Source organism: Microbacterium sp. P26 (assembly GCF_023712585.1).
Classification (GTDB): domain Bacteria; phylum Actinomycetota; class Actinomycetes; order Actinomycetales; family Microbacteriaceae; genus Microbacterium; species Microbacterium algihabitans_A.
Genome location: NZ_JAMAXZ010000003.1, coordinates 225,113 through 340,455, shown reverse-complemented (window position 1 = coordinate 340,455; position 115,343 = coordinate 225,113). Strand labels below are relative to the sequence as shown.

Below are 115,343 nucleotides of genomic sequence, written 5' to 3'. Positions count from 1 at the left end.
CGTCGTCGACTTCATCCCGAACTACGACGGTCAGTTCCAGCAGCCCGAGGTGCTCCCGGCCGCCTTCCCCAACCTGCTGGTCAACGGTGCGACGGGCATCGCGGTCGGTATGGCGACGAACATGGCGCCGCACAACCTCATCGAGGTCGTCGCCGCCGCGATCCACCTGCTGCAGCATCCGGATGCCACCGTCGAAGAGCTCATGGAGCTCGTGCCCGGCCCCGACCTGCCCTCGGGCGGCATCATCGTGGGTCTCGACGGCATCAAAGACGCGTACACGAACGGTCGCGGCACGTTCCGCACCCGCGCGAAGGCCTCGATCGAGTCGCTCGGTCCGCGCCGCACCGGCATCGTCATCACCGAACTGCCCTACCTCGTCGGCCCCGAGCGCGTGATCGAGAAGATCAAAGACGCCGTGCAGGCGAAGAAGCTGACCGGCATCGCCGACGTCACCGACCTCACCGACCGCAACAACGGCCTGCGCCTGGTGATCGGCATCAAGACCGGCTTCGACCCCAAGGCCGTGCTCGAGCAGCTCTACCGCCTCACGCCGCTCGAGGACTCCTTCGGCATCAACAACGTCGCCCTCGTCGACGGTCAGCCGCAGACCCTGGGCCTGCGCGAGATGCTGCAGGTCTACATCGATCACCGCATCCGCGTGGTCACCCGCCGAAGCGAGTACCGCCTCGCCCGCAAGCGCGAGCGACTTCACCTCGTCGAGGGCCTGCTCATCGCGATCCTCGACATCGACGAGGTCATCCAGGTCATCCGTTCGTCCGATGACAGCGAAGAAGCGCGCACGCGCCTGCAGGAGGTCTTCGACCTCTCGCACCCGCAGGCCGAGTACATCCTCGAGCTGCGGCTGCGCCGCCTCACGAAGTTCTCGCGCATCGAACTCGAGGCCGAGCGCGACCAGTTGAACGCCGAGATCGCGCAGCTGGTCGAGTTGCTGGGCAGCGAGACGCTGCTGCGCCAGCAGGTGGCGAAAGAACTGGATGCCGCGGCCGAGGCCTACGGCACCCCGCGCCGCACGATGCTGCTCAACGGCGGACCCGTGCAGCCCCGTTCGGCGAGGGCCGCGGCCGCCGCCGCCGACCTGCAGATCGCCGACGCCCCGTGCCGCGTCTACCTCTCGGCCACCGGCCGCATGGTGCGCGCCGAGCTCGTCGCCGACGCCCCCGCCGGCGGTGTGGTGCCGCCCGCGCGCCGGTCGAAGCACGACGCGATACGCTCGTCGGTCGACACGACCACGCGCGGCGACATCGGGGCGGTGACCTCCGCCGGGCGTCTGGTGCGCTTCTCGCCGGTCGATCTGCCGTCCGTCCCCGCCAACTCGGTGCAGGTCGCCGCGGGCACGAAGGTCGAGCAGTACCTCGCGCTCGCGAAGGGAGAGAAGGTCGTAGCCCTCGTGCCCCTGGTCGACTCCCCCACGATCGCGCTCGGCACGGAGCAGGGCGTCGTCAAGCGGGTCGCGGCGACCGAGCTCGGCACGAAGGACGAGATCGAGATCATCTCGCTGCGTGACGGCGACCGGGTCGTGGGCGCCGCTCCCGCCGGCGACAACGCCGAGCTCGTGTTCATCGCGAGCGATGCGCAGCTGCTGCGCTTCGAGGCCTCCTCCGTGCGACCCCAAGGACGATCGGCGGGCGGCATGGCCGGCATCCGCCTCTCCGACGGCGCGCGGGTGATCGACTTCGCCGTCGTCGGGGCCTCGGCCTTCGACGCGGTGGTGGTGACCGTCGCCGGCTCGTCGGCCGCGCTGCCGGGCACCGATGCCGGAAGCGCCAAGGTGTCCGCCTTCACGGAGTTCCCCGCCAAGGGGCGCGCCACCGGCGGAGTGCGCGCTCAGCGCCTCCTGCGCGGCGAAGACGCCCTCGTGCTGGCGTGGGTCGGAACCGACCCGCGCGCGGTCGGCCCCGACGGCTCCGTGCGAGCGCTGCCGGATGCCGGCGCCAAGCGCGACGCCTCAGGTCAGCCCCTCGACGCCGTCGTCGGCGCGATCGGCACCGTCGTCCGCTGACCTGCCGTCGCCGGTGTGCGCCCTGGGGCGTGCGCAACGGCGGGAGTTTCGGACGGCGCGCCGGCGGGGCCGAGCCGCGCGCGGCGTGTCGGCCGAAACTCCCGCGGGTTGTGCACGGATGGGGCGGCGAGGCCCCGGTGTGCGCAACGGCGGGAGGTTCGGGCGGCGCGCCGGCGGGGCCGGGCGGCGCGCGGCGTGTCGGCCGCGGCATCCGCGGTTGTGCAGGGGTGGGCCGTGATGGCCCCACCGGCCGTTCGGCTCAGACGTCGATGCGCTCGCGCGCCAGGCGGTCGCTGGAGTCGATGATGAACTCGCGGCGCGGGGCGACGTCGCTGCCCATGAGCAGATCGAACACGGATGCCGCGGCCTCCATGTCCTGCACGCGCACGCGGCGCAACATGCGGCCGGCGCGGTCCATGGTCGTGGTCGCGAGCTGGTCGGCATCCATCTCGCCCAGACCCTTGTATCGCTGGATCGGCTCCTGCCAGCGCTTGTTGCCGCGCTTGAGCTTGGCGAGCAGGGCGTGCAGCTCCTGCTCGCTGTAGGTGTAGATCGTCTCGTTGGGCTTGGAGCCCGGGTTCATGACGATCACGCGGTGCAGGGGCGGCACGGCGGCGAAGACGCGCCCCTCTTCGACCAGCGGCCGCATGTACCGGAAGAACAGCGTCAGCAGCAGCGTGCGGATGTGCGCACCGTCGACGTCGGCGTCGCTCATCAGGATGATCTTGCCGTAGCGGGCGGCGTCGAGATCGAACGAGCGGCCGGAGCCGGCACCGATCACCTGGATGATCGAGGCGCACTCGGCGTTCGACAGCATGTCGCTGATCGAGGCCTTCTGCGTGTTGAGGATCTTGCCGCGGATGGGCAGCAGCGCCTGGTACTCGCTGTTGCGCGCGAGCTTGGCCGTTCCGAGGGCGGAGTCGCCCTCGACGATGAACAGCTCGGAGTCGTTGACGTCGTTGGAGCGGCAGTCGACGAGCTTGGCCGGCAGCGACGACGACTCGAGGGCGTTCTTGCGCCGCTGCGTCTCTTTGTGGGTGCGCGCCGAGATGCGGGCCTTCATTTCGGAGACGATCTTCTCGAGCAGCTGCGCGGTCTGCGCCTTGTCGTCGCGCTTGGGCGAGGCGAAGCGCGCCGCGAGCTCCTTCTGCACGACGGATGCCACGATCTGTCGCACCGCGGGCGTGCCGAGGATCTCTTTGGTCTGACCCTCGAACTGCGGCTCCGGCAGGCGCACGGTCATGACGGCCGTGAGGCCGGCCATCAGATCGTCTTTCTCGATCTTGTCGTTGCCGACCTTGAGCTTGCGGGCGTTCTGCTCGACCTGCGCGCGCAGCACCTTCATGAGCCCCTGCTCGAAGCCCTGCTGGTGCGTGCCGCCCTTGGGCGTGGCGATGATGTTCACGAACGAGCGGGTCGTGGTGTCGTAGCCGGTGCCCCAGCGCACCGCGATGTCGACCTCGCACTCGCGCTCGACCTCGGTGGGGATCATCGATCCGCCGGGCTGCAGCACCGGCACGGTCTCGGTGAACGTGCCGGTACCGCTGAGCCGCCAGGTGTCGGTGACCGCGGCGTCGGGCGCGAGGAACTCCGCGAACTCCGAGATGCCGCCGTCGAAGCGATAGCTCGTCTCGACGCGCTCCTCGGTGCGCTCGTCTTGCACGACGATCTCGAGGCCCGGCACGAGGAACGCCGTCTGGCGCACGCGCTGCACGAGCTCGTCGAGGCCGAAGGCGGCGTCTTTCGTGAAGATCTGCCGGTCGGCCCAGTAGCGGATGCGCGTGCCGGTGACCCCGCGGGGCGCCTTGCCGATCACGCGCAGCTCACTGCTGCGCTCGAAGGGCGTGAAGGTCGAGTCGGGGGTGTCACCCGCGAACTGTCCGGGCTCGCCGCGGTGGAACGACATCGCGTAGGTCTTGCCGCCGCGGTCGACCTCGACGTCGAGGCGCTCCGACAGCGCGTTGACGACGGAGGCGCCGACGCCGTGCAGACCACCGGATGCCGCGTACGAGCCGCCGCCGAACTTGCCGCCGGCGTGCAGCTTGGTGAAGACGACCTCGACACCCGTGAGGCCGGTGCGGGGCTCGACGTCGACCGGGATGCCGCGGGCGCGGTCGCGCACCTCGACACTGCCGTCGGCGTGAAGCACGATGTCGATGCGGGACCCGTGGCCGCCGAGGGCTTCGTCGACGGAGTTGTCGATGATCTCCCAGAGGCAGTGCATGAGACCACGCGAGTCGGTGGACCCGATGTACATGCCCGGGCGCTTGCGCACGGCTTCGAGGCCCTCGAGGACCTGCAGATGATGGGCGGAGTACTCGGACGTCACGATCTCCCAGCGTAATCGGGGGTACCGACATCGCCTGCCAGACACACAGCGAGGTCGGGTCACCGTACGCGCACAGCGAAATGTGATCAAGCCGCGGCATAAGGGAAACATCCGCGTGGTTGTATATGGAGACTCGCCCACGACCACCTGAGGAGGGCACCCGACATGACCACCACGACTGCACCCGAAGCGTCAGCCGTCCTCGATCACCGCCTGACGGCGGCGGATCGCTGCGACTCCTGCGGCGCGCAGGCCTACATCGCCGCCGAGGTGAACGGCAGCGAGCTGCTGTTCTGCGCACACCACGGCCGCAAGTACGAAGAGAAGCTCCGTAGCATCGCCACCTCGTGGCACGACGAGACGGCTCGTCTCAACGCCGCCGACTGAGACCATCACGTCGGAACGGGCCCCGTGCACTCGATCGAGTGCTTCGGGGCCCGTTCCGCGTTTCAGGCAGCGTTCGAGACGTAGGTGCGCGCAACGGTCGGCGATACGCGGAGCGCGATCTCCTCACCGATGGTGTCGATGAGTTCGGCGAGGTCGGTCGCGCTCTGCAGGGCCGCGGGGCCGAACACAGCGATCTCGTCTCCCGGCTGAGCGCCGGTCCACGGTGCGAGTACGGTCTCGGTCGGTGCGATCGCCTCGACCCGTCGCGGTCCCTCGGGGGTGAGCACGTCGAAGCGCGCGCCCAGGGCGCTGGGCAGCCCGTGCAGGCTCCCCACGTCGAGGTGCACGCCCGCGGCGTCCACCGAGGTCACGGTGGCCGACAGCGTGGCGATCGGCTCGATGCCGAGCTCCTGCTCCCCCGGGCCTCCGGCGGGACGGATGCCGTACGAGAACGCGCCGACGCGCACGAGGTCTTCGCGGAACTCGCCTCTCGCGAAACCGGCCGCGCTGGCGGCCAGGTGCGAGAAACGCGGATCGAGCCCGGCCGCGCGGGCCGTCTCGCGCGCCGCCAGGAACAGCGCCCGGGCGTCGTCGTCATCGGCATCCGAGGCCTCGGAGATGTGCGACCAGATGCCCTCGAACGCGACGCGCCCCGCCGTGACCAGCTCCGCGGTCCGCGCGAGAGCGGCCTCCCACCGTTCCGGACGGATGCCGTTGCGGTGCAGGCCCGTGTCGATCTTGAGGTGCACGCGGGCAGGCCGATCGGCCTCGAGCCGGGACAGGTCGTCGAGGAGCGCTTCGTCGCCGATGCCGAGATCGAGGTCGGCCGCGATGCCCGCCGCGAGATCGTCGGCTCCGCCGATCAGCCACACGAAGATCCGCACGTCGGGCCCGGCGATGCGCCGGACAGCGGCCCCCGTGACCACGTCGAAGGCGCCGATCCAGCGGACGCCCTCCGCGACGGCGCGCGTCACGATCGGCTCCAGCCCATGCGCGTAGGCGTCGTCTTTCACGACGAGCATGTGCGCCGCGGGTGCCACGGCCTCGCGCACGCGACGGAGGTTGCGGGCGAAGGCGTCGAGGTCGACGCGGTAGACGGCGCTCACGCGGTCACCCGCCGATCAGCGCGGACGCCGACGACGGCGACGATCTCCGCGGCGCCCAGGCCCGTGGCATCCGTCCACTCCTCGAGCGAAGGATGCCCGTCGGCCGGGTCGCCGAAGAAGACGACCTCGGCCCCGCGCTCGACCGTCGCCTCCTCGACGTCGACCACGCAGACGTCCATCGCGACGCGCCCGACGATGCGGTGCCGACGCCCGCCGATCGCGACGGTGGCGGCGTTGCCGAGAGAGCGCACCACGCCCTGGGCGTAGCCGCCGGTGACGAGGGCCACGGTGGTGTCGTGGGGCGCGCGATGCGTGTAGCCGTACGAGACGCCCTCTCCGCGCAGCAGCGGCTTGGTGCCCAGCGCGCGCCCGCGCAGCGACAGAACGGGCTGCGCGTGCGAGCCGGGCATGCCGAACAGGACCGCGGCGTCGAGAGGGGCGGCATCCATTCCGAGATCCTCCAGCACCGAACGCACCCACTCGGCGCCGTGCCCCCACGCGTCGGCGGCGAGCACGTCGTCGCCGCCGGTCGCGATGCCGGCGGCGAGGGCGAGGGGCGCGTTGCGGCGCAGGGCGGACTCGGAGACGAGGGCCACGGGTGCCACTCCCCCGGCCTCGGGCAAGCGGGCAGGGAGCGTGGAGGTCACCCCTCTAGACTAACGAGGTCCGTGATCCCCGACCCCGGAGCCTCATGCCTCACAAGGGTTTCTCCCCCGTCACGCGCCTCCGCTACCTCGCCGGACGCGCCCGCCGCATCGATGTCGGCTCGGTCGTCGAACGAGCCAAAGAGGCCTCGAGCCAGCACGGCAAGGCCCTGCCGCTCGTCGTCGCCGACATGCTCTACCAGGCCGGTGTGAAGAACGTCGGCTTCCAGGACTACATCGACTACGACTTCGCGATCCTCACCCCCGCCGAGCGCTCCACGTACATGACGCACCCGGTGTCGAACCAGATCTCGCAGAAGTACGACCACCCCGACTACCGCGGCCTGTTCCAGGACAAGGTCGAGTTCGACCGGAAGTTCAGCGAGTTCCTGCGCCGCGAGTGGATGGTGGTGGATGCCGGCAACGCCGACGACCTGCGCGCCTTCACCGAGCGCCTCGGCACCATCGTCACGAAGGAGCCGGTCGGTCAGGCCGGCACCGGCGTGCACCGCTACCACGCGACCGAGGTCGAGGACTGGAGCGCCTTCCACCGCGGACTGCTCGAGCGCGGCGAGATCCTCGTCGAAGAGGTCATCCGCCAGCACGACGATCTCGCGGCCGTCTGCCCCGGAACCGTCAACACCACTCGCGTCACCGCGTTCTTCGACGGACAGAAGACCCACATCCTCGCCATGGCGCAGAAGTTCGGCCGCGGCGCGGTCAGCGACCAGATGACCTTCGGCGGCTTCTACACGATGCTCGACGAGAACGGCCACGCCCTCGGCGCCGGCTACGACTCGCACGGCCACGTGCACGAGCTGCACCCCGACTCGGGCGCGCGCATCGCCGACTTCCAGCTGCCGATGATCGACGAGGTCAAGGCGTTCGTCGACGAGGTCGCGCGCATCGTTCCGCAGGTGCAGTACGTCGGCTGGGACATCGTCGTCGGCCCCGACGGCCCCGTGCTCGTGGAGGGCAACTGGGGCGCCGGCGTGTACGAGAACAAGCCGAGCGTGACCGGCATCCGCACCGGACACAAGCCGCGCTACCAGGCCGCCATCGGGTTCTGATCCCGGATGCCGAGAGGCCCGTCCCCCGCGTGGGGGCGGGCCTCTTCTGCGTAGCGCGGGAGGGTCCCTGAGCTTGTCGAAGGGTCCGGGGTGCGGCGTGGGGTGCGGTGGTTTCGACGGGCTCAGCCACCTCGGTTGGGGGCTCTGCGGATTGCGGTGGCTTCGACAGGCTCAGCCACCTGGGTCGGAGAGTTGCCGGCATCCGGGAACGCGAAAGGCCCGCCCCGAGAACGGGACGGGCCTTTCGACGAGTTCTGTCAGTTGTGGCGCACGATGCCGAGCGGCGTCGACTCGTGACCCTGACCGAGCGGGTTGTCCTTGAGGATCGCGACGAGGCGCTTCTCGCCGGCCTTGTCCATCGTGGAGCCGAGGATGTTGCCACCCAGGTCGTTGATGTCGACCACGGCCACCTGCAGGTCGCCGCCGAGCAGCGACTTGAGGCGGGCGGCCACCTCGCGGGGGCGCTCGGGTCCGAGCACGACGGCCTGGTTGTACGGCGGGATCGTGCCCTTGGTCGGACCGTCGATCGCACGCGCCTTGTCGCCGGCGATGCGGTAGAAGTCACCCTTGCGTCCGAACGCCTTGGTCACGGCCGAGACGGCCGCGGCGAACAGGATGCGGGGCGTTCCGCACTCGCGCAACGCCATCTCCATCGTCTCGGGCATGCCCAGGCCGATGCCGTAGGGCGTGCGGGTGACGTACTTCGACAGGAAGAGTGCGAGCTTGCGGGGCTTGATCGTGTCGAGCTTGAACGACCGGCCCTGCGTGATCGCGACGATCTTCTCGGTGACGAACAGCAGGTCGCCCGGCTGCACGGCATCCTTCGCGTACTCGAGGATGAACGCGTCGAGGTCGTCGCCCGGCATGACGACCCGCGTGCGGATCGGAATGCGGGCGTACGAGGTGCCCTCGACGGTGACGGTGAGCGCCTTGCCGGCGTTGGCCTCCGCGCTCATTCGAGGTAGTCCCGCAGCGACTGCGAGCGGCTGGGGTGACGCAGCTTCGCCATGGTCTTCGACTCGATCTGGCGGATGCGCTCGCGCGTGACGCCGAACGTGTCGCCGATCTGGTCGAGCGTCTTGGGCTGACCGTCGCCGAGGCCGAAGCGCATGCGGATCACGCCGGCCTCGCGCTCGCTGAGCGAGTCGAGGAGCGACTCGAGCTGGCGCTGCAGCATGGTGAAGCCCACCGCGTCGGCGGGGACCACGGCCTCGGTGTCCTCGATGAGGTCACCGAACTCGCTGTCTCCGTCTTCACCGAGGGGCGTGTGCAGCGAGATGGGCTCGCGGCCGTACTTCTGCACCTCGATGACCTTCTCGGGGGTCATGTCGAGCTCGCGGCTGAGTTCTTCGGGCGTGGGTTCGCGACCGAGGTCCTGCAGCATCTGACGCTGGACGCGCGCGAGCTTGTTGATGACCTCGACCATGTGCACCGGGATGCGGATGGTGCGGGCCTGGTCGGCCATGGCGCGGGTGATGGCCTGTCGGATCCACCAGGTGGCGTAGGTCGAGAACTTGAAGCCCTTGGTGTAGTCGAACTTCTCGACCGCACGGATCAGGCCCAGGTTGCCCTCCTGGATGAGGTCGAGGAACTGCATGCCGCGACCGGTGTAGCGCTTGGCGAGCGAGACCACGAGGCGGAGGTTGGCGCCGAGCAGGTGGCTCTTGGCGCGCTGACCGTCGCGGGCGACCCACTGCAGGTCGAGTCCGAGCTGGCCCGTCTTCTCGGCCGCCGACATGTTCGACAGCTTCTCTTCGGCGAACAGACCGGCCTCGATGCGCATCGCGAGCTCGACCTCTTCGGCCGCGTTCAGGAGCGGGACCTTGCCGATCTGCTTCAGGTAGTCCTTGACCGGGTCGGCGGTGGCGCCGGTGATCTGCGCGGAGTAGACGGGGACGTCGTCTTCGTCGCTCGAGGAGATGACGATCGCGCCGGTGGGAAGAGCCTCGGCGGGCGCCGCCGGGGTCTCGTCGTCATCGTCGTCGTCGGTCTTCTTCGCGTCGGTCTTGGCCGCGTCGTCGGAATCGTCGGCGTCCGTGGTGTCGTCGGCTTCGAGGTCGACGTCGGCTTCGACTTCGGCGTCCTCTTCGTCTTCGAGGTCGTCGTCCTTCTTGGCCTTCGTCTTCGCCTTCGCGGGCGCAGCCTTGGCCTTGGCGGGGGCCTTCTTCGCGGGAGCCTTCTTCGCGGTCGTCGTCGTCGACGCCGTCACGGTCTCCTCGGAGTTCTCGAGCTCGGTGTCCTTCGCACTCCGGGAGCGGGTCTTGGTTGTCGTGCCTGCCACGTTTCGCCTTTCACCGGGAACGTACGTTGCACGGCCGCCGGTCGTTCTCGGACACTAGTAAGACCCTTGTCAAGTCCCGAGCCGAGGAGCGGGGCTCCTGGACCGGGTGACAACGGGTCAGGTTCTTCATTGTCTCACATCCCCAGACCGGGACTTGACGTGGACCGGGGATCTATGCGTAGACAACGTCTCCGCGCCCCCGCGCATTCCCGTCGGCCCGGTCAAGCCGGGAACACCGCCGAGCGCTGCGGGAGAAGAGCGAGCCGGATGCCGAGTCCTGCGGCATCCGGGATTTCCGAACACCGCGCGCGGAGAGCGGTGCGGGCGGATGCCGAGTCCCCCGGCATCCGAGATCGTCGCGGCCGGGATCAGCCGAGCTTGCCGCGGCGGTCGTCGTCGCCGGGGCGCGAGGCGAGGAAGCGCTCGAGCTCCGCGGCCAGTTCGTCTGCGCTGGGCAGGTCGCCCGTGTGGATGATCGGGGTGGCCGAGGTGGAGCCGGCCATGTAGGCGTCGTAGCGCTCCTCGAGTCCCTCGAGCATGCGGGTCAGCTCGTCGCTGCCCTCGACCTGCTCGGTCACCTTGGCGATGAACTCGCGGTTCTCTTCGCGCAGCACTTCTCCGGAGAAGACGAGGCCGGTCGCCACGGTGAGGCTGTCGAGACCAGCCAGGGCGGCGGCGGGGTATTCGGTGTCGCCGAGGTAGTGCGGAACGAGAAGAGCGAAGCCGGCGACCTTGGCGCCCGCCTCGGCGAAGCGGTACTCGAGCAGGTGTCCGGCGGTGGAGGGCACCTGCGTGTGCGGACGCCAGACGGAGTGAGCCTCGGCGAGGTCGGGGCGCGTGCCGCTGACGGTGGTGCCGATGGGGCGCGTGTGCGGAACGGGCATGGGGATCGCGTGCACCCAGCTGACCGACGACACCTGCAGGCCCGCCGACAGCTCGAGGACCGTCTCGGCGAAGGCCTCCCACAGGAAGTCCGGCTCGTAGCCGGCGAGCAAGAGGAAGGGATGCCCCAACGAGTCGTGCGCGAGCGACAGCTCGAGGCGCGCGGGGCGGTAGTCGGTCAGGTGGTCTTCGACGAAGGTGATGACCGGCCGACGCGCCCGGTAGTCGAGGAGCGCGTCGTTGTCGAAGACGAACACGGGGTTCGGCTGGAGGTCGTCGCGGAAGTACTCCACGAGACGAGACACGGCTCCGCCTGCATCGGTGAACCCGGTGAGAGCGATCACGAGCGGCAGGCCCGACGGCACGGGCGGCGCCGCGGGGGCGCGGTCGTACAGCGGGACGGATGAGGGCATGCTTCCACTCTACGAGCGGTCGCGAATGCGTCGGCGGCGGTGCGTCCCGCTGCTAGCGAACACGGGCGAACCTAGGATGGATCCCATGCCGTTCCCCTCCGTGGCGTACACCTCCGCCCCCTCCCTCGAATCCGACGCCGACGCGATCCTCCTGATCGTCCCGACCGTTTCGGAAGGAGCACCCGATCCGGACGGCTGGTCCGGACTGTTCGCCGCGCTGTCGGCGGTGGGCTTCACGGGGGCCGCCGGCTCGTTCCAGCGCGTGCACGTTCCGGGTGTGTCGACCCCGGTCGCCGTCGCGGGCGCCGGCACCGACCCGGGCGAGTCCGCCCTGCGCGATGCCGCGGGAACGGGGCTGCGACAGCTCACCGGTTTCGCGCACGTCGCCGTGCAGTCGCTGGTCGCCTCGGCCTGGAGGCCGCTCGCCGAAGGAGCCGCTCTGGGCGGCTACCGGTTCGCCGACTACAAGAAGAAGTCCGCCAAGCCCCGCGCCACCCAGGTGACGGTCACGGGCACTGACGCCCCGTCCGACGCCGACGTCGCGGCCGTTGCCGCCGTCTCGGGCGCCGTGGCCTTGGTGAAGGACCTCGTGACGACCCCCGCCGAGTGGCTCGGACCCGCCGACTTCGCCGACGCCGCCGTCGCGGCCGTGAAGGGACTGCCGGTCGAGGTCGAGGTGCTCGACGAGAACGCCCTCCGCGAGGGCGGCTACGGCGGCATCCTCGGCGTCGGGCAGGGATCCGACCGCCCGCCGCGCATGGTGCGCCTCGACTACGCGCCGGCCGGCGCCGAGCGTCACGTCGCCCTCGTCGGCAAGGGCATCACGTTCGACACCGGTGGGCTGTCACTGAAGCCGCCGGCATCCATGGTCGGCATGAAGTACGACATGTGCGGAGCCGCCACGGTCCTCGCCGTGCTGAAGGCCGCCGCCGAGATGGAGCTGCCGGTCAAGGTCAGCGCCTGGCTGTGCATCGCCGACAACATGCCGTCGGGTCGCGCGACGCGCCCGGGTGACGTGCTGCGCACCCTCGACGGCACCACGGTCGAAGTGCTCAACACCGACGCCGAGGGGCGCCTCGTGCTCGCCGACGGTCTCGCCGCGGCCAGCCGTGAGAACCCCGACCTCATCGTCGACGTGGCGACTCTCACGGGCGCCATCACCGTCGCCCTCGGCAACCGCCACACCGGCGTCATGGGAGAGGAAGCGGCCGTGGCCGAGTACCTCGCGGCGTCGGCGCGCACCGCCGAGCTCGCGTGGCAGCTGCCGCTGCCCGACCACATGGTCGACGACCTCGACTCCCCCATCGCCGACCTGCAGAACGCGAAGATCGGCGACCCCGCCGGTGGATCGCTGTTCGCGGGGCTCTTCCTCCGCCACTTCGTCGGCCGGGTTTCCGATGCGGCCGACGCGCCTCGCATCCCGTGGGTGCACCTCGACATCGCCGGCGTCGGCATGAACAAGGCGGCGCCCTTCGGGTACACCGACAAGGGCGTCACCGGCGCGACCGTGCGTTCGCTGGTGGAGATGATCTCCGCGGGCGGCGAGCGATGACCGATCACACCGCCGACGTCGTCATCCTGGGCGGCGGCAGCGGCGGCTACGCGGCGGCCCTGCGTCTCGCCGAACTCGGCAAAGACGTCGTGCTGGTCGAGAAGGACAAGCTCGGCGGCACGTGCCTGCACCGTGGGTGCATTCCGACCAAGGCGCTGCTGCACGCCGGCGAGGTGGCCGACGCCGCCCGCGGCGCGGCGGACATCGGCGTCGACGTGACCTTCGGCGGTATCGACCCCGCGCGCGTGCGGTCGTACCGCGAAGGGATCGTCGCGAAGAAGTTCAAGGGCCTCGAAGGATTGATCTCCGCCCGCGGCATCCGTGTCGTGTCGGGGGAGGGCTCGCTCGAGGCCGGACCCGCCGTCCGTGTCGGCGACGACGTGTACCGCGGCACCGACGTGATCCTCGCGACGGGCTCGTACAGCCGCAGCCTTCCGGGCCTCGAGATCGGCGGACGCGTGCTCACCAGCGAGCAGGCCCTCGACCTCGACGTGATCCCCGACCGCGTGGTGGTGCTCGGCGGCGGCGTGATCGGCGTGGAGTTCGCGAGCGTCTGGCGTTCGTTCGGCGTCGACGTCACGATCGTCGAAGCTCTCCCCCACCTGCTCCCGGCCGAGGACGTCTCGTCGAGCAAGGCCCTCGAGCGCGCGTTCCGCAAGCGCGGCATCGCGTTCCAGCTCGGTCGTCGATACGACACGCTCACTCAGACGGCGGACGCCGTGACGGTGACGCTCGACGACGGCAGCGAACTCGTCGCCGATTACGTGCTCGTCGCGGTCGGTCGCGGTCCGGTCACCGCCGGTCTCGGTTACGAGGAGGCAGGCGTCGTGCTCGACCGCGGCTTCGTGCAGACCGATGAGCGCCTGCGCACCGCCGCCCCGCACGTCTGGGCCGTCGGCGACATCGTCCCCGGACTCCAGCTGGCCCACCGCGGGTTCCAGCAGGGCATCTTCGTCGCGGAGGAGATCGCGGGGCTCTCCCCCGTGCTGGTCTCCGACATCGACGTTCCGCGCGTCGCCTATTCGCACCCCGAGGTGGCCTCCGTCGGCCTCACCGAGGCGCAGGCTCAGGATCGTTACGGATCCGAGGCCGTGAAGGCGTACGAGTACAACCTCGCGGGCAACGGCCGCAGCGAGATCATCGGCACCTCGGGCATCGTCAAGATCGTCCGCCGCGTCGATGGGCCCGTCGTGGGCGCCCATCTCGTGGGCGACCGCGTGGGCGAGCTCATCTCGGAGGCCCAGCTCGCCGTGGGCTGGGAAGCGCATCCGGAAGACATCGCCCCGTTCATCCACGCACACCCCACGCAGAGCGAGGCGCTCGGCGAGGCCTTCCTGGCACTCGCGGGCAAGCCGCTGCACGCACTCTGACCACAAACCGGTCACTAAGCTAGATACCGCATCCGGTACGAAGGAGACATATTCATGAGCACTTCCGTCGTCCTCCCCGCTCTCGGGGAGAGCGTCACCGAGGGAACGGTCACCCGCTGGCTCAAGCAGGTCGGTGACACCGTCCAGGAGGACGAGGGTCTGCTGGAGATCTCGACCGACAAGGTCGACACCGAGATCCCCTCGCCCGTCTCGGGCGTGATCGAAGAGATCCTCGTGCAGGAAGACGAGACCGTCGAGGTCGGCGCCGTCCTGGCGAAGATCGGTGACGGCTCCGGCGCCGCCTCGTCCGACGACGCCCCTCAGGAGGCCCCGGCCGAGGAGCAGTCCGCTCCCGCCGAAGAGGCGGCCGCCGCCGAGGCCGCTGCCGAGCAGCCCGCCGCCGAGCAGCCCGCTGCCGAGTCCGCGCCCGCCGCGAGCGGCGACTCGACCGAGGTCAAGCTCCCCGAGCTCGGCGAGAGCGTGACCGAGGGCACCGTCACCCGCTGGCTGAAGGCCGTCGGCGACGACGTCGCGGTCGATGAGCCGCTGCTCGAGATCTCGACCGACAAGGTCGACACCGAGATCCCGTCGCCGGTCGCCGGCACGCTGCAGGAGATCCTGGTCCAGGAAGACGAGACCGTGAACGTCGGTGCCGCTCTGGCCCGCATCGGCAGCGGTGCCGCTCCGGCCGCGCAGCCCGAGGCGCCCGCCGCCCCGGCCGCCGAGGAGAAGCCGGCCGAGCAGCCCGCGCCCGCCGCGGAGGAGAAGCCGGCCGAGCAGCCCGCCCCCGCCGCCGAGGCGAAGCCCGCCGAGCAGAAGCCCGCTGAGCAGCCCGCCCCGGCTGCGTCCGCTCCGGCATCGGCTCCGGCCGCGTCGTCCAACGACGATGTGACCTACGTCACCCCGCTCGTGCGCCGCCTCGCGCAGCAGCAGGGCGTCGACCTGGCTTCGGTCAAGGGAAGCGGCGTCGGTGGACGTATCCGCAAGGAAGACGTGCTCAAGGCCGCCGAAGCCGCGAAGTCGGCTCCCGCCGCTGCGGCTCCCGCCGCGTCGGCCCCGGCCGCGGCCCCCGCTCCCGTGGAGGTCTCGCCCCTGCGCGGAACGACGCAGAAGATGTCGCGTCTGCGCAAGGTCATCGCCGAGCGCGCCGTCGCGTCGATGCAGGCCACGGCCCAGCTGACGACCGTCGTCGAGGTCGACGTGACCAGGCTGTCGGCGCTGCGCGACCGCATGAAGGGCGAGTTCCAGCAGAAGACGGGCGACAAGCTCTCGTTCCTGCCGTTCTTCGCGATCGCCGCGATCGAGGGCCTCAAGGCGTACCCGATCATCAACTCGACGGTCGAGGGCGACGAGATCGTCTACCCCGCCCACGAGAACGTGTCGATCGCCGTCGACACCGAGCGCGGCCTGCTGACGCCGGTCGTCAAGGACGCCGGCGACAAGAACATCGCCCAGCTGGCTCGCGAGATCGCCGATCTCGCCGCCCGCACGCGCGACAACAAGCTGAAGCCCGACGAGCTCGCCGGTGGCACCTTCACGCTGACCAACACCGGTTCGCGCGGCGCGCTGTTCGACACGCCCATCGTGTTCCTGCCGCAGTCGGCGATCCTCGGCCTCGGTGCGGTCGTGAAGAAGCCCGGTGTGGTCTCGGTCGACGGCAAGGACGCGATCTCGGTCCGTTCGTACGTCTACCTCGCCCTGTCGTACGACCACCGCATCATCGACGGTGCCGACGCCGCCCGCTTCCTGGGCACGGTCAAGGCTCGTCTCGAGGCGGCGCAGTTCGAGGGCGACCTCGGCATCTGATCCCACCGAGCGCCGGCTCATGATGGCTGGTCCGCGACCGTTCTGACGGCGCGGACCAGCCATCGGTCTCTCTGGCGCACGAGCGTGACGTACTGCGTGACGTCGGCGCTCTTGAGCGAGACGACGGCCACTCCCCCGAAGTCGTCGATCAACGAGACCTGCCCGCCCGCGGCCATCGGCAGCAGCGGTTCGCGCGGGAACGCCGAGTCCTCCTCGTGAGCCGCTACGCAGGCCGGTTCGTCTTGGCAGGCGTCGATCTCGCCGAACAGCGCGCGAGCGCCCTCGACCACGTCGTCGATCAGGGGAAGGCGTTCGTCGGCGGGCTCGGCCGTAGACAGGACGACGGTCGGCGTGGGCGTCGACGCTGAATCTGCGACGATCGTCGTCGCAGTGGTCGCGGCGGGGTCGTGCTGGCCTGCCGGGAGCAGCAGCGCCAGCGCGACCGCGAGGACGGCCGCCGTCGCCGTACCGATCAGCGCCACGCGCATCCGTGGCGAAGACCGCCACCGCGTGCGGAACTCGGCGAAGCTCTCACGGACGGCCTCGGCCAGATCAGCGTCGACGAGCCGCAGCGCCAGAGGCGACTCCCCCTCATCCGGGCGAACACCCGGAGACGGCGAACTGACGTGTGCGGGAGTCAACGGCCCCAGCACGAGCGGCTCGGGTGCGGCATGCGCGAACAGCCGCCGTTCGAGGGCGTCCCACTCGCGCGGGGGTCTCGTCAGCACCGTCTCGTGCGCGCGGGACAGCAGACCTCGCGTGTCGTCGTCTGCAGCGGCATCCGTCAATCGCTCCAGACACGACGCCGTCTCCTCGATGGGGTCGCCTCCGGCCGCGTCGGGGATGGCGACGGGGCGCCCCTCCGCCGTGAGCCACCACGTCGTGCGCGCGATCCTCCCGACGACGGAGCGGCACCCTCGCAGCAACCCCACGGCGGCGGTCACGGCCTCGCCGGGGACGAGTGCGACGGCGCTGAGGGCGCGCCGCCGGAGGTAGGCGTCGAAGGATTCGACGAGGACGGATGCCGTGGCGGTGCTCATGCGCCGATCGTCGCCGACCTCCCCTCGGCCGCGTGGAGCCGCCCCCTCGATCCGTGGACGATTCGGCCGATTCACGCACTGGGGAGGAGGAGTCCGCGTCGAAGATAGAATCGTCACCATGGCCGCTCGCACCACCACGCCCGAGAAGCGTCCGGGCTTCTTCTCGCAGATCAAAACCCTGTACACCTTCACCCAGAAGGAGTACAAGTGGCTGCCGTTCCTGCTCGCCGGCATCGTGCTGGTGGGCATCGCCCTCGGCGTGCTCGTCGGTTTCCTGATCCCGCCGCTGGCGGTGTGGAGCGTCATCCTGTGGGCCGTCACCGGTCTGCTCGCCGGCATCCTGGCCGGCATGATCACGATGACCCGCCTGTCGACGACGGCCATGTACAAGAAGATCGACGGCATGCCCGGCGCGACCGGTCACGTGCTGTCGTCGTCGCTCGGCCGCAACTGGCAGGCCTCCGAGGCGCCCGTCGGCGTCAACCCGCGCACGCAGGAGGCGCTCTACCGCGCCATCGGCCGCGGTGGTGTCGTGCTGATCGGCGAGGGCAACCGCAGCCGCCTGACCCGCCTGGTCGGCGAAGAGCGCTCGCGCGTGCTGCGCGTCGCCGCCGGTGTGCCGGTCACGGTGCTCTACGTCGGACACGGCGACGACGAGGTGCCGATCGCCAAGCTCGCCTCGACCATCAAGGCGTTGCCCAAGAAGGTCGACCGCTCCACGATGGCCGCCGTCATCAAGCGCGTGTCGTCGGTGTCTCAGGGCCTGTCGTCGCTGCCGATCCCCAAGGGCGTCGACCCGACCAAGATGCGCGCTCCGCGCCCGCGCTGACCCCCATACGACGACAGCCCCCGCTCAGGCGGGGGCCGTTTCGTGTCAGCTGCGGACGAGGATCGTTCCGACGGCCTTGTCGTGCAGGCCGCGCTGGTCGGAGTCGAAGACGACCGCGGGGATGATCAGGGCCAGAAGGATCGTGCGGACGATCGGGCGCCATAGGCCGACCCAGCCTCCGGATGCCAGCTCGAGGCGCATCCCCATGATCCGGTGCCCGGGGCTTCCGCCGATGAGCGGGATGAACAGGATCTGCACGGCGAAGAAGATGAGGTTGGTCGCGACGGGGTTCGCGAACGGCACTCCCGTCACCGGGTCGGGGGTGGAGAAGAAGGCGAACCCGATGAGTCCCGCGCTCGCGACGTCGATCAGGAGGGCGGCGATCCTCCGGCCCGGACGGGCGATCGAGCCGCGTCCTTCGCGGGGAAGGCCGAGCCGTTGGCCCGGGTAGTCGTTCTCTGCGGGGAGGGTCACGGCATCCAGCGTAATCGGGCCGACGTAACATCCCGGAAACACGCGAGATATGACCGGGACACCGGTTCTGGGTAGGGTCGAGGAGGCTGGCCGAGGCCGGCATGATCCCGAATGTTCTACCTCTGGAGTCTTCATGTTCAAAGATTCGTCCGAGGTGCTCAAGTTCATCCAGGACGAGGACGTCAAGTTCCTCGACATCCGTTTCACGGATCTTCCTGGTGTGCAGCAGCACTTCAACATCCCCGCCTCGACCGTCGACGAGGAGTTCTTCACCGTCGGACAGCTGTTCGATGGCTCGTCGATCCGCGGGTTCGCGAACATCCACGAGTCGGACATGCAGCTGATCCCCGACGTGACGACCGCGTACGTCGATCAGTTCCGCGAGGCCAAGACCCTCGTCATGATCTTCGACATCTACAACCCCCGCAACGGTGAGATCTACGGCAAGGACCCGCGCCAGGTCGCCAAGAAGGCCGAGAAGTACCTCGCCTCCACCGGCATCGCCGACACCGCGTTCTTCGCCCCCGAGGCCGAGTTCTACATCTTCGACGATGTCCGCTACGAGGTGAAGCAGAACTCGAGCTTCTACTCGGTCGACTCCGAAGAGGGCGCCTGGAACACCGGTCGCGAAGAAGAAGGCGGAAACCTCGCCAACAAGACCCCCTACAAGGGCGGCTACTTCCCCGTCTCGCCGGTCGACAAGACGGCCGACCTGCGCGACGACATCACCCTCAAGCTGATCGAGGCGGGCTTCGCGCTCGAGCGTTCGCACCACGAGGTCGGTACCGGTGGTCAGCAGGAGATCAACTACCGCTTCGACACGATGCTGCACGCGGCCGACGACATCCTGAAGTTCAAGTACATCGTCAAGAACACCTGCGAGCAGTGGGGCAAGGTCGCGACCTTCATGCCCAAGCCGCTCTTCGGTGACAACGGCTCCGGCATGCACACGCACCAGTCGCTGTGGAACGACGGCAAGCCGCTGTTCTACGACGAGACCGGCTACGGCGGACTCTCCGACGTCGCCCGCTGGTACATCGGTGGTCTGCTGGCGCACGCGCCCGCCGTCCTCGCCTTCACCAACCCGACCCTCAACAGCTACCACCGCCTGGTGAAGGGCTTCGAGGCGCCGGTCAACCTGGTGTACTCGGCCGGTAACCGCTCCGCGGCCATCCGCATCCCGATCACGGGTACCAACCCCAAGGCCAAGCGCATCGAGTTCCGCGCTCCCGACGCCTCGGGCAACCCGTACCTCGCGTTCGCGGCGCAGCTGATGGCCGGCATCGACGGCATCAAGAACCGCATCGAGCCGCACGAGCCCGTCGACAAGGACCTCTACGAGCTCCCCGCCGAAGAGGCCAAGAACATCCCGCAGGTTCCGAACTCGCTTCTCGACTCGCTCGAGGCTCTGCGCGCCGACCACGAGTTCCTGCTCGCCGGTGGCGTCTTCACGCAGGAGCTCATCGACACCTGGATCGAGTACAAGATCGAGAACGAGATCCAGCCGATCGCCCAGCGCCCGCACCCCTTCGAGTACGAGCTGTACTTCGGGGTCTGATCGCCCGATCGTCCACGTCGACGCCCGTCCCCGCCGTTTCGCGGGGGCGGGCGTCGCCGCGTTCGGCGGGGGCGGTCGGACCTCCCGACGTCGCTCTCGGGGCGTTCATTCGTCCGTCCCCGTGCGGACGGTCGCACAGGCGCACAGGGGATAGCTCGTCGCTGGGAGTCAGCGACGCGGCGACTTGTCCGACCGGTGCATCACAATGCCGCGCCAGATGAGGACGACACCGAAAGCGATACAGAGTGGGGCAAGCAACCAGACCGGGATGCCGCGACGAGTGATCTCACCCAACGCGCCGGACGCTGCGGCGCCCCAAAACAGTGCGATCCCTACGACGGACACCATCCCTCCGAAGCAGATGATGATCTGCGCCGTTGCGCGGTCCTGCGGAGCGCGGTCGTTCCAAGCCATGAGCACGAACGTAGCGGACCTCGAGGACCGGAGGTACGCCCACGATGTCAGGCGCTCACAGAGTCGAAGTGGCGGCAGGCAACGCTCCCCCCATCGCGACATTCACGAGGGGCAGAGCATCGCCATCGGTGGTGACCGTCAGAGGGCGATCGCGGCTATTCGACGAGAGCGTGGACGCCCCGACTTCTCCGCCATAGCCGAGCGTGAAGCCGGGTTCGAGACCCTCCCCCAGGTGGAGGGCACCAAGCCCGTCGACGAGGGTCGCGGCGTCGGCAGTGTGGCGAGCGTCCCGGCCCGGTTGCGGCACTGAGAGCCGGTGTTCAGCCGTAGCTGAAGCACGCGTCTCTCTTCGGCTCACGTGGGCTCTCAATCCCCCAGAGCGGGGGTTCTCCGGATGAGCGCACCCGCAGTGAGCACGACCAACCCGGTGACGAAGATGAGCATTGCGACGAGCATCACGGTGGCGTCGTGGGGCAGCATCGCGCACCCGGTGGAGGTGTCCTCGTAGTCGCAGCTGCGCCAGGGCTGGAAGAAGTAGAGGATCACCAGGGCGCCGCTCAAGATCGCGACGGCCGCGCCCGTCCCGAGCAGACGCGTTCTGGTGGTCATGGGCCTATCGTATTCACGCCCCACCGCACCGCAGCTCCCGCTCGGAAAGCGGTTTCAGGAGCAGGCGTGCTTCGACCAGATCTCTATGGAGCGGTCGCTGTCCGGGTACCCGGCTGCCTCGAGCTCGCCCTTCACGTGCAGGCTGACCGCGAGCAGGTATGCTTCCCCCTCCACCTCGGCTGGCGCATGCTCACGACGCTCCTGGTCGTTCATCGACAAGTCGAGCAGACTGCTCGCCGCGGCCAGGGAGTCGACGGTCACTGGCGCCGTGGCGAGTGCCTTTTCAGCGATCCGGAGTATCTGGTCGGGGGCGTCACCGCGCGGTACGCCCAGCCACCAGGAGCCGACGCAGTCCTGGCCGGCGGCGGTGAACTCATCTACCCGGTCCGCGGGGCCGAGCGCGGCAGCGCACCCGGTCGCGAGAACCATCGCCCCGGCCATGGTGGTTCCGAAGGTCACCATAGACCAGAGTCGTGATCGCATGCCGCCAGCGTACGGGGTCATGCCGCCTCGCATCTCCCCCGTCGGGTGGATGCGATCGCCGACCGGCGCTCGTAGCGTGGCGGGATGAGCGACGAGAAGGACACCGAACCGGAGGAGCGCCGGCAGCGCCTCGTTGCACTGGGACTCAGCCTGGGGCTGTGTTTCGGCGCCGCGGTCGGGGCTCTCGTCTTCGACAACGTCGGCCTCGGCATGGGGCTCGGTCTGGCCATTGGCCTCGGGATCGCCGCCACCGTCAGCAAACGCCGCTGACCGCCCTCGACCTCCGCCAGGGAGACGTCGGTGGGTGCTGCCGTCGCCGTCCCATTCGGGTGAACGCCGCTGCGAGCACGTGCAGATTCTCAGCCCGCGCGCGCCGCGCGCTTCTGTTCCTGGAACACCCGGATCGCCTCGTATCGTTCCGCCGACCGGGCCTGTCGCTTCGCGGCCTCCTCTTCGCGCACCTTCGGAGGGGCGGCGGTGACGAGGTCGTCGAGCAGATGTCGGACGGATGCCGAGATCTCGGCGACGGCGCGATCGAAGACCTCTTGATTGGCCGTGACGGTTTCGTCGTGCCCACGATCTTGCGCACGAACTGGAGCGCGGCGTCGTGGCACTCGGCATCCGTCGCCGGAGGCTCGAAGTTGTGCAGGGGGACGATGTTGCGGCACATGCCCGCCAGGGTAGGCCCGTCCGCGCCGGAGGGCGAGTGCGTCAGCGGGCGCGGACTGCGCGAACGCGCGGTAGCGCCCGCCTCAGATCGGGATCTCGACGAGCCGGAACCAGCGTCCGCTCGGCTGCAGGCGCGACAGGACGGGGAGGAAGTGGGGGTCGCTGACGTGTCCGTCGAAGTCGACGCTCGCATGCCCGCGATCGGCGAGACGGTCGAGCGAGCGGCGGAGGCAGCCCTCGACCAGCTGCTCGCCGTCGGGCTGGTCGCGCGAAGTCGCCTCGGTCACGATCAGGTGCGGGTCGCTGTCCTGATAGCAGAGCGAGATCGCGAGCACGTCGCCGGTGGCACTGACCGCGACCGATGAGGCGTCGATGTCGAGCGCGTCCCAGAGGTCCTCGTTGAGGGCGTCGGCGAACACCTCGCGCACCGGGCTCCACGTCTCGTGCGTCCAGCGGTACATGTCGGCGTGGGCGGCCTCGATCCGCGCACGGTCGACGCCGGCAAGGGGCTGCACCCGGGGGTCCGGGCGGAGCACCGCGCGGGCGTCGAGCGCGACGCGCACCGGCGGCACGACCTGGATCGTCACGGCGCCGAGCGCATCGGCGAACAGCAGTGCAGGGTCGTCGACGTAGCCGCGGGCGACGAAGGGGACATCGTCAGAGCGCAGCGTCGCGAGGTGGTGCACGAGCGCGGTGCCGATCCCCTGCCGGCGCCGCTCGGGATGCACGACCACCTCGAGCCAGAAGTGCGTGTCGTGCACGCGCGAGAGCCAGATCGCGCCGGCGGCGACGATCTCACCGCGCTCGATCGCCACCGCCGACCGCGTCTCATCGTCGCGCCAACGGTCGCGGGCGAGGGTGCGACCCTCCCACCACCACGGCGAGCCGGAGAGGTCGTCGTCTGTCAGCGCGCGAAAGTCCACGCCCCCACCCTCGCAGACCGCTCGGGTTCCCGGCATCCGCACAGGCGCCCCTCCGCCGCGATGTCGGAGGTCCACGCAAGGATGGAGTCATGCAGGACTCCCCCTACGCCTCGCGTCCGTGGTCGACCTCCTACGCCGAGGGGGTGCCGCTCGACATCGACGCGCCGTCGCAGACGCTGCCCGAGATGCTCGCCGCGAGCGTCGCCGCCTACGGCAAGAAGACTGCGCTCGAGTTCTTCGGCGCGACGACGACCTATCGCGAACTGGGCGACCAGGTGTCGCGCGCGGCCGAGGGGCTGCGCCGGCTCGGCGTGCGCTCAGGCGACCGGGTGGCCCTCATCCTGCCGAACAGCCCGCAGCACGTCGTGGCGTTCTACGCGGCGCTGCGGCTCGGCGCGATCGTGATCGAACACAACCCGCTCTACACCCCGCGCGAGCTGCGCCACCAGTTCGAAGACCACGGCGCGCGGTTCGCGATCGTGTGGGACAAGATCGCCGACACCGTTGCGGAGTTCCCCTCCGATCTCGCGCTCGAGCACATCGTCAGCGTCGACATCACCGCCGCGCTGCCGCTCGGCAAGCGCCTCGCGCTGCGCCTGCCGGTCGCCAAGGCGCGCGCCGCGCGTGCGCAGCTCACGACCGAGCCCACCTCGAAGCGACCGACGGCGTGGGCGAAGCTGCTCACGCGAGGCACGCTCTCGCGCAAGCATCGCGGTCCGCAGCTCGACGACATCGCCCTGCTGCAGTACACCAGCGGCACCACGGGCACGCCGAAGGGCGCGGTGCTCACCCACGCCAACCTGCGCGCGAACGCGATGCAGGGGCGCGCCTGGGTTCCGGGTCTGCACGACGGCGAAGAGACCTTCTACGGCGTGCTGCCGCTGTTCCACGCCTACGGGCTCACCCTGTGCCTGACCTTCGCGATGAGCATCGGCGCGAAGCTCGTGCTGTTCCCGAAGTACGACCTCGAGCTGGTGGCCGCCGCGGCGAAGGAGAGCCCGCCGACGTTCCTGCCGGCCGTTCCGCCGATCTACGACCAGCTGGCCCGCGCCGCCGCCCGCGGCACGATCGACCTCACCAGCGTGCGCTTCGCCATCTCGGGGGCGATGAGCCTTCCGGTCGCGACCGTCGACCGGTGGGAGGCCGCTACCGGCGGCCTGCTCGTCGAGGGGTACGGCATGACCGAGTCGTCTCCGGTGGCGCTGGGCAACCCCATCGGGCCGTCACGTCGTCCCGGCACCGTGGGTGTGCCGTTCCCGAGCACCGACATCCGCGTGGTCGACCCCGACGACCCGTCCGTCGACCGACCGCTCGGCGAGGCCGGCGAGCTTCTTCTGCGCGGACCCCAGGTCTTCCAGGGGTATTGGAACCGACCCGGCGACACCGCCGAGACCCTGTTGCGGGGCGGCTGGCTGCGCACGGGCGACATCGCGACGGTCTCGACCGACGGCTTCGTCACCATCGTCGACCGCTTGAAAGAGATCATCATCACGGGTGGCTTCAACGTCTCGCCGAGCGAGGTCGAAGACGTGCTCACCTCGCACCCCGACATCGCCGGGGCTGCTGTGGTCGCGCTGCCGAAGTCGCAGGGCGGAGAAGACGTCGCAGCCGCTATCGTGCTGCGCGACGGCGTCGAGCTCGAGCCCGAAGCGATCCGCGACTTCTGCAAGACGCGCCTGGCCGCCTACAAGGTGCCGCGCCGGGTCATCGTGGTCGACGACCTGCCCCGTTCGTTGATCGGCAAGGTGCTGCGGCGCGAGGTGCGCGAGCGTCTGATGAAGTGAGTTCGAGGTCGGCGGATGCCACGCATGCGGCATCCGCCGACCTCACCCGTAAAAGAGTTTGTCGAAGACGCGCCGCGCGCGGCGAGTGGCGCCGAGGTAGTCCTCTTCGACCTGCGTCGCCGAGCGCGGCGCGTACTCCAGAATGCGGCCGATGCCGTCGAGCTTTCCGCGGTCGACCGGCAGTACGTCGCTCGTCTGGCCCGACAGGAGCGTGTTCGCCGAGCGCAGGCGACTGGCCAGGTGCCAGGCCGCGGCGAGCTTGTCGGCGGCGTCGTGCTCGATGATGCCCGCGTCGGCCGCCGCGCTCAGCGCATCGAGCGTCGAGGTCGTGCGCATGCCCGGAACCGCGCGCGCGTGCTGCAGCTGCAACAACTGCACGAGCCACTCGACGTCGCTGAGGGACCCCGGGCCGAGCTTCAGGTGACGCGCGGGATCGGCGCCCTGCGGCAGTCGTTCGTTCTCGACCCGTGCCTTGATACGGCGGATCTCGCGTAATCCGTTCTGGTCGGCGGTGACCGGGTAGCGCACCTCGTCGGCCAGCTCCATGAACGCGGCGATCAGCTTCACGCTTCCGGCGACGCCGCGCGCCCGCAGCAGTGCCTGGGCCTCCCACGACAGCGACCAGCGCCGGTAGTACTCGGCGTATGCGTCGAGCGAGCGCGCCAGGGGGCCGCTGCGACCCTCGGGCCGGAGCTCGGCATCGAGATCGAGCGGCAGACGGTGGTCTTCCGAGTGCTCGCGCACGCCCGCGACGATCTTGAGGGCCAACTGGCTCGCGCGCTGCGGGTCGACGCCGTTCGCCCGGTAGACGTACATCACATCGGCATCCGACCCGAAACCGAGCTCGCGACCGCCGAAGCGCCCCATCGCGATGATCGCGAAGTCGAGGTCGTCGTCTTCCGGGGGCACCACCACGCGCCGGACGGCCCGCAGGGTCGCCTGGATCGTGACCTCGGTAATGGTGCTGAGCGCATCCGACAGCTCTTCGAGCGACACCGTGCCCAGCACCGCCGCCATCGCGACGCGCAGCATCTCGCGCCGTCGCAGCGCACGCACCGAGCGCATCGCGTCGTCGATGTTCTGCCAGCGCGTCTGGATCGCGCGCGCCTCTTCTTCGAGTGCCTTGCCCGAACGGGGGCGCAACAGCGCGTCGTCGTCGAGCCACGCGACCGACTCGGGGATCCACTCCATCAGCTCGCCGATGTAGCGCGAGCCCGAGAGCACCCGCGTGAGGCTCTCGGCTGCGCCGGCGGAATCGCGCAGCATCCGCAGGAACCACGGGGTGTTGCCGAGGCGTTCACTGATGCGACGGAAGACCAGCAACCCATAGTCGGGATCGACCCCGTCGGCGAACCACCGGATCATGATCGGCATGAGGTGCCGCTGGATGGTCGACTTGCGGCTCAGTCCGCTGGTGAGGGCGGCGATGTGGCGCAGAGCGCCGGCCGGGTCGCGGAAGCCGATCGCGGCGAGGCGATCGCGGGCTTGCGCGGTCGACAGCGTGCGCTCGCCCTCGGGAAGGGCGGCCACCGCCGACAGCAGCGGGCGGTAGAACAGGCGCACGTGGATGTCGCGCACCTCGCGCTTGATGCCCTCCCAGACGGCCTGCACCCCGGATGCCGAGTCGGCAAGCCGCGACGCGCGTGCGAGCACCCGCAGGTCGTCGTCCTTCTCGGGCAGCAGGGCCGTGCGGCGTAGGCCGCGCAGCTGCAGACGGTGCTCGAGCAGTCGGAGCAGACGGTAGTCACGGCCGAAGGCCTCGGCCTCGGTGCGGCCGATGTACCCCTCGGCGACGAGCGCGTCGAGGGCTTCGAGCGTGCCGCGCTGGCGGATGCGCTCGTCGGTCAGGCCGTGCACGAGCTGCAGCAGCTGCACGGTGAACTCGACGTCGCGGATGCCGCCGGGCCCGAGCTTCAACTGACGGTTGACCTCGGCCGCGGGGATGTTGTCGGTGACGCGCTCGCGCATGCGCTGGACACCCTCGACGAAGTTCTCGCGCTCCGCGCTGTGCCAGACCAGGGGCTGCATCGCGGATACGTACTCGGCGCCGAGCGTCGCATCGCCCGCGATCGCGCGGGCCTTCAGCAGGGCCTGGAACTCCCAGCTCTTCGCCCAGCGCGCGTAGTACTGCTCGTGCGAGGCGAGGCTGCGCACCAGCGCGCCCTGCTTCCCCTCGGGGCGCAGGTTCGCGTCGACCTCCCAGAGCGGAGGCTCGATCTCGGCGCCCGAGATGCCGCGCATCGTCTGCACGGCCAAGCGTGTGCCGATGTCGATCGCGCGGGCTTCGGACACCACCTCTTCATCGGCCGAACCGCCGACGAAGATCACGTCGACGTCGCTGACGTAGTTGAGCTCGCGCGCGCCGGTCTTGCCCATCGCGATGATCGCGAAACGGGTGGCTTCGACCTGTTCGCGAGGGAACGCGCCGGGCCCCGCGCCGCTCACCCGCGCACGCGCGACACTGAGCGACGCCTCCAGGGCCGCCCCCGCGAGGTCGGCGAGGGCCGACGACACGACGCCGATCGCGCCGGCCGGGTCGTCTTGGCTGAGGTCGTACGCCGCGATGCGGGCCAGCAGACGCCGGTAGCGCACGCGCAGCGCCACCCACGCGGCATCCGTCGCATCTCCCGCGAACCCGTCGACATCGTGCACGGATGCCAGGAGCTCGGCGCGCATCGTGTGCTCGTCGGGAACGGTGAGCCCCGCACCCGAAAGGTGCACCAGCTCGTCGGGGTGGCGCAGGTAGAACTCCGCGAACCCGTCGGACGCGCCCACCAGATCCCACAGGGCACGCCACGCGCCGGCGTCGGTCGAGACGGTGCGAACGGCCTCCCTGTCACGCCGGGCGACCTGCAGGATCGCCAGCACCGCCCGATCGGGGTCGGCCACGCGCTGCGCGAGCGCCATGGCATCCGCCCGCTCCACACCGAGTTGCTCCTCGAGCTCGCCGAGCAGGGAGTCTGCTTCGGCGAGCCGCGAGAAGCCGGTGCGAGCGAGCGCGGTGAGCGCGGTCGACCGATCGCCCGAGGTCATGGACCCTCCGTCAGAGCGCCTCGAGGTTGCTGGCGAGTTCGAACGGCGTCACCTGAGCGCGGTACTGCTGCCACTCGCGACGCTTGTTCAGTAGCACGTACTTGAAGACCGTCTCGCCGAGCGTCTCGGCGACCAGCTCCGACTCCTCGAGGTACTCGAGGGCGTGGTCGAGGCTCGCCGGCAGGGGCGCGTAGCCGAGGGCGCGGCGCTCCGAGTCGCTCAGCGACCACACGTTGTCTTCGGCCTCGGCGGGGAGCTCGTACTCTTCTTCGATGCCCTTGAGGCCCGCCGCGAGCATGAGCGCGTACGACAGGTAGGGGTTGGCGGCGGAGTCGAGCGCGCGGTACTCGACCCGCGTCGACTGCCCCTTGTTCGGCTTGTACAGCGGCACGCGCACGAGGGCCGAGCGGTTGTTGTGGCCCCAGCAGATGAAGCTCGGAGCCTCGTCGCCGCCCCACAGTCGCTTGTAGGAATTCACGAACTGGTTGGTCACGGCCGAGATCTCGTTGGCGTGACGCAGCAGGCCCGCGATGAAGTGACGGCCGACCTTCGACAGCTGGTACTGGCCACCCTCTTCGTAGAAGGCGTTCATGTCGCCCTCGAAGAGCGACAGGTGCGTGTGCATGCCGCTGCCGGGCTGGCCGCTGATCGGCTTCGGCATGAACGTCGCGTAGACGCCCTGCTCGATCGCGACCTCTTTCACGACGGTGCGGAAGGTCATGATGTTGTCGGCCGTGGTCAGCGCGTCGGCGTACCGCAGGTCGATCTCGTTCTGGCCCGGGCCGCCCTCGTGGTGGCTGAATTCGACCGAGATGCCGAGGTCTTCGAGCATGCGCACCGACCGGCGACGGAAGTCGTGCGCCGTTCCGCCGGGGACGTTGTCGAAGTAGCCCGCGGAGTCGACGGGCTGCGGGCGTCCGTCGGGACCCAGCTGCGACGACTTCAGCAGGTAGAACTCGATCTCGGGGTGCGTGTAGAACGTGAACCCGGCGTCGGCGGCCTTGGCGAGCGTGCGCTTGAGCACGTGCCGCGGATCGGCGACCGCCGGCTGCCCGTCGGGCGTCGTGATGTCGCAGAACATGCGCGCGGTCGGGTCGATCTCACCGCGCCACGGCAGGATCTGGAAGGTCGTGGGGTCGGGGTGCGCGAGCAGGTCGGACTCGTACGACCGCGTCAGCCCCTCGATCGCCGAGCCGTCGAAGCCCAGTCCCTCGGTGAAGGCACCCTCGACCTCGGCCGGGGCGATCGCCACCGACTTGAGCGTGCCGACCACGTCGGTGAACCACAGGCGCACGAACTTGACGCCGCGCTCCTCGATCGTGCGCAAGACGAAATCGCGCTGCTTGTCCATCGTCATCCCTCGTTTCGGTGGGCGTTCAGCGGGCGGAGCCGGAGCCCCAGTCGTCACGGGCCTCTTCTTCGGCCCACTGCTGCGAACGCTTCTTCAGCAGCTCCGGAGCCTGCGCGGCCTCTTCGGCGGTGGCGAAGGGGCCGGCACGATCGACCGCCGGAGACTCGAACCCCTGCTCGACCTCGCCGGTCTCGAGGTTGTACCAGTACTGCTTGTTCTCGTCGCTCACGATGGCTCCTCACATGGGTCGCGCCCCTCGGCGCGAACCGCCGGTGCTCCCCCGATCCTACTGATCCCGACCGTCCGGCTGGCTAGGCTGAGGGGTATGGCAACGAATGCATCTCGCGCGGTCGGAGTGGACATCGGCGGAACCGGCATCAAGGCCGGAATCGTGGATTTGGATGCCGGGGAGCTCGTCAGCGACCGGGTGAAGGTCGCGACGCCGGAAGGTGCGGAGCCGGCCGACGTGCTGGCGGCGGTGAAGCAGGTGCTGGAGACCCTCGAAGCCCCCGACGACCTGCCCCTGGGCGTGGCGTTCCCCGCGATCGTGAAGAACGGCCAGACGCTCTCGGCCGCGAACGTGTCGAAGTCGTGGATCGGCTTCGAGGCCGAGAAGTTCTTCGAGCACGGCCTGTCGCGCGACATCCACTTCGCCAACGACGCCGACGTCGCCGGTATCGCCGAGGTGCGCTACGGCGCGGCAAAGGGCGTGGAGGGCCTCGTGATCCTCACGACGCTCGGCACGGGCATCGGCTCGGCCATGATCTACGACGGCGTCCTCGTGCCCAACAGCGAGCTCGGTCACCTGCAGCGCGCCGGCCACAAGAGAGACGCCGAGCACTTCGCCGCATACTCGGCGCTGGAGCGCGAAGAGCTGTCGTGGGAGAAGTGGGCGAAGCGCCTGCAGTGGTACTACGACTACGTCGAGTTCCTCTTCAGCCCCGACCTCATCGTCGTCGGCGGCGGCGTGTCGAAGCACTCGGAGCACTTCCTGCCTTTGCTGAAGCTGCGCGCGCCGATCCTGCCGGCGAAGCACCGCAACAACGCGGGCATCATCGGCGCGGCCTCGCTCGCCGTGCCGGTGCCCGAGGCGCTGCCGGCGGTGGCCCCGAAGGCCGACCCGAGCTGAGGACACGGCATCCGGAGCTCCCTCAGGCCGCGGCTATCTGACGCACGCTGACGGCGTTGCGCCAGACGACCGGCGCCCAGTGCCCGCCCTCGCACGGCACCTCGAGCATGACGACGCGGTCGTTGCCGCCCGTCGCCCACGCGGGTTCGCGGGTGGCGGCGCGGTTCGGCCACGTGACCCACGCCCACACCGGGCGCTTGTCGGCGTACCACTCGATGGGGCGCGCGCCCCAGGTCTCGGGCTGCAGCGTGCAGGGGGCGATGGATGCCAGTACCCGAGCGACCATCTCGTCGCTGACCCTCGTCGATCCCATGCACCGGACCCCTTCTCCGGCCGAGTTCGAGTGTAGAACATATGTCCGACACTCGATGGGTGGTGGACGGTGCGCGCACCCGTACCGAACCGCGCTGCGCGGGTCAAACCGATGCGCTCCTCCCCCGCCGCCCCCTAGTGTCAGCGTCATCCACGCACACGACACAGAGGGGGAATCATCGTGAGCAATGACTACAGCGGCGCGGCCGCAGGACTCGGCATCGGGGTTCTGATCATCGGGTTTATCGTCTACATCGCGATCCTCGCGCTCGCGATCTGGGTCTCGTACCTGATCATGCGGACCGCGGTGAAGAACGGCATCCTGCGCGCCGACGAAGAGCGCGCGCGTCGCGGCATTCCGGGTGGGGGCATGGCGCCGCCGGCAGGTGGATACAACTCGGGTCCCGGCGCGTAACCCGCCGATCGCCACGACGGCCCCGCATCGCTCGAGGGAGCGGGCGGGGCCGTCGTCGTGTGCGGGGGCGCCACGCGTTCGCAATAGCAGAGAGCGCTTGCGTCGACCGAGGATTGCGGCCCCCTGACGCGGCTGACACGATCCGAGGTATGGCATCCGGACCGCAGCGCCCCACCGTTTTGATCGGCCTAGGAGTGGCATTCGTGCTCATCGGGTTGCTCGGCCTTCCCCTTTTTCTCGGCGACCCGTTGGGAACGACCGGTCGCGGGATCCCGATGTGGCTCGCGCTCCCCGTCGTCTGGGTGGGCGGCGTCGCGTTCATCGCGTACGGCTGGTACTGGCGAGTGCGGGGCCAACGCAGCCGATGAGCGTCGTGTGGGAGTTCGTCGCGTCGGTCATCGACTCGATCGGTGCCGTGATCGCTCGTCTGATCGATCGGCGGAAGGGCGACCAGAACAACGACCCTCGCTGACGTGAGACCGTCGGCGGGCGGTGAGTGCGAATGGGCCGGCCTGTACGCCGGGTTCTGTCCGGGGGTTCCGTCGACAAGCTCAGGAACCCCGTGGACGGTCATCTCTCTCGGCGACACGTTGCCGTGTCGCTCCAGCGGCCTACCCGGGGACTCGGCGAGCCGCGTTGTCATCCCCTGTCTGGCCTTGCTCCGGACGAGGTTTACCTCGCGGGTCGTGTCACCACGACCCCGGTGGTCTCTTACACCACCCTTTCACCCTTACCCCGCGGCCCGAGGGACGCGAGGCGGTCTGCTCTCTGTGGCACTGTCTCGCGGATTGCTCCGGGTGGGCGTTACCCACCGTCCTGCCCTGTGGAGCCCGGACGTTCCTCGGCACGGGCGAACCCGTGACGCGACCGTCCAGCCGACCCATTCGCATCGGCCAGTCTACCGGTGGGCGTCCTCAGCCCTTCTCCGCGGTCGCCCCGATGCGCAGGTCGAGCGGGAAGTCGATGGGGAACGTGCCGAAGAGCAGACGCCCGGCGGCGGCTGCGGCTTCGCGCACCGCCTCGGCGACGGCATCCGCGTGCTCGATCGGGGTATGCACGACGATCTCGTCGTGCAGGAAGAACGCCAGGTGCGGTCGTCGCGCGAACACCGCACCGGATGCCGCGGCCGGGGCATCGGCATCCGTCACCGGAAACGCCGCCAGGCGCCCCCGAAGGTCGGCGAGCCACGCGAGCGCCCACTCGGCCGCGGTGCCCTGCACGACGAAGTTGCGGGTGAAGCGTCCGCGGTCGCGCGCGGAACGGCGGGCGCGGTTCTCGTCGATCCCGGATGCCGCCGACTCGCTCGCCAGCGACTGCAGGGCACGCCACGACTCCCCCGCCGCGGGCGAGGTGCGGCCGAGCCACGTGTGCACGACGCCGCCCTCTTCGCCGGTGCGTGCGGCGTCGTCGACGAGTTGCATCGCGCGCGGGAAGGTCCGGCGCAGCCGCGGGAGCAGTCGGCCGCTCTCGCCGGTGGTGGCGCCGTACATCGCCCCGAGCATCGCGAGCTTCGCCTCGGCCCGGCTCGCCACGGCTCCGCGCTCGACGATGCCGGCGTACAGGTCGCGTCCGGCGGCCGCCTCGGCCAGAGCGGTATCGCGCGCCATCGCGGCGAGCACGCGAGGTTCCAGCTGGGCCACGTCGGCGGTCACGAGCGTCCAGCCGGGGTCGGCGCGCACCGCGGTGCGCAGCGCGCGCGGGATCTGCAGGGCTCCCCCGCCGGATGACGCCCACCGCCCGGTGACGACTCCGGCCGGCACGTAGACGGGACGGAAACGACCGTCGCGCACCCATTCGGCCAGCCACGCCCAGCCGTTCGCGGTATACAGGCGCATCTGCTTCTTGTAGGCGATGAGCGGGGCGACGGCCGGGTGGTCGTGCTCCGACAGCTCCCACCGACTCGTCGACTGCACGAGCAGACCGGCGCGGTGCAGGGAGCGCAGCAGACGAGGCTGCGAGTCGAGAGAGGCCCGCGGGTCGCCCAGGGCGTCGCGGACGACGGCGGCCGTTTGCTCGATGCGTTCCGGGAGCCCGCCGCCGCGCCGCGGCCCGAGCTCGGCCTCGAGCAGGCGTTCGTGCGCCTCGATGCTCCACGGCACGCCCGCGGTGTGCAGTTCGACGGCGATGAGCGCACCGGCCGACTCGGCCGCGGCCAGCAGCCGCAGCGCGCCGGGAGTCGCTGAGGCGGCAAGGGCGGAGTGCTGACGTCGGTATTCGGCGACGGCCTCTTCGGCGGACCCGGGGACCCCGGATGCCGACTCCCCGAGGTCGAACAGGGCGTCGCCCGCGTCGGGTTCGCTGGAGGCCGCGTCCCAGGCGGTCGCGCGGCGGAGGCCGGCGTCGTCGGTGACCGCGACGGCGTCGCGCAGGATCGCGTGCACGAGCCGCAGGTCCCACGCGCGTGCGACGCGCACGGCGGCATCGAGCAGAGGCGGGTAGGCGGCGGCGGTGTCGGACCAGACCCAGCGGACGTCGCCCGCCTGCTCGCGCTCGTGGACTGCCACGACGAGGTCGTCGACTTCGGTCGAGCGCGCCGGGTTCGCGTCGGCGTCGAGGTCGATCAGGACGAAGGAACCGGATGCCGCGCGGGCGACGACGACCGTGTCAGAGGCCACGGCCGTCTCGGGTCATCGGGACTCTTCAGTGCGGACGAGGATCGCGCCGCACTCGGGGCAGAACACGACCTCGTCGGTCTGCGCGCGGCGGACGACGGCGAGATCGCTCGGCGGGAGCACCATGCGGCACGCTTCGCATGCGCCGGCGAGAAGGAGTCCGGCGCCGTTTCCACGCGACGCGAGACGCTCGTAGAGCCCGAGCAGATCGGCGGGGATGGAGGCGGCTACGGCGTCACGGTCACGGCGCGCGCCGTCGAGGCGTGTGTTCGCGTCGGTGACGGTGGTCTTCGCCTCGGCGCTGAGCTGAGCGCCCTGCGCGTTGGTGTCGGCGATCACGGCTTCTTGCTCGGCGACAGCGGCATCCGCTGCCTCGAGACGCTCCATGAGCGCGATCTCCATGTCTTCGAGGTCGCCCTTGCGGCGCTTGAGCGAGGTCAGCTCGCTCTCGAAGCCCTGAGCCTGCTTGGGGTTCGACGACGCGGCGAGCCGCTCGGTGTCGCGCGCGATGCGGGCATCGACCACGGCGACGTCGGACTCGAGGCGCTTCAGCTCGGCGTTGATGTCGTCGCGGGCGTTGGCACGCGTCGTCAGCTCTTGGGTGAGGGTCGCCCGCTGCGCGATCAACTCGCGTACGCGCTCGGCCTGCGGCGGGTTGCCGGCGACCTTCTCGTCACGGCGGATACGCGCGTCGAGGTCGGCGAGGTCGAGCAGTTTGCGCTGGTCGGCGGGATCGGCATTCACGTCCCCCACGCTACCCCGGGCCTCCGACATCCGCGGCACGCGAGCGCCGACGCCCGCATCGCTCCGCGGCGGGTCGGTGGGGTCGCGGCATCCGAACACCACGCCCCAGGAGTGGGGCGTCTACCGGGCTAGACTCGAGGCACCAGGGCCTTTAGCTCAGCTGGTAGAGCGCCACGTTTACACCGTGGATGTCGTCGGTTCGATCCCGGCAGGGCCCACCCCTTCGAGCCGCGCCCTCCGTCCCATCCTGGAATCATGGGCGGATGGACCAGCTCATCCCGATCGACCTCGAGACGTGGCCCCGGCGTCAGCACTTCGAGCACTACCTGCGGACGTCGCCGTGCACCTACGCGCTGACCGTCGAGATCGACGTCACCGACTTCGTGGCGGCGGTGCGCGCGTCGGGTCGTCGCACCTACATCGCGCAGATCTGGGCCATCTCGTCCATCGTGAACCGGCGGGACGAGTTCCGCATGCGGCTCGACGAAGTGGGCGCGCCTGCCGTCTGGGATCGCGTGCACCCTGTCTTCACCGTCTTCCACCGCGCCCGGGAGACCTTCGCGTGTCTGTGGGTTCCGTATCTTTCCGATTTCGCCGCATTTCACGAGAGCGCGGAGCAGACGATCGCCGAGTACGCCGACAGCCTCGACTTCTTCCCGCAGGGTGAGCCGCCCCTCAACACCTTCGACGTCTCGAGCGTCCCGTGGACGAGCTTCACCGGCTTCACTCTGAACATCGAGAGCGGGTCGTCGCACCTGTCGCCGATCTTCACTCTCGGCAGATACGTCGAGCGCGGCGACCGCGTGCTGATGCCGCTCGCCTTGCAGGTGCACCACGCCGTGGCCGACGGCTTCCACGCAGCGCGCCTCGTCAACGAGGTGGAGGAATTGCTGTCAGACGGTGCCTGGCTGACGGCGTCGCGCTAGTTCAGGATGTTCACGCTGCGCGCGATCACCAGCGCCAGCAGGATGAAGCCCGACACCGCCTGCACCATCATGAACAGCTTCGCCCTGCTCGACAGCGGCATGACGTCGGTGGGGCTGAAGGCCATGGCGTTGGATGCCGAGAAGTAGAGGTAATCGACGTAGCCGGGCGCCCAGTCTTCGGTGTCGGACGAGCGGCGCGCCACCTCGCTCACCGCGTCGCGGTCGGAGTCCTGGGGGAACTGGAAGTCGGCGGCCGGCAGCTCGTCGCGCGCGTCGCGGCGGCGGGCGATGGGGCCGCCGCGGTCCATCTCCCAATAGACGACGGCGTAGCCGATGACGTTGATCGCCCACACCTGCGCCGCCCCGAGCAGCGTCGAGGCGCCGCTCCCCTGCCCCTGCAGCAGCTGGTTCACCAGCAGGAAGAACGCGATCTGATTGGCGACCAGCAGGATCACCGTGAACGCGATCGCGAACACGCGGCCGATGCGCGAGTCGCGGGTCAGACGCGAAGGGTTCGTCACGACCATCGGAATCGCGCACAGGATGCCGACGACCACCACGACGTAGCGCAGGACGCCGCTGGCCTCGCTCGGCAGCACGGCGTAGAGCCCCGTGCCGACGGCCAGGGCGATCAGGACCGGCCAGCGGTGTTCGGGCCTCGTGCGGAAGCCTTCGTGCGTGCTCACGCGCTCAGGCTAGACCGGTCGGACGTCCGCACCGGGCGGGCGCGTCGGCACACGGCATCCGTCGCTCTTCGTCTTCGTGAAGGGCGCGTCGTCTCGACATCGAACCGTCACGGTGACCCGGGGCGGGCCCGCGAGCGCCGCGCGCAGCCGATGTCGTCGCGACTCGCTAGGCTGGACGCTGGTTGATTGTGCGGAGCGAACAAGGGTTGCCGCACTTGTATGGCGATTCTCTGGCATGACCTGCCAGACGACGAAAGGTCTTCCGTGACTGTTCACGACCAGGATCCGTATTCGCAGGGGCCGCAGGACAGCGACCCGGAAGAGACCGGCGAGTGGCAGGAATCCCTGCGCCAGCTGGTCCAGGCGAAGGGTCCGGCTCGCGCTCGCGAGATCATGCTGAGCCTGTTGAAGGGCTCGAAAGAACTGCACCTGAACGTGCCGATGGTTCCGACCACCGACTACATCAACACGATCTCGCAGAAGAACGAGCCCGAGTTCCCCGGTGACGAGGAGCTCGAGCGCCGCTACCGCAAGTGGATCCGCTGGAACGCCGCGGTCACCGTGCATCGCGCCCAGCGCCCCGGCATCGGTGTCGGCGGCCACATCTCCACCTACGCCTCGTCGGCGGCGCTGTACGAAGTGGGCTTCAACCACTTCTTCCGCGGCCTCGACGACCCGTCGGGTGGAGACCAGATCTTCATCCAGGGCCACGCCTCCCCCGGTGCCTACGCCCGCGCCTACCTCGAGGGTCGCCTCACCGAGGCGCAGCTCGACGGTTTCCGTCAGGAGAAGTCGCAGGCGCCCAACGGCATCCCTTCGTACCCGCACCCGCGCCTCATGCCGGAGTTCTGGCAGTTCCCGACCGTGTCGATGGGCCTCGGCCCGATCAACGCGATCTACCAGGCGATGTCGAACAAGTACCTGTCGAACCGCGGCATCAAGGACGTCAGCGATTCGCACGTCTGGGCCTACCTCGGCGACGGCGAGATGGACGAGGTCGAGAGCCGCGGACAGCTGCAGGTCGCGGCGAACGAGGGCCTCGACAACCTGACCTTCATCGTCAACTGCAACCTCCAGCGCCTCGACGGCCCGGTCCGCGGTAACGGCAAGATCATCCAGGAGCTCGAGAGCTTCTTCCGCGGTGCCGGTTGGAATGTCATCAAGGTCGTCTGGGGCCGCGAGTGGGACGACCTGCTCGCCCGCGACACCGAGGGCGCGCTGCTCAACCTCATGAACAGCACCCCCGACGGCGACTACCAGACCTACAAGGCCGAGAACGGCGCCTACGTCCGCGAGAACTTCTTCGGTCGCGACCCCCGCGCCCTCGAGCTCGTGAAGGACTACACCGACGAGCAGGTCTGGGGCCTCAAGCGCGGTGGCCACGACTACCGCAAGGTGTTCGCGGCGTTCAAGGCGGCCAAGGAGCACAAGGGCCAGCCCACCGTCATCCTGGCGAAGACGATCAAGGGCTACGGCCTCGGACCGCACTTCGAGGGCCGCAACGCGACCCACCAGATGAAGAAGCTGACGCTCGACGACCTCAAGGCCTTCCGCGACGCGATGGACATCCCCGTCACCGACGCGCAGCTCGACGAGAACCCGTACCAGCCGCCGTACTACAACCCCGGCGAGCAGGACGAGACGATCAAGTACATGCTCGAGCGTCGTCGCTCGCTCGGCGGGTTCCTGCCCGAGCGTCGCACCACGCACGTCGGCCTCGAGCTGCCGGGCGACGCCGCCTACGCGCTGCCCAAGAAGGGCTCTGGCACGCAGGAGATCGCCACCACCATGGCGTTCGTGCGTCTGCTGAAAGACCTGCTGCGGGTCAAGGACTTCGGTCACCGCATCGTGCCGATCATCCCCGACGAGGCGCGCACGTTCGGTATGGACGCGTACTTCCCGACGGCGAAGATCTACAACCCCAAGGGTCAGCACTACACCTCCGTCGACCGCGAGCTGCTGCTGGCGTACAAGGAGAGCCCGCAGGGCCAGATCATCCACGTCGGCATCAACGAGGCGGGCGCCCTCGCGGCGTTCACCGCGGCGGGCACGGCGTACTCGACCCACGGCGAGCCGCTGATCCCGGTCTACGTCTTCTACTCGATGTTCGGCTTCCAGCGCACGGGCGACGCCCAGTGGGCGGCCGGCGACCAGATGGCGCGCGGCTTCATCATCGGCGCCACGGCCGGTCGCACCACCCTGACCGGTGAGGGCCTGCAGCACGCCGACGGTCATTCGCAGCTGCTCGCCTCGACGAACCCGGCGACGGTGTCGTACGACCCGGCCTACGGCTACGAGATCTCGCACATCGTCCGCTCGGGCATCGAGCGCATGTACGGCGGCAACCACCCCGACCCCAACGTCATGTATTACATGACGGTCTACAACGAGCCGTACGTGCAGCCGGCCGAGCCCGAAGGGGTCGACGTCGACGGCATCGTCCGCGGCATCCACCACATCTCGGCGGGCGAGGGCGATGGGCCCCGCACGCAGCTGCTCGCCTCGGGCGTCGGTGTGCCGTGGGCCTTCGAGGCCCAGCGCCTGCTGAAGGACGACTGGGGCGTGACCGCCGACGTCTGGTCGGTCACCTCGTGGAGCGAGCTGCGCCGCGACGGTCTCGCCGCCGACGAGCACAACTTCCTGCACCCCGAGGAAGAGCCCCGCGTGGCCTACCTCACCGACAAGCTGAAGGAAGCCGACGGCCCCGTCGTCGCCGTCAGCGACTGGATGCACGCGGTGCAGGACCAGATCCGCCAGTGGGTTCCGCAGAACTACTGGACCCTCGGCGCCGACGGCTTCGGCTTCTCGGACACCCGTGCCGCGGCCCGTCGCTTCTTCAAGATCGACGGTCCCTCGCTCGCCGTTCGCGCCCTGCAGGCGCTGGCCGAAGAGGGCAAGGTCGACCGCGCGGTCGTGGGGCAGGCCATCGAGAAGTACCGCCTGCACGACGTCAACGCCGGCACCAGCGGCAACGCGGGTGGCGAGGCCTGAGCGCGTGACGAGCACCACCGACGGGTCCGGTTCCGCCTCCACGGGCGGGGCCGGGCCCGACCGGTCTGCGGGCGCGATCGCGGCCGCCGCACAGGAGAAGGCCGACACCCTCACCTGGCTCCGCCGCATCTCGGGCGACCTCGCGACGGCGACCATCCAGCGCCTCGAAGAGACGCTGCCCTGGTACGCCGAGATGCCCCCGGCCCGGCGTTCGGCGGTCGGGCTCGTCGCCCAGGCGGGCATCACCTCGTTCCTGCAGTGGTTCGAGGAGCCGGCATCCACTCCGGCGATCGCCGCCGACATCTTCGCCGCGGCCCCTCGTGAGCTGCTGCGCAGCGTCAGCCTCACGCAGACCCTGCAGCTCGTGCGCGTCACCGTCGAGGTGATGGAGGAGCGCGTCGCCGGGCGCAGCGAGAAGGTGCGCGAGGCGATGCTGTCGTATTCGCGCGAAGTCGCCTTCGCCGCCGCCGACGTCTACGCACGCGCCGCCGAGGCCCGCGGCCTGTGGGACGCCCGGCTGGAAGCGCTGGTGGTCGACTCGATCCTCACCGGCGAGGCCGACGACGAGCTCCCCAGCCGCATCGCCGCGCTCGGCTGGCACGGGCACGGAGAGGTCGCGGTGCTGGTGGGAACCACTCCCCCGCAACTCGACGTCGACCAGGTGCGCCGCACGGCGCGCAAGCTCGGCGTCGACGTGCTCATCGGGGTGCAGGGCTCGCGTCTCGTGCTCGTGGTCGGCCGTGCCGATCTCCCCGCTCGCAGCAGTGGCGAGGACGGCGTCGAACTCCCCTTCCCCGAGATCGCCAAGCGTCTCGAACCCGGGTTCGGCTCGGGTCATCTGGTGCTGGGCCCGCCGGTGCCGGCCCTCGTCGACGCGGGCCAGAGCGCCCGCGCGGCCCTCGCCGGATTCGCCGTGGCCCGCGCCTGGAGACACGCCCCGCGCCCGGTCGAGGCCGACGATCTGCTGCCCGAGCGTGCCCTCGCCGGCGACGCCGTCGCAAAGCAGACCCTCGTCGATCGCGTGTACCGACCGCTGCAGGCACACAGCGCCGATCTGGTGGCGACGCTGTGGAGCTACCTCGACAACGGGCGCTCGCTCGAAGCGACCGCGCGTGAGCTGTATGTGCACCCGAACACGGTGCGGTACCGCCTCAAGCGCGTGTCGGAGGTCATCGGGTGGGATGCCACGGGGCCGCGCGAAGCGCTCATTCTGCAGACCGCGCTGATCCTCGGCTCGATCGGCACCGACGCCACACGGCGTCGCGGCCTCGCCAGTCGGCGACCGTCCGCTTCGCGCTGAGGCGTGTCGCCCCGGGGTCGAGCGGGAGCCGACGGCTGTCCGCCGGCGACGAGAACAGGAAGATGCGGCCGGAACAGGTCGTATCGGCTCGGATCGGCCTGTCCTCGATGCGCAAGCCTGTCCTCGTGACACCGAGCTGGTCGAGCGACGACCGGGGTCACCGTCGTTTCGGCCGGGTTTCGACCCCGTTCGACGCGAAACACGCCCGCTGATGCACGGCGCGCACAAAGACACGCCGCATATCTGTGTCGATATCTCCATAAGCGCGGGCCCGATCGTTGGCAGGATGGAAACGTGATCATCGCCGTCTTCCCGGGACAGGGCTCGCAGACCCCCGGATTCCTGACCCCGTGGCTCGAACTCGACGGAGCGCGCGAGCGCCTCGAGGCCTTCTCGGAGCAGGCGGGCGTCGACCTGGTCGCCGCCGGCACCGAATGGGATGCCGATCAGATCCGCGACACCGCCGTCGCCCAGCCGCTGATCGTCGCGGCGAGCCTGCTGTCGTGGTCTGCGCTGAATGACCGCTCCACGATCGCCGTCGCCGGCGTCGCGGGGCACTCGGTGGGCGAGATCGCCGCGCTGGCGGCATCCGGCGTGCTCTCCGACGAGGACGCGCTGCGTCTGGTCGGACTCCGCGGCCGCGCCATGGCCGAGGCCGCCGCCACCGTCGAGACCGGCATGAGCGCGGTGGTCGGCGGAGACGAGATCGCCGTGCTCGAGCGCCTCGAGGCGCTCGGACTGACCCCCGCCAACTACAACGGCGGCGGACAGATCGTGGCCGCGGGCGAGCTGCCCGCCCTCGCGGAGCTCGCCGCCGAGGCGCCGCGCGGAACCCGTGTGATCCCCCTGCAGGTCGCGGGCGCCTTCCACACCCGCTTCATGGAGCCCGCCGTCGAGACGCTGCGCGCCGCCGCGGCCGAGGTGCAGGTGTCCGACCCCGCAACGACGCTGTGGACCAACTCCGACGGCTCCGTCGTGGCCGAGGGCCGTCGCGCGCTCGACCTCGTGGTCGCCCAGGTCTCGTCTCCCGTGCGCTGGGACCGCTGCATGGCCTCGTTCGCCGAGCAGGGCGTTACCGGCATCATCGAACTCTCGCCCGCCGGCGCCCTCACGGGCCTCGCGAAGCGAGCACTGCGCGGCACCCCCACCGTGGCAGTCAAGTCCCCCGACGACCTCGACGCGGCCGTCTCACTCCTGAAAGAAGACCAGGCATGAGCACCCCCACCCTCCGTCAGCTGCAGGGAGCCGCCCACACGCGCATCTACGCCTACGGCGCCGCGCGCGGTGAGAACTTCGTGCCCAACGACGACCTCGTGGGGCCCATCGACTCCAGCGACGAGTGGATCCGCCAGCGCACCGGCATCGTCACGCGCGTGCGCGCGAACAAAGACACGGATGCCATCGACCTCGCGACCGAGGCCGCGCGCGAAGCCGTCGAGAAGTCGGGCATCGCCCCCGACCAGATCGACGCCGTGATCGTGGCGACCATCAGCAACCCCAAGCAGACGCCCTCGGCCTCGGCGATCGTCGCCGACCGCATCGGGGCGAACCCGGCCGCGGCCTACGACCTCAACGCCGCGTGCGCGGGCTTCGCCTACGGCGTGGGCCAGGCCGATGCCCTCGTGCGGGCGGGCCTGGCGACGCACGTGGTCGTCGTCGGCGCCGAGAAGCTCAGCGACGTCGTCGACCCCACCGACCGCAGCATCTCGTTCCTGCTCGGCGACGGCGCGGGCGCGGTCGTCGTGGGCCCGAGCGACACCCCGGGCATCGGCCCCACCATCTGGGGTTCCGACGGATCGAAGGCGGATGCCGTGGGCATGAACGCCACGCTCACCGACTTCCGCGACGGCCTCGCCCCGTGGCCGACCCTGCGCCAGGAGGGCCCCACGGTCTTCCGCTGGGCCGTCTGGGAGATGGTCAAGGTCGCGCGTCAGGCGATCGAGGCCGCCGGCATCGAACCCGCCGACCTCGCCGCCTTCGTCCCGCACCAGGCGAACATGCGCATCATCGACGAGTTCGCCAAGCAGCTGGGCCTGCCAGAGACCGTCGTGATCGGTCGCGACATCGAGACCACGGGCAACACCTCGGCGGCATCCATCCCGCTCGCCACCCACCGCCTGCTCGAGGAGCACCCCGAGCTCAGCGGCGGCCTCGCGCTGCAGATCGGCTTCGGCGCCGGACTCGTGTTCGGCGCGCAGGTCGTCGTCCTCCCCTGACGCGTCGGCGTCGAACCCTAGACTGATCGGGGCCTGACAGGCCCGCCCCCAAGAAACAGGAGACATCATGGCATTCACCAACGACGAGGTTCTCGCGGGCCTTGCCGAGCTCATCACCGACGAGACCGGTATCTCGGCCGACGAGGTCGCCCTCGAGAAGTCGTTCACCGACGACCTCGACATCGACTCCATCTCGATGATGACGATCGTCGTCAACGCCGAGGAGAAGTTCGGCGTCACCATTCCCGACGACGAGGTCAAGAACCTCAAGACCGTCGGCGACGCCGTGACCTTCATCACGTCGAACCAGTCCTGACACCTCCCGGTGGGGGCTCCGGCCCCCACCGGTCACGACCTGTCGGCCGCACCAAGGATTCTTCGCTCATGAGCACACCCCGCATCGTCGTCACCGGCATCGGAGCCACCTCGCCCATCGGCGGAACGGCACCCGAGAGCTGGTCCGCCCTGCTCGCCGGAACCTCCGGCGCCCGTTCCCTCGAGCACGAGTGGGTCGAGCAGTACAACCTGCCCGTCACCTTCGCCGCCGAGGCGCTCGTGCGTCCCGAGACCGTGCTCGAGCGACCCGTCGCCAAGCGGCTCGACCCCTCGTCGCAGCTCGCCATGGTCGCGGCCAAAGAAGCGTGGGAAGACGCCGGCTCCCCCGACATCGACCCCGACCGCCTCGGCGTCGACTTCGCCACCGGCATCGGCGGGGTCTGGACGCTCCTCGACGCGTGGGACACCCTGCGCGAGAAGGGCCCGCGCCGGGTCATGCCGATGACGGTGCCCATGCTCATGCCGAATGCGGCGGCCGGAAACCTCTCGCTGCACTTCAACGCCCGCGCCTTCGCGCGCACCGTGGCGTCGGCGTGCGCGTCGAGCACCGAGTCGATCGTCAACGCCGTGCAGCACATCCGCGATGGTCTCGCCGACGTGGTCATCGCCGGTGGCACCGAATCGGCCATCCACCCGATCACCATCGCCTCGTTCGCGTCGATGCAGGCACTGTCGAAGCGCAACGACTCGCCCGAGACCGCGTCGCGTCCCGCCAGCGTCGACCGGGACGGCTTCGTCATGGGCGAAGGCGCGGGCGTACTGATCCTCGAGACCGAGGAGCACGCCAAGGCCCGCGGTGCCAAGATCTACGCCTCGATCGTGGGCGGCGGCGTCACCGCCGACTCGTACCACATCACCGCGAACGACCCCGAGGGGCACGGCGCCGCGCGCGCCGTCCACCTGGCGCTCGAGATGGCGGGCGCGTCGGTCGACGACGTCACCCACATCAACGCCCACGCCACGTCGACCCCCGTCGGCGACCCGAACGAATACAAGGCCTTGCGCGCCGTGTTCGGCGACCGCGTCGACGAGATCCCTGTCTCGGCGACCAAGGCGTCGACCGGTCACCTTCTGGGTGGCACGGGCGCGCTCGAGGCCATCTTCACGGTGCTCGCCCTGCAGAACCGCGTCGCGCCCCCCACGATCAACCTGACCGAACAGGACCCCGACGTTCCGTTCGCGCTCTCGGGCTCGCCCGTGGAGCTCGGTGCCGGCGACCAGCTGGCCATCAGCAACTCGTTCGGCTTCGGCGGTCACAACGCCGTCGTCGCGATCGCCTCGGTCTGACCGTACGAGAACGCCCCCTGGCATCCCCCCGACTGCGATCGGGGATGCCAGGGGGCGTTCTGCATGTCAGGCGAGGGATACGCGGTCCCGGTGCCGGGTGTGAACACCGGCCTCCGGTAGTGGCGCCTCCCCCGTCCGACGCATGAGGCAGACGCGCTCAGCCCACTTTGTGGAGCCAGACGATCTGCTGGTCGTCGCCGGCGTGCCGGAAAGGTTCGAGTTCTTCGTCCCAGGCCGAGCCGAGCGCGACGTCGAGCTCGCGCTGCAGCTCGAACGCATCGCCGGCGGCGACCTCCATGGCGTAGCGCACCCGGTCTTCACCGATGACGACGTTGCCGGCCGCATCGGTCTGAGCGAAGTGGATGCCGAGGCCCGGGGTGTGCATCCAGCGTCCGCCGTCGCTGCGGGGCGTGGGGTCTTCACTCACCTCGAAACGCAGATGCTCCCAGCCGCGGATGGCACTGGCGAGAGCCGCACCGGAACCCACCGGGCCCTCCCAGTAGAACTCCGCGCGGCGGCTGCCCGTCAGCACGGGCTGCTCGGCCCAGTCGAAGTTGACGGCACGGCCGAGGGCGCGTCCTACCGCCCACTCGAGGTGGGGGCACAACGCGCGGGGCGCGGAGTGAATCAAGATCACTCCGCGCGAAGACGTGATCGCCATGGTCTCTCCTTCGTCAGGTACGTCTTCCCCTACGACCTGTGATGGAGTGTGGCGATTGTTCGGTTGTCCCGGCCATTATCGCCCGCTCATAACGAAATCACAACACTGTGATTCCGATGTGCGTCTGGCGCGGGTTCCGGGCCCTCCGACAGGCACAGGGACCGGGGGCTCAACTGAACCAGAGGGCCCAGTAGAGCGCGAAGTTGCGGTTGCCGTACGACGAGCACTCGTCGCCGGTGCCCCAGCGCGCCGCGATGGCCGCGGAGTTCGGCTGGTAGGGCGTGTAGTTGTACAGCGCCGCCGTGGCCTCATTGGTGATCGCGACGTCGGAGCCCCCGCACGCGGGATCGGGCGAATACGCGAGGTAATGGGTGCCGGGCTGACGCATGAAGTCCGAGGCGCTGTACGTCTTGAGGTCGGTGGTGCCCTGCGCGACCTGCTGGGCGAAGCCCGCGATGCCCGGGTCGCACGCCGCGTCGTCGGGGCAGCGGGCTCCCATCGCGGCGCCGAGCTGCTCGGCAGAAGGCGAGCGCGCGACGCGTCCGGCGACGAGACTCTGCTCCTTCTGCAACGTGACGAGGATCACCTTCGCCGAGATCCCGCACGCGCGCTGGACGCGGTCGATGATCTCGGCCGCCGTGAGCGAGCCGCCGTCGTAGCCGTCGCAGACGGTCTGACCCGTGGCATCCGACACGACCGGACCTCGCGCGGGAAGATCCGTGCGCAGCACCGACAGGCAGGAGTCGTTGCGGCACTCCCCCACCTGGTCGTCGAGGAAGCTCTGGATCTCGTCGGCGGTCATGGCGTTGCCGTCGTAGAAGGCGTCGTCGCTGATGAGGGTCCCCGGATCGAAGCTCGACAGGTCGATCGTCTCTCGACGCTGCTCGGTGTTCCACGCCGTCGTCCATGCGCTGGTGAGGGAGACCAGCGGAATGACGGCCAGCACGACGAGAGAGACCAGAACGGCCGCGACGACGCCGAAGGCGATGCGCCGACGACGAAGCTGCCGGGCACGGGCGGTGGGGCGGCGACGCCGGACGGGCCGAGGACGAGCTCGGCTCGGCCGGGTTCGAGTGTTCGCCACCCCCTGATCGTGCCGCACCGCGCTGACCGCGCGCTGCACGCGAGGTGCGGCGCGTCGGCCAGCGCGGTGTCTTTCACCTCTGGGGCTGACCGGGCGGTGCACATGACGTGCGGCGCGTCGGCCAGCGCGGTGTCTTTCACCTCCGGGGCTGACCGCGCGCTGCACATGACGTGCGGCGCGTCGGCCAGCGCGGGGGCGCTCAGCTGCCGGGCTGGGCGGGGGCGGTGCCGTCGGCCGGGGGCGTGGGCGCGGAGCCGTCCGCGGGCGGGGTGGGTGCCGTGCCGTCTGCCGGCGGGGCGGGAGGCGTCGGCTTCTCTCCGTCGGCGGGAGGCGTCGGCTTCTCGCCCTCGGCGGGCGGGGTCGGAGCCGTACCGTCGGCCGGCGGGGTCGGCTTTTCGGTGCCGGGCGCACCGGGGCCGTGGCCGGGACCCGCGGGGCCGCCAGGCCCGCACTCGCCCGGGCCGGAGCCGTCGGCGGGGGCTCCGGTGGGTGCGTCGCTGGGCGTGGCGCCGGAGGTCGCGCTCGAGCCGGGCGTGGGGGTGCCCGGGGTCGCGGCGCCGGGTCCGGTGGATCCGCCGTCGGCGCTCGGTGCCGAGGTCGCCAGCGTCAGCGGGGTGGTCGTCTGCGCGGCGAGGGCGGCCGAGCCGCCCGTCAGGCCCGCGGCGACGATGACCGCTCCCGCGATCAGCGCGGGGCGACGCCACGAGCGGCGACGGGGCTCGGGGGCCTCGTCGAACCGCGGCAACGGCTGGGTGGGGTTGTCGTCGTTCATGGTTCTCGCTCTCCGCCGGTGGCGTTCACCGGCTCGAGTTCCACATTTCGCGGCGGGACTGAAGCGAACCTGAAGTCGGTGAGGGTCGGGGCATCGCATACGCAAGCCATAACGCCCGTTCAGCGCCGGGCCGTAGCGTCGGGCGGATGTCTGCTCCTGCCCGCGTGCTCGTCCTCGACGACGACGAGACGATCCGCACCGCCGTCACGGTCGCCCTCCGCGCCGACGGCTACGTCGTCGACGCCGCACCCGACGGCCTCGATCTCTCGGAGCGGCTGGCCGCCTTCCGCCCCGATCTCGTGGTGCTCGACTGGATGATGCCCGGGCCCAGCGGCATCCGGCTGCTGCCCGTCATCCACACCGCGGGCGACACCGCCGTCATCATGCTGACGGCGCGCGACGAGGTCGACGATCGCCTGCGCGGATTCGCCGAGGGGGTCGACGACTACGTGGTCAAGCCCTTCACCATGGCCGAGCTGGTCGCGCGGACGGGGGCGGTGCTGCGCCGTCGCGGGCGCCTGCCCCAGACGATCGCAGTGGGCGATCTGGTCGTCGATCCGGATGCCGCCACGGCCCATCGAGCGGGAGCGTTGCTCGATCTGACGGCCACGGAGTTCCGTCTGCTTCACTTGTTCGCCGACAGTCGGGGCCGCACGTTGTCGAAGGCGCAGATCCTCACGCAGGTGTGGGGATTCGACGACTACGACCCCAACCTCGTCGAGGTGCACCTGAGCGCTCTGCGCCGCAAGATGGAGCAGCACGGTCCGCGCCTCATCCACACCGTGCGCGGCCTCGGCTATCGGTTGAGTGCCGCGTGAGCGCCGCCGTCGCCCGTGAGGGCGCTCCCCTGCGCACCGGATCGCTGCGCCGCCGCACGATCGTCGCGGTGCTCGCGCTGGTGGCCGTGCTGCTGGTCGTGCTCGCTGTGGTCGTCGACGTGGCCCTCGGAGCGCGCCTGCGCGGTCAGATCGAAGACCGCCTGCGCGACCGGGCGGCCGCGGCCGCCTCTCTCGTGGGCGTCGTCGACGACACCGACCTCGCCGAGCGGTTGTCGGATCAGGGACTCGCGGTGCGCATCGACAGTGCAGGCGGCGACTCGGTCGTGGCGGGACCCAGCCCCGAGCAGTTGCGCGACGCTCCTCCGGGCCCGGGCGGCGGACCCGGAGGGAGTCCGGGGCAACGGTCGCAACCGCAGCCGAGCGCCTCGAGCGACGTGACCGTCACCGCTTCGGCGCTCTCGGGCGACGACCAGCTGGTGACGCTGCAGTCGACGTTGAGCGATGGCTCGACCCTCACGCTCACGGCGTCGGCGGTCGGTGTCGGTGACACGCTCGCGCAGGTGCGCTGGATCCTCGCGATCGCCTCGGTGGGCGTTCTCGTGATCGCTGCGGGTGCCGTCACGATCGTGGTGCGCCGGAGTCTGCGACCTCTCGACCGCGTGTCCGACGTCGCGCGGGCGATCGGTGCGGGCGAGCGCGAGCGGCGTCTGCGGCCGACGCGCCCCGACACTGAGATCGGACGCGTGGCGACGGCCCTCGACGACATGCTCGACGACGTCGTGGGAGCCGAGCAGACCGCGCGCGAGGCCGAGGCGCGTTTGCGGGCCTTCCTCTCCGACGCGGCGCACGAGCTGCGCACGCCGGTCGCCGGCATCCGGGCCGCTGCCGACACTCTCGTGCGCGCCGATCTCGACGGGCCCGAGCGCGAGGTGCTCGCGACACAGGTGGCGCGCGAGGCGGCGCGTGCGTCGCGCCTCGTCGACGACCTGCTCACGATGGCCCGCGTCGACCGCGGGCTCGAACTCGAACGGGTCGACGTCGACCTACAGGAGGTCGTGCGCACCGAAGCCGAACGGATCCCCCTCGTGCATCCCTCGATGCGCGTGGAGGAGAAGCTTCCGGATGCCGCGGTCCCCGCCCGCATCGACGTGGGCCGTATCGGCCAGGTGCTGTCGAACCTCGTCGAGAACGCCGCGCGGGCGACGGGCGGAACGGGTGCGGTGACGCTGGAGCTCGGCATCCGGAACCACGTCGCCGTGGTCACCGTGAGCGACGACGGACCCGGGGTGCCCGTGGATCAGCGCGAGCGCATCTTCGACCGGATGGTGCGGCTCGACTCTTCGCGCACCTCGGCGGCCGGTGTCGGACTCGGGCTGCCGATCGCGCGCGGAATCGCCCGCGCACACGGTGGCGACGTGCGATGCGTGCCGGTGGCGGCGGGAGCCCGGTTCGAGGTCGTGCTCCCGCTCGCCTGAGCGTCAGTGCGCCTGCCGGCCCACAGGCTGACGAGCCGGCGCGGGTTGTGGGGCGATGCCCGCCGCGGTCAGCGTGAGGCCGTCGGCTCCGCTCGCGTCGTGCATCATCTGATCGACGAGAGCGCGATCGATCACGGGCTCGCGGCCGCCGTAGAACTGCATGACGAGGGCGTTCGAGGCGTGGATCCACAGACTCGCCTGCCGTACGCCCTCGTTGACGGGCAGCTGGAGCATGAATCCCTCGTTGCGTCGCAGCTTGTTCATCACGACGATGCGGAGGTGGGCAAGGATGCGATCGTCGATGTCGAACGCGGCACGGTCGCGGTAGATGAGGCGTCCCATTACTGGTCCTTTTCCGGCGCGACGAATCGCACCTGTGTTGCGTGGGGGACCGCGCCGGGAAGCGCAGCAATGGGGGCCCGACCATTGTGGCACCGATCTGGACTTACGGTGTATCCCTTTCTCCATCATCGAGGTGAATCCTCAGAATCGGCTTTGCTTCGCTCGATAAAGTCGAAGAGATCAGTGATCACCGACCCACGAGAGAGACAACCCCGTGAGCCCTCACCGCACCTCCACCGACCAGGAGGGCCGATCTTCGAGCCCCCTCTTCCGGAGAGGGGGTGAGATCTGATGCTGGCTGCGGCCCTGACGCTTCTGTTGGGGATCATCGTGACCTTGGCGATCATCGTCGCCTGCGGATTCTTCGTCGCGCAGGAATTCGCCTACATGTCCGTCGACCGCTCGCGTCTGACCGCGAGAGCGGAAAAGGGCGACGCGCAGGCGAAGCGCGTTCTGGCGATCACCAAGCGCACATCGTTCATGCTCTCGGGTGCCCAATTGGGAATCACCGTGACCGGCCTGTTGATCGGGTACGTCGCCGAACCCCTCATCGGTCAGTCGATCGGCACGCTGCTGGGCGGAGTGGGCGTCGACCCGACCGTCTCGGTGCTCATCGGCACCGTCGGCGCGCTGCTGCTGGCGACGGTGGTGACGATGATCTTCGGCGAGCTGTACCCGAAGAACCTCGCCATCGCGAACCCCGAGCCCCTCGCCCGAGCCCTCGCCGTGCCCACCCGCATCTACCTGCTGATGTTCGGCTGGCTGATCACGGTGTTCGATCTGGCGGCCAACGCACTGCTGCGCCTGCTGCGCATCGAGCCGCTCGAAGACGTCGACGAGAGCGCGACCGCGCGCGACCTCGAGGCGATCATCGAGGAATCGCGCCAGAGCGGCGACCTGCCCGACGACCTGTCGATGATCATCGACCGCATCCTCGACTTCCCCCAGCGCGACGTCGAACACGCCATGGTGCCGCGCTCTCAGGTCGACTCGGTCACCCCCGACACGACCGTGGGCGAGGTACGCGCCCTGATGGCCACCGGCCACACGCGCTACCCCGTGATCGGCGACGAGGACTCCCCCGTCGGAGTGGTCGAGCTCATCGACCTGTTGCGCGAACAGCCCGCCGACGACGCCCCCGTGGCATCCGTCATGCGCACCGCCGTCGTCATCCCCACCTCGATGCAGCTGCCGGTGGCCCTGGACCGCATGCGACGCTCGCGCAACGAACTCGCCTGCGTGGTCGACGAGTACGGCAACTTCGACGGGATCCTCACCATCGAAGACCTGACCGAGGAGGTCATCGGCGAGCTCTCCGACGAGCACGACGCTGAGGTGAGCGAGGTCTCGTCCGTCGGCGACGACGCCTGGAACGTTCCGGGCGACCTGCACCTCGACGAACTCGAGCGTCTCATCGGGCACGACCTCGCCGAGAGCGACATCGAGACCGTGGCCGGGCTCGTGATCGACGCGCACGGCGACCTCCCCGCCGTGGGCAGCGTCGTGCGCATCGACCTGCCCGAGCGGGCCGGAGAGACCATTCAGGGGCTCGACATCGACCGCTGGCTCGCCGTCGAGGTGGTCGCCGTCGACCGGCACGTGCCCTCGCAACTGCGGGTGCAGCTGCACGAGGTGGACCGTGACGCGGTCGAAGAGCCGACCCGCGACGAGGAGGTGACCCGATGAACGGCTGGACCGTGGCCCTGATCACCACCGCGCTCATCGTCGCGAGCGCCTTCTTCGTCATCGTCGAGTTCGCGCTGCTCGCCGCTCGCCGCCACCGCCTCGAAGAGGAAGCCGCGACCAGCGCGTCGGCCCGCGCCGCTCTGCGCGGAGTGAACGAGCTGACCGTCATGCTCGCGTTCGCGCAGCTCGGCATCACGGCCTGCACCTTCCTGCTCGGTGCGGTCACCAAGCCGGCCATCGATTACGCGCTCGCGCCCGTGTTCGAGGCGTGGGGCCTGCCCTACGTGCTGGCCGACATCATCGCGTTCATGCTCGCGCTGATCGTGGTCACCTTCCTGCACCTCGTGATCGGCGAGATGGCGCCGAAGTCGTGGGCGATCGCCCACCCCGAGACGGCGGCGAAGGCCACCGGCATCCTGGCCCGTGCCCTCACCTGGCCGCTGCGCCCGTTCCTGCTGTGGATCAACCACATCGCGAACCGGCTCGTGAAGGCCTCGGGTGTCGAGCCGGTCGACAAGGCCGCAGCCGGTGGGCAGGACGCCGACACGATCCGCGAGCTCGTCGCGCACTCGCGACAGGCCGGAACGCTCGAAAAGCAGTACTCCGAGCCGATCGCGCAGGCGATCGCCCTCGGCACGCTCACCGTCGGCGACATCGTGCGCACCGACCGCTCCCCCACGGCCGTTCCGGCGGATGCCACGGCGGCCGACATCCAGGTCGTCGCTGCTTCGTCGACGCACTTGCGCATCCTGGTCGGGGCGGGCGCGAGCTCGCGCGTCGCTCATGTGCGCGACACCCTGGCCGTCGACCCGTCGACCCCGGCCCTCGAGATCGCCCGCGAACCGCTGGTGCTCGAGCCCACGGCATCCGCGTACGACGCCCTCGCCCGCATGCGCCGCGGTCGCGTGCAGCTGGCGACGGTCGTCGACGACGAGCGACTGCTCGGCGTGGTGACGGTCGACGACCTGCTGCGCGAGATCCTGCCCGGGCCGGGCGAGGTCGCGGCGGTGGCCGCGCGATAGCGGGATTCGGGGCGGAACTCTCCGTTCGGGGCGTGTTTTTCGCGCCCCAAGGTGAGGATTCCGCCCCGAACCGTTGCGAGCGCGAGCACGACCGCTCGCGGCGGAGTGTCAAGCCGTCAGAGCGGCGGGGGAACGCGGCGTACCGTCGCTCGCGTTCACCCCCCTCATCTCTTCGGAGGACACTCATGAGCAAGACCTGGTTCATCACCGGCGCGTCCAAGGGCTTCGGCCGCGAATGGGCCGAGGCGGCCCTGGAGCGCGGCGACAACGTCGCGGGAACGGCCCGCAACCTCGACGACGTGCAGGAGCTCGTCGACGCCTACCCCGACACGTTCCTCGCGCTGCAGCTCGACGTCACCGACCGCGCGGCCGACGTCGACGCGATCCGGAAGGCGCACGAGAAGTTCGGCGCGCTCGACGTGGTCATCAACAACGCCGGCTTCGGCCACTTCGGCATGGTCGAGGAGCTCACCGAAGACGAGGTGCGCGCGCAGCTCGAGACGAACTTCTTCGGCGCCCTGTGGGTCACCCAGGCGGCCCTGCCGATCATGCGCGAGCAGGGCTCGGGCCACATCATCCAGGTGTCGAGCATCGGCGGCATCAGCGCGTTCCCGACCGTCGGCGCCTACCACGCGTCGAAGTGGGCCCTCGAGGGGCTGTCGCAGTCGCTCTCGCAGGAGGTCGCCGACTTCGGCATCCACGTCACCCTCATCGAGCCCGGCGGATACTCCACCGACTGGTCGGGCCCGTCCGCCAAGCGCAGCGACGAGATCGACGCCTACAAGGCGGTGCGCGAAGAGGCGGCGAAGCGTCCGTCGGCCGCCGATCCCGGAAAGCCCGAGGCCACGCGTGCCGCCATTCTGAAGGTGGTGGATGCCGAGAACCCGCCGCTGCGCATCTTCTTCGGCAAGGCGCCCCTCGGCATCGCCGAACGCGACTACGAGTCGCGCCTGAAGACCTGGCGCGAGTGGCAGCCGGTGTCGGAGGAGGCGCACGGCTCGTAACCCCGCGTGCGGGGCCCGCCCCGGTGTACGGGACGAGCCCCGATGCGCACAGATCGCCCCGCGGACGCCTGAGCAGGCAGCCGCGGGGCGATCTCGCGTCGCACTACTTCGCGACGACCACCTTCAGCGGAGTACTCGTGGTCACTCCCCCGGCGTTCACGAACTCGATCGTGTACGTGTACGTCCCGATCGCCCGGCCGGTGACGGGCACGACCACCTTCTGCGCGGCGGGTGTCGCCGCGGCGAGCGCTCCCGACGCGATCTCGACGTCGTTCTCGAGCAGGCGGTACGAGGTGGCGTTCGTGCCCCACCACAGGTTGGCCGTCACGGAGTACGCCCCGTCGCGGTCGCTGTTGTCAGAGGAGAGCACGGGTCTGCCGGGAGCGGCATCCGTCACCGTCACCGTGAGCGGCTTGGTCGCCGTCGTCCCCTTCGAGTTCACCAGCTCACCCGTGAACTTGTAGGTGCCGTTGCTGAGCCCGGCGATCTCGACGACGCTCTTCTGCGCGTTCGGCGTCGACATGGTCAGGGGCATGGTCGCGACCAGCTCGCCGTCGCGGTAGAGCTTGAAGAGCGAGCCGTTCGAGCCCCACCACAGGTTCATCGTCAGCTGGAACGTGCCGTCTTTCAGGCCCGTGTCCCAGCCGTCGTTCGACGAGAGCACGCCCGTGCCGGGTGCCGCGGTGGCCCCGTCGTTCGAGGGGACCTCGGGCAGGGTGATCGTCGGCGTCGCGGCCGAACGGTCGCCCTCGCCGACGGCGTTGACGGCCGCCACCTCGAAAGCGTGAGCCGAGCCCGGCGCGAGGTCGGACAGCGTGCACGTGGCCTCGGCGACCTCGCACACGGGCTCGGTGCCGCCGGCCTCGTAGACCCGGTACCCCGACAGCTCGGCACCCGTCTGAGCGGGGGCCTCCCACGCGACGGTGATCGACGTGTCGGACGCCGCGGTCGCGGAGACGTTCTGCGGCGCCGTCGCGCGGGTGGTGTCCTTCACGGCGAGCCACGAGATGACGGGCTTCTCGCTGCCCGCGCCCTCGTTGGTGATGACGTAGTCGACGGTCGCCGCCTCGCTCAGGGTGAAGGTGAGGTCGCCGGTGAGCGGTCCGCTCACCCCGGTCAGCGGCACGTTGCCCTTGGCGAGCTCGGTTCCGCCGACCGACACGGTGTGGTTCATCGTGCGGTTCAGACCCCACCACTCGGTGAAGCCACCGGTCAGCGTGTACTGCCCCGCGGGCAGCGGCAGACGGTAGGTGAGCCGGGTGGTGTCCTGATAGAGACCGGTCGAGAACTTGTCGGTGATGTCGGTCGAGCCCTTCACCTTCATGCCGTCGGCGACGTATCCCCACTGATCGGCGGAGGTCGAGACCTGATCGACCTTGTCGTTGCGCAGTGTCGGTACGGCCTTCTGGACCGCGGTGAACTGCGGCGAGGGGGTCGTGCCCGTTCCGGAGTCGATGTAGTACACGAGCCCCGCGGGGATCACCTCGTAGGCGGCGACGACCTTCTGTCCGCCCTCGGTGAAGCGACCGGTGAGCACGAGCTTGCGCAGCGCGGTGCGCTTCTGGGCGGCCGAGTCGGCATCCCAGGTCACGGCCTTGTCGACGCCGTCGACCGCGACCGTCGCGGGCAGCTCGTCGTCGGCCTCCAGGGTGCCGACCACGCCGAGATCGCGGGGAAGAGCCTGCACGTAGACGAGGGCGAGGCGGGCGTTGTAGCCCGAGGTGCCCGTGGTGCCGAACTCCAGACGCACCACGCCGTCGGCCGACACGTTCACCCGCTGCGCGACCGGGGTGGCGGCGCCGTTCGAGACCGCGGACTGCGTGGTCTCGGCGGCCCCGGGCGCCCGCACCTTGCTGTAGACGTTGGTCGTCAGGCCCGCCCGCGGAGCCTGCACGGCGACGATGTTGTACGAGCCGGCGGGCAGGGTGAGGCTGTAGACGATCGGCTTGGTGAAGTCGGCGCCGACGTACGACGAGCCCCAGTCGGTGGGTGAACCGGCCGCAACGGTCGTCGCGGAGGTCGCGTAGCCCCAGGTCGCGGCCGTGCTGCTGCCGTCCCACTTCTGGTCGGCGCTGTCGTTGCGCAGGTCGGGGAACGCCGCCTTTGCGGTGGCGAACGCCGAGCCGGCGGCCGCACCCGACGAACCGGAATCGATGAAGTACGTCAGATCGGCCGGGAGGGTCAGCACCGTCGCGGTGATGCGCTGGTACACACCCGCCGCGGTCTTCTCGGTGGTGCGTCCCGTCGCCGTGAACGAGCTCAGCTCGGCAGCGGAGCCGGCCGCGGTCGCCGAACCCGCGGTCCAGGTGACAGCGGCATCCGCGCCCTCGAGCGACACCGTCGCGGGGAGGGTCCGACCCGGGAGGGTCATCGACAGGGTGCCGACGTCTTTCACGTCGTCGCTGACGTCGCGCGGGGTGAGCTGATCGACGGCGATGCTCAGACGCGCCTCGAGAGCGCGGGCGCCCTCGGCATCGAGCCCGTACTCACCCGGATCGGCGACCGCGTCGCGAGCGGCGTCGCGGGTCGACTGCAGCCTGGCCCACGAGTCCACGCTGTATTCGTCTTCGTCGAGGGCGGATGCCGTGTCCACACGCGCGGCCAGAGCCGTGGTGTCGACTTTGCTCGCGTCGGCGTTCGCCGTCACGACTCCCACCGCGTCGACGTTCAGCGCGTCGGCGTTGGCGGTGCGCACCTCGACCGTGTGGGTGCCGTTGCGCAGCCCCCGCAGCATGTACGCGGTGCGTTCGCTGCCCGCGGCCAGCGTCGGCGCAGCGGCGACGAGCTGCTCGCCGTCGACGATGACGTCGAGGGTCGGAGCGCCCGAGTTGGTGCCGATGATGTCGAGACCGGTTCCCTCGAAGGTGTACGCCATCGTGGCGCCCTGCCGGGTGCTCTTCGAGGCGGTGCGTTGCCACTCGAACATGCCCTGGCCGTTGACGTGGCTCCACTCGTCGTCGAAGCGCAGAACGGATGCCGAGGTGTCGCTCCAGCTGGTCTGGTGCATGCCGTCGATGATCTGGGTGTAGTACGGCGTGTAGCCGGGCACCGTCTCGACGGTGAGGTTGTCGAAGCGCACGAAGGTGAAGCTCGACCCGAGCTGGATGCGTCCGGTCGCCTGGGGCGCGGCATCCGTGTACGAAGCCACGTCGACCCCGTTGATCTGCGCGGTGTAGACATCGCCCGCGACCTCCACGGCGATGCGGTTCCACTCGCCCGCGCCGGTGCGGAAGTCGACGCCCGCCGTCGCCGAGGCGTTGCCGGTGGAGAGCACCGTGCCGTAGCGCTGGAAAGACCACGCCCCGGTGGGCTCGACGCGCAGCTCGGCCGCCGACACGGCCTGACCGTTCGCGGTGCCGCCCTGCTCACGGGCACCGATGGTGGCGTACTGCGCCCCGTCGGCCTCGAACATCACGTCGGCGCCGACGACGTAGTTCGCCCACCGCGCGTCGCCGATGGTCGTCTTAGGGTCGCCGCCGTTCCAGGCGCCGCCGGCCATACCCGAACCGATCTGCTGGCGCAGCACGCGCCCGTGCGCGGCGTCGGAGGTCGCGACCGACTCGAACGCGCCGTTCGTGTCGTTGCTGTAGCGCGGGGTCGCGCTCTGATCCTCGGCCTGCACGCTCGGAGTGCCCGACGGCTTGTCGGCCGCTCCCCTGCTGGAGAGATAGCCCTCGCCGCTGTCGACGAGGGTGCGCGTGTCGGGGTCGTAGCCCTGGATGTCGCCCGTGCCGCGGTAGTCGAAGTCGTCGGCGTACAGGTACGCGTCGTCGGTCACGCCGTTGACGTTGCCGGTGGAGTCGGTGTCGAGAACGTTGCGGCCGCCGTCGGACGCGGTGTACTCCGTCGTCGCGGGGGCGGTGCGTCCGAAGCCCTCGCGCGGTGAGACCACCCCGGCACGTGTCTCCGCGTGATCGAGCGTGGTGGCCGTCACCGTCGACCAGGCCTTCACGGTGACCGTGTAGCTCCCGTCGGCGGCCGGCGCCATCTCGGCGAGGGGACGGACGTAGTTGGCATCCGCCGCCTGCCCCGCATCGGCCGCGCGCGTCTCCCACACCTCGAGCGTCTTGTCGTCGCCCAGCGGCATCCCGTCGACGGCGACGCGGTAGGTCTTGCTGAACGAGCTGTCGTTCACGATGACGGTCGAGAAGTCCGCACCGTCGGGGGCGGCGAGGGTCGTGTACGACGCCCCACCCGCGCGGGCACCGCTGGGCGGGTTGCCCGTGCCGAGCTCGCTGCCCGAGGCCTGCGGGATCGCCCGCCAGATGCCGGCCGTGTTGTCGGAGTTCTCCCACCCGAGCTTCGCGAACTGCGTGAACTGCTCGAGCACCGCGAGTCCGCCGTCGTACGAGATCCAGCCCGACCAGGGCTCGCGCGCGTTCACGAGCTCCTTCGAGGAGTACTGGAAGCCGTCGTAGAACGACCCGATCGCGGGCTGGAAGATGTTGAGCGTGCGGCGCGACGCCGAGAAACCCGTGGTGACCCAGTTGCCCATCTCGAGCGCGCTGCCGGGGCCGCCCATCGAGGTGCCCACCCCGCCCTGCTCGTTGCTGTTGGTGTTGTTCGGGCGGTCGGCGGAGTTGGAGAACGTCGACTGGCCCTCAGAGTTCCACACCTCGCGGTCGAGCTGCTCGGCGATCTTCTTCATGTTGCCGTTGCGGTCGTCGGCGCTGCTGTAGTGGAACCCGACGATGTCGACCGCGTCACGCAGCGAGGAGTCGCTGCCGGTCATCCCGTCACCCAGGGCGACCGGAGGAGTGCCGACCGTGTCGCCGGCGATCGTGCGGATCGAGGTGTACAGGTCGCGCTCGGTCGCCGAGGCGAAGCCATTGTTCGGGTCGCCCGCGGTGGCGCCCTCGTAGCCCGTGGTGTCGGTGCGCAGCCACCCCGAGAAGTCCTTGTACAGCTGCAGGTCGGGGTTGGAGGTCTCGTTCGCATCGGGGTTGATCGAGTCGATCATGTAGCCGAACTGCCGGTACGCGGCCAGGGTGGTGTTCTTGAACCAGACGTACTGGTCCTGATTGTTCTTCACCCACGTCGGGCGGTTCCAGCGGAGGATGCTCACGTGCACCGGGCCGTGCGCGACCGTCTTCGCGTCGGCGGCGAGCTGGAATCCGGGCTCGCGGAGCACGTTCGGATACTCGTCGCGCGAACGCATCGTCGAGGCATTGGGCCCGGTCGAGGTGTTGCGGTCGTTGCCCATCTCGATCTTGACGGTGTTCATGATCGGGAAGTCCCCGCCGAACAGCGTCTCGATGAGCTCCCAGTACTTCTCGGGATGCTGCGACTTGTAGTCCAGCAGCAGGGCGCTCGTGGAGTTCGCGCTGAGCACGCCGAAGCCCTTGAAAGTCAGGCCGTTGACGTTCTTCGCAGCCGCGGCCACGTCGGTGCCGCGCACGGTCACAGTGACCGGATCGGCCCCCGCCGCCTGCGCCGCGGTCGGAATGAGAAGCGCGCCGACCATCGTCGCGGTGACGAGCGCGGCCGCCGCCGCCACGCGGCCTGGGCGACGGGGATGAGGTCGAACCGGGGGGATCGGTGCCGTGACCATGGGGAGTCTCCTTCGACGGGGGCGCGGCGTCGGTCCGTTCCGATCGCTGCGGGGGCACGCCCGTGTGCCCGCCCACATCGTCGGTCACCGTTTACGTCGAGCGGAAGCGAAACGAACACGATCGATCATTCTTGAATCCATACGTACATCGCCCTACGCTGTCCGATCATGAGCGCAGGTTCTCCGCCCTTCGGGCTGTCGCGCCGCGAACGCATCCTCGACGAGCTGCGGCGCACCGGATCGGTTCGGGTCGCCGACCTCGCCCGCGACCTCGGCGTGGCCGAGCTGACAATCCGACGCGACATCGGCCACCTCGCCGACCGCGGGCTCCTGACGCGCGTGCACGGCGGGGCGACGCTGCGCAGCCGGCTCGACACCAGCGTTCCCGCCGACGCGCGGACGTCGGCGCCCATCCGCTTCCGGGTCGGCATGGTCACTCCCTCGCTCACCTACTACTGGCCCCACATCATCGTCGGCGCCCGCGCCGCCGCCACCGAGCTCGGCGTGCAGCTCGTGCTCCGCGGCGCGAGCTACTCAGTGGCCGACCAAAGACGGCAGATCGCCTCGCTCGTCGACTCGGGGAGCCTCCACGGCCTGATCGTCGCGCCCGAGACCACCGGCGCCGACGGGCGGGCGTTCCTGCACTGGCTCGAGTCGCTTCCGCTTCCCGTCGTGCTCGCCGAACGCCGAGCGGCATCCGCCCTCGCCCTCACCAAGCTCGAATGGGTCACGACCGATCACGTCTTCGGTGGGTCGCTCGCGGCCGACCACCTCGCGGCGCGGGGACACACCCGCGTCGGGATCCTCACCTCGGCCGGCTCGCCCACCTCGTCGCAGCTGCGACGCGGGTGGGAGCGCTCGATCGCCGAACTCGGGCTCGAGTGCCCGGTCGACGTCGACGCCTCGCTCGACGCGCTCGACGCGCCCGCCCGCGAAGGGGTCGTGGCCGACCTGCTGGCGCAGTGCCGTGCGACCGGGACCACGGCGCTGCTCGTGCACTCCGACCCGCAGGCGGTGCTCGTGCAGCAATACGCGCGCGATCACGGGTGGCATGTTCCGGAGGATCTCGCGGTCCTCGCCTACGACGACGAGGTCGCCGAGAGCGCCGAACCGCCGATCACGGCCCTGCGCCCCTCGAAGCAGCACGTCGGGCGTCTCGCGGTGGAGACGATGGTCGGGCGTTTGACCGAGGGGGCGAGCCGCCCGGTGCAGCGCACGTACGTGCTGCCGGTGCTGCACACGCGCGAATCGACCTGATCGGCGGGGAACTGCTCTCGGCCGGAGACGCCACGCGCACCGGACCCTCAGGATTCGCGCAACCGACTGCGCTCTCCGGCCGACCGGGCGGGGTCGCCGCAAGGTGCGCCGAAGATTCGCCCCGGTCGCTCAAGTCGGCCGATCCGGCCCCTAACCTGGCGATGCGGACGACGGTTCGTCCGCCCCTCCTGGCCCCGGACCCGAAGCGGGGCCGGGAGGGCCCCCGCTCCCTCGGCCGCCGCCCCTGGGCCCGGTGCGTGCAGGGGCGCGTTCCGCGACCGCCCCGGTGCATGAGGAGTGCCCCGTTTCGGTACGGCGTCGAACCGACGTTGACCGGCCCACCGGGCGGCATCCCGCGGGGGTGCGATGATGGGCCGGTGAGCACAGATGCCGGCTTCCCCCCGCGGCGCAGCCGGGGACTTCTCCAGTCGTGGGTCGACGACTACCTGCAGACGTCGACGCTCAACGGCGCCCGCATCGACGTCGCCCCGCAAGACGCGGAAGACGAGCTGGACACCGGCCTGGTGATCATGCGGCCGAAGGGCTCGGCCCTGTGGGTCTACATGCAGCCGCGTGGCTTCGACGATCCGCTCTGGGAGCTGACGATCCCCTCGCGCGACTGCGACGTGACCATGAGCGCTCTCGAGCTCGGCGGGCTGGCCTCGGTGGTGCTCGACGCCGCTCGCCTGTGCACCTACCTGCAGTTCCGCTCGCTCGAGTGGGATCGCGCCTCAGGGCGTCACCGCACCTCATCGTGAGTAGGCGTCGACGAGGAGTGACCCCCGGATGCCGCGGAACGTCTCGATGAGCCGATCGAGCGCCCCGCGGTTGTAGCTCGCGAGCTGCAGATCGTAGGGGCCGAGCGGTTCGAGCTTTCCGGTGCGCAACCGCACGACCTCCCACCCCGCGGACCGCAGCGCTCGGTCTTTGCGGCGGTCGGCCTGCTCGCGCTTTCCGACGTGTTCGAGGCCGTGCCGGCCGATGGAGTCGTACTCGACCGCGATGCGCAGCTCGGGGAACACCAGGTCGGGCCACACCTCGAGGTGCTGGAAGAACGGTCGCGCCACCCGCACGGCGTTGAGGCCCGGGGTGAGGGCGAGTCGTTCGTGCAGGTCGGCACGCAGTCGGTCTTCGACGGCCGACGCGGGCTTCGGCGCACACGGCGAGACGAACGCCTCACCGACGGGGATCGCTGGCGTCTTGTCGCACACGGGCGTTGCCTGCCGGGCCCGACGCGGGCGCAGCACGGCGTTCGCGGTGACGGCGGGGGTAATGACGGAATCTCGCATGGGCAGGGCCGCCGTGCGCGTCGGATTCGCCTGCTCGCTGCACTCGGGGCACCACGCGCTGCGCCGCCTCTCGCGCCCGGGTCGCAGTCGCTGTTCGCTGGGGGTCGCGGCGAAGCGGTGCCCCGCGTCGCACTGCCACAGCAGCAGCACGTCGGCGGCGGGCGGCACCTGGCTGAGCGCGATGCCGGCGTTGAGGTCGGGGTGGTACTGCCGCACCAGCGCGGGGAACGCCGCCCACGACTCGCGATACGACCCCACGGCATAGGGCACGTCGGCCCCCTTCGACCACTGCCGTCGCGCCCACCAGGCCTGCACTCGTTCCGCCACGCGGACGACGGTAGCGAGGGGCTCCGACATCGGGGCGCGGCCCGGCGTCGGGACGGTCCGGCGAGGAAGAAAGCCCTCCGCTCAGGACGAACCAGGCGGAGGGCTTGAGTAGGGCGGGTGGGACTTGAACCCACGATCGTCGGGTTATGAGCCCGCTGCCTTGACCAGCTTGGCCACCGCCCCCAGCGCCGTCGAGCCTACCGGCATCCGTCGGGCGCTACCCAACGACGCGACACGTTCAGCGGGTGGTGAGTCTCGGCACCCAGCACCGCACCGCCCGCTGGTACGCGACGTAGTCGTCACCGAAGGCCGCGACCAGATCGGCCTCCTCGTGGGGGCGGATCGCGTAGTTCCACACGAGCGAGCCGGCGAGGGCGTAGATGACCACCATCCACGAGCCGAGGATCAGGCCCACCCCGACGCCCTGCACGATGCCCGCGACCGCCATCGGATTGCGCACGAGGCGGTAGGGGCCCGCGATGACGAGCCGGTTGGTGGCGGCCGAGGGCAGGGGTGTTCCGTCGCCCTTCGTGGTCAGCGCCGCGGCCGACCACAGTCCGAGGGCACTCGCGGCGACCACGACGACGACACCCGCGACCCGGACGCCCCCGGGCGCGGGCAGCGACAGCATGCACCGCTGTTCGAGCGCCGCGATGACCACCGGGAAGACCACGAGGAACAGGCCCCAGAAGACGACGATCTGCCCACTCGTCATCACGACGTGCACCAGGGCCGAGGGCCGCGAGGGGGCGCGCCGGAAAGCGAACGGCCCGACCAGCAGCCACTCGGTCGGGATGCGGCCGAGGGTGAGAAGCACGAACGCACCGATAGAGCCGGCGCTCGCGGCGATCATGATGACCACGCCCCACCCGGCCTGGGTCGTGATCGTCGCGTACATCGCGAGCAAGACCGTCACCAGCAGCGTCCACACGGCGACCAAGCCCGCCACCCACCGCGCGCTGCGCACGGGCAGCACGACGACGAGGGCGGATGCCACGACGAAGAGCGGGATGTCGAAGGCCGCCACAATCACCGGGTCGAGGTCGCCGAGGGTCTTCTCGCGCACGAACGGCACCGTGAAGACGGCGACCCACCAGGCAGCGCCTCCCGCGGCCTGCAGCGCGAAGTACCCCCGCGCGAGGGCGGCGGGGCGGCGAATCCCACGCGCGGGCACGTGACGACCCGTCAGTGCACGCGGGGCTTGGCGGGCTTGCCGTCGGAGGTGATCTGCGGGTGGTGCTTGGTGAGCTGGATCACGCCCCACGTGGCGATCGCTCCGGCGATGACGAAGCCGACGAGCGCCCACGCGGGAGCGGTCGAGGCCTCACCCAGTACGAGCAGGCCGATGAGCACCGCGACGATCGGGTCGATCACCGTGAGGCCGGCGATCACGAGGTCGGGCGGCCCGACCGAGTAGGCGGTCTGCACGAAGTACGCGCCGACGGCGACGGCGGCCAGCAGCGCGACGAGGCACAGCAGCGTGAGCCACTCGAAGTTGCCGGCCTGGGCGCGGCTGATGACGACCTTGGCGAGGGTCGCCACGAAGCCGTAGATGACGCCCGCGGCCATGATGTAGAACAGCGCCTGCGCGCGGCGGCGCACGAGCACCCAGAAGATGCCGAACACCACGACGACCACGGCCAGGATGCCGAGGATGATCAGCAGTTCGCGCTCGGTGACGACGTGCTCGGTGGCGAAGAACGCCGCGATCGTGACGAAGACCAGGATGCCGCCGATGCACAGCGCGATCGCGATGAGCGACTGCCTGGTCGGCTTCTGGCCCGAGACGCGGGCGTTCAGCACCGTCGTGATGACGAGGGCGATGGCCCCCAGCGGCTGCACCAGGATCAGCGGCGCGACTGACAGCGCGGACAGCTGGCACACGATCGCCAGGCCCAGCATGACCGTGCCCGCCACCCACGAGGGCCGCGTCAGCAGAGAGGTGAGCTGCGAACGCGACAGGCCGCCGGTGGTCTTGCCGCCCGAGAGGCGTTCGACCTTCTGCACGCCGCGGTGCTGGTACTGCGCACCGAACGACATGAAGACGGCGCCGAGCAGCGCGAGCGGGATTCCGAGAAGGATGCGCGGGTCGCGGAAGACACCGACGAGTTGGTCGATTCCGTCGCTGAGAGTTGCATCGAGCGGAGTCACCCTCCGACGATAGCCGCACGCCCGCTGGATAGGCTGGTGACGTGGCCGTACTCCCGATCCGCATCATGGGCGACCCCGTGCTGCACGCTCCCGCTTCCCGCGTCGACGCGATCACCGATGAGGTGCGTCAGCTCGTCGCCGACATGTTCGAGACGATGGACGCCGCCCCCGGCGTCGGTCTCGCCGCCCCGCAGGTGGGGGTGGGCCTGCGCATCTTCACGTACACGTACGAAGACGACGAGGGGCAGCCCTGGCGGGGCGTGGTGATCAACCCGGAGCTGTGGATCCGCCCGCTCGAGCCCGGTTACCCCGACCCTGACGACGAGAGCGAGGGGTGCCTGTCGTTCCCGGGCGAGCGCTTCCCGCTGCGCCGCTCGGAGGCGGCGCTCATGACGGGCACCGATCTCGACGGCAACGCCGTGCGCGTCGAGGTGTCGGGGTGGCGTGCGCGCATTCTGCAGCACGAGTTCGACCACCTCGACGGCATCCTGTACGTCGACCGTCTCGACGAGGAGGATTCCCGGGTGGTCGCCAAGATCGCCAAGAAGCGCAAGTGGGGCAAGCCCGGCGCGTCGTGGACCCCGGGCGTCGACGACATCGAGGCGTGAGCGCTCGCGCGCGATGACCGGCCGGGAGCCGGCATCCGGAACCTCGCCCGTCAGCCCTCGATTACATTGGGGACGAAGCGGCAGTAGTAGTCGGTGATCGGTCCGTCGGATTCCCGGATGCCGACGCCGTAGCTCTCGTCGTTCACCACCCACGATCCGAACACCGGGTGGTTGCTGCCGTTCGCACCCGGGAAGTCGGGGAGCTCGTGATACTGCTGCCACACGCGTTCGCGGCCGAGGCCCTCGCGGCGGTACTCCTGCCCGTTCGAGGTGACGCTGCCGTCGGCGCGATGGACGCGGATGCCGTCTCCCTCACGCCCGAAGACGGGTTTGACGACGAAGTCGGTCAGGCCGTTCGGGCCGTCGGCGTAGGCGGGCAGCAGGTTCGGGTGGTCGGGGTAAAGCCGCCAGAGGGCGACGAGTAGGAGCTTGTTCGAGAGGAACATCTTCCACGCGGGCTCGTACCACCGGCCGAACAGCCCGCGCCCGGCGATGAGCAGGGCGCCGAACTCCTGGTCGCCCACGACGCGGTCGTCGCCCGAGACGACGTCTTCCCATGGGTAGAGCTTGAACAGATTGCGGATGACGGGGTACTGCGTGCCCGGTTCGTCTCCGGGGAGGGCCTGGATGCTGCGCGAGGAGCCCCACGGCTCGGGTACGCCGACGAACTGGCGGGCGCCGTGATGCCAGCCGATGTCCTTCATCTCGATGCCGGTGTGCTCCCACCCGGCCTCGCCGGCGAGGTCGCGCATGTAGGCGACGGTGTCCCAGTCTTCGCCGTAGATGTCGGCGTCGGAGTGGGCGACGAACAGGCGCCCGCCCTCGCCCTCGCTGAGCGAGCGGTGCAGCAGAGTGCGCCAGCGTTCGACGAGGGCTTCGTGCAGGCCGTTCCACTGGTCGGTGTCGGCGGGCAGGGCTCCCGTGCGCAGGCGGTCCTGCAACCAGAACCACTGGGTGACCGAGGCCTCGATGAGGCCGGTGGGGGTGTCGGCGTTGTACTCGAGCATCTTCGCGGGGCTGCCGTCGCCGGCGTAGGCCAGGTCGAAGCGGGCGTAGACGTCGGGTTCGTCCTGTTCGAGCGACCACTGGGCGAGCTCGAACGCCTGCGGGGTGAGACCGAGGTGTCCGAGGGCTCCGGTCGCCAGGTAGCGGGCGGCCTCGCGGCTCATGCGGTGCAGCTCTTCGGTCTCGCGCTCGAGCTGCTCGACCTCGGGCAGGGTGAAGACGTAGGCGGCGCCGTCGTTCCAGTACTCGACCGCGGAGCCGTCGTCGCGCACCGAGCGCGAGTAGATGAGGCCGGACTGCTTGATCGTGCGCTGCCAGTCGGGGCGCGGGTCGAGCTCGATGCGGCGCATCAGCCGCCGTGGCTTCCGTCGGAGCCCGAGCCGCCGAAGCCGCCGCGTGACACGCTCGCGCCCTCGCTGGAGATGCCGCGGGCGGCGGTCTTGCCGGAAGGCAGGGTGTCGGTGCCGCCCGTCGCGGTCTGACCCACCGCCGGAACCGTCCGGTTGCTCGAGCCGAGCGCGTAGTAGTACCAGCCGGCGCTGCCGCCGTGGTTGTTGCAGTCGTCGTCGGGCAGGCGCTTCTCGGTGGAGTTGTCGCGGCAGATCTGCGCGTAGTCCTCCGACACGTTGGAGCCCTGTCCGCATCCGGTGAGGCTCGCGGCCAGAGCGGCCACCACTCCGACGGTCACGGTGCGCGAGGCGCGGCGACGAGCGGCCGTGTGCATGAAGATCTCCTTCGCGGATGCCGGTGCGGCACGCCATCGCCGATGCTCTCACACGCGCGGGGTGGGTGGCGTCGTTCCGGCTCGCCTCGCGGTCGTCCGGGCGCGCGGCCCGTCAGTACAGGCCGCGCGCGAGCAGCTCGCCGCGCAGGATCGGCGTGAGCCGCTCGGCGAAGGCGGGGGTGATGTGCGTGTCGTCGTAGCGCACCGGGGTGTCGCCCGCGAAGGCCGGGCACACACCCGCCGAGCACGTGAACGGCAGGGCGCTCATCGCCGCGTCGCCGGTCGCGGCGGCGCGCGACTCGGTGGCGGTCTCCATCTGGGTCCACACGTCGTCGACGGCCGACAGGCAGGTGAAGGGGCCGGACAGCGGTGAATAGCAGCGGCCGAGATCGAGCCCGTGCGGCGGAGGGGCGAGGTACACGGTGCGACCGGGCGGGGCCCATCCGCTGACCTCGTTCGAGACGGCGGATGCCAGCGCATCGGCGCCCAGATCGCGTCCGTCGACCGTCCGGCCCAGGGTGAAGGCGTTCGAGACGATCAGCAGGTCGGCGGGGGCGGCCGCGATCATCGCCGCGACATCGGCCTTGCGCTGCGCGCACACGGCCATCACCGCGGGGTCGCGGCTCTCGACGAGAACGTCGGTGAAGCGGCATCCGTAGAGCCCCGCCGCCGTCACGCGCCACTCGCCCCCCGAATCCTCGGCCAGCTTCGCGAAGGCCGGGGCGTAGGCCATCGCGCTCGAGTCGCCCACCAGGTAGAGGTGGTGCGGAGCGTCGGCGCTCCCCCACGTGCACCGGTCGGCGGAGGGGGCGGTGTCGGGGGTGAAGCAGTCGTGGGCGCGGTTGTCGCTCGACGACGCGCGCATCGCCTCATCGAGTGAGGGATGCAGGTCGGGCCACGACGTCGCGGTCGCGGCCGACGCGAGCTCGGCCTGCAACGACTCCAGCGCGTCGCTCGCCTCGGCCGCGGTGTCGGCGGGATCCTCTGCTGTCGGCGCCGCGACCACGCCGATGCCCGGCAGGTCGGGAAGCCCCGGAATCGTCGGCGCGCCGTACGCGACGAACACCGCGAGCACGGTGGCCCCCGCGCCGATCGCGAGGGTGGCGCCGGCGAGGGCGACCCGCGGGGCGAAACGCGCGCGCCACGACGCCCAGTCCCGCGCGGGAGCGGGCTGCTCGACACGCTCGGCGACCTCGGCGGCGGAAGGGACGGGGACGGATGCCGAGATGTCGGGCGAGGCCTCCGCCGCGACCCGCGCCGGGGCGGCCTCCTCGACGCTCGCGGTCGCCGAGGCGCGGGAGCCCGGGTAGTACCGCTGACCCGGCACCCAGCCGGCCGGCCGGGAGGCGAGAGCGGACGGGCGCGGCGCGGGAGCGGGCTGGCGCAGGGCCGGGGGTGCGGCATCCGGAACCTCCTCGACCGTCGTCGGGGCCGGCGGCCGACGTCGCCACGGTGCGCGATGCAGCGGCTGCTCGACGCCGAGGAAGGTGGCGACGCTCACGACGATGATCGCCAACGCCGTGATGGCCGTGGCGGCGGGGCCGGGCGCGAGGAGGACTCCGGCGAAGACGATCAGCGGCAGGTGCCAGAGATACAGCGAGTACGACACGTCGCCGATCGCGACCGCGACAGGGTTGGAGAGCATGAAGAGGTGACGCTGTCGCGGGTCGCCGCCGACCCCTCCGGCGATGACGAGCGCGGCGCCCGCCACCGGGAGCGCCGCCCACGGCGCCGGGAACGCCGAGTCGGGGTCGATCACCACGAACGCGCAGGCGATGACGCCGAGTCCGACCCATCCCGCGAAGCCGCCCACCGCGCGCGGCACCCGGGCGAGGAGCGGGACCGCCGCGGCCAGCGCCGCACCCACCGCGAGTTCGCCCGCGCGCGTGAGGGTCGAGAAGTAGGCGAGGCTCGCATCGGCCGGGGTCTGCGCGATCGCCACGGCCGCCGACCCGGCCACCACGGCCAGCGACAGCACCCCCACCGCGATCCGGCCGCCCGCGGCCCGGCGCGCGGCGACCGGAAGCGCGACGACGGCGACCATCACCAGCAGCGGCCACCCCAGCGAGAACTGCTCCTCGACCGACAGCGACCAGAAGTGCTGCAGGGGCGGTACGTCCACCGTGGCGAAGTAGTCGCGCCCCTCGAGCCCGAAGCGCCAGTTCGACGAGAGGCCCAGCGCCGCCAGCGCGTCACCGAAGACGCTCTCGGCCCGCGAGGGAGAGAAGACGAGCGCCGACGCCCCGCTCACCGCGGCCAGCACCAGGACGGCGGCCGGGAGCAGGCGTCCGATCCGCCGCGCGAAGAAGGCCCCCAGCCGCACGACGCCGTCGCGCGCGAGGTCGCGCAGCAGGATGCCGGTAAGGAAGAAGCCCGACAGCACGAAGAACACGTCGACGCCGACGAAACCGCCGTGCGGCCACCCCGTCAGGTGCGCGGCCACCACGGCGAGGACCGCGACGGCGCGCAGTCCCTGCAGATCGCGGCGCACGGGCGAAGCGGTGGCGGTCACGTCGGGTCCTCTCGAGCCGGCGTCCGACGGCCGCAGAAAGCTTAGTGGAACCGCTCCCACGCGATCGGCCACGCACCGCGCATGCGTCCCGGCACGCACTCTCGGGCCGCCATCCGCAACGGGCGTTCGCCGGCACTGCCTCCGCGCCAGATCACGAGCCCGCCGAGGGACCACCATTATGGTTCGCGTCGCGAATAATCTCCAGCCCCGATCGATGGCTCCTCGGCACCCGTAGTGTCCGAAATGACGGGTAGCTCGACTCCCGTTCCCGCCCACCCCGGCGGCACTCCGCGTGTGAAGGACCTGATGAGTCACGCCCCCGATTCCTCGATGCCCCACGTGGGCGACGTCTTGGCGGCGCGGTACGTGCTGACCGAACGCATCGGAGCGGGCGGGATGGGTCGCGTGTTCCGTGCGCGCGACGAGGTGCTGCGCCGCGACGTGGCCATCAAGGTGTTCTTCACCGACCCCAGCGCCGAGCCCGACCCGCTGCGCCGCATGTCGGAGGCCCGCGTGCTCGCGGCTCTCGACCACCCCTCGCTCGTCACCCTCTACGACGCGCGCCTGTCGGGCGACGACCAGGTGTACCTCGTCATGGAGCTGGTCACCGGCCCGTCCCTGCAGCGGCGCATCGAAGAGGCCGAGATCCCGCCCGCCGAGATCGCCGGCTACCTCCACGATCTCGCCACGGCCCTCGGAGCCGTGCACCTCGCCGGAATCGTGCACCGCGACGTGAAGCCCTCGAACGTGCTCCTGCGTCCGATGCCGCAGGGTCCGCGTTCCCACGAGGCCGTGCTCGCCGACTTCGGGGTCGCTCACCTGCTCGACGCGACCCGCCTCACCACCCCCGGCACGATCATCGGCACCGCTGCCTACCTCGCCCCCGAGCAGGTGCGCGGCGAAACGCCGCAGCCGGCCTCCGACATCTACGCCCTCGGTCTCATGACGATCGAGGCGCTCACGCGTCTGCACCCGTTCGGCGGCGGATCGCTGCAGGAGACCCTCCTCGCTCGCCTGGCTCGACAGCCCACCATCCCCGGCCATCTCGGCTACGAGTGGCGGTCGCTGCTGGCCGCGATGACGGCACCGGATGCCGCGGAGCGACCCGACGCGCGCACCGTGGCCGAGCGCGCCGCCACCCTCATGAGCTCCCCCGCCACGGCATCCGCGCCTCTTCCGCCCACGGGCGCGTCTGCTCTGGATCCGGCGCTGACCGAGACCGCCCCGTGGGCCGTGCCGGTCGCCGCCACCGCGGCTGCGGCCGCGCGACCCGCGTCTAACCCTGCTTCGGACTCGCTCGACGAAACGGCACCGTGGGCCGTGCCGGTCGCGGCGTCGAGCACGACGGATGCCGTGGGGCGTCGGCGTCGTGCGCGCCTCCTGCCCGCCTCTGCCGTCGCTTCTCGCGACGCGATGCGTCGCCGCTGGATGTGGGTCGGCGCCACAGCCGGAGTCGTCGTCGTGATCGGACTCCCCCTGCTCGGATTCTCGCTGCAGGCGGCGGGCGACACCACGACCGTGGGACCGCCCGCACCCTCCCCGACCGTGAGCGAGTCGGTCGCACCGGCCGTCGACCCGGCCCCCGCAGCCACCGCCGCCGTGCAGCCCGCGGCGAACGTGCCCGACGAGACCGGGGGGTCGAGTGGCGGCGGGTCGTCGCGTACGGTCGACACCACGCCGAACGAGACCGCCGTCGTTCCCCCGGCCCCGGCCGACGACACTCCCCTGCAGATTGCCGAGCCCGAAACGCCCGCGAAGCAGACCGAGCCACCTGCGAAGAACGCGTCACCGAACGGCAACGGCCCCGGTTCCGCCAACGGCAACGGCTCGTCGAACGGCACGGGCACACCTGGCGAGAAAGCCAACGGGTCAAAGAACGGCACCGGACCGGGCTCCTTCAACGGCAAGGGTCCGAACGGCAAGGGCGCGACCGGCGCCGGCAAGAACTGAACCGATGCCATCACCTCGCGTCTCGGGAGCAGCCCTCCTCGTCCTCGCGCTAGCCGGAGGCGTGGCATCCGTCATCTTCCTCCCCGCCGGCGGGGTGGTCAGCGTCGTGAGTGCCCTCGGCCTCGCGCTGTGCGCCGCGGCGGTGGCCTTGTCTGCTGTATGGCTCGGACGGAAGTCGTGGGAGCCCGAGTCCGCCCCCGCGTGGAAGCCCGTCGACCGCGCGCGCGATCGCGAGCGCCTCCGTCGCATGACGCGCGTGCAGGGGATCGTCTGCCTCGTGCTCGGAATCGGCCTGATCGCCGTGGCCGTGGTGTTCCCCACCGATGCCGGAACCCTTCGCGCATCGGTCATCGGGGTGCTCGTGCTGGTGCTGGGGGTGATCGGCCTGTTCTCTTCGCGACGCGTGGCGGCGCGGGTCGAAGACGATGCCCCCGACACGCAGCCGGATGCCATGCCCACCGGATGGGTGCTTGTGACGCCCCGCGACCGGGGCACCATCCTGCTGTTCGCGCTCCCCGGCCTCGCTCTGTCGGTCGTGGCGGTGTGGCAGATGACGTCGCTCCTCCTGTTGATCGCGCGCGCCAGCACCCTCGGTCTCGTGATTGCGGTGCTCGCCCTCGTCGCCGCCGTGATCGGCGCGGGCGTGTGGATCGCGCGGCTGCTGCCCGAGGTCTCGGTCGATGTCGGCGCCGGGCTCGTTCGTACCGGTTCGCGCGAGGTGCCCTGGTCGAGCTTCACCGCGGCCCGGCTGCAGGCGTCGTCGACGTTCGTCGGAGGCCCGCGGTCGCTCTTCCTCGTGCTCGAGGGGCCTGAGAAGCTGCGCGCGCCCCTGCTGCTGCGCCGCCGCGGCGACCTCGCGATGAGCGACGAGCAGCGCCGCGCGGCCCTCGCTGCCCTCGACGGCGCCCAGATCGCGCTCCCCCGCGCTCCCGAAGACCCGAAGGGGAAGTTCTCGCGGTCGCTCTTCCCCCAGCACGTCGACGCCGCCCAAGCGCGCGAGCTCGTGGCCCACCCGCCGCGCAGCGACCAGGACCTGCCGGTGGCGGGGGTCTGACGGTTCAGAAAACACGAAAGCCCGACGCGCGTGCGTCGGGCTTTCGTTCGTGGCTCCCCGGCTTGGACTCGAACCAAGAACCTATCGGTTAACAGCCGATTGCTCTGCCAATTGAGCTACCGAGGATCATGCTCACCTCGCGGCGGGCAACCCCACGATACTAACAGCACGCGAGGGTGACGGAAAAATCAGCCCGCCGAAATCCGTCGCTCGGGCGTGCCGTCGGGAGTCCACTGCAGCGCCTCGTCGCCGTGTCCCAGGCCGATGGCGTGACCGGCGTGCAGCACGAGCACATCGGCATCTAGATCCTTCGGCGCATCGGCGTCGTTCGTGACGATCAGCGAGGCCATCCCCCGCTCGTCACGGCGGCGCGTGATCGAGGCGCGCGCGGCGGCGCGCACCTCGAGATCGAGGTTGGCGTACAGGTCATCGGCGACGAACAGGCGCGGCTCGAGCACCAGGGCGCGAGCGAGCGCCACGCGCTGGCGCATGCCCGCGCTGAGCTCGTAGGGGTACTTGGGGGCCGTGCCCAGCGGAAGCTCCATCTCGTCGAGCAGCGTCGCCACGCGCACCGCGAGGGCACGCGTGTTGACCTTGCGGTCGCGGCTTGTGATCGGCTCGGCGATGACGTCTTGCACGGTCAGTCTCGAGGGAAGCGCTGCGCCGGCGCCCTGCGGCAGGTAGCCGGTGTGGAAGATCCACTCGCGTCGCGCCCGGCCAGGACGCCGTGCAGAGATGCCGTGCACGCGCGCGTCTCCCCCGATTACGGTCAGTCCGTCGTCTGGGTGACCGGCCAGCAGCGAAACGAGCGAGGTCTTGCCCGAACCCGTGGCCCCCTGCACGATCAGGGTCTCGGCGGTGGGGAGGGTGAGGGTGATCCCGTCGATCACGCGCACCCCGCTTCGCGCGAGCGAGAGGTCGTCGGCGCGGAGGGCGACGTCGGTGTCGAGGTGCCGGGGCATTCCCTCATCCTTACCCACGGAGGGGGCGGATGCCAGCCGTTGCGCCCGCGGGTCGTTCGGGGTCGCGCCTCAGGACGCGATCAGGCGCTGCCGGTCGGCGTCGAGCTCGCGCAGCTGCAGGCCGAGGTTGCGTCCCTCTTCGGAACCCGGCGCGACGCGTTGGATCCCGCGCACCAGCTCGGCCTTCTGCCGCTCGATCTCACGCAGCAGCACGCCCCGAGCGAGGTCGTTGGCCGCCGCCACGGCACCCTCTTCGGTGCGCGCCGGGAAGGCGGCGGTGAGCAGCTCGACGGCGAGCGTGCGGAATGGCTCGCGCACCGCCTCGACCGCGGTGACCGCCCAGCCGGGTTGGGAGAGGTCGGTGGATGCCAGCGCTGCCCGCACGGCCTCGAGAGCCGGGTGCCCGAACGGCGTCTGCAGGGCGCGAAGGAACAGGTCGGGCTCGATGCGGTGCCCGTACTGCAGGAACGCCATCATCGCGCCCCGCTCGAGAGCGACGTCGCGCGTGTTGGGCAGGGACGCCATGGTCACCGACACCGCGACGGGGGCAGCTGTCTCTCCGCCCCGCTGCGCGTCGCGCTTCTCGGCACGGTCGGCGCCGCGGGCCGCGCGCTCGACGGCCGACTGTACCTCGGGCATGTCGAGACCGAGGCGGCGGGCGAGCACGCGTACGTAGCCCGGGCGCAGCGCGGGGTCGCGGATGTCGGCCACGATGGGCGCCGCGGCGCGCAGGGCGCCGGCCCGACCCTCCACGCTCGAGAGGTCGAAGTCTGTGAGGCGTTGATCGATGACGAACTCGAACATCGGCGCCTTGTTGTCCATCAGCGCGCGCACGGCTCCGTCACCGCGCTGCAGGCGCAGGTCGCACGGGTCGAGGCCTTCGGGGGCGACGGCGACGTACGTCTGCGCGGCGAACCGCTTCTCGTCGGCGAAGGCGCGCAGCGCCGCCTTCTGCCCCGCGGCATCCGGATCGAAGGTGAAGACGACTTCGCCCGACGAGCTGTCATCGCCCATCACCCGCCGCAGCACCGTGATGTGGTCGCTGCCGAAGGCCGTGCCGCACGACGCGATCGCGGTGGTGATGCCCGCGAGGTGGCACGCCATGACGTCGGTGTAGCCCTCGACCACGACGACCCGGTGCGAGCGTGAAATGTCGCGCTTGGCCAGGTCGAGGCCGTAGAGCACCTGCGCCTTCTTGTAGATCGGCGTCTCGGGGGTGTTGAGGTACTTGGGGCCCTGGTCGTCGTCGTAGAGCTTGCGCGCCCCGAAGCCGATGACCTGGCCGGTGATGTCGCGGATGGGCCAGACGAGGCGTCCGCGGAAGCGGTCGTAGACGCCGCGCTGTCCCTGCGAGACCAGGCCCGCCTGCAACAGCTCGTCGCGGGTGAACTTCTCGGCCAGCAGGTGATCCATGAGGTGCGACCAGCCCTTGGGGGCGTAGCCCACGCCGAAGTGGGCGGCGGCCCCGGCGTCGAAGCCGCGATCGCCGAGGAAGCGGCGGCCGGTATCGGCCTCGGGAGTCATGAGCTGGGCGCGGAAGTACTCCGCCGCCGCGGCGTTCGCGGCGTACAGGCGCGAGCGGCCGGTCGTCTCGGGCGCCGGCCCGCCGTCTTCGTAGTGCAGCGTGAAGCCGACGCGCGCGGCCATGCGCTCGACGGCTTCGGTGAACGAGACGTGGTCCATCGCGCGCAGGAACGAGTAGACGTCGCCCGATTCGCCGCAGCCGAAGCAGTGGTAGTACCCGACCTGCGGGCGCACGTGGAAGCTCGGGCTCCGCTCGTCGTGGAAGGGACACAGGCCCTTCATCGACCCGACGCCGGCCGACTTCAGCGCGACGCGCTCACCGACGACGTCGGCGATGTTGACCCGCGCCTTGACCTCGTCGACGTCGGACTGGCGGATGCGGGGCATCAGGCATCCGCTCCCCGGGCCGCGCGGGCGCCGGGAGCCCAGACGCCGAGCTCGGCGGCATCCACTTCTCCCACGAGCCGGCCGTGCCACGCGATCGCGAGCTGGTCGGTGAGGCTCGCGACCTGGTCGACCACGACCCGCCGGCGCGCAGCGTCGTCGGTGGCCGCGGCGAAGTCGGGGGCGTGAAGGGCGTCGAGGGCGCCGGGGTTCTCCCACAGGGCGGATGCCAGGCGCTTGAGCACGTGGCGCTGCTCGCGGTACAGCACCTTGCGGCCGTCGATCGAGACGACGGTCGCGCCGATGATGCCCTTGAGCACCGCCATCTCGACCTCGACCTCGGCCGGCACGATGACGTGAGCGCGGTAGCGGGTGAGCTCGTCGGCGGGGTACGCCTCGCGCGTGGCCGCGGTGGCGGCGCGGGCGAAGCGGCCGATGAGGTCGGACGTGAGGTTCTTCAGCCGTGCGAGCGCGGGGCGCGTGCCGTCGAACGAGGTGATCCATTCGGGCATGGCCATGAGCCGCTCGAGGCCCGCGGCGAGGTCGTCGCGCACGAAGTCGTACCCGACCCAGCGCTGGATCGCATCGAGCAGCCCCTCGCGACCGACGCGCGAGGCGAGACGGGCGGGGTCGACGTAGCGGTTGACCATCGCGTCTTCGAAGTCGTGCACCGAGTAGGCGATGTCGTCGGAGAGGTCCATGACCTCGGCCTCGATGCAGCGCTGGCGGGCGGGGGCGCCCCCGCGCATCCAGTGGAACACCGGCTCGTCGTCGGGATACACACCGAACTTCAGGCGACCGCCCGGGTCGGGCACGGGCTCATCGACGGTCCAGGGGTACTTGCACGTGGCGTCGAGGCTCGCGCGCGTGAGGTTGAGGCCGTACGGCTCGCCGTCGGCGCCGAACGACTTCGGCTCGAGGCGGGTGAGGATGCGCAGGGTCTGCGCATTGCCCTCGAAGCCGCCGATGTCTTCGGCCCACTCGTTGAGCGCGCGTTCGCCGTTGTGGCCGAAGGGCGGGTGACCGAGGTCGTGGCTCAGGCACGCCGTGTCGACGACGTCGGGCGACAGCTGCAGCGCGGTCGCGAGCTCGCGGCCCACCTGCGCGACCTCGAGCGAGTGCGTGAGGCGGTTGCGGGCGAAGTCGGCGGGGCTCGCGGGACTCAGCACCTGGGTCTTCGCGGCGAGACGTCGCAGCGCCGCCGAGTGCAGCACGCGGGCGCGGTCGCGCGCGAAGTCATCGCGCTGGGAGCGGTGGTTCTCGACGTGGAAGCGTGCCGCGTCGACGTCGTCGTAGCCGAGCGGTCGGGCGACCGTCGGCGACGCCTCAACCGCCACTGTGGTGCAACTCCGCGTCGGCGAGGGCGCGACCGGCATCGTGGCCGATCTCGCGGGAGTCGAGCCAGCCGTCGGGCAGGGCCGGCCGCTTCGGCGTGCCCGCGCGACCGCGCTGCCCCTCGGCGGCTGCTCCCGGGTACGGGGCGTCGAGCTCCATCGTGGCCAGCAGCTCGTCGATCTCGTCGAGGGTCGAGGCGGTCGCGAGGCTCGCGCGCAGCTCTCCGCCGACGGGGTAGCCCTTGAAGTACCAGGCGACGTGCTTGCGGATGTCACGGCATCCGCGCCCCTCGTCTTCGAAGAACTCCACGAGCAGCTCGGCGTGGCGGCGGAAGGCCTTCGCGACGAAACCGAGCGTGGCGTCGACGGGCTCGCCGTGGGCGGCTCCGGGCCCACCCAGCGCGCGCGCCAGGTCGCCGAAGAGCCACGGACGACCGAGGCAGCCGCGACCGACGACGACGCCGTCGCAGCCGGTCTCGTCCATCATGCGCACGGCGTCGTCGGCCGACCAGATGTCGCCGTTACCGAGCACGGGAACGCTCGTGACCGTCTCTTTGAGCTTGGTGATCGCGGCCCAGTCGGCCTGGCCGGAGTAGAACTCGGATGCCGTGCGGGCGTGCAGCGCGATGGACGAGACCCCCGCGCCCTCGGCGATGCGCCCGGCCTCGAGGTAGGTGAGGTGGTCGGCGTCGATGCCCTTGCGCATCTTGATGGTCAGCGGCTTGTCGCCTGCCGCCTTCACGGCGCGCTCGACGATCTCGCGGAACAGCGAGGTCTTCCACGGAAGGGCCGCTCCCCCGCCGCGGCGCGTGACCTTGGGCACGGGGCAGCCGAAGTTGAGGTCGATGTGGTCGGCGTGGTCTTCGGCGACGATCATCTGCACGGCCGCTTCGACGGTGGCCGGGTCGACGCCGTAGAGCTGAATCGAGCGCGGGGTCTCGGACTCGTGATGGCGGATGAGCCGCATCGTGGTGTCGTTGCGTTCGACGAGCGCGCGCGTCGTGATCATCTCGCTCACGTACAGGCCGGCACCGTATTCGCGACACAGGCGCCGGAACGCCGTGTTCGTGATGCCGGCCATGGGAGCGAGCACGACGGGAGCGTCGAGTTCGATGTTGCCGATGCGGAGCGTCCGCGCCGGAGCCAATGCCGTATTCACAGTTCCATTCTCCCAGACGGTCGCACGCACCGGTGCCCGCCCCCGAACGGATCGGGAACGGGCACCGGTTGTGCAGAAGGGGTCACGCGTCGGCGGTCTCGGCGACCTCGCGACGCTCGCCCCACACCTGGCGGGCGATCTGGCTGAAGGCCTCGACCGGCTGCGCACCGCTCACGCCGTACTTGCCGTCGATGACGAAGAAGGGCACGCCGGTGATGCCGAACTGACGGGCCTGCTCCTGGTCGGCGCGCACGGCGGCACGGAAGCGCTGCGACGAGAGGGCCTCGCGGGCCTCGGCCTCGTCGAGACCGACCTCGACGGCGAGGGCGATGAGGTCGTCGTCGCGACCCACGTGCTTGCCCTCGAGGAAGTACGCCGACATGAGAACCTCGGCGAGCTGGAGCTGCTTGCCGTTCTCCTTCGCGAAGTGCAGCAGTTCGTGCGCCTTCACGGTGTTGGTGTGCTTGAGGATGTCGAAGCGGTACGCGAGTCCGGCATCGGCGGCGACGCCGGTGACGCGGTCGAGCATCTCGCGCGCGGACTCGGGCGAGATGCCCTTGTGCTGCGAGAGGTAGTCGACCTCTCCCCCGTCGAAGTCCTCGGGTGTGTCAGGCGAGAGCTCGTAGGAGTGGTACTCGATCTCGACGACCGGAGCGTCGTCGTCGGCGGCCGTGGCGGCCAGGCCGTTCTCGAGGTTCCGCTTGCCGATGTAGCACCACGGGCAGGCGATGTCACTCCACACGTCGATCTTGATGGCATCCGTCATATCGCGTGCAACCTCTCGCGAGAGCGATCTATTCCGTGAACGGCATCCATTCTCGCGCCCCGGATGCCGCGGCCCTACGGCACCGCAGGTCCGGTGTAGTCGGCGAGCAGCGGCGGAGGCAGGGGGCCCTTGATGCGTCGGCCCGACCCGGTCTCCTCCCACGCGTGGGCGAGGATGCCCACCGATCGCGCGAGTACGAAGAGCCCCCGCGCGAGCTCGGGCTCGACGCCCAGCTCGCCGTAGACGATCGCCGAGATGCCGTCGATGTTCATCGGCACACCGCGGGAGGCCAGCGCCTGCTCGACCGCGAGGCCCGCGCGCAGGTGGTCGCCCGACACGGCCCCGGATGCCGCGGCCTCCTCCACGAGGGCGAGGAGGGGATCGCGGCGCGGGTCGACGGGATGGAAGCGATGCCCGAACCCCGGCACGAAGGCCTTCCGCGCGCGGTGCTGCGCGAGCTCGTCGGCGGCGAGGTCGTCGAGGGGGCGCCCCTCGTCGAGGTGTGCCCGCACCATGCGGTTCAGCATCGCCACGCACTGCTGACCGGCGCCGCCGTGCGTGTCGCCGAGCACGTTGATGCCGTTCGCCATCGCCGAGTTGATGCCGACCCCGCAGGTGGCGGCCATGCGCGCGCTCGCGATCGACGGCGCCTGGGGTCCGTGATCGACGCTCGCGACCAGGGTCGCCTCGAGCAGACGGCCCCGCGCGGGGTCGAGGGTCTCTCCGGTGACCATCAGCCAGATCGTCTCGACGAACCCGGCGGTGCCGATGAGATCCTGCACGGGTCGACCGCGGAACGCGATCTCGCCCGGCTGGATGCGGGTGATGGCGGTCGCCCACCACGCGGTGACGGGGGCCAGCTGATCGTCGTTCATACGGCGCCTTCCTCGTGCAGGGCGGCGATGTCGTCGGCGCTGTAGCCGAGGCCCGCCAGGATCTCGTCGGTGTGCTCCCCCAGCAGCGGAGGAGCAGTGCGGGGCGCGGAGGGGGCACCGTCGATCCGGATGCCGTTGCCCAGCACACGGAGGGGTTCGTCGCCGCCGCCCGGGAAGGGCAGCTCGTGCACGAGCCCGCGCTCGCGGATCTGGGGGCTGCTCAGCATCTCGTCGACACGGAGGACGGCCGCCGCGGGAACGCCCGCCGAGCTGAGGACCTCTTCCCACTCCGCGGCCGGTCGCGCCGCCAGCGCCGTCTCGAGCTCGGCGGTCAGCGCCGCCCGATGGGTCTTGCGGCTCTCGCGCTCGGCGAACCGTTCGTCGGCGACCAGCTCGGGTCGATCGACGAGGGCGCACAGCACCTCGAACTGCTCCTGCTTGTTCGCGGCGATGTTGAGCATGCCGTCACCGGTCGCGAAGGCGCCGGAAGGTGCGGCCGTTCCGTTGTCGTTGCCCAGCGGACGCGGCTCATGGCCGTCGACGAGCAGGTTCGACACCACCCACCCCATCGCGGTGACCGCGGTCTCGAGCATCGAGACATCGATGACCGTGCCGACCCCGGTGCGGGCGCGACCGGCGAGCGCGCTCGAGATCGCGAAGGCCGCCGCGAGCCCGCCGATCGTGTCGGCGAGCGGGAAGCCCGCCCGCAGCGGACCGGTCTCGTCGGTGCCGGTCACGCTCATCATCCCCGAGTACCCCTGGATGATCTGGTCGTACGCGGGCTTCGTGCGCATGGGTCCGGTCTGGCCGAACCCCGACACCTGGCACAGGATGAGGCGGGAGTTCAGGGCGCGCAGGGCATCCCACCCGAACCCCAGCCGCTCGAGCACGCCGGGGCGGAAGTTCTCGACGAGCACGTCGGCGGTCGCCACCAAGCGACGGAGGGCCTCGGCACCACCCGGCGTTTTCAGATCGAGGGTGATCGAGCGCTTCTGCGCGTTCTGCGCCAGGAAAGAGACGCCCAGCAATTGCGCGTTCAGCTCGGCCGACGTCCCAAGGCGACGTGCGAGGTCGCCGCCGTCGGGGGTCTCCACCTTGATGACGTCGGCGCCCATCAGCGCCAACTGATATGCCGCGTAGGGGCCGGCCAGCACGTTGGTCAGGTCGAGCACGGTCACACCCGTGAGGGGGCCCGACACCGTGGCATCCGTCATGCGGCGACCTTCTGCTTCCGCGCCGCGCGCACCTTGGTGAAGATGACGCCCACGATGGCGAGGGCGAGCACCGAATACAACGTGATCGAGATGGGACTCGACACCAGGATGCCGGCGTCGCCCTCTCCGACGGCCATGGCGCGGCGGTACTCGGTCTCGGCCAGGGGCCCGAGGATGATCGCGATGAGCATCGGGGCCACCGGCAGACCGTAGCGGCGCATCAGGAAGCCGAGCAGGCCCACGGCGAGCACGAGCACCAGGTCGAGGATCTTGCTGCTCGTGGCGTACACGCCCAGCATGGCGAACACCGTGATCCCGGCGTAGAGGTAGTGCTTGGGCACCTTCAGCAGCTTCGCCCACAGAGGCGCGAAAGGCAGGTTGAGGATGAGCAGCACGACCATGCCGACGAAGAAGCTCGCGAGCAGTGCCCAAACCAGATCGGGTGCCCGCTCGAACAGCAGCGGTCCGGGCTGCAGACCGTACTGGCGGAAGGCCGCCAGCAGGATCGCGGCCGTCGCCGAGGTGGGAAGCCCGAGGGCGAGGAGGGCGCCCATGGCCGTGCCGGCAGTGGCGTTTCCGGCGGCCTCGGGCCCGGCGACGCCCTGGATCGCGCCGCGACCGAACATGGGCTTCTTGCGGCGGCCGTCGAGCTTGCGCTCGGTGCCGTAGGCCAGGAACGTCGGCACCTCCGAGCCGCCGACGGGGATGATGCCGAATGGCACGCCGATCGCCGTGCCGCGCAGCCAGGCGGGCAGGGCCTGGCGGAGCTCGCGGAACGACAACCACAGGCGCCCGCTCGAGGCGAGCAGCTTCGTGTCGTCGGGGGTGCCGCGGCGTCCGGCGACGCTGAAGACCTCGCCGAGGGCGAGGAGGCCGACCGTGATGACCACGATGTCGATGCCGTCGAACAGCTCCGGCAGGCCAAACGTGAAGCGCGAGGCGCCCGACGCTCCGTCGATGCCCACGACCGAGATCGCGAGGCCGATCGCGAGGGCCGCGAGGCCCCGCACCACCGAGTCGGTGACGACGGCCGAGATCGCCACGAACGCGAAGACGGCGAGGGCCAGGTACTCGGCGGGCCCGAAGAGGGTCGCCAGCTCCGCGAGGCGCGGAGCGAAGAACACCACGAGGATCGAGGCGATGATGCCGCCGATGAAGGCGCCGATCGCGGAGGTCGCGAGAGCTTGCGCGGCGCGCCCGCTCTTGGCCATTCGATGGCCCTCGATGGAGCCGGCGATCGCGGTGCTGTTGCCGGGGGTGTTCATCAGGATGCCGGCGATGGAGTCGCCGAAGAGTCCACCGAACAGCACCCCGGCGAACATGATGAACGCGCCGATCGGGTCGAGCGAGAACGTGACGGGGAGCAGCAGCGCGACCGCCATCGCCGAGCCGAGGCCAGGCAGGACGCCGACTGCGGTGCCGAGGACGGCCCCGATGAGCACCCACAGCATGTTGATGGGGGTGAGGACGACGGCGAAGCCCTCCCCCAGGTTGACCAGCGCATCCATCAGAAGAGGCCCTCCAGGATTCCAGGCGGCAGGTTGAGTCCGAGACCACCGGAGAAGGCGATCTGCACGATGGCGGAGATCGCCAGCGAGAGGAAGATGTCGAAGATCGGACGGCGGCTGCCGAGCGACCGTGCGATGCCCCAGAACAGGAAGGCGCCCGAAAGCAACCAGCCGAGCGGGGTGAGAGCCGCGATGAAGACGATGACCGTGCCGACGGCTCCGGCCAGAGCCCACAGGTTGCTGCGCGGACGAACCGTGGGGACGTCGGGTTCCCGCCCCTCGACGGCCGCGATGAGCGCCTCGTCGTCGAGGTCGGACTCGTGTTCGGGCGCTGCGGCGTCGACGACCTCGACCGGCTCGGGTCGGCGGATGACGTCGAGCGCGAGGAGGACGGCCAGCACGATCACCGCGGCGGCGACGATCGCGGGAAACAGCTGCGGACCCGGGGGTGCCGTGTTGGCCGGAACGGTCATGGTAAGCGTGCCGACGACGAGGCCGATGCCGACCAGCAGCATGATCGCGGGAACGATGAGTCCGGTGCGACGGCGCCAGAACCCGTCGGAGGGTCGGGCTCGATGCGTGCGCGGGACGGTGGGGATGACGCCGCTCACAGGCCCAGCTCCTCGATGATGGCGTCGACGCGCGCTTGGTCTTCTTCGATGAAGGTCGCGAACTCGCCGCCGGTCAGCAGGGCGTCGCGCCAGCGATTGCGATCGAGCACCTCTTCCCACTCGGGGGTGGCGGCCATCTGCTCGACGATGGCGACGAGCTCGTGGCGTTGGTCGTCGGTGATGCCGGGAGGGGCGACCAGTCCACGCCAGTTCGGCAGGTTCACGTCGACGCCCTGCTCGATGAAGGTCGGGATGTCGATGCCGGGTACCGGCTCTTCGGCCGAGACGGCCAGCGCACGCAGGCGGCCCGCTTCGATCTGGTCGCTGAAGTCGTTGTATCCGCTCACGCCGACCGCGACCGTGTTCGACAGGAGGGCGGTGAGTACCTCGCCGCCACCCGCGTACGAGACGTAGTTGAGCTCGGCGGGGTCGATGCCGGCGGCCTTCGCCGTCAGTCCGGTCAGCAGGTGGTCGGTGCCACCGATGCCCCCGCCGCCAACGGCCTGACCGTGGGGGTTCTCGCGCCAGGCCCGGACGAAGTCGTCGAGTGTCTGGAACGGAGAATCGGCGGGCACGATGAAGACGATGTAGTCCTCCGCGAGTCGGGCGATCGGGGTGGTATCGGCGAGGCTCGCGGCCGAGCCGTTCGCGGTGATCGCGCCCTCCATGACGGTGCCGGTCATCATCAGGTTCGTCGGATCGTCGCCGAGCTGCACGAACTGGCCGAGGCCGATCGTGCCGCCGGCGCCCGGCACGTTCACCACCTGCACGTTGTTGACGACCGAGGTCGAGCGCAGGACCTGCTGCGATTCGCGCGAGGCAAGGTCCCACCCGCCGCCGGGCGCGGCCGGGGCCATGATGGTCAGTTTGGTGCGTGGATCGGCACCCGCGGTCGAGCCGCTGGCGTTCACCGCGGCCACGCCGACGAGGGCGGCGGTGGCCGCGATCCCGAGCGCGTTCCATAGGACGCGTCTGGTTCTCACGTCGTCACTCCTTCGTGATCTGGTGGGTATTGTGGTGTCCATCTAGTGGACTCCAACGTCCACCTGACGGTACACTCGATCTCGGAGCGCGCGCAACCGGTGCGACGCGAGAGAGATGACGATGTCGGTGAGCAACGAGAGCGGCGAGACGTCCGTCGCCGAGGGTGGCGGCGTCCGCGCCGTGACCCGGGCGTTCCAGGTGCTGCAGAGCTTCACCGCCGATCGACCGGTGCTCTCGGTCGCCGAGATCGTGCGCGACAGCGCCCTCCCCCGCACCACCGTGCTGCGGATGATCGACACCCTCGTCGGGGAGCGCATGCTGCGGCACGCGGCCGACGGCCGCATCACGGTCGGCGCGCGCCTGATCCGTCTCGCGGCATTCGCCGAGGCGGCGTGGGCGGTGCCCGAAGAGACGGCTGATCGCATGACGCGCCTCGCGCAAGAGACCGGCGAGACCGCGAGCCTCTACGTGCGTAGCGGCATGCGACGCGTGGCGGTCGCACAGTCGCCGAGCCCCTACTCGCTTCGTCACGTTGTGCAGGTCGGCGACGAGATGCCGCTCCTGGTCGGCGCTTCGTCCACTCTGCTGGTCGCCGCGAGCGGTCCGGATGCTGCGGAGCACGTGCTCGCCTCGGTCCCGGGCGACGAGCGTCCCGGTGTCGACGCCGACGCCTTCCGAGCCGCCGTCGCCGCGGCCGCCCGCGACCGTCACGCCGTCTCGCACGGGGCGCGCGAACCCGGGAACAGCGGTGTGGCCGTGATCGTCCGCGACGGCGATGACCGTCGACCCGCGGTGGTGCTCGGCCTCGGCGGCCCCACGGCTCGCTTCACCGAGGAGCGCGTGGGCGTGTTCCTCGAGGCGCTCGAGGCCGCGGCATCCGATCTGCGGCACACCGGCCTGCCACCCGCACTCGACTGAATCCACCCCGACGAGAGGACCGCCCGACGATGAGCACTCTTTCCGAAACCGCTGAGTATCCCCCGCCCGGCACCTACGCCGCCGCCACGATCGGCGATGCGATGGAGCGCTTCGGGGTGGCGCGCGGCATCTCTCCGCTCTGGTCGGGTGCGGTCGTCTCGGGCCCCGCGGTCACCGTTCTGACGCGACCCGGTGACAACAAGGGCGTGCACGCGGCCTTCGAGGTCATCCGCGCCGGCGAGATCCTCGTGGTCGACGGCGGCTCAGACGACACACGTGCGCTCATCGGAGAACTCGTCGCCGAGAAGGCGAAGGCGCTCGGGGTGGCGGGCATCGTGCTCGACGGCGCCGCGCGCGATGCGGTCGAGTTGCGCGAGGTGGGCGTTCCCGTGTTCGCGCGGGCCGTGACGCCCGCAGGTCCCTGGAAGACCGGGCCCTACCGGTTGGGTCAGACGGTCGCCCTCGGGGGCGTTCCCGTCGCGCCCGGCGACTGGATCGTCGGCGACGCCGATGGTGTCGCGGTCGTCCCCCGCGCGCGGATCGCCGAGGTCACCGCTGCCGCCGACGAACTCGTGCGCGGCGAAGCCGACCGCCGCGCCGCGAACCGCGCCCTGACGCCCCGTGGCTGAGGCGCAGACGGGCCGACCGGTCGTCTGGATCCCCCGGGAGGTGCACGCCGACGCGGTCGCCGATCTCGAGACGTGGGCCGACGTGCGCCGGGGCTGGGGCAGGCAGGCGTCGACGGAAGACGCGGTTGCCCCGCTCGTGCAGGGGGTCCTCCTCCGCACGGCCCGGCTCGACGCACCGCAGTTGAGCCGCATGCCGCGGCTGCGCATCGTGGCGCGCCACGGCGTGGGCACCGACACCGTCGACACCGCGTTCGCTCGAGAGCACGGCATCCGGATCACGACCACTCCCGAGGCGAACGTGCTCTCGGTCGCCGAGCACGCCATCGCCCTTCTGCTGGCGGTGCGGCGGGGCATCGGTGCCGCCGTGAGCGGTCGCGGCGAACGCGTCGACTTGATCGGGAGCGAGCTCAGCGGATCGACGCTGGGTCTCATCGGTTTCGGACGCATCGCGCGGCACGTGGCGCGGATCGGCCAGGGCGGGTTCTCGATGCGCGTGCTCGCCCACGACCCGGGTCTGAGCGACGACGAGGTGCGCGCGGCGGGAGCCGAGCCGCGCTCGCTCGACGACCTGCTCGAGCAGTCCGACGCGGTCAGCGTGCACGTCCCGCTCGTCCCCGCGACGCGCGGCCTGCTCTCCACCGCGCAGTTCCGACGCATGCGGTCGCACGCCGTCGTGCTCAACACCTCACGCGGCGGGGTCGTCGACGAGCAGGCCCTTCTGGCGGCGCTCGATGCCGGCGAGGTGGGAGGTGCGGGCCTCGACGTCTCGGAGGTCGAGCCGATGCCGGCCGATCACCCGCTGCGCGGTCGCGCCGACGTCGTCGTGACCCCGCACATCGGCGGGCAGACGCGTGAAGCCATGAGGCGGGTCGCGATGGAGGCGGCGGCCTCGCTGCGGGCTGAGCTCGCCCCCTAGAGCCTTACGCCGTGGGCTTGTCCACCGCTCCGCCGAACCGGCGATCGCGCGACTGGTAGTGCCCGATGGCGTCCCACAGGTGCGTGCGGCGGAAGTCGGGCCACAGGGTGTCGAGGAAGACCATCTCGGCGTACGCCGACTCCCACAGCAGGAAGTTCGAGGTGCGTTGCTCGCCGCTCGAGCGCACGAACAAGTCGACGTCGGGCATGTCGGGTTGATACAGGTTCTTGCGGATGAGCTTCTCGGTGACGGCCGACGGCTTGAGCTTGCCGGAGGCGATGTCGTCGCCGATGCGGCGCACGGCATCCACGATCTCGACCCGGCCGCCGTAGTTGACGCACATCGTCAGCGTGAGCGTCGAGTTGCCCTCGGTGAGGCGCTCGGCGTGCTGCAGCTCTTTGATGACCGAGCCCCACAGGCGCGGCTTGCGACCCGACCAGCGGATGCGCACACCCCACTCGTTGAGCTGGTCGCGTCGGCGGTGCAGCACCTCGCGGTTGAACCCCATGAGGAAGCGCACCTCGTCGGGTGAGCGCGACCAGTTCTCGGTGGAGAAGGCGTAGACCGACAGGTGCTTCACGCCCGCCTGGATCGCGCCCGCGACGACGTCGAGCAGAGCCGCCTCGCCCGCGCGGTGGCCCTCGACGCGGGTGAGTCCCTGGCGGTTGGCCCAGCGACCGTTGCCGTCCATCACGATCGCGACGTGCTCGGGTACCGCACCCTTCGGGAAGGCCGGCGGGTACTCGCCGGTCCAGTCGAGGGGGCGGTAGGGCACGGCGTCGCGGTTCGTGAACGGCTTGGGTGTCATCGATGCGACTCCAGGTGCGAGAGGGAGCGGATGCCGCGCTCCAGGTGGAACTGCGCGTACGCGGCCACGAGGCCGGAGGCCGCCGCGGTCGTGCGTCCGGGGGCGGCGTCGATCGTCTCCCACTCCCCCGCCATGAGGGCGCGGAGCATGTCGACCGTGTCGCGCGCGACGCGCGGCGAGCCCGCCGGGGCGCAGGTCGAGCAGATGACGCCGCCGAGCTGCGGGAGGAAGTAGTCGTGGTCTCCGACCGTGCCGCAGCGCGCGCACTCGGTGAGACCGGGAGCCCAGCCCGACAGGGCCATGGCGCGCAACAGGTACGAGTCGAGCACGCTGCGCTCGGAGTGCTCGCCGCGGGCGAGGGAGCGCAGCCCGCCGACCAGCAGCAGGTACTGCTGGGGCGTCGCCTCGGCCTCATTCAGGCGGTCGGCGGTCTCGACCATGGCGCTGGCGGTCGTGTACACGTCGTAGTCCGCCACGATCTCGGCCCCGTACGAGCCGAGCGACTCGGCCTGCTGCACGATGTCGAGGTTGCGCCCCTTGAACAGCTGTACGTCGGCGACCATGAACGGCTCGAGACGGGATCCGAACTTCGACGAGGTGCGGCGCACGCCCTTGGCGACCGCACGGATCTTGCCGTTGCGGCGGCTGAGCAGGGTGAGGATGCGGTCCGCCTCCCCGAGCTTGTGGGTACGCAGGACCACGACCTCGTCGCGGTAGGTGGGCACAGTCCATTATCGGCCTGCCCACCCGTGAGCGGCCTGCGCGGCGCGCCTGGGCGAACGCCGTCGGGGCGGGAGAATGGATGCCGTGAACGAGTCCGTCTTCGTCATCCCGCTGTGGGCGGATCTCACCGCCGTCGCCCTGGGCGGCGTGCAGGGCGCGCTGTTCGCCTCCGGCTTCCAGGGGCAGCGGCGCCTCGACCTGCTCGGGGTGGCGATCATCGGCATCCTGCTCGGCATGGGCGGCGGTCTCATCCGCGACCTGCTGCTGGGGCTCACCCCCGCGACCCTCCAGAGCAACTGGTACCTCATCACCGCGACCCTCGCCTCGATCGTCGGCATGCTGCTGTCGGGGATCTTTCAGCGGCTGAACCGCGCGATCGTCATGCTCGACGCGGTGGTGATCGGCCTGTTCGGCGCGTTCGGCACCTCGAAGGCGCTCGCCCTCGGCATGCCGGCGGTTCCCGCGGTGTTCGTCGGCGTGCTCGCCGCGGCGGGAGGCAGCGTGCTGCGCGACGTGCTGATGGGCTTGCCGGTCGCCATCATGCACGTCGGTTCGCTGTACGCCGTGGCCGCCGGCGGCGGATGCGCGGTGCTGGCCACCGTCGCCGCGTTCGGCGTGCCGCTGCCGGTCGCCGCGGTGATCGGCGTGGCGGTCACGACGGTCATCCGCGTGCTCGCCGTGCTGTTCGACCTGTCCCTGCCCGAGCAGCGCAAGCTCTATCGCCGCAAGGTCGCGGTCGAGACCACCGGCATCCCGATCATCCGCATGGACGACCCGGAGTGAGCAGGTCTCGGCGCGCGTGAGGGGTCACTTCGTGTCGCCTCGGGCGCGCGGAGGCGACAGTTTTCGACCTCTCACTCGATGCGGCGGGGCGACCGAGGCGGGGCTCAGCGCGCGTGAGGGGTCACTTCGTGTCGCCTAGGGCGGGCGGAGGCGACAGTTTTCGACCCCTCACGCGGTGCGGGCGCGGTCAGGTGAGCGGCGCGACCTCGTCGCCGACGCGGATCGTGCCCCCATCGGCGACCGGCAGCAGCAGGATTCCCAGCGTCGGCTCGGACTGACCGAACTCCGTCGTCAGCACCCGCAGCAGGCGGGCGTCGCGCACGCCCGTGTCGGGGTTCGCGGTGATCGCGGCGCAGCGCTCGATCGGCTTCTGCACCTCGAACTCCACCTCGCCGATCCGCACGCGACCCTGCCACTCGAGCTCGGCCCACGGCGCGGTACCGCTCACCACGATGTTCGAGCGGAAGCGGCGATCGTCGACGGGCGCCGGCACCGCGGCATCCACCTCCTCGACGGAGGCTGCGCCGTGCAGCGAGATGAATCCGCGTGGGCGGTCCTGGAAGCGTGCGGTGCGGCCGTCGCCGAGAAGACCCAGGGGCAGGATGCCGTCGGCCTCGAGCAGCTTCGCATCGCTCGTCGTGCGCAGGTAGGCGGTGATCGCCTCGCTGAGTCGGGCACGGCCCTCGTCGCTGAGATCGGCGGTGACGTCGATGTCGTCCACCTGCAGCCGCAGCGTCAGCGCCTCGTCGTCGAGGGTGAGGTCGACGCGCGCCAACGTCGGGAAGGTCATGAGCGCGAGTCCGCGGCTCTTGGGGAACGTGGCATCCGCCGGCTCGAGGGCATCGGCGAAGCGGAAGACGAGCGAGCGGTCGCCCTGCACGCGGCCGTCGTCCTGGACGACGAGGCTGTCGCGCTTCTCAGGCGTGAAGCCCTTCACGGGATAGCGGTAGAGGGCGTCGACGCAGATCACGGTTTCATCCTCGCATCGACGCCCCCTCGCGCGATCACCAGCGGGCGAGAACCTCGCCGTGCGGCAGCAGGATCCACCCGTCGGGGTGCTCGGCCCACTCGCGCCACGCATCCGAGATGCGCTGCAGCTGCGCGTCGTCGGCGAGACCGAGCCGCTTCGCGTGCCCGGCGAACGCCGAGGCGAGAACGCGGTCGGCCCACATGCCGCCCCACCACGCGCGCTTGTCGGGCGTGTCGAACACCCATACGCTCGCGCTCGGCTCGATGCGGGTGAACCCCGCCTCGCGCGCCCACGCCTTGAGGCGCCGACCCGCATCGGGCTCGCCCGACGACCCGCGGTGCACGCCGTGATAGATCTCGAGCCAGTCGTCGAGGGCGGGGATGAGCGGATGCCAGATCACCCCGCCGTAGTCGACGTCGCGCACCGCGACGAGGCCGTCGGGCCCGGCGACGCGGCGGAACTCCCGCAGCGCGTCAACGGGCCGCTCGAGGTGCTGCAGCACCTGGTGGGCGTGCACGATGTCGAACGAGGCGTCGGGCACGTCGAGGGCGTAGGCGTCGCCGGTGCGGAAGGTCACGCTCTTACGCTCCCCCGCGGCGGCACGGGCCACCTCGACGACATCGGACGCGGCATCCACCCCGACGACCTCCCCCGGGAAGACCCGGTCGGCGAGGTCGACGGTGAGGGAGCCGGGGCCTGCACCCACATCGAGGATGCGGGCGCCGGCGGACAGCGAAGACACCAGGTAGGCCGCCGAGTCGGCGACGGTGCGTACGGCGTGGGAACGCAGCACGCTCTCGTGGTGTCCGTGGGCGTAGGCCACGGTCGTCTTCTCTTCTGCGCGGGTCAGACGCCGGCCAGGGCGCCCGAGTCCTGACGGGTGCGGATCGCGCGGTTGACGCCCGACACGATCGCCTTGAGCGACGCGGTCGAGATGTCACCGTCGATGCCGACGCCCCAGAGGCGCTGGTCGTCGACCTGCAGCTCGACGTAGGCCGCGGCCTGCGCGTCGCCGCCCGAGCTGAGAGCGTGCTCTACGTAGTCGTACAGCGTCACGTCGAAGCCCTGGGCGCGAACGATCTCGAGGAATGCGGCGACGGGTCCGTTGCCCACGGCCGAGGCCGGGTGCGTCGTGTCACCGTCGCGCAGTGAGACCTCGAGGTGCACGTCGCCCGACATGTCGCTCGACGAGCGCGTCGACAGCAGCTCGAAGCGGCCCCAGCGCTGGTCGTCGACCGTCGACGGCAGGTACTCGTCGTTGAAGATGTCCCAGATCTGCGCGCTCGAGACCTCGCCGCCCTCGGCGTCGGTGCGGGCCTGCACCACGCCCGAGAACTCGATCTGGAGCTTGCGGGGCAGGTCGATCGCGTGGTCGGCCTTCAGCAGGTAGGCGACGCCGCCCTTGCCCGACTGCGAGTTGACGCGGATGACGGCCTCGTACGACCGGCCCAAGTCTTTCGGGTCGATCGGCAGGTACGGAACCGCCCACTCGATCTCGTCGACGGTCTTGCCCTCGGCGGCCGCGCGGGCCTCCATCGCCTCGAAGCCCTTCTTGATGGCGTCTTGGTGCGAACCGCTGAACGCGGTGAAGACGAGGTCGCCGGCCCAGGGGCTGCGCTCGGGAACGGGCAGCTGGTTGCAGTACTCGACGGTGCGCTTGACCTGGTCGATGTCGCTGAAGTCGATCTGCGGGTCGATGCCCTGCGTCAGCAGGTTGACGCCCAGGGCGACCAGGTCGACGTTGCCCGTGCGCTCACCGTTGCCGAACAGGCAGCCCTCGATACGGTCGGCGCCGGCCATGTACCCCAGCTCCGCGGCGGCCACGGCGGTGCCGCGGTCGTTGTGCGGGTGCAGCGACAGGATGACGTTCTCGCGGTGGTTCAGGTGACGCGACATCCACTCGATCGAGTCGGCGTAGACGTTGGGCGTAGCCATCTCGACCGTGGCGGGCAGGTTCAGGATGACCTTGCGCTGGGGGGTCGGCTCGAAGACTTCGAGCACCTCGTTGCAGATGCGCAGGGCGAACTCGAGCTCGGTACCCGTGTAGCTCTCGGGCGAGTACTCGTAGTAGACCTCGGTCTGGGGAATCGTCGCCTCGTACTTCTTGCACAGGCGCGCGCCCTCGAGCGCGATGTCGACGATGCCCTGCTCGTCGGTGCGGAACACGACCTCGCGCTGCAGCACGCTCGTGGAGTTGTACAGGTGCACGATGGCCTGCTTGGCGCCGGCGATGGCCTCGTAGGTGCGGGCGATCAGGTGCTCACGCGCCTGGGTCAGCACCTGGATGGTGACGTCGTCGGGGATCAGGTTCTCGTCGATGAGCTGACGGACGAAGTCGAAGTCGGTCTGGCTCGCGCTCGGGAACCCGACCTCGATCTCCTTGTAGCCCATCTTCACCAGTAGGTCGAACATGACCCGCTTGCGCTCGGGGCTCATCGGATCGATCAGCGCCTGGTTGCCGTCGCGCAGGTCGACGGCGCACCAGCGGGGTGCGGCCTCGATGCGCGTGGACGGCCACGTGCGGTCGGGCAGGTCGACCCGGATCTGCTCGTGGAACGGACGGTACTTGTGCACCGGAGCGGAGGTGGGCTTCTGGGTGTTCTTCATGATGTGTCGCTTCTTTAGATTCGTTCGGTGGGGCCGACGACGATCTCCGCGACGAGGAAGGCCCTTAGATCGAGGACTCGTCGCGGCAACTAAGAAGAAGCTGGCCACCGAAGCGCATGCAGCGATCGTAGCAGTCCCTCACGAGGCGCTCCGTCGGGCGGCCGCCCACTCGTGGTCGAGCACGGCGTACACGAGCAGGTCGCTCCAGCGGCCCTTGAACCACTCGCTCTTGACGAAGTGCGCTTCGCGCCGCATGCCGAGGCGCTCGGCGAGGGCCGCCGAGCGGAGGTTGTCGGCGTCGATCTGCGCGACGAGCCGGCGCAGGCCGTACACCTCGAAGGCCGTGTCGATGAGCGCGCGCACCGCTTCGGTCGCCAGGCCCTGACCGGATGCCGCGGGGCTGACGACCCAGCCCACCTCGGCCGACCCGGCTTCTGCGTCGGGGTGGAAGAGCACGAGGTCGCCGATGACCGCGCCGTCGTCGACACGCTCGACCACGAGCATCACACCGCCCCGCTCGCCCTCGAGACTCGTCCCGCCCATCAGATGGCCGTTGCGGTGCCGGATGTCGTCGGGGGTCTGCGGTTGGAACGGGAGGTAGCGGCACACCTCGGCGTCCCCGCGGTAGGCAGCCATGGCGTCGAGGTCGCGCTCTTCGAACGGGCGCAGGCGCACCCGCTCGCGGGTCACCTCGAGGGTCTCGGGCGCCGGCGGGAGGACGAACGGCGACGCGCTCACGGCAGCAGCGCGACCTTGCCGCCCGGGTGGCCGTCCATGACGAAGCGCACCGCCTCGACGGCATCGGCGAGCGGGTAGGTGCGTGCGACGGGCACCTCGAGGGCTCCGGATGCCGCGAGCTCCAGCACGCGCGCACGCGCGATGTCGCGGAAGCGGGCGCTCTCGGGCCGTGCGCCGGCGATCCAGAGAAACCCGTCGGCCTTCGCGCGCTCGGGATCGACGATCGTCACGATGCGGTCGCGCTCCGCCACGAGAGCGAGCGAGACGTCGATGGCCTCGTCGGTGCCCACGGCATCCCACGCGGCGGCGATCGGGGCGCCCTCGGCCGCCTCTTCGACGCGCTCGCGCAGGCCGTCGCCGTAGGCCACCGGGATGCCGCCGTAGCGACGGACGCGTTCGGCCGAGTCCTCGGCATCCGGACCCACCGTGCCGATGACGCGGACGCCGAGCTCGCGCGCCTGCTGCAGAAGGCTCACGCCCACCGCGCCGGAGGCCGCGTGCAACAGCACCGTCTCACCCTCGGTCACCCGGGTGACCTGGATCATCTCGGCTGCGGTGGTTCCCGCGAGCAGCAGGTTCGCCGCTTCGGGGTGAGAGAGGGCCGCGGGCTTGGCGAAGACGTCGCGGGCCGGAACGGTGATGTCGGTCGCGTACGCGCCCTGCACGCGGAAGGCGACGACCTCATCGCCGACCGTCAGCTCACCCGAGCCGCCGAGGGCATCGGGGCCGACGGCGGTGACCTCGCCCGAGAGCTCGTAGCCGATCGGCACCGGGAACCGGGCGCCGGGACGCGCTGAGGCGACGTGCTTCGCATCGGCCGGGTTGACGCCCGCCGCGTGCACACGGATCGTGACCTCGCCCGAGCCGGGGGCGGCGACCTCGACCTCGTCGAAGCTCCACTGATCGATGGGCCCGGGAGCCGGAGCCGTCCACCTCTTCGCCATGGTCACGCCTTTCGTTTCGGGTCGTCGCCGCTGAGCGTAGCCCCCGGCGTCAGATGTTCTGGGAAGCGGTCAGAAACCGAGGCGGCCCAGCTGCTTCGGGTCGCGCTGCCACTCCTTGGCCACGCGGACGTGGAGCGAGAGGTAGACGCGGCCGCCGACGAGCGGTTCGATGCCGGCGCGGGCGCGGGCTCCGACGTCGGCGAGGCGCGAGCCCTTCTTGCCGATGATGATCGCCTTCTGACTGTCGCGCTCGACGACGATGTTGGCCCACACATCGGTGAGGTCGCTGTCTTCGCGCTTGGCCACGTCGTCGACGGTCACCGCGATCGAGTGCGGCAGTTCGTCGCGCACGCCGTGCAGGGCGGCCTCGCGGATCATCTCGGCGATGCGGTCTTCGAGCGTCTCGTCGGTCGTGACGTCGTCGGCGTACAGGGCGGGGCCCACGGGCATGAGCGCGAGGAGCTCGTCGCTCAACACGTCGAGCTGATCGTTCGTCACGGCCGAGAGCGGGATGACCGCCGCCCAGTCCTCGCGCAGCGCGTCGACCTCGACGAGGCGCTCGGTGATCTGGTCGCGGGTCGCTGCGTCGGTCTTCGTCACCAGGGCGACCTTCTTGGCGCGGGGGTAGCCCGAGAGTGACTCGGCGATGCGGCGGTCTCCGGGGCCGACCTTCTCGGTCGCGGGGGCGCAGAACGCGATCACGTCGACGTCGCCGAGCACCTGCTCGACCAGGTCGTTGAGCCGCTGCCCCAGAAGGGTGCGGGGGCGGTGGATGCCGGGGGTGTCGACCACCACGAGCTGGCCGCCCGGACGGTTGACGATGCCGCGGATGGCGCGGCGGGTGGTCTGCGGCTTCTCGCTCGTGATGGCGACCTTCTCGCCCACGAGGGCGTTGGTCAGCGTGGACTTGCCGACGTTCGGCCGGCCCACGAAGGTCACGAAACCGGATCGGGTGTCGGTCATCTGTCGTTCCTCTCACGCGACGAGGCGTCGGCCTCGGCGTCTTCCTCGTCCATCGTCTCAGCCCGCTCCACGATCACCGTCGCGATTCCGCGGTTGCGGCCGCGCGACGCGCCGCCGGTCATCACGAGTCCGTCGTGCTCGGCGGTGGCTCCGGGCTGCGGGATGCGGCCCAGGGCTTTGCCCAGCAGACCGCCGATGGAGTCGACCTCCTCGTCGTCGAGCTCGAGGCCGAAGAGGTCGCCGACCTCGTCGAGGCTCAGACGCGCATTGACGCGATAGCGGCCGTCGGGCAGCTCGACGACCTCGGTCGAGGGCGCGTCGTACTCGTCGGCGATCTCGCCCACGAGTTCTTCGATGAGGTCTTCGAGGGTCACGAGGCCCGCGACCCCGCCGTACTCGTCGACGACGAGGCACACGTGCACCGCGTCTTTCTTCATCTGCTGCAGGAGCGTCTCGGCCTTCATCGACTCGGGCACGAACACCGCGGGGCGTGCGATGCGGCGGATCGGCGCGTCGCGCCACCCCGCCTCGTCGCGGAAGCCGAACTGCACCAGGTCTTTCAGGTACAGCACCCCCACGACGTCGTCGGCCTCGTCGTCGGTGAGGGGCACACGCGACACGCCCTTCTCGAGGAACAGCGCGAGCGCCTCGCGGGACGAGGCCGCGGCATCCACGCTCACCATGTCGATGCGCGGCACCATCACCTCGCGCACGTAGGTGTCGGTGAAGTCGAACACGGAGTGGATGAGCTCGCGATCGTCTTCTTCGATGAGCTCGTTCTCGGTGGCCTCGTCGATGATGCTGAGCAGCTGCTCCTCCGACGCGAACGAGGTCGAGTGCGGAACGCCCGGCGTCACCCGGTTGCCCACCGCCACGAGCCCGTGGGCGAGGGGTCCGAGCAGGATGCGCATGCCGCGGATCACCGGAGACGCCCCGCGCAGCAGACCGCGCGCGTGCTGGCGCCCCACCGACCGCGGGCTCGCGCCGACCGCGACGAACGACATGCCCGTCATGAGCACGGCCGCGGTGATCACCGCGAGCCAGATGTTGTCGAAGATGAGCATGAAGGCGGCGGTGACGAGCACCGCGGCCGTCGTCTCGGCGAGCACGCGGATGAAGACCACCGCCGTCACGTGCGCGCTGGGGTCGTCGGCGATGCGGCGCAGCGAGCGCGCGTTGCGGCCCGCAGCGCCGAGCTCAAGCAGATCGGTGCGCGAGGTCACGCCCAGCGCCGCCTCGGAGGCCGCCATGAGGCCGCCGAAGGCCACCAGCAGCAGTGCCGCGACGAGCAGCAGTGCTTCGGTCATGCGCGGCGCTGGCGCTCGACGGCCTGGAAGCCGCTGATCAGCTCACGCTGCAGGCCGAACATCTCGCGTTCTTCGTCGGGCTCGGCGTGGTCGAACCCGAGCAGGTGGAGCAGCCCGTGGGTGGTGAGCAGGATCAGCTCGTCGAGCGTCGAGTGCTTGGCGGCGACGGCCTGCGTCTCGGCCACCGCCGGGCACAGCACGATGTCGCCGAGCAGACCCGCGGGGGTCGGAGCGTCTTCGGATCCCGGGCGCAGCTCGTCCATCGGAAAGCTCAGCACGTCGGTGGGACCGGGCTCGTCCATCCACTGCACGTGCAGAGATTCCATGGCGCCCTCGTCGACGAGCACGATGGCCACGTCGGCGTCGGGGCTGACGTGCAGCTCCTGGAGGTTGTACTCCATGAGGCGCAGCAGCACCTGTTCGTCGACCTCGTGGTCGGATTCGTTGTTGATCTCGATCGTCATGAGCGGTTTCGTCTCGGGAGGTGATCGCGGGGACCGGCGGCACCGGGGCCGCGTCGCTCCGCACGGGTGGCAAATTCGGAGGCCTCGTCGCGCTCGCGTCGGGCGGCCAGGCGCTTCTCGTCGTATTCGCTGTACGCGTCGACGATGCGCCCGACGAGATTGTGCCGCACGACGTCGTCGCTGGTGAGGCGCGAGAAGTGGATGTCGTCGATGTCGTCGAGCACGCGCGTCACCAGGCGCAGACCCGACGCGCCCTGCGGCAGGTCGACCTGGGTGATGTCGCCGGTGACGACCATGCGGGTGCCGAAGCCGAGGCGCGTGAGGAACATCTTCATCTGCTCGGGCGTGGTGTTCTGCGCCTCGTCGAGCACGACGAACGAGTCGTTCAGCGTGCGCCCGCGCATGTACGCCAGCGGTGCGACCTCGATCGTGCCCGTCGCCATGAGCTTGGGGACGATCTCGGGGTCCATCATCTCGTTGAGGGCGTCGTAGAGCGGTCGCAGGTAGGGGTCGATCTTGTCGGTGAGCGTGCCCGGGAGGAACCCGAGCCGCTCCCCCGCCTCGACGGCGGGACGCGTGAGGATGATGCGCGTGACCTCTTTGCGCTGCAGCGCTTGCACGGCCTTGGCCATCGCGAGGTAGGTCTTGCCGGTACCGGCGGGGCCGATGCCGAACACGATCGTGTTCTCGTCGATCGCGTCGACGTACTCCTTCTGGCCCGCGGTCTTGGGTCGGATGGTCTTTCCGCGCGACGACAGGATCGCCTCGCCCATGACCTCCGACGGACGGGGTCCGCCGTCGGAGCGCAGCATGCGGTTCGAGCTGGTCACATCGGCCGGGTCGAGGCCGTGACCCGAGCGGGTCATGCTGAGCAGCTCGTCGACGAGGCCGCGGGCGGCGCGCACCGCGTCGGGCGTGCCCGCGAGCGTGATCTCGTTGCCGCGCACGTGCACGTCGACGTCGGGGTGCTCCTTCTCGACCACGCGCAGCAGGCGGTCCTGCGGGCCGAGCAGTTGCACCATGGCCACGCCGTCGACCTCGATGCGGTCGGAGACGGTTTCTTCGGGGGAATCAGCCACCCAGGCTCTTTTCGTTCAAGCCGCCCGCGAGGACGTGGGCGTGCACGTGGAAGACGGTCTGACCGGCGCCCTCGCCGGTGTTGAAGATCAGACGGAAGTCGCCGTCGGAGTGCTCCGCGGCGACGGAGTTCGCGAGGCCGATGACCTCGGTGAGCAGGTCGGGGTCGCCCGCGGCGAGTTCGACGACGTTGCGGTACTGCTGCGTCTTGGGGATGACCAGCAGGTGCACCGGCGCCTGCGGCGCGATGTCGCGGATCGCGAAGGCGTTCTCGGTCTCGGCGACGATCTCGGCGGGGATCTCGCCCTGCAGGATGCGCGTGAAGATCGACGGTTCGCTCATGGCATCCAGTCTAGTGAGGGCCTCCGACACCGGGGCTCGGCCGTTGCGCCGACGCGCGGCGGCGCGGCCGGCTCTGCCCGGTTCGGGGCGAGATCCGTCGCTCGGGGCGGAAGATTCACGCCCCAAGCTGCGGAATCCGCCCCAAACGGCAGCAAATCGTGTCGAGGCCCGGCTCACCAGCGCCCGTGGGCCGCCGACAGCACCGAGATCGCCGCGGCCCCCGCAGTCGAGGTGCGCAGCACTGTGTCGCCCAGGCGCACGAGTCGGGCGCCGGCATCGGTCAGCGCCGAGAGCTCCTCCGGTGCGATGCCTCCCTCGGGGCCGACCACGAGCACGACGTCGCGCCCGTCGGAGGCTTCGGCCGCGACGGATGTGAGACGGTCGGATGCCGAGGGCTCCAGCACCAGCACGAGAGAGGCCTCGGCGAGACGCACGAGATCGGCCGTGCGGGCCACCGTCTCGACCTCGGGGATCCACGCCCGGTGCGCCTGTTTGGCCGCCTCTCGGACGATCGTGCGCCAGCGCGCGAGGCCCTTGTCGGCTTTCGCGTCCCACCGTGAGACGCTGCGCGACGCCTGCCACGGCACGATCGCGTCGACGCCGAGTTCGGTCGCCGCCTGCACGGCGAGCTCGTCGCGGTCGCCCTTGGCCAGCGCCTGCACGAGAACGAAGCGCGGCGACGGCGCGGGCACGACCTCGCGGCCGGTCACCCGCACCTCGACCTGCTTCGGCGAGGCCGCGGTGACGACGCCCGACAGCCAGGTTCCGCGGCCGTCGCCGAGCGTCACCGCCTCATCGACGCGCACACGACGCACAGCGGCGGCGTGGTGCGCCTCGGTCCCGGTGAGCTCGACGGTCTCGCCGGGCTGGGCGCCACCCGCCTCGTCGGTGACGAAGTGCAGCGCCACGGTCAGTGCCGGAAGCGGTCGCGGAACTTGCTGAACATGCCCTGCTGGTGCTCGGCCAGGCGCGGCTTGGGAGCCTTGGTGCGCTTGGCGAACTCCTCGATGAGGGCACGGTCGCGGTTGTCGAGGCGCGTGGGCGTCACCACGTGCACGCCGACCTTGAGGTCGCCGCGCTGAGTGCCGCGCAGCGGGGTGATTCCGCGGCCCTTGATGGTCAGCACGTCACCCGACTGCACGCCGGGGCGCACCTCGAGGTCGACACTTCCGTCGAGGGACTCGATCGTCGCGTTGGCTCCGAGGATGGCATCCGGCATCGACACCTCGAGGGTCGCGACGAGGTCGTCGCCCTCACGGCTGAACGCCTCGTGGGCCTCGACGGTGATCTCGAGGTAGAGGTCGCCGTTGGGTCCGCCCGCGGGGCCGACCTCACCCGAACCGGGCAGCTGCAAACGCAGGCCCGACTCGACGCCGGCGGGGATGTCGACCGAAACGGTGCGGCGCGCACGCACGCGGCCCTGGCCTTGGCACGTTCCGCAGGGGTACGGGATCGTCGTGCCGTGGCCCTGGCACACGGTGCAGGGGGCGCTGGTGACGACGTTGCCGAGCAGGCTGCGCACGGTGCGCTGCACGTGACCCGAGCCGTGGCAGATGTCGCAGGTGACCTCGCTCGTGCCGGGCTGCGTGCACGCGCCCTTGCAGGTCTCGCACAGCACCGCCGTGTCGACCTCGAGGTCGCGGTGGGCGCCGAAGACGACGTCGCCGAGCTGCAGTGTGACGCGCACGAGGGCGTCCTGTCCGCGCTCCCGACGTGACCGCGGACGCGGACCGCGACCGCCGCCGCCCGCTTGCGCGCCGCCGAAGAACGTCTCGAAGATGTCGCTGAATCCGCCGAAGCCGGCTGCTCCCCCGCCCCCGAACGGGCTCTGGTCGCCGCCCATGTCGTAGCGGCGGCGCTGCTCGGGGTCGCTCAGCACGTCGTAGGCGTGCGTGACGAGCTTGAAGCGCTCGGAGGCGTCTTCTCCCGGGTTGACGTCGGGGTGCAACTGGCGCGCCAGACGGCGGTACGCCTTCTTGATGTCTTCGGGGCTGGCGTCGCGTTCGACACCCAGGACCTCGTAGTGGTCAGCCACAATCGCCTTCCTGCCCGCTCGCGCGGGGTCGTTCTCTTTGGGATGCTCGATCTCTCGAAAGTCAACGAGAGCTGTCGTCGTCTTCGAGCATCCGGGTCAGATAGTGCGCGACGGCACGGACCGCCGCGAGATTCGAGGAGTAGTCCATGCGCATCGGACCCAGGAGTCCGACGCGCGCTCCGCCGGTGGAGCCGTCGTAGCGGCTGGCGAGCACCGAGGCCTCGACGAGGCCGAACGGCTCGTTCTCCCGCCCGATGCTGGCCGACAGGCCCTGCTCGTCGGCGACCATCTCGCTCATGAGGCGCAGCAGCGTCACCTGCTCTTCGATGGCCTCGAGCAGCGGGTAGATGCTGCCGCGGAAGTCCTGCTCGCGCTTGGCGAGCGTCGCCGCACCGGCCATCACGAGGCGATCCTGTCGGAACTCCTCGAGTTCTTCGCCGACCACGCGCAGCACGGCGTCGGCGAGGGCGTCGACGACGACCCCAGGGCGGGGGCCGTCGGCCAGGGCAGCGGCCACTTGCTGGGAGCTGTCGGCGACGCTGCGGCCGACCAGCAGACCGCTCACGCGGGCCCGCAGCTGGGTGACGTCGGCCTCGCTCGGCTCGACGGGCACGAACGAGATGCGCTGCGAGACCCGGCCGGTGTCGGTCACGAGGATCACGAGCACGCGGGGTCCGCCGAGGGCGACGAGCTCGACGTGCGAGACGTTGGCCCGCGCGAACGAGGGGTACTGCACGATCGCGACCTGACCGGTCAGCTGGGTGAGCGCGCGCACCGTGCGGGCGAGGAGGTCGTCGAGGTCGCCGGCCTCGTCGAGGAACGACGTGATGGCGCTGCGCTGGGCGCCCGAGAGCGGACGGAGCTCGGCGAGGTGGTCGACGAACACGCGATAGCCCTTGTCGGTGGGCACGCGCCCTGACGAGGTGTGCGGGGCGACGATGAGGTCTTCGTCTTCGAGCAGGGCCATGTCGTTGCGGATCGTCGCGGCCGACACCCCGAAGGCGTGGCGCTCCACGATGGCTTTGCTGCCGACCGGCTCACGCGTGTCGACGTAGTCCTGCACGATCGCGCGGAGCACCTGAAGGCCACGTTCCGACACCATGCGATGCTCCTCCCGTCTGGCACTCGCGTCTCTTGAGTGCCAATTCTACGGGATCGCCCCGACACTGCGCCGGGCGGCTCGCGGAGGCCGCCGCGGGTGACGCCCGCGCGGCGCTCAGACCGTGAGCGCCCGCACCACGGCGTCGGCGAGCAGGCGTCCGCGCCTGGTCAGCACGATGCGCCCGCGCACGGCATCCGCCCCCTCGATCAACCCGTCGGCGATCAGCGCGGCGACGTTCTTGCGGCCCTCTCCGAGGATCTCCGACACCGCCAGGCCCTCGCGGATGCGGCTGCGCAGCAGCACCGACTCCAGCCGGCGGGCGGTCTCGTCGGGGCGCTCCCGAGCAGCCGCGGGCGACTCGACGGCGGCGAGTCGCTGGGCGTAGGCGGCGGGGTGCTTGACGTTCCACCAGCGCAGCCCCGCGACGTGGCTGTGCGCGCCCGGTCCGAAACCCCACCAGTCGGTCCCCCTCCAGTACGCGAGGTTGTGACGCGAGCGGTGCTCGACGCCGCGCGACCAGTTCGACACCTCGTACCAGTCGTAGCCGGCGGCGGCGAGCAGGTCGTCGGCGAGCTCGTACATGTCGGCCTGCAGGTCGTCGTCCGGCATGGCGACCACGCCGGAGCGGATCTGGCGTGCGAGCTTGGTGCCGTCTTCGACGATCAGCGCGTAGGCCGAGATATGGTCGGGCTCGAGGGCCGTGGCCGCCTCGAGAGAGGCGCGCCAGTCGTCGAGCGACTCCCCCGGCGCGCCGTAGATGAGGTCGAGCGAGACGTCGAGACCCGCGCGTCGGGCCGCTGCGACGGCCGTGGCTACATTGGCGGGATCGTGCGTGCGGTCGAGGGCGGCGAGCACGTGCGGCCGGGCCGACTGCATGCCGATCGACAGGCGGTTCACCCCGGCGTTCGCGAGGGTGCGCGCCATCGCGTCGTCGACCGTGTCGGGGTTGGCCTCGACCGTGACCTCGGCATCGTCGCGAATGCCGAACTCCGCGCGCACCGCGTCGAGCATGCGCGCCAGGTCGCCCGGCGGCAGCAGGGTGGGCGTGCCTCCACCGAAGAAGACGGTGGATGCCGAGCGGCGCCCGCCCGCGGCATCCATCACTGCCCCCGCCAGACGCACCTCGGCGTTCAGCGTGTCGGCGAAGTCGTCTTGCCGGGCGCCGCGCAACTCGCTGGCGGTGTATGTGTTGAAGTCGCAGTACCCGCACCGCACGCGGCAGAACGGCACGTGCAGGTACACGCCGAAGTCGGCGGCGGGGTCGATCTCGAGGTCGGCGGGCAGGTGTCCGTCGGCGGGGGCCGGGTCTCCGAGCGGGAGCGGACCGCCCATCAGGACGAGTACAGCGGCGAGATCGCCCGCAGGTAGCGAGCGAACAGCGCCTTGCGCCGACGGCGCACGCGGCTCGTGAACAGCCGGTACGACGGGGCCGTGGGTCGGTCGAAGGCACGCACGACGAACCACACCTCGTCGTTGTCGCGCCACTCGACCGCGAACAGCTCCTCACCGCTGACGATCGAGTGTCCGACGGTGCCGAGGATGAAGCCGACACGACGGGGCTCCTCGAAGACCGAGATCACGCGCAGCTCGGCGTCGGCGCGGTGACCGTCGACCTTGCCGTGCAGACGGACTCCGGCGCCGGGGCTGACGAACGGCGTGCCGTCGGCGGCGAAGCGCTGCTCGGCCTCGAGGCTCGAGGGGGCCACGGGGGCACCGTCGGCGTCGAAGCCCACGCCCGAGTACCCCGCGTTGGCGGCGGGGCGCACGTCGGTGATGCTCAGTTCTCCGGTGCGCAGCGGCGCCCACGACAGCAGCAGCTCGCCGGCGGCGGCGAAGCGCTCTTCGCCGCTGCCGATGCGCCAGGAGTCCTCGGCCGGCACGGAGTGCTCGGGCGGGTACTGCATGAGGTCGTGCGCCTGGGTGGCGCCGACGGCTGCGTAGTCGACCGTGTCATCGGTGAAACTCTGCCTGCGCATGGCTCACCCCTCTCGGTGTCGTGCGTTACTTCTTGGTCTCGACGTCGCCCGACAGGGCGGCGATGAACGCCTCCTGCGGCACCTCGACACGGCCCACCATCTTCATGCGCTTCTTGCCCTCTTTCTGCTTTTCGAGGAGCTTGCGCTTTCGGGTGATGTCACCGCCGTAGCACTTGGCGAGGACGTCCTTGCGGATCGCGCGGATCGTCTCGCGCGCGATGATGCGCGCGCCGATCGCGGCCTGGATGGGCACTTCGAACTGCTGGCGCGGGATGAGCTTGCGCAGACGCTCGGCCATGAGCGTGCCGTAGGCGTAGGCCTTCTCGCGGTGCACGATCGAGCTGAACGCGTCGACCTTGTCGCCCTGCAGCAGGATGTCGACCTTCACCAGGTCGGCGGTCTGCTGGCCGGCGGGTTCGTAGTCGAGGCTCGCGTAGCCCTGCGTGCGGCTCTTGAGGTGGTCGAAGAAGTCGAACACGATCTCGCCGAGGGGCATGTGGTAGCGGAGCTCGACGCGGTCTTCGCTGAGGTACTCCATGCCGAGCAGGGTGCCGCGACGCGTCTGGCAGAGCTCCATGACCGTGCCGACGTAGTCCTTGGGCAGCAGGATGCCGACCTTGACGATCGGCTCCGACACCGAGGCGACGCGCCCGTCGGGGTACTCGCTGGGGTTGGTGACCGAGATGATCTCGCCGGTGTCGGTGGTGACCTCGTACGTCACCGACGGAGCGGTGGTGATGAGGTCGAGGTCGAACTCGCGCGACAGGCGCTCGGTGATGATCTCGAGGTGGAGCAGGCCCAGGAAGCCGCAGCGGAAGCCGAAGCCCAGGGCGACCGAGGTCTCGGGCTCGTACTGCAGCGAGGCGTCGGAGAGCTTGAGCTTGTCGAGGGCTTCGCGCAGCTCGGCGTAGTCGCTGCCGTCGATCGGGTAGACCCCCGAGAAGACCATGGGCTTCGGGTCGGTGTACCCGGCCAGGGCCTCGGTGGCGGGCTTGCGGTGGGTGGTGATCGTGTCGCCGACCTTCGACTGGCGCACGTCTTTCACGCCCGTGATGAGGTAGCCGACCTCGCCCACGCCGAGACCCTTGGTCGGAACCGGCTCGGGGCTCGAGACGCCGATCTCGAGCGCCTCGTGCGTCGCGCCCGTCGACATCATCTGCAGGCGCTCGCGCGGCTGCAACGACCCGTCGATCATGCGGACGTAGGTGACGACGCCGCGGTAGGCGTCGTAGACGGAGTCGAAGATCATCGCGCGCGCCGGAGCGTCGGCCGTGCCGACCGGGGCCGGGATCTTGTCGACGATGAGGTCGAGCAGTTCTTCGACGCCCATGCCGGTCTTGCCGCTGACACGCAGCACGTCGGCCGGGTCGCCGCCGATGAGGCCGGCGAGCTCGGCGGCGTACTTGTCGGGGTCGGCCGCGGGCAGGTCGATCTTGTTCAGCACCGGGATGATCGTCAGATCGTTCTCGAGCGCGAGGTAGAGGTTGGCGAGCGTCTGCGCCTCGATGCCTTGAGCGGCGTCGACGAGCAGGATCGCGCCCTCGCACGCGGCGAGCGAGCGGCTGACCTCGTAGGTGAAGTCGACGTGACCGGGCGTGTCGATCATGTTCAGGGCGAACGTGCCGTCGCTCGTCGACCACGGCATCCGCACCGCCTGCGACTTGATCGTGATGCCGCGCTCGCGCTCGATGTCCATGCGGTCGAGGTACTGCGCGCGCATATCGCGGTCGCTGACGACGCCGGTGATCTGCAGCATGCGGTCGGCCAACGTCGACTTGCCGTGGTCGATGTGAGCGATGATGCAGAAGTTGCGGATCTGCTCCGGCGGAGTGGCAGACGGCTCGAGGGGCTTCAGGGCGCGCGGTGACATGTTCCGTCGATTCTACGGTGGTGCGCCGACATCGCCGTCCGCGAGCGCTCAGGCTCTCGGCATCCGGAGCCTTTTACAGTGGATGCCATGACGGTCCAGGTCGTGCTCGTGCACGGCATCCGCACGTCGGCGACCATGTGGCGCGCGCAGGTCGCGTACCTCGAACAACGCGGCACGCCCGTCACCGCCGTCGACCTGCCGGGGCACGGAACCCGCCGCGGCGAGGAGTTCACGCTCGACGAGGCGTTCGCGACGATCGATCGAGCGGTTCGGGATGCCGCCTCCCGCGGCCCCGTGCTGCTCGTCGGGCACTCGATGGGCGGTCTGCTGTCGATCGCCTACACCGGGAGCGAGGACGCTCCCCCGGTTGCGGGCTTCGTCGCGGCATCCTGCACCTCTTTCCCCCGCGGGATCGGGCTCGCCGCCTACCGCTTCCTCGCCCGACGGTTCGACAGCCTGCCCGACCGCGGGCTCGGCCTGACCAATCGCGTGCTCGACCGCACCCTTCCTCTCGAGACGCGCCCGGATTTCGGAGCCGGCGGGTACGCGTTCGACGCGCAGGACACCGCCCTGGCCTCGCTGTCGGTGCTCGACCTGTTGTCGGCGCTGCGCCGGATCGACGTGCCGCTGTGGTTCGTCAACGGGCAGTGGGACCAGCTGCGCATGAACGAGAAGCTGTTCACCACGATCGCTCCGGATGCCGAGCTCATCGTCGTCCCGCGCACGACCCACCTCGTGACAGCGATGCGGCCGCGCGTCTTCAACGCGGTGCTGAACGTGGCGCTCACGACGGTCGAAGCCTCGACCTGTTAGACTCGCTTCTTGGCTTGCGTGTGGGGTTTTTCCCGACCTCCACGATCGCCGGTGCAGCGCCCCTCTACCGCTCGCCCGGCACTTCCAACACTCACTCAAACGAAAGACCGTCGACGTGGCGAATATCAAGTCGCAGATCAAGCGCAACAAGACCAACGAGAAGGCGCGCGAGCGCAACAAGGCCGTCAAGAGCGAGCTGCGCACGCACGTGCGTCGCACCCGCGAGGCCGTGCTGGCCGGAGACAAGGCGGCCGCCGAGAAGGCGCTCGTCATCGCCGGCAAGAAGCTCGACAAGGCCGTGAGCAAGGGTGTCATCCACCAGAACCAGGCCGCGAACCGAAAGTCGGCCATCGCGAAGCAGGTCGCCGCTCTCTGAGCCGCAGCTTCTCTTCGACAGCCCGTCCCGCATTGCGCGGGGCGGGCTTCGTCGTTTCCGGGGTGGTGGCGGCTGTGCGCATTGTCAGCAGCGGGCCTCCACGCCGCGTCCGCATGCGTGCGCGGCACGGAAGGACGAGGATTGACGGATGCCGAATTCTTCACACCCCGCCGATCGCTCCTCCGACGACCTCGCCGCCGTCCACGTCGACGTCGACCCACGGGTGACGCCGCTCGCTCTCGACCACCGCGGGCGAACGCTTCGCGGGTGGCGGTGGGACGACGGCACCGATGCCCCCGATGCTGCACGCGTGCTGTTCGTGCACGGGTTCAGCAGCACGTCGGCCGGTTCGCGCCAGCTGTTCGTGCAGGCGGCACGGCACCTCGTCTCGCGCGGGGTCGTCGCCAGCTCGTACGACCGGCTGGGCCAGGGCGTGAGCGATGGCGACTTCTTCGACATCACGGTTCGCGACGAGATCGCGCAGGTGCGCGCGATGATCCGTGAGACGGCGGGTGACGGCCGGGTGCACGTCGTCGGCCACAGCCTGGGAGCGGTCGAGTCGGCCCTTGCCGCGGCACAGGAGGGCGAGCGGGTCGTCTCGGTCACGCTCTGGTCGCCCGCCGGAGTGATCGTCGACGACATCACCGTGCACGACCGCGTGATGGGCGAGCCGTTGGCTGCGATGCGAGAGAGAGGCTTCGTGGATCTCGCGGGAATGGCGGTGGGACCGGCGATCGTCGACGACGTGCGCGACGGCCTCGACGTGTACGGTCCGGCCGCGGCGTACACGGGGCCGGTCGACGTGCTGCACGGATCGGCCGACGAGGTCGTCCCCCTCGCGTACGGCCGGCGTTTCGCCGAGGTCATGCCCGGGGGCTCGCTCACTGTGGTCGAGGGGGCGGACCACGGGTGGTCGTCGCTGCCGTGGCGGCGCCGGTTGTTCGATGCGCTCGATCGGCGGCTGGAGTCGACCGTCTGAGGTGGGGCTGGAGCGCCGTCGCGATCAGTCGCCGAAGGGGGCGCGGGTCGCGATGATCGTGATCATGCGCTCGAGCGCGAACACGGCGTCGCGCGACGCGCCCTTGACCTCGGCGTCGGCACGGGCGGTGGCGTGGATCGCCATGCCGAGGGTGTTGCCGGTCCAGCCGACGAGGTCGCGCCGCGCGCGGTCGACCTGCCAGTCCTTCATGCCGAGGCGCTGAGCGAGTACCGGCGACGACTCGCGGCTGCCGGCGACACGGGCCATCGTGCGCAGCTTCATCGCCACCGCGGCGACGAGTGGCACGGGGTCGGCTCCGGATGCCAGGGCGTGACGCAGCGCGAGGAGTGCGGGCCCGTACTGACCGGCGATGGCGGTGTCGGCGACGGTGAACGCCGAGGTCTCGACGCGACCGCCGTAGTACCGCTCGACGATGCGCTCGTCGATGTCGCCCGGGACGTCGGCGATGAGCTGCTGGCACGCCGCGGCGAGTTCGGTGAGGTCGTCGGCGAAGGCCGAGACGAGCGAGCGCAGGGCGACCGGCGCGATGCGCTTGCCCGCGGTCTTGAACTCGCCGACGGCGAAGTCGAACCGGTCGGAGTCGCGCTTGACGGCGGGGCATGCGATCTCGATACCGCCGCCCTGACCGGCGCGGATGCCGTCGAGCAGCTTCTTGCCGCGCACGCTCGCCCCCGTGTGGCGCAGCACGACGGTCGCGCCCTCTTGCGTCTGGGAGAGGTACGAGACGGCTTCGCTGAGGAAGGTGTCGCTGCACTTTTCGACGCCGGTCACGCGCACGAGCCGCGGCTCGCCGAACAGCGACGGCGAGGTGACCGACAGCAGGGTTCCCGCGGCGTAGTCGTCGGCCCGGATGTCGGTGACCTCGAGGCTGGGGTCTTCGCTCTTGAGCATCGCGCGGATGCCGGCCGTCGCGCGCTCGGCGCACACCTCTTCGGGACCCGAGACGAGCACGATCGGCGCGGGCTGTGGGCTGCGCCACGACACCTGCGGAATGGCCGACTTCGCCTTGGCGGGGGCGGAGCGTCGGGGAGCCGGAGTCACTCCCCCAGCCTACCGACCGCCTCCGACATCGGCCGTCGGGCCGCGGCGTCGACGACCGACGCGGGGCGCTGCCATTCTGCGCTCGGGGCACCGGCAGGGCCACGGCAGGGACGATGGCCGGGGCCTTCTCCCGCCACAGTGTGAGTCGTCCCTCGGCGTCAAGCCACACCGCCAACGCGCCGTCCTGATCCGTCCGAGCCGCCGTCGCTCCGATCGAGCTCAGGATCCCGAGGAGCTTCGCGGTCGGGTGTCCGTAGCTGTTGTCTGCTCCCACCCCGATGAGCCCCACCCGCGGATGCAGTTCGCGGTAGAGCTCGGCATCCTGATCGGCGCTCCCGTGATGCGAGACCTTGACCACGGCGACGCGGGGCACGGCGAGCCGCCGGCGCAGGTCGGCCTGCGACTGCTCGCCGAGGTCGCCGAGCAGCACGGTGCGGGGGAAGCCCGGCCCGACGACGTCGAGCGCGACGCTGGCGTCGTTTCCGGGTTCGGCGCGGGGCGGAGGGCCGAGCGCCTGCCACCGGGTCGAGCCGATGGTGCCCGTCAGACCGATCGACGCGGAGTGCAGACGGGCACCCGCCGCGGCGAAGCGCTCGAGCAGCCGCTCGTCCGCCGCTTCGCCCGGAGGGCCGTGCAGGACGACCGCAGCTCGACCGATCAGCGCCCCGGAGCCGCCGACGTGGTCGAGGTCGAAGTGCGTGAGCACGAGCAGGTCGACTCGGTCGATGCCGAAGGTCGTGAGGCAGCGCTCCACCGCCGCAGGTTCCGGACCGGTGTCGACGAGCGCGATCGCCGCGCCGGATCTCCACAGCGTCGCATCGCCCTGACCGACATCGCACATCGCGACCTGCCACGCGCTCGGCACCGTGAGCGGCCCGCCGACGGTGCGCACGGCGGTCTGACCGAGGACGAGGCCGACCACCACGGCCATCGCCGCGGACGACAACGCTGTGAGACGCGGGAGTCGTCGCGGTCGCAGGATCGCGACGCTCACCGCCGCGCCGACGGCGGCGAGCAGGGCGGCACCGAGCAGCCCGTCGGGCCACGGCAGGTTCTGCGCTGAGACGGCGGTCGCCGTGTGGGCGACCGCGGCGATCCACGCGGCGGGGATCCACGCGAGAGCGGTGAGCCCGTCGCGCACCCACGGGAAGGGTGCGATGCACGCGAGCGCTCCCGCGATGGTGGCCGGGGCGGCTGCCGGATCGGCCACGAGATTGGCCGCGACCCCCAGCAGGGGCACGTGCGGGTCGATGAGCACGATCAGCGGTCCGCAGACGAGCTGGGCCGACGTGGGCACGGCGAGCCCGAGGGCGAGGGCGCGCGGCATCCACCGATCCAACCCGACCGCGAGGGGCCGCGCGAGCACCAGGAGAGCGGCGGTGGCAGCCGCCGACAGGGCGAAGCCCAGCGAACGCGAAAGCCAGGGATCGATGACCAGGAGCGCCGTCACAGCGGCCGAGAGCACGGCGATGCCGACCGCCGGTCGCCCGAGGGCCAGAGCGAGCATCGCGACGACGGCCATCGCCGCGGCCCGCACGACGCTCGGCTCGGGGGTGACGAGCGCCACGAAGGCGACCAGCACGACGGTGGCGCCGATCACGCGCACTCCGCGCGGTGCGCCGCACAGCGCGAGCAACGCGAATGCCGCGCCCACCACGATCGCGCAGTTCGCCCCCGAGACGGCCGTCAGGTGCGACAGCGACGCGGCGTTCATGGCCGCCTCGGTGGACGGATCCAGACTCGAGGTGTCGCCGACGGCGAGACCCGGCACCAGACCCGCGCCGGGCTGCGGCAGTCCGCGCGTCGAGGCGACCAGCCCGTCTCGAAGCCCCTCGAACAAGGCCCACACCCCTTCCGGAGGCCGCACGTCGTGCGTCTCGCTCGCGCGCACCACGAGCACCGCCCGTTCCGCGGGGTCGGCCGCGACGCCGCGCCCGACGATGCCGACCTCTCCCCCCATCCCGGTGCCCGCGAGCGCTGCACGTCCCTCGGCGTCGACCATGACGCGCACGGGCACGCCTCCGCTCAGCGCGACGGGCCCGGCGCGCACCGTCGAGGCGATCGCGTCGAACCACGCTCCCCCGTCGGGAGTGCCGTCGATGCGTCCCGCGACGGTGACGTCGAGCTCGAGCTGCCGCCCGCCCTCGGTCTGCAGGGCAGCGACCTGGTCGCGTACGGGCGCAACGGATGTCACGGCCCCTGCCGAAGCCCCCGCGCAGGCGAGGGCCACGGCCACCACGCCGACGACGGCCCGCCGCCGCCACACGAAGACGCCTGTGGCGACGAGCGCGCCTGTGGCGAGCGCGAGAGCGAGCGCGGCGGCATCCGGAACGCCCACCGCCACCCCGGCGGCGACCCAGGTCAGGGCGGCCACCGTGACCGAGCGGAGCGCCCGCCGTCGCAGCGCCCGCCGCGCACTCATACGCGCACCAGGTCGCGGATGCCGTCGAGCATCTTCTGCCCGATCCCGGGCACCGACAGCAGATCGTCGATGCTGGTGAAGCGTCCGTTCTGCTCGCGCCACGCGATGATGCGATCCGCGATCGCCGGGCCCACGCGCGGGAGGGTGTCGAGTTGATCGCGGGTGGCCGTGTTGAGGTCGAGTGGGCCTCCGGCCGCGCCCCCGCCCGAGCCGTCCGCCGCCGGCGAGGCGGTCTCGGCCCCGATCACGGGCACCACGATCTGCTCGCCGTCGGCGACCGGGCGAGCGAGGTTCACCCCGTCGCGCGCAGCCTCCTCTGAGAAGCCGCCCGCGCGGGCGATTGCGTCGGCCACACGGTCTCCCGCGTCGAGGCGGTAGAGCCCCGGCTTCCGCACCGCGCCGGCGACGTGGACGTAGAGCCCGGCCTCCGCGGGGAGCATCGACGCCGCCGTTGACGACGGCACGGGAGCGACCACCTCGGCTCCGGTCGCTCCGCGGAGCATGCCGATCGCGATGGTCACGGCGAACGCGAGCAGTACCAGCACGATGACCCCGCCGATCCCGAGGCGCGTGCGCGCGCGCAGCCGCTCGTCGGGCTCGGTCTCGTCCGTCACGCTGCCACGGTAGGGAGGGGCCGGAGGGCGTCGCGGGGCGGGTTCGACAGATGGGGAGAACCGGACGGGATCGGACGCTGGGGAGAAGCCCCCGTAGCCTGAGGGAATGAACGCGAACGCCTGGCGGTCCGTCGTCTCCGCTCTCGCCGACGAGCGCGCGCGCCGGGTCTACGCCCGCGCCGTTCTCGGCGACGGAGTCGAGGCCGAGTTGGCGACGATGTCGCCGGGTGCCGCACGTCGGGTCGTGCAGACGCTCGTGAAGGCGGGACTCGTGGTGCAGATCGACGACGGGAGCCTACGAGCGACGGACGACGTGTTCTCCGGGGTGCTGGCGGCGGCGCCGGTCGCGGCACAACCCACCGGCGTCGACAGGTTCTTCGTCGACGGTCGGCTCGCGGTCTATCCGGCACGGGCCGCCGACCGCGATGCCGTTCTCGCCCACGTCGCCGATCGCGTGATCGCCGCGGACGAGAGCATCGACGAGCGCACGGTCAACGAGCGTCTCGCCCGCATCGCCGACGACGTCGCCGCGATGCGTCGCTACCTCGTCGACGCGGGCCTGCTCGTCCGCTCGCGCGACGGTCACGTGTATTCACGCGCGGCCTGAGCAACGGGCACGCCCTGCGCGAGGCCCATGGATCGCGCGGCGAACCACAGGAAGCCCCGAAAACCCCGGATGCCACGCCCCCGCACTCCGCAGAGCGCCGGGGACGTGGCATCCGGAACGAAAACCTACTTCGTCGAGAAGCTGACGACCTTCGGCGGACGCACGACCGCGCGCACGATCTCGCGGTCGCCGAGCGCGCGGAGCACCTTCTCGTCGGCGCGGGCCATCGCCTCGAGCTCGTCGGCGCCGATCTTGGCCGAGACCTCGAGCGTGCTGCGCACCTTGCCGTCGATCTGCACGACCGCTGTCGTGGTGTCTTCGACGAGCAGCGTCGGGTCGGCCTGACGCCAGGTCGCGAGCCCCACGAAGCCGTCGTAGCCGAGCGTCTGCCACATCTCCTCCGCGGTGTGCGGAGCGAACAGGTCGAGGGTCATCGCGATGACCTCGGCCGCCTCGCGCACGGCGGGGTCGCTCGGTCCGGGCTTGCCGTCGATGGCCTTGCGGGTGGCGTTGACCAGCTCCATCAGGCGCGCGACGACGACGTTGAACTTCGTCTGCTCGATGAGGTTCGCGGCATCGGCCAGCAGGCGGTGCGTGGCGCGGCGGAGGGTCTTGTCGCCCTCGGCCCAGACCACGTCGGTCTCGCTGTCGACGTCGTGCGCGATGCGCAGCGCACGGGCCAGAAACTTCGCCGCACCCGTGGTCGAGACGTCGTTCCAGTCCTTGTCGTCTTCCACGGGACCTGCGAAGGCCAGGGCCACGCGCAAGGCGTCGGCGCCGTGGGCGTCGAGCTCTTCCTGGAACAGCACGAGGTTGCCCTTGCTCTTCGACATCTTCGTGCCGTCGAGGATGACCATGCCCTGGTTGATGAGGCTCGAGAACGGCTCGGTGAACTCCACCATGCCCATGTCGAACAGCGCCTTCGTGATGAAGCGCGCGTACAGCAGGTGCAGGATCGCGTGCTCGACGCCGCCGATGTAGAAGTCGACGGGGCCCCACTTCGACGCCTCGCGGCCCGAGAACGCCTCGGTCTCGCTGTTCGGCGAGAGGAAGCGCAGGTAGTACCACGAGCTGTCGACGAAGGTGTCCATCGTGTCGGGGTCGCGCAGCAACGTCTGGCCCGTCTCGGGGTCGGTGACCTGCACCCAGTCGGTGGCCGCGCCCAGGGGCGAGGTGCCCTTCGGCTTCAGGTCGAGACCCTCGACCGAGGGCAGCGTGACCGGCAGCTGGTCGGCGGGGACCGGCGTGATCGAGCCGTCTTCCCCGTGCAGCATCGGGATGGGCGTGCCCCAGTAGCGCTGGCGCGAGATGAGCCAGTCGCGCAGGCGGTAGGTCTTGGCCGCGCGGCCGACGCCCTTCGCCTCGAGCTCTTCGATCATGCGGGTGATCGCGTGGCGCTTGCTCAGGCCGTTCAGCGAGCCGGAGTTGATCAGGCGTCCCTCACCGGTCAGCGCGATGCCGGTCTTGACCGGGTCGAGCTCGTCGAGGTCGCCGAGCGGGTCGATCGGCACGCCGTCGGCGTCGAGCTCGATCACGGGGATCGCGCCGGTGACGGGCGCATTGGTGTCGACGACCACTGTGACGGGCAGGTCGAACGCGCGGGCGAAGTCGAGGTCGCGCTGGTCGTGCGCGGGCACGGCCATGACCGCGCCGTGACCGTAGTCGGCCAGCACGTAGTCGGCGGCCCAGATCGGCAGCTTCTCGCCGTTGACCGGGTTGATCGCGTAGTGGCCGAGGAACACGCCGGTCTTCGGACGGTCGGTCGCCTGACGCTCGATGTCGGTCGCGCGCTGCACCTGGGCGAGGTAGGCCTCGAAGCTCTCGCGCACGCCCTGATCGGCGGATGCCGCGAGCTCGGCGGCCAGGTCGGACTCCGGGGCCACGACGAAGAACGTGGCGCCGTGCAGGGTGTCGGGGCGCGTGGAGAAGACCGTGATCTTCTGGTCGCGGCCCTCGATCTCGAACTCGATGTCGGCGCCGACGGAGCGGCCGATCCAGTTGCGCTGCATCTGGATGACCTTGCTCGGCCAGAAGCCCTCGAGCTGGTTGAGGTCGTCGAGCAGGCGGTCGGCGTAGTCGGTGATGCGCAGGAACCACTGCGTCAGCTTCTTCTTGACCACCACGGCGCCGCTGCGCTCGCTCGTGCCGTCGGGCAGCACCTGCTCGTTCGCGAGCACGGTCTGATCGACCGGGTCCCAGTTGACGAGGGCGTCCTTGCGGTAGGCCAGGCCCTTCTCGTACAGCTTCTGGAACAGCCACTGGTTCCAGCGGTAGTACTCGGGGTCGCTCGTGTGCAGCACGCGGCTCCAGTCGAACGAGACGCCGTAGTCCCTCAGGCTCTCCTTCTGCTGCGCGATGTTGGCGTAGGTCCACTCGACCGGGTCGGCGCCGCGCTTGATGGCGGCGTTCTCGGCGGGCAGGCCGAACGAGTCCCACCCGATGGGGTTGAGCACGTTGTACCCGCGGTGGCGCCAGAAGCGCGCCACGATGTCGGAGTAGAGGTAGTTCTCGGCGTGCCCCATGTGCAGGTCGCCCGAGGGGTAGGGGAACATCGCGAGCACGTACTTGCGGGGGCGCGTGTCGTCGTCGCCGCCGGCGCGGAACGGGTCTTTCTCGGCCCAGGCCTGCTGCCACTTCGCCTGGATCGCGTGGGTGTCGAAGCCCCCCTCGCGGGGGTCTGGTGCGGTGTTCTGAGACACGGGTGAAGCCAATCGTGAAGGTCGGGAGGCCACGGGGGCCAACCTCCAGGCTATCGGACCCGCGGGTCACCACCCCGGCGGAACCTCGGCTCCCAGGGCCGCCAGCGGAGCCCGGGCCTTGATGCCCACCTCGGCGACTTCGGATGCCGCGACCGAGCGCCACGTGATGCCGCCTCCGGCGCCGACCCAGGCGGCATCCGGTTCGACCACGACGCTGCGGATGACCATCGCGAGATCCGCGGCCCCGTCGTCGCCGATCCAGCCGAACGCGCCGGAGTAGACCCCTCGCGGGGCGGCTTCGAGTTCGGCGAGGATCTGCATCGCCGACTGCTTGGGAGCGCCGGTCATGCTGCCGGCCGGGAAGACCGCGTCGAGCAGCCCACCCACGGTCGTACCCGGGAGCAGTTCACCCGAGACCTCGCTCACGAGCTGGTGCACGTGCGGATACGTCTCCACCTCGAGCAGGCGGTCGACCCCCACGCTCGACGGGGCGCACACCCGCGACAGGTCGTTGCGCATCAGGTCGACGATCATGACGTTCTCGGCCTGCTCCTTGGCATCCGCCCGCAATTCCTCGGCGAGTGCCACGTCGACCGTCGTGTCGGCCGAGCGCGGACGCGTGCCCTTGATCGGATGCGTGTGCACGCGCCCCCCGCGCACCTCGACGAAGCGCTCGGGCGAGGCGCTCACGAGCGCCGTGTCGCCGCGGCGCACGAAGCCCGCGTGGTGCGAGGTCGAGGCGCGGCGCAGTCGGCGGAACACCTCCAGCGCCGCGAAGCGCCCCGGAACGGTGAAGCGCGTGGTGAGGCAGAGCTGGTACGCGTCGCCGAGGCGGATGCGCTCGCGGCACGCCTCGATCCGCTCGGCGTAGACCTCGGGTGTCACGCGGGCGGATGCCGCGCCCCGAGCCGACGCCGTCGGCACCGCACCCGCCGATGGGGCCTCGGCGGCCCGCGCCGCCAGGCTCTCGTCGCCGATCGCGAACACGCGCCGGTTCGCGTGGTCGAAGGCGAGCATCGCGTCCACGCGCATCCACGCGTCGTCGCCCTCGTAGGAGCGCCACCCGACCCATCCGCCGCGGAAGGCTCCCGCTTCGTGCGAGACGGTTCCGGATGCCGCGGCCTCCGCCCTCAGGGGGTGTTCGGCCGCGTCGGGAACCCCCGTGCCCATCCAGCTCCAGCCCGCGCTCGCGTCGACCCCGGCGTCGAGCCAGAACGCGTGCGGAGCTGTGGAGAACAGGTGCAGGAACACCGCTTCGGGATCGACCCAGTCGCGCAGGGCGAACGAGCGGGCGGATTCGGGCACGCTCCCAGGCTAGGGCGAGCCCGCGGCCCTAGGCTGACGGAGGTGAACGAGATCCTCACGTGGCTCCTCGACGTCGTCCAGAACGTCGATCCCGTGCTGCGCACGATCCTCGCCGGTGTCGCGGTCATGCTCGAGACGAGCGTGCTCGTCGGACTCATCGTGCCGGGCGACACCATGGTGATCGTCGCCGGCACCGCCGTCGCGTCGCCCGTCGAGGGCGTGGTGCTCGCCGCCGCGATCGTCGTCGGCGCCCTGGCCGGTGAGAGCCTCGGGTTCTGGCTCGGCCGCTACTTCGGTCCGCGCATCCGGGCGTCGAAGCTCGGCCAGAAGCTCGGCGAACGCAACTGGGAGCGCGCCGACCGTTACCTCCGCCGTCGCGGCGGTCCCGCCATCTTCCTCTCGCGGTTCCTCCCCGTGCTGCACTCGCTCGTGCCGCTGACGGTCGGCATGAGCGGCTACCGCTACCGCCGCTTCCTCGCCTGGACCACCCCGGCGTGCATCGTCTGGGCCGGGCTCTACGTCACGATCGCCGCGACCGCCGCCGGCACCTACCGCGAGCTGAGCGATCAGATCCACTACGCCGGATACATCTTCGTGGGGATCCTCGCGGCGTTCCTCGTGCTGGTGTTCGTGGGTAAGAAGATCCTGGAGCGCGTCGAGCGCCGACACCTCGCCGACGAGAGCGCCACCCTCGAACCTGCGGACGGCGACGTGAAAGACTGAGGCCGATGCCTCGCTC

The 115,343-nt window shown here is 70.5% G+C and carries 101 protein-coding genes, 3 tRNA genes, 1 other RNA gene and 3 pseudogenes (2 of these 108 running past the window's edge); 41 read left to right on the top strand and 67 right to left on the bottom strand.

Annotated features, from left to right (window positions below):
* Positions 1-2,020: the 3' portion of a DNA topoisomerase (ATP-hydrolyzing) subunit A gene (locus tag M3667_RS08130; protein ID WP_251507157.1), read on the top strand. It extends 449 nt beyond the left edge of the window; only the last 2,020 of its 2,469 coding nucleotides appear in the window; its start codon lies off the left edge, out of view; its stop codon occupies positions 2,018-2,020.
* A 259-nt stretch (positions 2,021-2,279) separates the two neighbouring features.
* Here M3667_RS08130 and M3667_RS08125 read toward each other — a convergent pair whose 3' ends face one another.
* On the bottom strand, positions 2,280-4,352 hold the full coding sequence (locus M3667_RS08125; protein ID WP_251507523.1) for a DNA topoisomerase IV subunit B: 2,073 nt from the start codon (positions 4,350-4,352) through the stop codon (positions 2,280-2,282).
* Positions 4,353-4,514: 162 nt separating this feature from the next.
* On the opposite strand from M3667_RS08125, the gene M3667_RS08120 reads away from it, so the two are divergent.
* Positions 4,515-4,736, top strand: a complete 222-nt coding sequence (locus M3667_RS08120) for a hypothetical protein (RefSeq protein ID WP_144833563.1) — start codon at positions 4,515-4,517, stop codon at positions 4,734-4,736.
* Positions 4,737-4,798: 62 nt separating this feature from the next.
* Here the strand turns inward: M3667_RS08120 and M3667_RS08115 are convergent, their stop codons facing one another.
* Both M3667_RS08115 and M3667_RS08110 read right to left on the bottom strand, forming a co-directional pair.
* Complete coding sequence (locus M3667_RS08115; RefSeq protein ID WP_251507155.1) at positions 4,799-5,842, bottom strand: alanine racemase; 1,044 nt, start codon at positions 5,840-5,842, stop codon at positions 4,799-4,801.
* Positions 5,839-6,489, bottom strand: coding sequence for an alanine racemase C-terminal domain-containing protein (locus tag M3667_RS08110; RefSeq protein WP_251507153.1), 651 nt, complete (start codon positions 6,487-6,489; stop codon positions 5,839-5,841). Before M3667_RS08110 ends, M3667_RS08115 begins: the two co-directional genes overlap by 4 nt.
* A 44-nt stretch (positions 6,490-6,533) precedes the next feature.
* Here M3667_RS08110 and M3667_RS08105 point away from each other — a divergent pair, with 44 nt between their 5' ends.
* Entirely contained in the window at positions 6,534-7,556 is a 1,023-nt protein-coding gene (locus M3667_RS08105) for a sugar-transfer associated ATP-grasp domain-containing protein (protein ID WP_251507151.1), read from the top strand.
* A 257-nt stretch (positions 7,557-7,813) separates the two neighbouring features.
* Here the strand turns inward: M3667_RS08105 and M3667_RS08100 are convergent, their stop codons facing one another.
* The 3 genes from M3667_RS08100 to M3667_RS08090 form a co-directional block, all read right to left on the bottom strand.
* On the bottom strand, positions 7,814-8,512 hold the full coding sequence (locus M3667_RS08100) for a coenzyme F420-0:L-glutamate ligase (RefSeq protein WP_251507150.1): 699 nt from the start codon (positions 8,510-8,512) through the stop codon (positions 7,814-7,816).
* Positions 8,509-9,837 carry an RNA polymerase sigma factor gene (locus M3667_RS08095; protein WP_251507148.1) on the bottom strand — a complete coding sequence of 443 codons (1,329 nt, stop codon included), beginning with the start codon at positions 9,835-9,837 and terminating at the stop codon, positions 8,509-8,511. Before M3667_RS08095 ends, M3667_RS08100 begins: the two co-directional genes overlap by 4 nt.
* Positions 9,838-10,205: 368 nt before the next feature.
* Entirely contained in the window at positions 10,206-11,132 is a 927-nt protein-coding gene (locus M3667_RS08090) for a proteasome assembly chaperone family protein (protein ID WP_144833574.1), read from the bottom strand.
* A gap of 85 nt (positions 11,133-11,217) precedes the next feature.
* Here M3667_RS08090 and M3667_RS08085 point away from each other — a divergent pair, with 85 nt between their 5' ends.
* From M3667_RS08085 to sucB, 3 genes are read left to right on the top strand one after another with little or no spacing between them, the layout of a single operon-like run.
* On the top strand, positions 11,218-12,684 hold the full coding sequence (locus tag M3667_RS08085) for a leucyl aminopeptidase (RefSeq protein WP_251507146.1): 1,467 nt from the start codon (positions 11,218-11,220) through the stop codon (positions 12,682-12,684).
* Positions 12,681-14,054, top strand: a complete 1,374-nt coding sequence (gene lpdA, locus M3667_RS08080; protein ID WP_251507144.1) for a dihydrolipoyl dehydrogenase — start codon at positions 12,681-12,683, stop codon at positions 14,052-14,054. The genes M3667_RS08085 and lpdA overlap by 4 nt, the downstream gene beginning before the upstream one ends.
* A gap of 54 nt (positions 14,055-14,108) precedes the next feature.
* Positions 14,109-15,860 (top strand): 2-oxoglutarate dehydrogenase, E2 component, dihydrolipoamide succinyltransferase, encoded by a 1,752-nt coding sequence (sucB, locus tag M3667_RS08075; protein WP_251507141.1) that lies wholly within the window; start codon positions 14,109-14,111, stop codon positions 15,858-15,860.
* 17 nt (positions 15,861-15,877) lie between these two features.
* Here the strand turns inward: sucB and M3667_RS08070 are convergent, their stop codons facing one another.
* Positions 15,878-16,900 (bottom strand): hypothetical protein, encoded by a 1,023-nt coding sequence (locus tag M3667_RS08070; RefSeq protein WP_251507139.1) that lies wholly within the window; start codon positions 16,898-16,900, stop codon positions 15,878-15,880.
* A 118-nt stretch (positions 16,901-17,018) separates the two neighbouring features.
* Here M3667_RS08070 and M3667_RS08065 point away from each other — a divergent pair, with 118 nt between their 5' ends.
* Positions 17,019-17,729: a DUF4191 domain-containing protein gene (locus tag M3667_RS08065; protein WP_251507138.1), complete on the top strand. Its 711-nt coding sequence runs from the start codon at positions 17,019-17,021 to the stop codon at positions 17,727-17,729.
* Positions 17,730-17,774: 45 nt separating this feature from the next.
* Here the strand turns inward: M3667_RS08065 and M3667_RS08060 are convergent, their stop codons facing one another.
* The gene (locus M3667_RS08060; RefSeq protein WP_251507136.1) at positions 17,775-18,203 is read right to left on the bottom strand and encodes an RDD family protein; all 429 of its coding nucleotides are present in this window, start codon (positions 18,201-18,203) and stop codon (positions 17,775-17,777) included.
* A 133-nt stretch (positions 18,204-18,336) separates the two neighbouring features.
* Between M3667_RS08060 and glnA (M3667_RS08055) the strand changes: the two genes are divergently transcribed.
* Positions 18,337-19,761, top strand: a complete 1,425-nt coding sequence (glnA, locus tag M3667_RS08055) for a type I glutamate--ammonia ligase (RefSeq protein ID WP_056231492.1) — start codon at positions 18,337-18,339, stop codon at positions 19,759-19,761.
* Positions 19,762-19,929: 168 nt separating this feature from the next.
* Here glnA (M3667_RS08055) and M3667_RS08050 read toward each other — a convergent pair whose 3' ends face one another.
* From M3667_RS08050 to M3667_RS08040, 3 genes are all read right to left on the bottom strand, one after another.
* Entirely contained in the window at positions 19,930-20,175 is a 246-nt protein-coding gene (locus M3667_RS08050) for a hypothetical protein (RefSeq protein WP_251507135.1), read from the bottom strand.
* Positions 20,176-20,541: 366 nt separating this feature from the next.
* Positions 20,542-20,784 carry a hypothetical protein gene (locus M3667_RS08045; RefSeq protein WP_251507133.1) on the bottom strand — a complete coding sequence of 81 codons (243 nt, stop codon included), beginning with the start codon at positions 20,782-20,784 and terminating at the stop codon, positions 20,542-20,544.
* A gap of 54 nt (positions 20,785-20,838) precedes the next feature.
* The gene (locus M3667_RS08040; RefSeq protein ID WP_251507132.1) at positions 20,839-21,267 is read right to left on the bottom strand and encodes a hypothetical protein; all 429 of its coding nucleotides are present in this window, start codon (positions 21,265-21,267) and stop codon (positions 20,839-20,841) included.
* Positions 21,268-21,351: 84 nt separating this feature from the next.
* Here M3667_RS08040 and M3667_RS08035 point away from each other — a divergent pair, with 84 nt between their 5' ends.
* A complete protein-coding gene (locus M3667_RS08035) occupies positions 21,352-21,537 on the top strand; it encodes a hypothetical protein (protein WP_251507130.1) in 186 nt (61 codons plus the stop codon).
* An 89-nt stretch (positions 21,538-21,626) separates the two neighbouring features.
* Here the strand turns inward: M3667_RS08035 and M3667_RS17120 are convergent.
* Together M3667_RS17120 and M3667_RS08025 are read right to left on the bottom strand one after the other, a co-directional pair.
* A pseudogene (locus M3667_RS17120) lies at positions 21,627-22,129 on the bottom strand (DUF2277 domain-containing protein).
* Positions 22,020-22,859: a GNAT family N-acetyltransferase gene (locus M3667_RS08025; RefSeq protein WP_251507128.1), complete on the bottom strand. Its 840-nt coding sequence runs from the start codon at positions 22,857-22,859 to the stop codon at positions 22,020-22,022. The pseudogene M3667_RS17120 and the gene M3667_RS08025 overlap by 110 nt, the downstream one beginning before the upstream one ends.
* Positions 22,860-22,948: 89 nt before the next feature.
* On the opposite strand from M3667_RS08025, the gene M3667_RS08020 reads away from it, so the two are divergent.
* Positions 22,949-24,643: a long-chain-fatty-acid--CoA ligase gene (locus M3667_RS08020; RefSeq protein ID WP_251507127.1), complete on the top strand. Its 1,695-nt coding sequence runs from the start codon at positions 22,949-22,951 to the stop codon at positions 24,641-24,643.
* A 42-nt stretch (positions 24,644-24,685) separates the two neighbouring features.
* Here M3667_RS08020 and M3667_RS08015 read toward each other — a convergent pair whose 3' ends face one another.
* From M3667_RS08015 to M3667_RS08005, 3 genes are read right to left on the bottom strand one after another with little or no spacing between them, the layout of a single operon-like run.
* Positions 24,686-27,676 (bottom strand): bifunctional [glutamine synthetase] adenylyltransferase/[glutamine synthetase]-adenylyl-L-tyrosine phosphorylase, encoded by a 2,991-nt coding sequence (locus M3667_RS08015; protein WP_251507125.1) that lies wholly within the window; start codon positions 27,674-27,676, stop codon positions 24,686-24,688.
* A gap of 10 nt (positions 27,677-27,686) precedes the next feature.
* Complete coding sequence (gene glnA / locus M3667_RS08010) at positions 27,687-29,027, bottom strand: type I glutamate--ammonia ligase (protein WP_144833792.1); 1,341 nt, start codon at positions 29,025-29,027, stop codon at positions 27,687-27,689.
* Between the two features lie 25 nt (positions 29,028-29,052).
* Positions 29,053-29,256: an SPOR domain-containing protein gene (locus tag M3667_RS08005; protein WP_186325528.1), complete on the bottom strand. Its 204-nt coding sequence runs from the start codon at positions 29,254-29,256 to the stop codon at positions 29,053-29,055.
* 96 nt (positions 29,257-29,352) lie between these two features.
* Between M3667_RS08005 and ppgK the strand changes: the two genes are divergently transcribed.
* Positions 29,353-30,156, top strand: a complete 804-nt coding sequence (gene ppgK / locus M3667_RS08000) for a polyphosphate--glucose phosphotransferase (RefSeq protein WP_251507124.1) — start codon at positions 29,353-29,355, stop codon at positions 30,154-30,156.
* A 22-nt stretch (positions 30,157-30,178) separates the two neighbouring features.
* Here ppgK and M3667_RS07995 read toward each other — a convergent pair whose 3' ends face one another.
* On the bottom strand, positions 30,179-30,469 hold the full coding sequence (locus tag M3667_RS07995; protein WP_251507123.1) for a hypothetical protein: 291 nt from the start codon (positions 30,467-30,469) through the stop codon (positions 30,179-30,181).
* Between the two features lie 180 nt (positions 30,470-30,649).
* Between M3667_RS07995 and M3667_RS07990 the strand changes: the two genes are divergently transcribed.
* Both M3667_RS07990 and M3667_RS07985 read left to right on the top strand, forming a co-directional pair.
* Positions 30,650-30,883, top strand: coding sequence for a hypothetical protein (locus M3667_RS07990; RefSeq protein ID WP_144833603.1), 234 nt, complete (start codon positions 30,650-30,652; stop codon positions 30,881-30,883).
* Between the two features lie 149 nt (positions 30,884-31,032).
* On the top strand, positions 31,033-31,251 hold the full coding sequence (locus M3667_RS07985; protein WP_251507122.1) for a hypothetical protein: 219 nt from the start codon (positions 31,033-31,035) through the stop codon (positions 31,249-31,251).
* Positions 31,252-31,382: 131 nt separating this feature from the next.
* Here the strand turns inward: M3667_RS07985 and rnpB are convergent.
* The 3 genes from rnpB to M3667_RS07970 form a co-directional block, all read right to left on the bottom strand.
* An RNA gene (gene rnpB / locus M3667_RS07980) (RNase P RNA component class A) lies at positions 31,383-31,766 on the bottom strand.
* Between the two features lie 31 nt (positions 31,767-31,797).
* Positions 31,798-33,498 (bottom strand): bifunctional 3'-5' exonuclease/DNA polymerase, encoded by a 1,701-nt coding sequence (locus M3667_RS07975; protein ID WP_251507121.1) that lies wholly within the window; start codon positions 33,496-33,498, stop codon positions 31,798-31,800.
* Between the two features lie 12 nt (positions 33,499-33,510).
* Entirely contained in the window at positions 33,511-34,239 is a 729-nt protein-coding gene (locus M3667_RS07970; protein WP_251507120.1) for a zinc ribbon domain-containing protein, read from the bottom strand.
* Positions 34,240-34,384: 145 nt separating this feature from the next.
* Between M3667_RS07970 and M3667_RS07965 the strand changes: the two genes are divergently transcribed.
* Positions 34,385-34,457: transfer RNA gene (locus M3667_RS07965), tRNA-Val, on the top strand.
* 45 nt (positions 34,458-34,502) lie between these two features.
* A complete protein-coding gene (gene catA / locus M3667_RS07960; protein WP_251507119.1) occupies positions 34,503-35,165 on the top strand; it encodes a type A chloramphenicol O-acetyltransferase in 663 nt (220 codons plus the stop codon).
* Here the strand turns inward: catA and M3667_RS07955 are convergent.
* Positions 35,162-35,851, bottom strand: a complete 690-nt coding sequence (locus M3667_RS07955) for a DUF1345 domain-containing protein (RefSeq protein ID WP_251507118.1) — start codon at positions 35,849-35,851, stop codon at positions 35,162-35,164. The genes catA and M3667_RS07955 overlap by 4 nt on opposite strands.
* A gap of 264 nt (positions 35,852-36,115) precedes the next feature.
* Here M3667_RS07955 and aceE point away from each other — a divergent pair, with 264 nt between their 5' ends.
* The 6 genes from aceE to M3667_RS07925 all read left to right on the top strand — a co-directional run bounded on the left by aceE (position 36,116) and on the right by M3667_RS07925 (position 43,981).
* Positions 36,116-38,842, top strand: coding sequence for a pyruvate dehydrogenase (acetyl-transferring), homodimeric type (gene aceE / locus M3667_RS07950; protein ID WP_251507115.1), 2,727 nt, complete (start codon positions 36,116-36,118; stop codon positions 38,840-38,842).
* 76 nt (positions 38,843-38,918) lie between these two features.
* The gene (locus tag M3667_RS07945; RefSeq protein WP_144833794.1) at positions 38,919-40,142 is read left to right on the top strand and encodes a CdaR family transcriptional regulator; all 1,224 of its coding nucleotides are present in this window, start codon (positions 38,919-38,921) and stop codon (positions 40,140-40,142) included.
* Between the two features lie 294 nt (positions 40,143-40,436).
* Positions 40,437-41,357 (top strand): ACP S-malonyltransferase, encoded by a 921-nt coding sequence (locus M3667_RS07940; protein WP_251507113.1) that lies wholly within the window; start codon positions 40,437-40,439, stop codon positions 41,355-41,357.
* Complete coding sequence (locus M3667_RS07935) at positions 41,354-42,358, top strand: beta-ketoacyl-ACP synthase III (protein WP_251507109.1); 1,005 nt, start codon at positions 41,354-41,356, stop codon at positions 42,356-42,358. The genes M3667_RS07940 and M3667_RS07935 overlap by 4 nt, the downstream gene beginning before the upstream one ends.
* Positions 42,359-42,425: 67 nt before the next feature.
* Positions 42,426-42,674 carry an acyl carrier protein gene (locus M3667_RS07930; protein WP_022880558.1) on the top strand — a complete coding sequence of 83 codons (249 nt, stop codon included), beginning with the start codon at positions 42,426-42,428 and terminating at the stop codon, positions 42,672-42,674.
* A 68-nt stretch (positions 42,675-42,742) separates the two neighbouring features.
* Positions 42,743-43,981 carry a beta-ketoacyl synthase gene (locus M3667_RS07925; RefSeq protein ID WP_144833617.1) on the top strand — a complete coding sequence of 413 codons (1,239 nt, stop codon included), beginning with the start codon at positions 42,743-42,745 and terminating at the stop codon, positions 43,979-43,981.
* Positions 43,982-44,138: 157 nt separating this feature from the next.
* On the opposite strand, the gene M3667_RS07920 is transcribed toward M3667_RS07925, so the two are convergent.
* From M3667_RS07920 to M3667_RS07910, 3 genes are all read right to left on the bottom strand, one after another.
* A complete protein-coding gene (locus M3667_RS07920; protein ID WP_144833619.1) occupies positions 44,139-44,642 on the bottom strand; it encodes a DUF3145 domain-containing protein in 504 nt (167 codons plus the stop codon).
* A 169-nt stretch (positions 44,643-44,811) separates the two neighbouring features.
* Positions 44,812-45,726 (bottom strand): hypothetical protein, encoded by a 915-nt coding sequence (locus M3667_RS07915; RefSeq protein ID WP_251507106.1) that lies wholly within the window; start codon positions 45,724-45,726, stop codon positions 44,812-44,814.
* Between the two features lie 199 nt (positions 45,727-45,925).
* Entirely contained in the window at positions 45,926-46,498 is a 573-nt protein-coding gene (locus M3667_RS07910; protein WP_251507104.1) for a hypothetical protein, read from the bottom strand.
* Positions 46,499-46,644: 146 nt separating this feature from the next.
* On the opposite strand from M3667_RS07910, the gene M3667_RS07905 reads away from it, so the two are divergent.
* Positions 46,645-47,316, top strand: coding sequence for a response regulator transcription factor (locus M3667_RS07905; RefSeq protein ID WP_251507099.1), 672 nt, complete (start codon positions 46,645-46,647; stop codon positions 47,314-47,316).
* Positions 47,313-48,752, top strand: a complete 1,440-nt coding sequence (locus M3667_RS07900; RefSeq protein WP_251507097.1) for a HAMP domain-containing sensor histidine kinase — start codon at positions 47,313-47,315, stop codon at positions 48,750-48,752. The genes M3667_RS07905 and M3667_RS07900 overlap by 4 nt, the downstream gene beginning before the upstream one ends.
* Positions 48,753-48,755: 3 nt before the next feature.
* Here M3667_RS07900 and M3667_RS07895 read toward each other — a convergent pair whose 3' ends face one another.
* Positions 48,756-49,094, bottom strand: coding sequence for an ATP-dependent DNA ligase (locus tag M3667_RS07895; RefSeq protein WP_251507094.1), 339 nt, complete (start codon positions 49,092-49,094; stop codon positions 48,756-48,758).
* Positions 49,095-49,385: 291 nt separating this feature from the next.
* Here M3667_RS07895 and M3667_RS07890 point away from each other — a divergent pair, with 291 nt between their 5' ends.
* The 3 genes from M3667_RS07890 to M3667_RS07880 all read left to right on the top strand — a co-directional run bounded on the left by M3667_RS07890 (position 49,386) and on the right by M3667_RS07880 (position 52,806).
* Positions 49,386-50,780 carry a hemolysin family protein gene (locus tag M3667_RS07890; protein ID WP_251507091.1) on the top strand — a complete coding sequence of 465 codons (1,395 nt, stop codon included), beginning with the start codon at positions 49,386-49,388 and terminating at the stop codon, positions 50,778-50,780.
* Positions 50,777-51,802 (top strand): CNNM domain-containing protein, encoded by a 1,026-nt coding sequence (locus M3667_RS07885; protein ID WP_251507089.1) that lies wholly within the window; start codon positions 50,777-50,779, stop codon positions 51,800-51,802. Before M3667_RS07890 ends, M3667_RS07885 begins: the two co-directional genes overlap by 4 nt.
* Positions 51,803-51,987: 185 nt before the next feature.
* Positions 51,988-52,806 (top strand): SDR family oxidoreductase, encoded by an 819-nt coding sequence (locus tag M3667_RS07880; protein WP_251507087.1) that lies wholly within the window; start codon positions 51,988-51,990, stop codon positions 52,804-52,806.
* A gap of 103 nt (positions 52,807-52,909) precedes the next feature.
* On the opposite strand, the gene M3667_RS07875 is transcribed toward M3667_RS07880, so the two are convergent.
* The gene (locus M3667_RS07875; RefSeq protein ID WP_251507085.1) at positions 52,910-58,303 is read right to left on the bottom strand and encodes a fibronectin type III domain-containing protein; all 5,394 of its coding nucleotides are present in this window, start codon (positions 58,301-58,303) and stop codon (positions 52,910-52,912) included.
* 222 nt (positions 58,304-58,525) lie between these two features.
* Between M3667_RS07875 and M3667_RS07870 the strand changes: the two genes are divergently transcribed.
* Both M3667_RS07870 and M3667_RS07865 read left to right on the top strand, forming a co-directional pair.
* The gene (locus tag M3667_RS07870) at positions 58,526-59,614 is read left to right on the top strand and encodes a substrate-binding domain-containing protein (RefSeq protein WP_251507084.1); all 1,089 of its coding nucleotides are present in this window, start codon (positions 58,526-58,528) and stop codon (positions 59,612-59,614) included.
* A 377-nt stretch (positions 59,615-59,991) separates the two neighbouring features.
* Entirely contained in the window at positions 59,992-60,372 is a 381-nt protein-coding gene (locus tag M3667_RS07865) for a hypothetical protein (RefSeq protein WP_251507082.1), read from the top strand.
* On the opposite strand, the gene M3667_RS07860 is transcribed toward M3667_RS07865, so the two are convergent.
* The 4 genes from M3667_RS07860 to M3667_RS07845 form a co-directional block, all read right to left on the bottom strand.
* The gene (locus tag M3667_RS07860) at positions 60,364-61,230 is read right to left on the bottom strand and encodes a zinc-ribbon domain-containing protein (protein ID WP_251507080.1); all 867 of its coding nucleotides are present in this window, start codon (positions 61,228-61,230) and stop codon (positions 60,364-60,366) included. The two genes, M3667_RS07865 and M3667_RS07860, sit on opposite strands and share 9 nt — an antisense overlap.
* A gap of 109 nt (positions 61,231-61,339) precedes the next feature.
* Positions 61,340-61,413: transfer RNA gene (locus M3667_RS07855), tRNA-Ile, on the bottom strand.
* 55 nt (positions 61,414-61,468) lie between these two features.
* The gene (locus tag M3667_RS07850) at positions 61,469-62,404 is read right to left on the bottom strand and encodes an isoprenylcysteine carboxylmethyltransferase family protein (RefSeq protein WP_251507079.1); all 936 of its coding nucleotides are present in this window, start codon (positions 62,402-62,404) and stop codon (positions 61,469-61,471) included.
* Positions 62,405-62,415: 11 nt separating this feature from the next.
* The gene (locus tag M3667_RS07845; protein WP_251507076.1) at positions 62,416-63,381 is read right to left on the bottom strand and encodes a DMT family transporter; all 966 of its coding nucleotides are present in this window, start codon (positions 63,379-63,381) and stop codon (positions 62,416-62,418) included.
* Between the two features lie 41 nt (positions 63,382-63,422).
* Between M3667_RS07845 and def the strand changes: the two genes are divergently transcribed.
* Positions 63,423-63,989, top strand: a complete 567-nt coding sequence (gene def, locus M3667_RS07840) for a peptide deformylase (RefSeq protein WP_251507074.1) — start codon at positions 63,423-63,425, stop codon at positions 63,987-63,989.
* Between the two features lie 50 nt (positions 63,990-64,039).
* Here def and M3667_RS07835 read toward each other — a convergent pair whose 3' ends face one another.
* The 3 genes from M3667_RS07835 to M3667_RS07825 form a co-directional block, all read right to left on the bottom strand.
* Positions 64,040-65,344: a glutathionylspermidine synthase family protein gene (locus M3667_RS07835; protein WP_308196441.1), complete on the bottom strand. Its 1,305-nt coding sequence runs from the start codon at positions 65,342-65,344 to the stop codon at positions 64,040-64,042.
* On the bottom strand, positions 65,344-65,718 hold the full coding sequence (locus M3667_RS07830) for a tRNA-dihydrouridine synthase (protein WP_251507072.1): 375 nt from the start codon (positions 65,716-65,718) through the stop codon (positions 65,344-65,346). Before M3667_RS07830 ends, M3667_RS07835 begins: the two co-directional genes overlap by 1 nt.
* A 112-nt stretch (positions 65,719-65,830) precedes the next feature.
* Positions 65,831-68,230: an acyltransferase gene (locus tag M3667_RS07825; RefSeq protein WP_251507070.1), complete on the bottom strand. Its 2,400-nt coding sequence runs from the start codon at positions 68,228-68,230 to the stop codon at positions 65,831-65,833.
* 306 nt (positions 68,231-68,536) lie between these two features.
* Here M3667_RS07825 and M3667_RS07820 point away from each other — a divergent pair, with 306 nt between their 5' ends.
* A complete protein-coding gene (locus M3667_RS07820) occupies positions 68,537-70,180 on the top strand; it encodes a serine/threonine-protein kinase (RefSeq protein ID WP_251507068.1) in 1,644 nt (547 codons plus the stop codon).
* A 4-nt stretch (positions 70,181-70,184) separates the two neighbouring features.
* Positions 70,185-71,234: a hypothetical protein gene (locus M3667_RS07815; protein WP_251507066.1), complete on the top strand. Its 1,050-nt coding sequence runs from the start codon at positions 70,185-70,187 to the stop codon at positions 71,232-71,234.
* Between the two features lie 50 nt (positions 71,235-71,284).
* Here the strand turns inward: M3667_RS07815 and M3667_RS07810 are convergent.
* The 11 genes from M3667_RS07810 to M3667_RS07760 all read right to left on the bottom strand — a co-directional run bounded on the left by M3667_RS07810 (position 71,285) and on the right by M3667_RS07760 (position 82,554).
* Positions 71,285-71,360 (bottom strand) — tRNA-Asn (locus tag M3667_RS07810).
* 62 nt (positions 71,361-71,422) lie between these two features.
* Complete coding sequence (locus M3667_RS07805; RefSeq protein WP_251507064.1) at positions 71,423-72,196, bottom strand: ATP-binding cassette domain-containing protein; 774 nt, start codon at positions 72,194-72,196, stop codon at positions 71,423-71,425.
* A gap of 69 nt (positions 72,197-72,265) precedes the next feature.
* Entirely contained in the window at positions 72,266-74,107 is a 1,842-nt protein-coding gene (gene dnaG / locus M3667_RS07800) for a DNA primase (protein ID WP_251507062.1), read from the bottom strand.
* Entirely contained in the window at positions 74,107-75,441 is a 1,335-nt protein-coding gene (locus tag M3667_RS07795) for a deoxyguanosinetriphosphate triphosphohydrolase (RefSeq protein ID WP_251507060.1), read from the bottom strand. Before M3667_RS07795 ends, dnaG begins: the two co-directional genes overlap by 1 nt.
* Positions 75,431-76,597: a tRNA dihydrouridine synthase DusB gene (gene dusB, locus M3667_RS07790; protein ID WP_144833663.1), complete on the bottom strand. Its 1,167-nt coding sequence runs from the start codon at positions 76,595-76,597 to the stop codon at positions 75,431-75,433. The genes M3667_RS07795 and dusB overlap by 11 nt, the downstream gene beginning before the upstream one ends.
* 82 nt (positions 76,598-76,679) lie before the next feature.
* Positions 76,680-77,363, bottom strand: coding sequence for a DsbA family protein (locus M3667_RS07785; protein WP_251507058.1), 684 nt, complete (start codon positions 77,361-77,363; stop codon positions 76,680-76,682).
* A 74-nt stretch (positions 77,364-77,437) separates the two neighbouring features.
* A complete protein-coding gene (locus M3667_RS07780; RefSeq protein ID WP_251507056.1) occupies positions 77,438-78,238 on the bottom strand; it encodes a citryl-CoA lyase in 801 nt (266 codons plus the stop codon).
* Complete coding sequence (locus M3667_RS07775) at positions 78,235-79,452, bottom strand: CaiB/BaiF CoA-transferase family protein (RefSeq protein ID WP_251507054.1); 1,218 nt, start codon at positions 79,450-79,452, stop codon at positions 78,235-78,237. The genes M3667_RS07780 and M3667_RS07775 overlap by 4 nt, the downstream gene beginning before the upstream one ends.
* Entirely contained in the window at positions 79,449-80,960 is a 1,512-nt protein-coding gene (locus M3667_RS07770; protein WP_251507053.1) for a tripartite tricarboxylate transporter permease, read from the bottom strand. The genes M3667_RS07775 and M3667_RS07770 overlap by 4 nt, the downstream gene beginning before the upstream one ends.
* Positions 80,960-81,571, bottom strand: a complete 612-nt coding sequence (locus M3667_RS07765) for a tripartite tricarboxylate transporter TctB family protein (RefSeq protein ID WP_251507051.1) — start codon at positions 81,569-81,571, stop codon at positions 80,960-80,962. The genes M3667_RS07770 and M3667_RS07765 overlap by 1 nt, the downstream gene beginning before the upstream one ends.
* Positions 81,568-82,554 carry a tripartite tricarboxylate transporter substrate binding protein gene (locus M3667_RS07760; RefSeq protein ID WP_251507049.1) on the bottom strand — a complete coding sequence of 329 codons (987 nt, stop codon included), beginning with the start codon at positions 82,552-82,554 and terminating at the stop codon, positions 81,568-81,570. The genes M3667_RS07765 and M3667_RS07760 overlap by 4 nt, the downstream gene beginning before the upstream one ends.
* Positions 82,555-82,681: 127 nt before the next feature.
* On the opposite strand from M3667_RS07760, the gene M3667_RS07755 reads away from it, so the two are divergent.
* The 3 genes from M3667_RS07755 to M3667_RS07745 are packed head-to-tail and all read left to right on the top strand — an operon-like array spanning position 82,682 to position 85,018.
* On the top strand, positions 82,682-83,473 hold the full coding sequence (locus tag M3667_RS07755) for an IclR family transcriptional regulator (protein ID WP_251507047.1): 792 nt from the start codon (positions 82,682-82,684) through the stop codon (positions 83,471-83,473).
* A 29-nt stretch (positions 83,474-83,502) separates the two neighbouring features.
* Positions 83,503-84,102, top strand: coding sequence for an RraA family protein (locus M3667_RS07750; RefSeq protein WP_251507043.1), 600 nt, complete (start codon positions 83,503-83,505; stop codon positions 84,100-84,102).
* The gene (locus tag M3667_RS07745; protein WP_251507040.1) at positions 84,095-85,018 is read left to right on the top strand and encodes a hydroxyacid dehydrogenase; all 924 of its coding nucleotides are present in this window, start codon (positions 84,095-84,097) and stop codon (positions 85,016-85,018) included. The genes M3667_RS07750 and M3667_RS07745 overlap by 8 nt, the downstream gene beginning before the upstream one ends.
* A gap of 4 nt (positions 85,019-85,022) precedes the next feature.
* On the opposite strand, the gene M3667_RS07740 is transcribed toward M3667_RS07745, so the two are convergent.
* Together M3667_RS07740 and recO are read right to left on the bottom strand one after the other, a co-directional pair.
* A complete protein-coding gene (locus tag M3667_RS07740) occupies positions 85,023-85,826 on the bottom strand; it encodes an isoprenyl transferase (protein WP_251507037.1) in 804 nt (267 codons plus the stop codon).
* Positions 85,823-86,551, bottom strand: coding sequence for a DNA repair protein RecO (gene recO, locus M3667_RS07735; RefSeq protein WP_251507034.1), 729 nt, complete (start codon positions 86,549-86,551; stop codon positions 85,823-85,825). Before recO ends, M3667_RS07740 begins: the two co-directional genes overlap by 4 nt.
* A gap of 82 nt (positions 86,552-86,633) precedes the next feature.
* On the opposite strand from recO, the gene M3667_RS07730 reads away from it, so the two are divergent.
* The gene (locus M3667_RS07730; RefSeq protein WP_251507030.1) at positions 86,634-87,332 is read left to right on the top strand and encodes a TRIC cation channel family protein; all 699 of its coding nucleotides are present in this window, start codon (positions 86,634-86,636) and stop codon (positions 87,330-87,332) included.
* Positions 87,333-87,519: 187 nt separating this feature from the next.
* On the opposite strand, the gene M3667_RS07725 is transcribed toward M3667_RS07730, so the two are convergent.
* The 16 genes and pseudogenes from M3667_RS07725 to lepA form a co-directional block, all read right to left on the bottom strand.
* Positions 87,520-88,302 (bottom strand): MOSC domain-containing protein, encoded by a 783-nt coding sequence (locus M3667_RS07725; protein WP_251507028.1) that lies wholly within the window; start codon positions 88,300-88,302, stop codon positions 87,520-87,522.
* A 34-nt stretch (positions 88,303-88,336) separates the two neighbouring features.
* Positions 88,337-89,125, bottom strand: coding sequence for a methyltransferase domain-containing protein (locus M3667_RS07720; RefSeq protein ID WP_251507026.1), 789 nt, complete (start codon positions 89,123-89,125; stop codon positions 88,337-88,339).
* A gap of 23 nt (positions 89,126-89,148) precedes the next feature.
* Positions 89,149-90,909 (bottom strand): 2-isopropylmalate synthase, encoded by a 1,761-nt coding sequence (leuA, locus tag M3667_RS07715; protein ID WP_251507023.1) that lies wholly within the window; start codon positions 90,907-90,909, stop codon positions 89,149-89,151.
* 138 nt (positions 90,910-91,047) lie between these two features.
* Positions 91,048-91,647: a GNAT family N-acetyltransferase gene (locus tag M3667_RS07710; protein ID WP_251507020.1), complete on the bottom strand. Its 600-nt coding sequence runs from the start codon at positions 91,645-91,647 to the stop codon at positions 91,048-91,050.
* The gene (locus M3667_RS07705; RefSeq protein ID WP_251507018.1) at positions 91,644-92,591 is read right to left on the bottom strand and encodes an NADP-dependent oxidoreductase; all 948 of its coding nucleotides are present in this window, start codon (positions 92,589-92,591) and stop codon (positions 91,644-91,646) included. Before M3667_RS07705 ends, M3667_RS07710 begins: the two co-directional genes overlap by 4 nt.
* A gap of 69 nt (positions 92,592-92,660) precedes the next feature.
* Positions 92,661-93,548, bottom strand: a pseudogene (gene era, locus M3667_RS07700) (GTPase Era); the annotation flags it as partial.
* Positions 93,549-93,550: 2 nt separating this feature from the next.
* The gene (locus tag M3667_RS07695; protein ID WP_251507015.1) at positions 93,551-94,861 is read right to left on the bottom strand and encodes a hemolysin family protein; all 1,311 of its coding nucleotides are present in this window, start codon (positions 94,859-94,861) and stop codon (positions 93,551-93,553) included.
* Positions 94,858-95,325, bottom strand: a complete 468-nt coding sequence (ybeY, locus tag M3667_RS07690) for an rRNA maturation RNase YbeY (RefSeq protein WP_251507012.1) — start codon at positions 95,323-95,325, stop codon at positions 94,858-94,860. Before ybeY ends, M3667_RS07695 begins: the two co-directional genes overlap by 4 nt.
* Positions 95,322-96,347: a PhoH family protein gene (locus M3667_RS07685; RefSeq protein WP_251507522.1), complete on the bottom strand. Its 1,026-nt coding sequence runs from the start codon at positions 96,345-96,347 to the stop codon at positions 95,322-95,324. The genes ybeY and M3667_RS07685 overlap by 4 nt, the downstream gene beginning before the upstream one ends.
* A gap of 49 nt (positions 96,348-96,396) precedes the next feature.
* A complete protein-coding gene (locus M3667_RS07680; protein ID WP_056232343.1) occupies positions 96,397-96,744 on the bottom strand; it encodes an HIT domain-containing protein in 348 nt (115 codons plus the stop codon).
* Between the two features lie 173 nt (positions 96,745-96,917).
* Positions 96,918-97,652, bottom strand: coding sequence for a 16S rRNA (uracil(1498)-N(3))-methyltransferase (locus tag M3667_RS07675; protein WP_251507010.1), 735 nt, complete (start codon positions 97,650-97,652; stop codon positions 96,918-96,920).
* 2 nt (positions 97,653-97,654) lie between these two features.
* Positions 97,655-98,779, bottom strand: coding sequence for a molecular chaperone DnaJ (gene dnaJ, locus M3667_RS07670; protein WP_144833702.1), 1,125 nt, complete (start codon positions 98,777-98,779; stop codon positions 97,655-97,657).
* A gap of 61 nt (positions 98,780-98,840) precedes the next feature.
* Entirely contained in the window at positions 98,841-99,881 is a 1,041-nt protein-coding gene (gene hrcA, locus M3667_RS07665; RefSeq protein ID WP_251507007.1) for a heat-inducible transcriptional repressor HrcA, read from the bottom strand.
* A gap of 114 nt (positions 99,882-99,995) precedes the next feature.
* On the bottom strand, positions 99,996-101,213 hold the full coding sequence (hemW, locus tag M3667_RS07660) for a radical SAM family heme chaperone HemW (RefSeq protein ID WP_251507006.1): 1,218 nt from the start codon (positions 101,211-101,213) through the stop codon (positions 99,996-99,998).
* Positions 101,213-101,857 carry a DUF1990 family protein gene (locus M3667_RS07655; RefSeq protein ID WP_144833709.1) on the bottom strand — a complete coding sequence of 215 codons (645 nt, stop codon included), beginning with the start codon at positions 101,855-101,857 and terminating at the stop codon, positions 101,213-101,215. Before M3667_RS07655 ends, hemW begins: the two co-directional genes overlap by 1 nt.
* A gap of 25 nt (positions 101,858-101,882) precedes the next feature.
* A complete protein-coding gene (lepA, locus tag M3667_RS07650) occupies positions 101,883-103,727 on the bottom strand; it encodes a translation elongation factor 4 (protein WP_251507003.1) in 1,845 nt (614 codons plus the stop codon).
* A gap of 87 nt (positions 103,728-103,814) precedes the next feature.
* Here lepA and M3667_RS07645 point away from each other — a divergent pair, with 87 nt between their 5' ends.
* The 3 genes from M3667_RS07645 (at position 103,815) to M3667_RS07635 (ending at position 105,895) form a co-directional block, all read left to right on the top strand.
* Entirely contained in the window at positions 103,815-104,540 is a 726-nt protein-coding gene (locus tag M3667_RS07645; RefSeq protein WP_251507001.1) for an alpha/beta fold hydrolase, read from the top strand.
* 115 nt (positions 104,541-104,655) lie between these two features.
* Entirely contained in the window at positions 104,656-104,916 is a 261-nt protein-coding gene (gene rpsT / locus M3667_RS07640) for a 30S ribosomal protein S20 (protein WP_251506998.1), read from the top strand.
* Between the two features lie 148 nt (positions 104,917-105,064).
* Positions 105,065-105,895 carry an alpha/beta hydrolase gene (locus tag M3667_RS07635; protein ID WP_251506994.1) on the top strand — a complete coding sequence of 277 codons (831 nt, stop codon included), beginning with the start codon at positions 105,065-105,067 and terminating at the stop codon, positions 105,893-105,895.
* 24 nt (positions 105,896-105,919) lie between these two features.
* On the opposite strand, the gene holA is transcribed toward M3667_RS07635, so the two are convergent.
* The 3 genes and pseudogenes from holA to M3667_RS07620 form a co-directional block, all read right to left on the bottom strand.
* Positions 105,920-106,957 carry a DNA polymerase III subunit delta gene (gene holA, locus M3667_RS07630; protein WP_251506993.1) on the bottom strand — a complete coding sequence of 346 codons (1,038 nt, stop codon included), beginning with the start codon at positions 106,955-106,957 and terminating at the stop codon, positions 105,920-105,922.
* Between the two features lie 646 nt (positions 106,958-107,603).
* A pseudogene (locus tag M3667_RS07625) lies at positions 107,604-108,671 on the bottom strand (ComEC/Rec2 family competence protein); the annotation flags it as partial.
* A gap of 704 nt (positions 108,672-109,375) precedes the next feature.
* Positions 109,376-109,993, bottom strand: a complete 618-nt coding sequence (locus tag M3667_RS07620; RefSeq protein WP_251506990.1) for a helix-hairpin-helix domain-containing protein — start codon at positions 109,991-109,993, stop codon at positions 109,376-109,378.
* Positions 109,994-110,099: 106 nt separating this feature from the next.
* On the opposite strand from M3667_RS07620, the gene M3667_RS07615 reads away from it, so the two are divergent.
* Entirely contained in the window at positions 110,100-110,600 is a 501-nt protein-coding gene (locus tag M3667_RS07615; protein WP_251506987.1) for a DUF2087 domain-containing protein, read from the top strand.
* Positions 110,601-110,725: 125 nt separating this feature from the next.
* Here the strand turns inward: M3667_RS07615 and leuS are convergent, their stop codons facing one another.
* Both leuS and M3667_RS07605 read right to left on the bottom strand, forming a co-directional pair.
* Positions 110,726-113,299, bottom strand: coding sequence for a leucine--tRNA ligase (gene leuS, locus M3667_RS07610; RefSeq protein WP_251506984.1), 2,574 nt, complete (start codon positions 113,297-113,299; stop codon positions 110,726-110,728).
* Positions 113,300-113,365: 66 nt separating this feature from the next.
* Positions 113,366-114,604 carry an anthranilate synthase component I family protein gene (locus tag M3667_RS07605; protein ID WP_251506982.1) on the bottom strand — a complete coding sequence of 413 codons (1,239 nt, stop codon included), beginning with the start codon at positions 114,602-114,604 and terminating at the stop codon, positions 113,366-113,368.
* Positions 114,605-114,646: 42 nt separating this feature from the next.
* Here M3667_RS07605 and M3667_RS07600 point away from each other — a divergent pair, with 42 nt between their 5' ends.
* Both M3667_RS07600 and M3667_RS07595 read left to right on the top strand, forming a co-directional pair.
* Positions 114,647-115,327 carry a DedA family protein gene (locus M3667_RS07600; protein WP_251506979.1) on the top strand — a complete coding sequence of 227 codons (681 nt, stop codon included), beginning with the start codon at positions 114,647-114,649 and terminating at the stop codon, positions 115,325-115,327.
* 5 nt (positions 115,328-115,332) lie between these two features.
* On the top strand, positions 115,333-115,343 hold the 5' portion of the coding sequence (locus M3667_RS07595) for an App1 family protein (protein ID WP_251506976.1). It continues 1,021 nt past the right edge of the window; 11 of the gene's 1,032 nt are visible here — the first part of the coding sequence; the start codon lies at positions 115,333-115,335; the stop codon falls past the right edge of the window.

Bases quoted from the DNA above. Each gene is read 5' to 3' on its own strand.
- M3667_RS08050 (WP_251507135.1), bottom strand. From the start codon at position 20,175: ATGGCTTGGAACGACCGCGCTCCGCAGGACCGCGCAACGGCGCAGATC.
- M3667_RS08090 (WP_144833574.1), bottom strand. From the start codon at position 11,132: ATGCCCTCATCCGTCCCGCTGTACGACCGCGCCCCCGCGGCGCCGCCC.
- M3667_RS07615 (WP_251506987.1), top strand. From the start codon at position 110,100: ATGAACGCGAACGCCTGGCGGTCCGTCGTCTCCGCTCTCGCCGACGAG.
- M3667_RS07995 (WP_251507123.1), bottom strand. From the start codon at position 30,469: ATGGGATCGACGAGGGTCAGCGACGAGATGGTCGCTCGGGTACTGGCA.
- M3667_RS07930 (WP_022880558.1), top strand. From the start codon at position 42,426: ATGGCATTCACCAACGACGAGGTTCTCGCGGGCCTTGCCGAGCTCATC.
- glnA (WP_144833792.1), bottom strand. From the start codon at position 29,027: ATGGACAAGCAGCGCGATTTCGTCTTGCGCACGATCGAGGAGCGCGGC.
- M3667_RS08085 (WP_251507146.1), top strand. From the start codon at position 11,218: ATGCCGTTCCCCTCCGTGGCGTACACCTCCGCCCCCTCCCTCGAATCC.
- M3667_RS08070 (WP_251507139.1), bottom strand. From the start codon at position 16,900: ATGAGCACCGCCACGGCATCCGTCCTCGTCGAATCCTTCGACGCCTAC.
- glnA (WP_056231492.1), top strand. From the start codon at position 18,337: ATGTTCAAAGATTCGTCCGAGGTGCTCAAGTTCATCCAGGACGAGGAC.
- M3667_RS07685 (WP_251507522.1), bottom strand. From the start codon at position 96,347: ATGGTGCAACTGCTCGGCCCGCAGGACCGCCTGCTGCGCGTGGTCGAG.
- hemW (WP_251507006.1), bottom strand. From the start codon at position 101,213: ATGGGCGGTCCGCTCCCGCTCGGAGACCCGGCCCCCGCCGACGGACAC.
- M3667_RS07695 (WP_251507015.1), bottom strand. From the start codon at position 94,861: ATGACCGAAGCACTGCTGCTCGTCGCGGCACTGCTGCTGGTGGCCTTC.
- M3667_RS08100 (WP_251507150.1), bottom strand. From the start codon at position 8,512: ATGAGCGCGGAGGCCAACGCCGGCAAGGCGCTCACCGTCACCGTCGAG.
- M3667_RS08020 (WP_251507127.1), top strand. From the start codon at position 22,949: ATGCAGGACTCCCCCTACGCCTCGCGTCCGTGGTCGACCTCCTACGCC.
- lpdA (WP_251507144.1), top strand. From the start codon at position 12,681: ATGACCGATCACACCGCCGACGTCGTCATCCTGGGCGGCGGCAGCGGC.
- dnaG (WP_251507062.1), bottom strand. From the start codon at position 74,107: ATGCCCCGCATCCGCCAGTCCGACGTCGACGAGGTCAAGGCGCGGGTC.
- M3667_RS08015 (WP_251507125.1), bottom strand. From the start codon at position 27,676: ATGACCTCGGGCGATCGGTCGACCGCGCTCACCGCGCTCGCTCGCACC.
- M3667_RS08065 (WP_251507138.1), top strand. From the start codon at position 17,019: ATGGCCGCTCGCACCACCACGCCCGAGAAGCGTCCGGGCTTCTTCTCG.
- M3667_RS07680 (WP_056232343.1), bottom strand. From the start codon at position 96,744: ATGAGCGAACCGTCGATCTTCACGCGCATCCTGCAGGGCGAGATCCCC.
- lepA (WP_251507003.1), bottom strand. From the start codon at position 103,727: ATGTCACCGCGCGCCCTGAAGCCCCTCGAGCCGTCTGCCACTCCGCCG.
- M3667_RS07935 (WP_251507109.1), top strand. From the start codon at position 41,354: ATGAGCACCCCCACCCTCCGTCAGCTGCAGGGAGCCGCCCACACGCGC.
- M3667_RS08040 (WP_251507132.1), bottom strand. From the start codon at position 21,267: ATGCGATCACGACTCTGGTCTATGGTGACCTTCGGAACCACCATGGCC.
- M3667_RS07920 (WP_144833619.1), bottom strand. From the start codon at position 44,642: ATGGCGATCACGTCTTCGCGCGGAGTGATCTTGATTCACTCCGCGCCC.
- M3667_RS07895 (WP_251507094.1), bottom strand. From the start codon at position 49,094: ATGGGACGCCTCATCTACCGCGACCGTGCCGCGTTCGACATCGACGAT.
- M3667_RS08045 (WP_251507133.1), bottom strand. From the start codon at position 20,784: ATGACCACCAGAACGCGTCTGCTCGGGACGGGCGCGGCCGTCGCGATC.
- M3667_RS07750 (WP_251507043.1), top strand. From the start codon at position 83,503: ATGAGCACTCTTTCCGAAACCGCTGAGTATCCCCCGCCCGGCACCTAC.
- M3667_RS08120 (WP_144833563.1), top strand. From the start codon at position 4,515: ATGACCACCACGACTGCACCCGAAGCGTCAGCCGTCCTCGATCACCGC.
- M3667_RS07835 (WP_308196441.1), bottom strand. From the start codon at position 65,344: ATGCGCCGCATCGAGCTCGACCCGCGCCCCGACTGGCAGCGCACGATC.
- M3667_RS07780 (WP_251507056.1), bottom strand. From the start codon at position 78,238: ATGAACGACGATCAGCTGGCCCCCGTCACCGCGTGGTGGGCGACCGCC.
- M3667_RS07705 (WP_251507018.1), bottom strand. From the start codon at position 92,591: ATGGCGAAGAGGTGGACGGCTCCGGCTCCCGGGCCCATCGATCAGTGG.
- leuA (WP_251507023.1), bottom strand. From the start codon at position 90,909: ATGAAGAACACCCAGAAGCCCACCTCCGCTCCGGTGCACAAGTACCGT.
- M3667_RS07925 (WP_144833617.1), top strand. From the start codon at position 42,743: ATGAGCACACCCCGCATCGTCGTCACCGGCATCGGAGCCACCTCGCCC.
- M3667_RS07635 (WP_251506994.1), top strand. From the start codon at position 105,065: ATGCCGAATTCTTCACACCCCGCCGATCGCTCCTCCGACGACCTCGCC.
- M3667_RS07905 (WP_251507099.1), top strand. From the start codon at position 46,645: ATGTCTGCTCCTGCCCGCGTGCTCGTCCTCGACGACGACGAGACGATC.
- M3667_RS07985 (WP_251507122.1), top strand. From the start codon at position 31,033: ATGGCATCCGGACCGCAGCGCCCCACCGTTTTGATCGGCCTAGGAGTG.
- M3667_RS07885 (WP_251507089.1), top strand. From the start codon at position 50,777: ATGAACGGCTGGACCGTGGCCCTGATCACCACCGCGCTCATCGTCGCG.
- ppgK (WP_251507124.1), top strand. From the start codon at position 29,353: ATGGCAACGAATGCATCTCGCGCGGTCGGAGTGGACATCGGCGGAACC.
- hrcA (WP_251507007.1), bottom strand. From the start codon at position 99,881: ATGGTGTCGGAACGTGGCCTTCAGGTGCTCCGCGCGATCGTGCAGGAC.
- M3667_RS07890 (WP_251507091.1), top strand. From the start codon at position 49,386: ATGCTGGCTGCGGCCCTGACGCTTCTGTTGGGGATCATCGTGACCTTG.
- M3667_RS07830 (WP_251507072.1), bottom strand. From the start codon at position 65,718: ATGCACACGGCCGCTCGTCGCCGCGCCTCGCGCACCGTGACCGTCGGA.
- M3667_RS08105 (WP_251507151.1), top strand. From the start codon at position 6,534: ATGCCTCACAAGGGTTTCTCCCCCGTCACGCGCCTCCGCTACCTCGCC.
- catA (WP_251507119.1), top strand. From the start codon at position 34,503: ATGGACCAGCTCATCCCGATCGACCTCGAGACGTGGCCCCGGCGTCAG.
- ybeY (WP_251507012.1), bottom strand. From the start codon at position 95,325: ATGACGATCGAGATCAACAACGAATCCGACCACGAGGTCGACGAACAG.
- M3667_RS07805 (WP_251507064.1), bottom strand. From the start codon at position 72,196: ATGCCCCGGCACCTCGACACCGACGTCGCCCTCCGCGCCGACGACCTC.
- M3667_RS07655 (WP_144833709.1), bottom strand. From the start codon at position 101,857: ATGCGCAGGCAGAGTTTCACCGATGACACGGTCGACTACGCAGCCGTC.
- M3667_RS07785 (WP_251507058.1), bottom strand. From the start codon at position 77,363: ATGACGGATGCCATCAAGATCGACGTGTGGAGTGACATCGCCTGCCCG.
- M3667_RS07740 (WP_251507037.1), bottom strand. From the start codon at position 85,826: ATGACACCCAAGCCGTTCACGAACCGCGACGCCGTGCCCTACCGCCCC.
- M3667_RS07910 (WP_251507104.1), bottom strand. From the start codon at position 46,498: ATGAACGACGACAACCCCACCCAGCCGTTGCCGCGGTTCGACGAGGCC.
- M3667_RS07815 (WP_251507066.1), top strand. From the start codon at position 70,185: ATGCCATCACCTCGCGTCTCGGGAGCAGCCCTCCTCGTCCTCGCGCTA.
- M3667_RS08035 (WP_251507130.1), top strand. From the start codon at position 21,352: ATGAGCGACGAGAAGGACACCGAACCGGAGGAGCGCCGGCAGCGCCTC.
- sucB (WP_251507141.1), top strand. From the start codon at position 14,109: ATGAGCACTTCCGTCGTCCTCCCCGCTCTCGGGGAGAGCGTCACCGAG.
- M3667_RS07870 (WP_251507084.1), top strand. From the start codon at position 58,526: ATGAGCGCAGGTTCTCCGCCCTTCGGGCTGTCGCGCCGCGAACGCATC.
- M3667_RS07770 (WP_251507053.1), bottom strand. From the start codon at position 80,960: ATGGATGCGCTGGTCAACCTGGGGGAGGGCTTCGCCGTCGTCCTCACC.
- M3667_RS07880 (WP_251507087.1), top strand. From the start codon at position 51,988: ATGAGCAAGACCTGGTTCATCACCGGCGCGTCCAAGGGCTTCGGCCGC.
- M3667_RS07820 (WP_251507068.1), top strand. From the start codon at position 68,537: ATGAGTCACGCCCCCGATTCCTCGATGCCCCACGTGGGCGACGTCTTG.
- M3667_RS07775 (WP_251507054.1), bottom strand. From the start codon at position 79,452: ATGACGGATGCCACGGTGTCGGGCCCCCTCACGGGTGTGACCGTGCTC.
- M3667_RS07645 (WP_251507001.1), top strand. From the start codon at position 103,815: ATGACGGTCCAGGTCGTGCTCGTGCACGGCATCCGCACGTCGGCGACC.